This window comes from Verrucomicrobiia bacterium, from assembly GCA_019634635.1.
GTDB lineage: Bacteria > Verrucomicrobiota > Verrucomicrobiia > Limisphaerales > UBA9464 > UBA9464.
In genome coordinates, this window is record JAHCBB010000002.1 from 56,746 (window position 1) to 172,088 (window position 115,343).

Annotated in this window: 97 protein-coding genes and 1 tRNA gene (2 of these 98 only partly in view); 48 read left to right on the top strand and 50 right to left on the bottom strand. The window is 65.7% G+C overall.

Going from position 1 to position 115,343, the window contains the following annotated elements; all coding sequences use genetic code 11:
• Positions 1–630, top strand: partial view of a putative 4-hydroxybenzoate polyprenyltransferase gene (gene ubiA / locus KF791_01610; GenBank protein MBX3731271.1) — the 3' portion only. 309 nt of this gene lie to the left of the window's left edge; only the last 630 of its 939 coding nucleotides appear in the window; its start codon lies off the left edge, out of view; its stop codon occupies positions 628–630.
• A 25-nt stretch (positions 631–655) separates the two neighbouring features.
• Here ubiA and KF791_01615 read toward each other — a convergent pair whose 3' ends face one another.
• From KF791_01615 to KF791_01625, 3 genes are all read right to left on the bottom strand, one after another.
• Entirely contained in the window at positions 656–2,017 is a 1,362-nt protein-coding gene (locus KF791_01615) for a Gfo/Idh/MocA family oxidoreductase (GenBank protein ID MBX3731272.1), read from the bottom strand.
• A gap of 135 nt (positions 2,018–2,152) precedes the next feature.
• The gene (locus tag KF791_01620; protein MBX3731273.1) at positions 2,153–4,399 is read right to left on the bottom strand and encodes a trypsin-like peptidase domain-containing protein; all 2,247 of its coding nucleotides are present in this window, start codon (positions 4,397–4,399) and stop codon (positions 2,153–2,155) included.
• A 36-nt stretch (positions 4,400–4,435) separates the two neighbouring features.
• A complete protein-coding gene (locus tag KF791_01625) occupies positions 4,436–6,994 on the bottom strand; it encodes a carboxy terminal-processing peptidase (protein ID MBX3731274.1) in 2,559 nt (852 codons plus the stop codon).
• A gap of 164 nt (positions 6,995–7,158) precedes the next feature.
• On the opposite strand from KF791_01625, the gene KF791_01630 reads away from it, so the two are divergent.
• The 5 genes from KF791_01630 (at position 7,159) to KF791_01650 (ending at position 14,143) form a co-directional block, all read left to right on the top strand.
• A complete protein-coding gene (locus KF791_01630; protein MBX3731275.1) occupies positions 7,159–9,726 on the top strand; it encodes a DUF1592 domain-containing protein in 2,568 nt (855 codons plus the stop codon).
• A gap of 16 nt (positions 9,727–9,742) precedes the next feature.
• Positions 9,743–11,047, top strand: coding sequence for a DUF1552 domain-containing protein (locus tag KF791_01635; GenBank protein MBX3731276.1), 1,305 nt, complete (start codon positions 9,743–9,745; stop codon positions 11,045–11,047).
• Between the two features lie 121 nt (positions 11,048–11,168).
• Positions 11,169–11,960 (top strand): DUF2071 domain-containing protein, encoded by a 792-nt coding sequence (locus KF791_01640; GenBank protein ID MBX3731277.1) that lies wholly within the window; start codon positions 11,169–11,171, stop codon positions 11,958–11,960.
• Between the two features lie 108 nt (positions 11,961–12,068).
• Positions 12,069–13,229, top strand: a complete 1,161-nt coding sequence (locus KF791_01645; GenBank protein MBX3731278.1) for a Gfo/Idh/MocA family oxidoreductase — start codon at positions 12,069–12,071, stop codon at positions 13,227–13,229.
• Entirely contained in the window at positions 13,226–14,143 is a 918-nt protein-coding gene (locus tag KF791_01650) for a sugar phosphate isomerase/epimerase (protein ID MBX3731279.1), read from the top strand. The genes KF791_01645 and KF791_01650 overlap by 4 nt, the downstream gene beginning before the upstream one ends.
• 27 nt (positions 14,144–14,170) lie before the next feature.
• Here the strand turns inward: KF791_01650 and KF791_01655 are convergent, their stop codons facing one another.
• Complete coding sequence (locus KF791_01655; GenBank protein ID MBX3731280.1) at positions 14,171–14,944, bottom strand: type II secretion system protein; 774 nt, start codon at positions 14,942–14,944, stop codon at positions 14,171–14,173.
• A 164-nt stretch (positions 14,945–15,108) separates the two neighbouring features.
• Between KF791_01655 and KF791_01660 the strand changes: the two genes are divergently transcribed.
• A complete protein-coding gene (locus tag KF791_01660; protein MBX3731281.1) occupies positions 15,109–16,389 on the top strand; it encodes a PQQ-like beta-propeller repeat protein in 1,281 nt (426 codons plus the stop codon).
• A gap of 39 nt (positions 16,390–16,428) precedes the next feature.
• Here KF791_01660 and KF791_01665 read toward each other — a convergent pair whose 3' ends face one another.
• Entirely contained in the window at positions 16,429–16,986 is a 558-nt protein-coding gene (locus KF791_01665) for a GNAT family N-acetyltransferase (protein MBX3731282.1), read from the bottom strand.
• Positions 16,987–17,137: 151 nt separating this feature from the next.
• Here KF791_01665 and KF791_01670 point away from each other — a divergent pair, with 151 nt between their 5' ends.
• The gene (locus KF791_01670; protein MBX3731283.1) at positions 17,138–21,979 is read left to right on the top strand and encodes a PQQ-dependent sugar dehydrogenase; all 4,842 of its coding nucleotides are present in this window, start codon (positions 17,138–17,140) and stop codon (positions 21,977–21,979) included.
• A 61-nt stretch (positions 21,980–22,040) separates the two neighbouring features.
• Here KF791_01670 and KF791_01675 read toward each other — a convergent pair whose 3' ends face one another.
• The 16 genes from KF791_01675 to lipA form a co-directional block, all read right to left on the bottom strand.
• On the bottom strand, positions 22,041–23,357 hold the full coding sequence (locus KF791_01675) for a hypothetical protein (GenBank protein MBX3731284.1): 1,317 nt from the start codon (positions 23,355–23,357) through the stop codon (positions 22,041–22,043).
• A 152-nt stretch (positions 23,358–23,509) separates the two neighbouring features.
• The gene (locus KF791_01680) at positions 23,510–24,763 is read right to left on the bottom strand and encodes a phosphoglycerate kinase (protein MBX3731285.1); all 1,254 of its coding nucleotides are present in this window, start codon (positions 24,761–24,763) and stop codon (positions 23,510–23,512) included.
• A 400-nt stretch (positions 24,764–25,163) separates the two neighbouring features.
• Positions 25,164–25,493 carry a monovalent cation/H(+) antiporter subunit G gene (gene mnhG, locus KF791_01685; protein ID MBX3731286.1) on the bottom strand — a complete coding sequence of 110 codons (330 nt, stop codon included), beginning with the start codon at positions 25,491–25,493 and terminating at the stop codon, positions 25,164–25,166.
• Positions 25,490–25,783: a Na(+)/H(+) antiporter subunit F gene (locus KF791_01690; GenBank protein MBX3731287.1), complete on the bottom strand. Its 294-nt coding sequence runs from the start codon at positions 25,781–25,783 to the stop codon at positions 25,490–25,492. The genes mnhG and KF791_01690 overlap by 4 nt, the downstream gene beginning before the upstream one ends.
• Complete coding sequence (locus KF791_01695) at positions 25,780–26,256, bottom strand: Na+/H+ antiporter subunit E (protein MBX3731288.1); 477 nt, start codon at positions 26,254–26,256, stop codon at positions 25,780–25,782. Before KF791_01695 ends, KF791_01690 begins: the two co-directional genes overlap by 4 nt.
• The gene (locus KF791_01700; GenBank protein MBX3731289.1) at positions 26,253–27,755 is read right to left on the bottom strand and encodes a hypothetical protein; all 1,503 of its coding nucleotides are present in this window, start codon (positions 27,753–27,755) and stop codon (positions 26,253–26,255) included. Before KF791_01700 ends, KF791_01695 begins: the two co-directional genes overlap by 4 nt.
• Complete coding sequence (locus KF791_01705; GenBank protein MBX3731290.1) at positions 27,752–28,123, bottom strand: NADH-quinone oxidoreductase subunit K; 372 nt, start codon at positions 28,121–28,123, stop codon at positions 27,752–27,754. The genes KF791_01700 and KF791_01705 overlap by 4 nt, the downstream gene beginning before the upstream one ends.
• Positions 28,113–28,673, bottom strand: coding sequence for an MnhB domain-containing protein (locus tag KF791_01710; GenBank protein ID MBX3731291.1), 561 nt, complete (start codon positions 28,671–28,673; stop codon positions 28,113–28,115). Before KF791_01710 ends, KF791_01705 begins: the two co-directional genes overlap by 11 nt.
• On the bottom strand, positions 28,670–31,108 hold the full coding sequence (locus KF791_01715) for a DUF4040 domain-containing protein (protein ID MBX3731292.1): 2,439 nt from the start codon (positions 31,106–31,108) through the stop codon (positions 28,670–28,672). Before KF791_01715 ends, KF791_01710 begins: the two co-directional genes overlap by 4 nt.
• A 230-nt stretch (positions 31,109–31,338) precedes the next feature.
• Positions 31,339–31,794 carry an Hsp20/alpha crystallin family protein gene (locus KF791_01720; protein ID MBX3731293.1) on the bottom strand — a complete coding sequence of 152 codons (456 nt, stop codon included), beginning with the start codon at positions 31,792–31,794 and terminating at the stop codon, positions 31,339–31,341.
• A 247-nt stretch (positions 31,795–32,041) separates the two neighbouring features.
• Positions 32,042–32,749 carry an ABC transporter ATP-binding protein gene (locus tag KF791_01725; protein MBX3731294.1) on the bottom strand — a complete coding sequence of 236 codons (708 nt, stop codon included), beginning with the start codon at positions 32,747–32,749 and terminating at the stop codon, positions 32,042–32,044.
• Entirely contained in the window at positions 32,742–33,521 is a 780-nt protein-coding gene (locus KF791_01730) for an ABC transporter ATP-binding protein (GenBank protein MBX3731295.1), read from the bottom strand. Before KF791_01730 ends, KF791_01725 begins: the two co-directional genes overlap by 8 nt.
• Entirely contained in the window at positions 33,521–34,459 is a 939-nt protein-coding gene (locus KF791_01735; GenBank protein ID MBX3731296.1) for a branched-chain amino acid ABC transporter permease, read from the bottom strand. Before KF791_01735 ends, KF791_01730 begins: the two co-directional genes overlap by 1 nt.
• Before the next feature lie 83 nt (positions 34,460–34,542).
• Positions 34,543–35,349, bottom strand: a complete 807-nt coding sequence (locus KF791_01740) for a TatD family hydrolase (GenBank protein MBX3731297.1) — start codon at positions 35,347–35,349, stop codon at positions 34,543–34,545.
• Between the two features lie 19 nt (positions 35,350–35,368).
• Positions 35,369–35,638: a hypothetical protein gene (locus tag KF791_01745; GenBank protein MBX3731298.1), complete on the bottom strand. Its 270-nt coding sequence runs from the start codon at positions 35,636–35,638 to the stop codon at positions 35,369–35,371.
• A 47-nt stretch (positions 35,639–35,685) separates the two neighbouring features.
• The gene (lipA, locus tag KF791_01750; GenBank protein ID MBX3731299.1) at positions 35,686–36,645 is read right to left on the bottom strand and encodes a lipoyl synthase; all 960 of its coding nucleotides are present in this window, start codon (positions 36,643–36,645) and stop codon (positions 35,686–35,688) included.
• A gap of 122 nt (positions 36,646–36,767) precedes the next feature.
• On the opposite strand from lipA, the gene KF791_01755 reads away from it, so the two are divergent.
• The 7 genes from KF791_01755 (at position 36,768) to KF791_01785 (ending at position 43,116) form a co-directional block, all read left to right on the top strand.
• Entirely contained in the window at positions 36,768–37,997 is a 1,230-nt protein-coding gene (locus tag KF791_01755) for a 2,3-bisphosphoglycerate-independent phosphoglycerate mutase (protein MBX3731300.1), read from the top strand.
• Positions 37,998–38,079: 82 nt separating this feature from the next.
• Entirely contained in the window at positions 38,080–38,838 is a 759-nt protein-coding gene (locus KF791_01760; protein ID MBX3731301.1) for a nucleotidyltransferase family protein, read from the top strand.
• 181 nt (positions 38,839–39,019) lie between these two features.
• A complete protein-coding gene (locus KF791_01765; GenBank protein MBX3731302.1) occupies positions 39,020–40,342 on the top strand; it encodes a hypothetical protein in 1,323 nt (440 codons plus the stop codon).
• Positions 40,343–40,418: 76 nt separating this feature from the next.
• Entirely contained in the window at positions 40,419–41,489 is a 1,071-nt protein-coding gene (locus tag KF791_01770) for a 3-deoxy-7-phosphoheptulonate synthase (GenBank protein MBX3731303.1), read from the top strand.
• Between the two features lie 9 nt (positions 41,490–41,498).
• Complete coding sequence (locus tag KF791_01775; protein MBX3731304.1) at positions 41,499–41,696, top strand: hypothetical protein; 198 nt, start codon at positions 41,499–41,501, stop codon at positions 41,694–41,696.
• Positions 41,697–41,918: 222 nt separating this feature from the next.
• Complete coding sequence (locus tag KF791_01780) at positions 41,919–42,806, top strand: endonuclease/exonuclease/phosphatase family protein (GenBank protein MBX3731305.1); 888 nt, start codon at positions 41,919–41,921, stop codon at positions 42,804–42,806.
• Between the two features lie 37 nt (positions 42,807–42,843).
• Positions 42,844–43,116 carry a DUF3303 family protein gene (locus KF791_01785; protein ID MBX3731306.1) on the top strand — a complete coding sequence of 91 codons (273 nt, stop codon included), beginning with the start codon at positions 42,844–42,846 and terminating at the stop codon, positions 43,114–43,116.
• A gap of 63 nt (positions 43,117–43,179) precedes the next feature.
• Here KF791_01785 and KF791_01790 read toward each other — a convergent pair whose 3' ends face one another.
• The 10 genes from KF791_01790 to nuoF are packed head-to-tail and all read right to left on the bottom strand — an operon-like array spanning position 43,180 to position 54,760.
• Positions 43,180–44,106, bottom strand: coding sequence for an alpha/beta hydrolase (locus KF791_01790; protein ID MBX3731307.1), 927 nt, complete (start codon positions 44,104–44,106; stop codon positions 43,180–43,182).
• Between the two features lie 22 nt (positions 44,107–44,128).
• Positions 44,129–45,619 carry an NADH-quinone oxidoreductase subunit N gene (locus KF791_01795; protein MBX3731308.1) on the bottom strand — a complete coding sequence of 497 codons (1,491 nt, stop codon included), beginning with the start codon at positions 45,617–45,619 and terminating at the stop codon, positions 44,129–44,131.
• Positions 45,616–47,175: an NADH-quinone oxidoreductase subunit M gene (locus KF791_01800; protein ID MBX3731309.1), complete on the bottom strand. Its 1,560-nt coding sequence runs from the start codon at positions 47,173–47,175 to the stop codon at positions 45,616–45,618. Before KF791_01800 ends, KF791_01795 begins: the two co-directional genes overlap by 4 nt.
• A gap of 5 nt (positions 47,176–47,180) precedes the next feature.
• Positions 47,181–49,118, bottom strand: a complete 1,938-nt coding sequence (nuoL, locus tag KF791_01805) for an NADH-quinone oxidoreductase subunit L (GenBank protein ID MBX3731310.1) — start codon at positions 49,116–49,118, stop codon at positions 47,181–47,183.
• Complete coding sequence (gene nuoK, locus KF791_01810) at positions 49,115–49,420, bottom strand: NADH-quinone oxidoreductase subunit NuoK (GenBank protein ID MBX3731311.1); 306 nt, start codon at positions 49,418–49,420, stop codon at positions 49,115–49,117. Before nuoK ends, nuoL begins: the two co-directional genes overlap by 4 nt.
• Complete coding sequence (locus KF791_01815; protein ID MBX3731312.1) at positions 49,417–49,926, bottom strand: NADH-quinone oxidoreductase subunit J; 510 nt, start codon at positions 49,924–49,926, stop codon at positions 49,417–49,419. The genes nuoK and KF791_01815 overlap by 4 nt, the downstream gene beginning before the upstream one ends.
• 5 nt (positions 49,927–49,931) lie before the next feature.
• Entirely contained in the window at positions 49,932–50,498 is a 567-nt protein-coding gene (locus KF791_01820) for an NADH-quinone oxidoreductase subunit I (GenBank protein MBX3731313.1), read from the bottom strand.
• Positions 50,499–50,511: 13 nt separating this feature from the next.
• Entirely contained in the window at positions 50,512–51,606 is a 1,095-nt protein-coding gene (gene nuoH / locus KF791_01825; protein ID MBX3731314.1) for an NADH-quinone oxidoreductase subunit NuoH, read from the bottom strand.
• Between the two features lie 8 nt (positions 51,607–51,614).
• Positions 51,615–53,339: a molybdopterin-dependent oxidoreductase gene (locus KF791_01830; GenBank protein MBX3731315.1), complete on the bottom strand. Its 1,725-nt coding sequence runs from the start codon at positions 53,337–53,339 to the stop codon at positions 51,615–51,617.
• A gap of 8 nt (positions 53,340–53,347) precedes the next feature.
• Positions 53,348–54,760, bottom strand: a complete 1,413-nt coding sequence (nuoF, locus tag KF791_01835) for an NADH-quinone oxidoreductase subunit NuoF (GenBank protein ID MBX3731316.1) — start codon at positions 54,758–54,760, stop codon at positions 53,348–53,350.
• Between the two features lie 53 nt (positions 54,761–54,813).
• On the opposite strand from nuoF, the gene KF791_01840 reads away from it, so the two are divergent.
• A tRNA-Gln gene (locus KF791_01840) sits at positions 54,814–54,887 on the top strand.
• Between the two features lie 59 nt (positions 54,888–54,946).
• On the opposite strand, the gene KF791_01845 is transcribed toward KF791_01840, so the two are convergent.
• From KF791_01845 to dacB, 14 genes are all read right to left on the bottom strand, one after another.
• A complete protein-coding gene (locus tag KF791_01845) occupies positions 54,947–55,435 on the bottom strand; it encodes an NAD(P)H-dependent oxidoreductase subunit E (protein ID MBX3731317.1) in 489 nt (162 codons plus the stop codon).
• A 19-nt stretch (positions 55,436–55,454) separates the two neighbouring features.
• On the bottom strand, positions 55,455–56,726 hold the full coding sequence (gene nuoD, locus KF791_01850) for an NADH dehydrogenase (quinone) subunit D (protein ID MBX3731318.1): 1,272 nt from the start codon (positions 56,724–56,726) through the stop codon (positions 55,455–55,457).
• Positions 56,727–56,732: 6 nt separating this feature from the next.
• The gene (locus KF791_01855) at positions 56,733–57,395 is read right to left on the bottom strand and encodes an NADH-quinone oxidoreductase subunit C (protein MBX3731319.1); all 663 of its coding nucleotides are present in this window, start codon (positions 57,393–57,395) and stop codon (positions 56,733–56,735) included.
• Positions 57,331–57,942: an NADH-quinone oxidoreductase subunit NuoB gene (gene nuoB / locus KF791_01860; protein ID MBX3731320.1), complete on the bottom strand. Its 612-nt coding sequence runs from the start codon at positions 57,940–57,942 to the stop codon at positions 57,331–57,333. Before nuoB ends, KF791_01855 begins: the two co-directional genes overlap by 65 nt.
• Positions 57,943–58,130: 188 nt before the next feature.
• The gene (gene lnt, locus KF791_01865) at positions 58,131–59,840 is read right to left on the bottom strand and encodes an apolipoprotein N-acyltransferase (GenBank protein MBX3731321.1); all 1,710 of its coding nucleotides are present in this window, start codon (positions 59,838–59,840) and stop codon (positions 58,131–58,133) included.
• 3 nt (positions 59,841–59,843) lie between these two features.
• Complete coding sequence (locus tag KF791_01870; protein ID MBX3731322.1) at positions 59,844–61,424, bottom strand: DUF853 family protein; 1,581 nt, start codon at positions 61,422–61,424, stop codon at positions 59,844–59,846.
• A 70-nt stretch (positions 61,425–61,494) separates the two neighbouring features.
• A complete protein-coding gene (locus KF791_01875; GenBank protein ID MBX3731323.1) occupies positions 61,495–61,791 on the bottom strand; it encodes a MoaD/ThiS family protein in 297 nt (98 codons plus the stop codon).
• The gene (locus tag KF791_01880) at positions 61,788–62,906 is read right to left on the bottom strand and encodes an exo-alpha-sialidase (protein ID MBX3731324.1); all 1,119 of its coding nucleotides are present in this window, start codon (positions 62,904–62,906) and stop codon (positions 61,788–61,790) included. Before KF791_01880 ends, KF791_01875 begins: the two co-directional genes overlap by 4 nt.
• A 153-nt stretch (positions 62,907–63,059) precedes the next feature.
• Positions 63,060–63,731, bottom strand: a complete 672-nt coding sequence (locus KF791_01885) for an SCO family protein (GenBank protein MBX3731325.1) — start codon at positions 63,729–63,731, stop codon at positions 63,060–63,062.
• Positions 63,732–63,761: 30 nt separating this feature from the next.
• On the bottom strand, positions 63,762–65,126 hold the full coding sequence (locus KF791_01890; protein ID MBX3731326.1) for a selenium-binding protein: 1,365 nt from the start codon (positions 65,124–65,126) through the stop codon (positions 63,762–63,764).
• A 158-nt stretch (positions 65,127–65,284) separates the two neighbouring features.
• Entirely contained in the window at positions 65,285–68,023 is a 2,739-nt protein-coding gene (locus KF791_01895; protein ID MBX3731327.1) for a protein kinase, read from the bottom strand.
• 25 nt (positions 68,024–68,048) lie between these two features.
• Positions 68,049–68,612 (bottom strand): sigma-70 family RNA polymerase sigma factor, encoded by a 564-nt coding sequence (locus KF791_01900; protein MBX3731328.1) that lies wholly within the window; start codon positions 68,610–68,612, stop codon positions 68,049–68,051.
• A 25-nt stretch (positions 68,613–68,637) separates the two neighbouring features.
• On the bottom strand, positions 68,638–69,276 hold the full coding sequence (locus KF791_01905) for a hypothetical protein (GenBank protein MBX3731329.1): 639 nt from the start codon (positions 69,274–69,276) through the stop codon (positions 68,638–68,640).
• 51 nt (positions 69,277–69,327) lie between these two features.
• Positions 69,328–70,845 carry a D-alanyl-D-alanine carboxypeptidase/D-alanyl-D-alanine-endopeptidase gene (gene dacB / locus KF791_01910; protein ID MBX3731330.1) on the bottom strand — a complete coding sequence of 506 codons (1,518 nt, stop codon included), beginning with the start codon at positions 70,843–70,845 and terminating at the stop codon, positions 69,328–69,330.
• Positions 70,846–70,895: 50 nt separating this feature from the next.
• Here dacB and KF791_01915 point away from each other — a divergent pair, with 50 nt between their 5' ends.
• Positions 70,896–71,393, top strand: a complete 498-nt coding sequence (locus KF791_01915; GenBank protein ID MBX3731331.1) for a tetratricopeptide repeat protein — start codon at positions 70,896–70,898, stop codon at positions 71,391–71,393.
• 18 nt (positions 71,394–71,411) lie between these two features.
• Here the strand turns inward: KF791_01915 and KF791_01920 are convergent, their stop codons facing one another.
• Complete coding sequence (locus KF791_01920; protein ID MBX3731332.1) at positions 71,412–71,816, bottom strand: hypothetical protein; 405 nt, start codon at positions 71,814–71,816, stop codon at positions 71,412–71,414.
• 123 nt (positions 71,817–71,939) lie between these two features.
• On the opposite strand from KF791_01920, the gene KF791_01925 reads away from it, so the two are divergent.
• The 20 genes from KF791_01925 to KF791_02020 all read left to right on the top strand — a co-directional run bounded on the left by KF791_01925 (position 71,940) and on the right by KF791_02020 (position 95,428).
• Complete coding sequence (locus tag KF791_01925) at positions 71,940–72,311, top strand: divalent-cation tolerance protein CutA (protein MBX3731333.1); 372 nt, start codon at positions 71,940–71,942, stop codon at positions 72,309–72,311.
• A 35-nt stretch (positions 72,312–72,346) separates the two neighbouring features.
• Positions 72,347–73,939 carry a sialate O-acetylesterase gene (locus KF791_01930; protein ID MBX3731334.1) on the top strand — a complete coding sequence of 531 codons (1,593 nt, stop codon included), beginning with the start codon at positions 72,347–72,349 and terminating at the stop codon, positions 73,937–73,939.
• A gap of 91 nt (positions 73,940–74,030) precedes the next feature.
• Entirely contained in the window at positions 74,031–75,029 is a 999-nt protein-coding gene (locus KF791_01935; protein ID MBX3731335.1) for an exo-alpha-sialidase, read from the top strand.
• Positions 75,030–75,055: 26 nt separating this feature from the next.
• Positions 75,056–76,924 carry an ABC transporter ATP-binding protein gene (locus KF791_01940; GenBank protein MBX3731336.1) on the top strand — a complete coding sequence of 623 codons (1,869 nt, stop codon included), beginning with the start codon at positions 75,056–75,058 and terminating at the stop codon, positions 76,922–76,924.
• 72 nt (positions 76,925–76,996) lie between these two features.
• Positions 76,997–78,283: an outer membrane beta-barrel protein gene (locus KF791_01945; protein MBX3731337.1), complete on the top strand. Its 1,287-nt coding sequence runs from the start codon at positions 76,997–76,999 to the stop codon at positions 78,281–78,283.
• Positions 78,284–78,344: 61 nt separating this feature from the next.
• The gene (locus KF791_01950; protein MBX3731338.1) at positions 78,345–80,501 is read left to right on the top strand and encodes a polysaccharide biosynthesis tyrosine autokinase; all 2,157 of its coding nucleotides are present in this window, start codon (positions 78,345–78,347) and stop codon (positions 80,499–80,501) included.
• Between the two features lie 28 nt (positions 80,502–80,529).
• A complete protein-coding gene (locus KF791_01955; GenBank protein MBX3731339.1) occupies positions 80,530–81,162 on the top strand; it encodes an SLBB domain-containing protein in 633 nt (210 codons plus the stop codon).
• On the top strand, positions 81,159–81,554 hold the full coding sequence (locus KF791_01960; GenBank protein ID MBX3731340.1) for an FHA domain-containing protein: 396 nt from the start codon (positions 81,159–81,161) through the stop codon (positions 81,552–81,554). The genes KF791_01955 and KF791_01960 overlap by 4 nt, the downstream gene beginning before the upstream one ends.
• Before the next feature lie 80 nt (positions 81,555–81,634).
• Positions 81,635–82,372, top strand: a complete 738-nt coding sequence (locus KF791_01965) for an ABC transporter ATP-binding protein (protein ID MBX3731341.1) — start codon at positions 81,635–81,637, stop codon at positions 82,370–82,372.
• Positions 82,353–85,034, top strand: a complete 2,682-nt coding sequence (locus KF791_01970) for an FtsX-like permease family protein (GenBank protein ID MBX3731342.1) — start codon at positions 82,353–82,355, stop codon at positions 85,032–85,034. The genes KF791_01965 and KF791_01970 overlap by 20 nt, the downstream gene beginning before the upstream one ends.
• Before the next feature lie 19 nt (positions 85,035–85,053).
• Positions 85,054–86,235 carry a carotenoid 1,2-hydratase gene (locus tag KF791_01975; GenBank protein ID MBX3731343.1) on the top strand — a complete coding sequence of 394 codons (1,182 nt, stop codon included), beginning with the start codon at positions 85,054–85,056 and terminating at the stop codon, positions 86,233–86,235.
• Positions 86,236–86,286: 51 nt separating this feature from the next.
• A complete protein-coding gene (locus KF791_01980; GenBank protein ID MBX3731344.1) occupies positions 86,287–88,884 on the top strand; it encodes a U32 family peptidase in 2,598 nt (865 codons plus the stop codon).
• A 181-nt stretch (positions 88,885–89,065) separates the two neighbouring features.
• Complete coding sequence (gene rpsL / locus KF791_01985) at positions 89,066–89,458, top strand: 30S ribosomal protein S12 (GenBank protein ID MBX3731345.1); 393 nt, start codon at positions 89,066–89,068, stop codon at positions 89,456–89,458.
• A gap of 33 nt (positions 89,459–89,491) precedes the next feature.
• Positions 89,492–89,965 (top strand): 30S ribosomal protein S7, encoded by a 474-nt coding sequence (gene rpsG / locus KF791_01990; protein ID MBX3731346.1) that lies wholly within the window; start codon positions 89,492–89,494, stop codon positions 89,963–89,965.
• Positions 89,966–90,046: 81 nt separating this feature from the next.
• A complete protein-coding gene (gene fusA / locus KF791_01995) occupies positions 90,047–92,233 on the top strand; it encodes an elongation factor G (GenBank protein MBX3731347.1) in 2,187 nt (728 codons plus the stop codon).
• Positions 92,234–92,266: 33 nt separating this feature from the next.
• Positions 92,267–92,575, top strand: coding sequence for a 30S ribosomal protein S10 (gene rpsJ / locus KF791_02000; GenBank protein ID MBX3731348.1), 309 nt, complete (start codon positions 92,267–92,269; stop codon positions 92,573–92,575).
• A gap of 13 nt (positions 92,576–92,588) precedes the next feature.
• Complete coding sequence (gene rplC / locus KF791_02005) at positions 92,589–93,341, top strand: 50S ribosomal protein L3 (protein MBX3731349.1); 753 nt, start codon at positions 92,589–92,591, stop codon at positions 93,339–93,341.
• A 15-nt stretch (positions 93,342–93,356) separates the two neighbouring features.
• A complete protein-coding gene (gene rplD, locus KF791_02010; protein MBX3731350.1) occupies positions 93,357–93,992 on the top strand; it encodes a 50S ribosomal protein L4 in 636 nt (211 codons plus the stop codon).
• 10 nt (positions 93,993–94,002) lie between these two features.
• Positions 94,003–94,284, top strand: a complete 282-nt coding sequence (gene rplW / locus KF791_02015; protein MBX3731351.1) for a 50S ribosomal protein L23 — start codon at positions 94,003–94,005, stop codon at positions 94,282–94,284.
• 148 nt (positions 94,285–94,432) lie between these two features.
• Positions 94,433–95,428, top strand: coding sequence for a radical SAM protein (locus tag KF791_02020; GenBank protein MBX3731352.1), 996 nt, complete (start codon positions 94,433–94,435; stop codon positions 95,426–95,428).
• Here KF791_02020 and KF791_02025 read toward each other — a convergent pair.
• Entirely contained in the window at positions 95,412–96,518 is a 1,107-nt protein-coding gene (locus tag KF791_02025; protein ID MBX3731353.1) for a low specificity L-threonine aldolase, read from the bottom strand. The genes KF791_02020 and KF791_02025 overlap by 17 nt on opposite strands.
• Entirely contained in the window at positions 96,515–97,999 is a 1,485-nt protein-coding gene (locus KF791_02030; protein MBX3731354.1) for a sigma-54-dependent Fis family transcriptional regulator, read from the bottom strand. The genes KF791_02025 and KF791_02030 overlap by 4 nt, the downstream gene beginning before the upstream one ends.
• A 96-nt stretch (positions 98,000–98,095) precedes the next feature.
• On the opposite strand from KF791_02030, the gene der reads away from it, so the two are divergent.
• Positions 98,096–99,805: a ribosome biogenesis GTPase Der gene (gene der / locus KF791_02035; GenBank protein MBX3731355.1), complete on the top strand. Its 1,710-nt coding sequence runs from the start codon at positions 98,096–98,098 to the stop codon at positions 99,803–99,805.
• 3 nt (positions 99,806–99,808) lie between these two features.
• On the opposite strand, the gene KF791_02040 is transcribed toward der, so the two are convergent.
• Positions 99,809–100,213 carry a DUF1499 domain-containing protein gene (locus KF791_02040; protein MBX3731356.1) on the bottom strand — a complete coding sequence of 135 codons (405 nt, stop codon included), beginning with the start codon at positions 100,211–100,213 and terminating at the stop codon, positions 99,809–99,811.
• A gap of 227 nt (positions 100,214–100,440) precedes the next feature.
• Here KF791_02040 and KF791_02045 point away from each other — a divergent pair, with 227 nt between their 5' ends.
• The 10 genes from KF791_02045 (at position 100,441) to KF791_02090 (ending at position 113,000) form a co-directional block, all read left to right on the top strand.
• Positions 100,441–101,973: a DASS family sodium-coupled anion symporter gene (locus KF791_02045; protein ID MBX3731357.1), complete on the top strand. Its 1,533-nt coding sequence runs from the start codon at positions 100,441–100,443 to the stop codon at positions 101,971–101,973.
• Between the two features lie 319 nt (positions 101,974–102,292).
• Positions 102,293–102,697 (top strand): PepSY domain-containing protein, encoded by a 405-nt coding sequence (locus tag KF791_02050; protein MBX3731358.1) that lies wholly within the window; start codon positions 102,293–102,295, stop codon positions 102,695–102,697.
• 599 nt (positions 102,698–103,296) lie between these two features.
• Complete coding sequence (locus KF791_02055) at positions 103,297–106,950, top strand: hypothetical protein (protein MBX3731359.1); 3,654 nt, start codon at positions 103,297–103,299, stop codon at positions 106,948–106,950.
• 330 nt (positions 106,951–107,280) lie between these two features.
• Positions 107,281–107,769: a hypothetical protein gene (locus KF791_02060; GenBank protein MBX3731360.1), complete on the top strand. Its 489-nt coding sequence runs from the start codon at positions 107,281–107,283 to the stop codon at positions 107,767–107,769.
• Complete coding sequence (locus KF791_02065; protein MBX3731361.1) at positions 107,682–108,644, top strand: prepilin-type N-terminal cleavage/methylation domain-containing protein; 963 nt, start codon at positions 107,682–107,684, stop codon at positions 108,642–108,644. Before KF791_02060 ends, KF791_02065 begins: the two co-directional genes overlap by 88 nt.
• Before the next feature lie 1,044 nt (positions 108,645–109,688).
• Positions 109,689–110,483 carry a hypothetical protein gene (locus KF791_02070; protein MBX3731362.1) on the top strand — a complete coding sequence of 265 codons (795 nt, stop codon included), beginning with the start codon at positions 109,689–109,691 and terminating at the stop codon, positions 110,481–110,483.
• Between the two features lie 105 nt (positions 110,484–110,588).
• Complete coding sequence (locus tag KF791_02075) at positions 110,589–110,873, top strand: transposase (GenBank protein MBX3731363.1); 285 nt, start codon at positions 110,589–110,591, stop codon at positions 110,871–110,873.
• A gap of 331 nt (positions 110,874–111,204) precedes the next feature.
• A complete protein-coding gene (locus KF791_02080; protein ID MBX3731364.1) occupies positions 111,205–111,558 on the top strand; it encodes a hypothetical protein in 354 nt (117 codons plus the stop codon).
• 780 nt (positions 111,559–112,338) lie between these two features.
• Entirely contained in the window at positions 112,339–112,599 is a 261-nt protein-coding gene (locus KF791_02085) for a type II toxin-antitoxin system prevent-host-death family antitoxin (protein MBX3731365.1), read from the top strand.
• Entirely contained in the window at positions 112,590–113,000 is a 411-nt protein-coding gene (locus tag KF791_02090; GenBank protein MBX3731366.1) for a PIN domain-containing protein, read from the top strand. Before KF791_02085 ends, KF791_02090 begins: the two co-directional genes overlap by 10 nt.
• Positions 113,001–113,060: 60 nt before the next feature.
• On the opposite strand, the gene KF791_02095 is transcribed toward KF791_02090, so the two are convergent.
• Positions 113,061–115,343, bottom strand: partial view of a hypothetical protein gene (locus KF791_02095; GenBank protein MBX3731367.1) — the 3' portion only. 1,695 nt of this gene lie beyond the right edge of the window; the window shows 2,283 of its 3,978 coding nt (coding positions 1,696–3,978); the start codon falls outside the window, past its right edge; it ends in the stop codon at positions 113,061–113,063.

Sequence of the window (115,343 nt, forward strand, 5' to 3'; positions counted from 1 at the left end):
GCCTGTGCGTGGGGATTGAATCCGCTCTGCCTTGCCCTGTCTCCCGTCGCACTGTTCTTCATCCTGTTTTACTCGCTGACCAAGCGATTCACCGACTTCACACACGTCTGGCTTGGAGCCGCCCTCGCCATCGCCCCGGTCGGGGCGTGGCTGGCCGTCGAGGGCCGGATCGCCTGGGCACCCGCGGACGACGGCGTGACCGGACTCGCTGCCCTGCGTCAGGGGATGCTGGTACCGGGGGTGCTGGCGGGCGCGGTCGTGCTGTGGCTGGTGGGATTTGACATCATCTATGCCACGCAGGATTTCGAGTTCGACCGGGCTCATGGCCTCCACTCGCTGGTGGTCCGCTGGGGCCCCGCCAACGCTCTGGGCGTCGCGTTCCTTTCCCACCTGGGCATGTGGGGGTTGCTGGCACTTTTCGGGCTGCTTTGCGGGTTCCGCTTCGCCTACTGGATCGGGCTTGTCCTGATCCTCGCCCTGCTGCTGCTGGAGCACCTGCTGGCCCGCAGAAAGGATCCGGCGTCCGTGAATGCCGCGTTCTTCAAGCTGAACGCCTCCATCAGCCTGATCTTTGTGGTCGTTGTCGCGGTGGAGGTCCTGTTCCCGTGGTTCCGGTTGCGCTGGTACTGAACCGCCGGCGGTGTCCGACGCGGTGTCAGACGTTTTCCGGCGTCGGGTGCTGCCACGGCGCCCGGTAGGGACGGGCCAGCAGGCGGTTCGCCTCGTCATCGCCGACGACGCGGTGCGCGACGGGGTCCCAGACGATCTCGCGTCCGAGTTTCAGGGCCAGGTTTCCCAGGATGCAGGAAGCCGATGAGATGTGCCCCTCCTCGATGTCGGCCACTGGACGCCCCCGCGACTCGCGGCAATCCAGCAGGTTCCTCATGTGCCCGCGGATGGCCGGTGCACAGTGCTTCTCGAGGTCCTTCTCGGTTTTGTCCTCGGGATATTCCTCCAGTTCCATGCCGACTTCCTGATGCACCGGGGTCCCATCACCCAGCGGGATGTAGTCATAGCTGAACACGCTTGCCTTCAGGGTGCCCTTGTCGCCGTAGAACGTGGCGCTCCACGGGTATTTGGGATCCGGATCGGCGCCCCACGTGCGATGGGTCCAGACCACCTGGAGATCGCCATAATCGAAGGTGACCTCCTGCGTGTCGGTGATGTTGGCCCGGGCGGCCTTGTCCACGAGGATGCCCCCCGAGGAACTGATCCGCCTCGGCCATCCCAGGTTCATCATCCACCGCGTCATGTCGAGCATGTGGACGCACATGTCGCCGACGATGCCGTTGCCGTATTCCATGAACGCCCGCCAGCCCCGTGGATGGACGATGCGGTTGTAGGGGCGCATGGGTGCGGGCCCGGTCCAGAGTTCATAGTCGAGGGAATCCGGCGGGGTGGTGTCGGGGGCCTGGGCGAGGGTGTCACGGTTCCGCATGTGCCAGTAACAGCAGATGTTGACCCGGCCGATGCGACCGAGCTTGCCGGACTGGATGTACCGTTCCCGGGCCTCGATCAGGTGGGGAGTGCTGCGCCGCTGGGTTCCGATCTGAACCACCCGCCCATGCTTGCGGGCGGCGGCCAGCATGGCCTGGCTTTCGACAACGTCCACACCGGTCGGCTTCTGGCAATAGATGTCGGCTCCGGCACGGCAGGCCTCGATCATCGGCAGCGCATGCCAGTGGTCGGGCGTGCCGATCAGCACGATGTCGAGATCCTTCTCCGCCAGCATCTTGCGGTAGTCGCCATAGGTGCGGGGCGTCTGGCCCGACTTCTGGCGTCCGGCCACCAGTTCAGCCGCCTCGGCGAGCATGCGCCTGTCCACATCGCAGAGCGACACGACCTCCACCGGTGCCACCTGAATGAGTCGAAGGAGGTCGCACTTGCCGTACCAGCCGGTCCCAATGAGCCCCACCCGCAGGGCCGTCTCGGCGGCGAAGGTGGTGGGGATGTAGGTGGCGGCGGAAGCCAGGGCGAGGGCGGATGTCCCCCGGCGGAGGAAGGTGCGGCGGTTCATGAGGTAGGGCTAATCCGAGTCGCGTGCGGAAACAAGTCTTCACTGCCTGCCGGGGTCCCTCAAGTCCGAGAGTCTCCAGCCGGGCCGGGTGGGAACCTGCAGGCGCGCGCCCGGTTCCACCCGGCACGAACGGGTTCAATTCCCGGCGTCGAGCAGCGCTGACAGTCCCTCGACATCCACCCCCGGCGGTGCGATGTCCACCACCTTTCGGAGATCGTCCCGCGCACCGGCGACATCCCCCGCCTGGCTGCGCAACCGGGCGCGCAGCATGCGCTGACCGGCCTCGGACCACGGAGAATCGGCGATCCCCACGAGCAGGTCGGCGTACCGCAACGAGGCGGCGGCGCCTTCGTCTCGCTCGGTGAAGGACTGGAGGTTGGTGAGCAGGCGCACCACGATGGCCCGCTTGGTCGCCGCGGCCATGAGATCGCTGCGCACGGGGGCACCGGCATGCAGCGCCCCGAGCGCGTCGGCCTCGGTGTGGGCCAGTCGCCGTCCGCCCTCAAACACGTCAATCAAACAGGCTTCGCCCCCCGGCGGTGCGTGCCGCACCACGAAATGTCCGGGCAACGGCACCCCGGATATGTCCCGGATCCCCGCACGCTCGGCCAACGCCATGAAAACGATGCTCAGGGTGATGGGGAGCCCCTCCCGGTCCTCGATCACCTCGTTGAGATGGCTGTTGGCGCGGTTGTAGTAGTCGTGACGGCTGCCGTGAAATCCGTTGTCCTCAAACAGGAACCGTCGCAATTCGTCGAGCTGTTCCGCCGGGGACATCGAATCGCGGATTCGCTCCCGCAATTCCGCGCCCAAGGCGTCGAGTTGTCGTCGGGACTCCGCCACGTCCAGGTCCGGATTGTCCAGCCATGCCACCAGCAGGGCGGCCCGCGGGAGGTCTGCCCTGTCCTCACCCAGGTCCAGCTCCGCGACGAGTTCCTCAAGAACCCGCTCCTGGTGCAGGCGCCCGGCCAACGCTCGGAGACGGGACGCCTCCCCGTCCAGGAGTCGTGCGCGGTCCGAAAGAAATGCCCGTGCCGCGGCGAGGTTGGTGCGCAGGGCGGGAAGCAGTGTCTCCGGCACGGGTGCCGGCCGGGGTGCCGTCGCGTCCAGCGCCGATACCAGTGTGGGATCCAGCGCCGGTGGCCCCGCCAGGGTGGTTTCGCAGGCAAACCCCCGGAACTCGGCCACCGTATCCCGGAACTTCGCCAGGCCCACCACACGGCCTGCGAGCGCGTCGTCGGCCACCGAAAACACCTCCGTCCCGTTGACCTGGCACTTGATCCGGCCCTCCCCGAACCGCACCCGCAGCGTGTTCCAATCCCCGGGGCGGTAGGCCGGACTCGGCACCGTGCGAAGGATGCGCCAGGACCCAATGTCCGCCCCTTCAAAGGCCGTCAGCCGCAACTGTCCGCCAGTCGGATAGAAGCCGTAGTGGCGTCCATCGTCGGTGCCACCAAAAATCAGTCCGGCAGCCCCCGATTCATTCTCCAGGCGTACCGTGACCGTCAGCTCGTGGGCGCCTTCCGGGGCCGGTTCCAGATGGAGCAGGTAGGAGCGGCCGCCGAATCCGGTTCCCAGCCCTTCGACGCGGATGCGTCCGGATCGTTGGCGCCAGCGGGACCCGAGGTGGGGCTCCCATCGCGCGGGATCGAGGGCTCCGCTCCGGACCCACCGGTGCATTGGGATCGGATTCGGCCGATCCAGCAGAGGTTGGAGCAGGCTCACCGGGATGGCGAAGCCGAGGTTGCGGGTCACGAGGGATTTGGCGCTGACGACCCCCTGGACGCGCCCACTGCGGTCGAGCAGGGGTCCGCCCGAGTTTCCAGGCTCGATCGGCAGGGCGATCTGGAGCAGTTCCACCTCACCGAAGGTCCGGCGCCCGGACAATACGCCGGCCACCACGGAATGCTCGAGGCCCATGGGATTTCCCATCGCAACCAACTCGGCCCCGGGGGCCAGTCGGTCGCTGTCGCCGAGGGGGAGGGCGGTCAGATTCGTCGGCGCAACCCGCAGAATAGCGAGGTCCACATGGCGGTCAAACGCATGGATCCCGGTCACCTCCAGTTCGACGCCTGATGCCAGGCGGATGCTGATGGGACGCGCCTCACCGACCACGTGAAGGCAGGTGGCCACCAGACCCGAAGAATCCACCACAAATCCGGTTCCGATGCCGTTGCCCGAGCCGTCCCGTCCGCGCGCAGCCACCACCACCAGGCTGTCGCGGGCGCGGCGGGCGAGCTGCTCTGTGGACCAGAGGGGAGCGGGTTCCTCCCGGGGATCGGCGCGGGCCGCAGTTTCCGCGCCCAAACCGACGATTCCTGAAATGGCGATCGTCGCGATCCGCAGGGGGACACCTCGATGGGAAGGCAACCGGAAGAGCATTCCTGGCTGGTGGGACCCCGGGTGGGTGGTGTCCGGTTATTCGGCGCGTGCAGAGAGGCGCCGGGCCGGGACCGACAATTCGATCAGATCGAGCACAATGCGCTCGGCCTCGCGCAGGTGCGGGTCATTGCGGGTCCCCTTGGTCGGCTCGTCCTCGTTGTCATCATCCTCGGAGAGCCCGACGTGCGCGGTCGCCGTGAGTTCTCCGGCGGCCTCGGCCTCCGCGACCTGATCCTTGGACAGGTCCTCCACCACCTTGTTGACGGCAACGACCACCTGGTTGGTGACGGGAGCCGGCAGGCCGGGAAGGTCCACATTCTTCAGGGTGATCTCCCACTGGGTGGGCAGGATGTCCTGGCGCTCGGCCAGTTCCTTCTTTCGGGCCTCGAGGCGGGCCTTGTTTTCCGAGATTTCGCGGCGGCGTGCCGCTTCGTTCAGCGAGACGGCCTTTTCGGCTTTGGCCTTCTGGAATCGCTCGATGTCCTCGCGGACATAGGCGAAATCCGGGTCTGCGGACACGCGGGTCTCGGAACGTCGGGACAGCTCCGTGAGGATCGGCGATATGCGGCCAAGCCGGCGAAACGCTGCGGGGGAAATGGTGTCCCAGGGCAGCGCATTGGCCAGGGATGATTCCCCGACATCCATCTGGTTGACGACGCTGGGCAGCACGATGTCGGGGACGACCCCTTTGAGCTGGGTGCTGGCGCCGCTCGGACGGTAGAACTTGCGGATGGTCACCTTGGCCGCGCCCGGGTTCTCCACCGTCTTGTTGAGATACATCCCCAGTTCCTGGATGGTCTGGACGGTGCCTTTTCCGTGGGAGGATCCATCCCCCACGATCACCGCCCGGTCATAGTCCTGCAGGGCGCCGGTGAGAATTTCGCTGGCGCTGGCGCTGAAGCGGCTGGTGAGCACCACGAGGGGTCCGTCGTAGAGGGGAGTTTCCTGTTGGGACGAATCCACCTGCTTGCTGCCGTCCATGTTGCGCACCTGGACCACGGGGCCGGCCTTGATGAACAGTCCCGTCAGGTTGATGGCCTCTTCAAGGGAGCCGCCTCCGTTTCGTCGGAGGTCCAGCACGAGGCCTTCCGCCCCCTCGTCGAGCAGCTTGCGGATCAGTCGTGCGACGTCCCCGGTGGTGGTCTTCCCGGAGCCCCGGCGACCGGCCACGGGGAAATTGGCGTAGAAGGAGGGCAGATCAATCACCCCGACGCGGTTGGTGCGGCCCTCGAATGCAAGCTCCACCAGTTTCGCCTTCGCCTCCGAGTTCTCGAGTTTTACCTCGTCGCGCACCAGCGAGACGACCTTGCGGACCGACGGGTCGGCGCCCGCCGGGATGACCAGCAACCGGACCCGGGTGCCCTTGGGCCCCCGGATCTGCTCGACCACCTTGTTGAGTTTTTCACCGAGCACGTCCACAAACTCGTCCTCTCCCTGGGCCACGCCCACGATGCGGTCGTTGACCTTGATCTGCTTGCTCATCTCGGCGGGCGCTCCCGCGACCAGGGAGCGGATGACCGTGTATCCGTCCTCGCTGGTCAGCGTCGCGCCGATGCCGAACAGCGCCAGATTCATGCTGATGGAGAATTGGTCGAGTTCCCGTTTCCCGAAGTAATCGGTGTGGGGGTCATACGCGTGCCCGAGGGCGCTCAGCCAGAATTGCAGCACCTCGTCGGACTCGATTTGCTTCAGGTTCCGCAAGGATGACTGGTAACGACGGGTGAGCTTCTTGACGATTTCCTCGTGGGTGTCCGCGGCCAGCCGTTCCAGCAACCGCTCGCGAACCCTCTCAATCGGCGTCGGGGGTGCCACCTCGGGCGCCGCGGTGCCGGCGGCCAGGCGTGCAGCGGCCGCTGCCTCCTGTGCCGCTTCGTACTCGCGGCGGACCAGGTCGGTCAGGTCGGCGGACTTCTCGATGCTGAACCGGTTGGTGAGCTGCCGACCGAGGTCCTCCCAGGTCCCCGCGGCCGCATGCTGTTCCACCCAGGCGACCACATCGGCGTAATCCCCAAAGCTCAGCTTTTCGGAGAGGTACTCCGACCGCAGCCGCTCGCGCCAGAGGATCTGGGCCGATTCCAGGTCTGCCGGGCGGGGGGCCGATTTCCGGTCCACGACATAGGCGGCGTCGTCGGTAAACTCGAACCGGTTGGTCTGCAGCAATGCAGTGACGAGCTGGTACGACTGGTCGAACCGGCTGAGGAACCGGTTGAAGATGCGGTAGGCCGGCGAGGAGTCGCGGTGCCGCATGATCAAATCGTCGAGTTGAGCCCTCAGGGGCGCGAACTCCTCGACATCCGATTCGAGCAGGTACAGTCGCTGTGGGTCGAGGACCTCCAGGTAACGGTCGAAGAACCGGGTTGAGATCTCATCGTCGAATTTGTGCCGGGAATAATGGTTGCGCTCCAGAAGTTTGGCAAAGGTCTGGGCGATGTCGCCGTCGGCTGGCAGCGGGGCCAGTGTCAGGGAATTGGTGTAGCGCGACGAGATCAGCAGCGGCTCGGAGGGTGCGGCAAGGGTCGCGGTATCGGATTGCGCGCCCCGGAGCGTCAGCACCAGGGCAGCCATCATCCAAGGAAGCAGCCATCGGCGTCTCATGCGCCGCGAATATGGCCGGGAAGTGACACGACGCCAGCCGGGAAGTGGCCCAGGCGAAAATCATTGTCCGAACGCTCCTGGAGGCTCCGGATGCGGGAGGACCGATCCACCCGGGCGCACCTCGGAATTGCCGCGGGAACCTTCGCGCTGCATGGTCCTCGATGATGAAGGCTGTCTGGATCCTCGCGCTGCTGGCCGGTTGGGGATGCCTCGCTGCGGCTCGGGATGGCGACGGCGCCTCCGGCGTGATGCGGGCCTTCCTGGCGCAGCACTGCGGGGAATGCCACGACGCGGACACCCGGCACGGCGGACTGGATCTCTCCGCGCTGCCCTTCGACCCGGCATCGCCGGAGAATGCCGGCCACTGGGTGCGCCTGCTCGACCGTGTGACCCTTGGAGAAATGCCCCCGCTGAAGAAGCCGCGGCCGCCGGCCGCGGCCACCCTGGAGTTCTTCAGCACCGTCTCCAACGCGCTGGTCCGGGCGGAGCAGCCCCTGCTGGCGGCGGAGGGGCGTTCCGTCCGGCGCCGGATGAACCGTCTGGAATACGAGAACGCGCTCCGTGACCTCCTTCATGCGCCATGGCTGGCCGTGCGCGACGCCCTGCCCGAGGACGGCACCGCGCACCGCTTCAACAAGGTGGGCGAGGCCCTCGATGTGTCCCACGTCCAGATGTCCCGTTACCTGGCGGTGGCCGAGGCGGCACTTCGGGAGGTCGCGGCGTGGCGACCGGACCGCCGCAAGATCCGCTACTACGCCAGGGATCAGGCGAATTATACCAACCTGATCAAGTTCACGGTCCTCAACACCTACGCCGAGCGCGCCGCCTTCCCGGTGCTGGGCTTCGAGGGGCAACCCGGGGTGCGCTCCGGTGTCGAGCCGGTCACCGTTGGCACCAACGACCCGGTGCGCCGCGAACTGGAGGGCATGGGCGTCGTGGCGGGCAGTTACGAGCCGGTGGAGCCGAAGTTCAATCAATTCCGGGCGCCGGTCTCGGGTCAGTACCGCCTGCGCTTCTTTGGGCACACGGCCTGGGTCGCCGCCGCCCGGAGCAACCGCTGGTACGTCCCCGATCTTGACGTCGTGTCGCCGGGACGCCGCTCGGAGCCCATCACGGTGTATTCCCATGCGCAGCCGCGGCAGTTGCGCCGTCTGGGTGCCTTCGACCTGACGCCGGAACCGGAGGCCCATGAGCTCACCGCCTGGATCCTCGCTGGCGAGACGGTTCGCGTGGATCCCGCGCGGCTGTTCCGTTCCCGCCCCGGCAAGGGGCGCTTTCGCAACCCGCTGGCCACGCCGGAGGGGCAGCCTGGCGTGGTCCTCCGCTGGCTGGAGGTGGAGGGCCCGCTGGATGATGGACGCCCCACGGCGGGATTTCGGGTGCTGTTTGACGACCTGGCGGCGAAGCCACCGCCGCGGGGGAAGTCCGGGGTCGAGGTTGTTTCCCAGGATCCGGCGAGGGATGCCGCCCGCCTGATGCGGCGGTTTGTCGCGGCGGCCTACCGGCGAACCGACGTCGCGGAGGAGTCCCGTCGCTTCCTCGCCGTCGCCGAGGGAGCCCGGTCCCGCGGCAGCAGCTTCGCGGACGCCATGATCGCGGGCTACACGGCGGTCTTGTGTTCCCCGGAGTTCGTGATGGTGGACGCGCCGTCGGGTGGGCTTGACGGCATGGCGCTGGCGACCCGGCTGTCCCTGCTTCTGTGGAACTCCACGCCTGACGAAACCCTGCGATCGGCGGCGGCCTCGGGCCGGCTTGGGACGTCCGGCACATTGCGCGCGGAGACGGAACGTCTGCTTCAGGATCCGCGGTCGAGGCGGTTTATTGAGGCGTTCCTCGACTACTGGCTGGACCTCCGTCTGATGGATGCCAACGCCCCCGATGCCACGCTGTATCCCGACTACTACCTGGACGACCTGCTCAGCGAATCCGCCCTCGAGGAGACCCGGGCCTATCTGGGCGAGTTGATCCGGGATAATCTGCCGGCGCGGGCGTTGGTGGCATCGGACTTTGTGATGGTCAACGAGCGCCTGGCGGCCCACTACGGGATGCCCCCGTTCGAGGGCGTCGCCGTGCGGCGGGTGCCGGTGCCGTCGGGAAATCCCCGCGGCGGACTCCTCACCCAGGCGAGCGTGCTTGCGGTGACGGCCAATGGCACCACCACCTCGCCGGTCCTCAGGGGCGCTTGGGTCCTGGAGCGCCTGCTGGGCCGGCCACTGCCGCCACCACCGCCCGGTGTCGGCGCGGTGGAGCCGGACACCCGGGGCGCGGTGACGATCCGGGAGCAGCTCGACCTGCACCGCAACCAGCCCGCATGCGCCGCCTGCCACGACCTCATGGACCCGCCAGGCTTCGCCCTGGAGAACTTTGACGTGATGGGGGGCTGGCGGGACCGGTATCGGGCACAGGGTTCGGGCACTCCGGAACCCGGGATTGGCAAGGGTGGGCATCCGTTTGAATTTCATCTGGGGCCGCACGTGGACGCTTCCGGACAACTCCGGGACGGACGCAAATTCCAGGACGTGGTCGAGTTGAAGCGTTTGCTGCTTTCGGACGAGCGCGCCCTGGCCCGCAACCTGGTGGGTCAGTTGTCGGTGTACGCCACTGGAGCCCCGGTTCGCTTCAGCGACCGTGCCGCCATCGAGGCGGTGCTCGACCGTTGCCGCGACTCGGACTACGGTGTGAGGGACTTGATCCTGGAACTCGTGCAAAGCCCGCTGTTTCGGGGCAAGTGAACCCGGCCTGCATCGAATGGACACCGCCTTCATCGCCGTCCGCCGCCCGTTGTCGAGGCGCCGCTTTTTGCGTGGCACCGGCGTCGCGCTGGCGCTGCCGTGGCTGGAGGCCATGTCGCCGGGACTGGCAGCCGGGCCGCAGCCCGTGCCGCGACGGATGCTGGCCATCTGCAATAACCTTGGGCTGCTGCCCGAGGAGTTCTTTCCGGTGGATGCCGGACGCAACTACACGCCAGGCCGGTATCTCAAGCTGCTGGAGGCGCATCGCAACGACTTCACCGTGTTCAGCGGGGTTTCGCACCCCGACGTGGACGGCGGGCATCCTGCCGACAACTGCTTCCTGACCGCGGCGCCGCGACCAGGCAGCGGGGGATTCCGCAACACGATTTCCCTCGACCAGTACATTGGGGAGCGGGTCGGACACCTCACCCGGTTTCCGTCGCTGACCCTTGGCGTCAACATCCAGCAGGGGTTTCGAAGTCTTTCATGGACGGGATCCGGAGTGATGATCCCCTGCGAGGAGCGTGCCTCCGAAATCTTCCGGAGGCTGTTCCTCCAGGGATCGCCGGAGGAGACGGCCGCCCAGATTCGAAGGCTGGAGGTGGGACGGAGCATTCTTGACGGCGTGGCAGATCAGGCGCGGGTCCTCCGTCGGGGCCTCGGTCCGCGCGATGGCGAACGCATGGACCAGTACCTTGACGGCGTCCGCGATCTGGAGCAGCGGATGCAGCGGGCGCGGGAATGGGAGGATCGGCCCAAGCCGGTGGTCACCGCCCCGGTGCCGGCCGATCCCGACAGCCCGCGGGCCTTCATGCAGAAGGTGCGGCTGATGTACGACCTCGCGCGACTGGCGTTCGAGACGGACTCCACCCGTTCCATCGCGTTGCTGCTGGATGGCGTGAATTCGCCGGCAATCGAGATCGAGGGCACGGCCATCACCGACGGCTATCACAACCTGTCGCACCATGGGAAATCGGAGGCCAAGATCACACAATTAAGGGCGATTGATGAGGGGCATCTCCGACTGCTGGCCGGTCTGCTTGCCGACCTGAAACAGTCGCGTGAGGACGGTCAGCCGCTCTTGGAACGGACGATGGTGCTCTACGGGTCCAACCTCGGGAATGCCAACACCCACGTCACCACCAACCTGCCCATCCTGTTCGCCGGGGGTGGATTTCGACACGGCCAGCACCTGGCTTTCGACACCCGGCGCAACTACCCGTTGCCGAACCTGTTCGTCTCGATGCTCCAGCGGATGGGCATCGAGACCGACCGCTTCGCCTCCTCGACAGGCACCCTGCGTGGCCTGGAGGTGGCGTGAACGTGCACCGGTTCGTGGCTCGATCCGGTGAGGGAGTCTGCAGCCGGTCTGTGCCGGCTTTCCCGGATGGTCTGGTCCCTGCCGCCTCCAGAACGGGCGATGGCCTGTGAAATCCGACACCATGAACGATACCCGTCCTCCGATCCTTCCGGCCGGAGGTGCGACGTCTCCCGTCCGTCCGCTGTGGCCGCCCCGCAGCCCCGGGGCGCGCGCCCCATGGTCGCTGGCGATGGAATGGAATGACCTCCTGTTTGCCCACTGGCCGGTGGCACCGGAGTTGATCGCCGCACGGTTGCCCCGGACCTCGCCGGCGCTGGAGCCCGACACCTTCGAGGGAAGAGCCTGGATCGGAGTGGTGCCCTTCACGATGAGTGCCATCCATTTTCGGGGCTGGCCGCCCGTTCCTGGCGCGAGTGCGTTTCCGGAATTGAATGTCCGGACCTATGTCACTTGCAACGGGCGTCCGGGCGTCTGGTTCTTCAGCCTGGATGCGGCGAGCCGGGTTGCGGTGCGTGTGGCCCGGGCGACGCACCATCTGCCGTACTTTGATGCCGACATGACCGTGGTCCGCCATGGCGATGGGATGTCCTATGCGAGCTGGCGGACCCACAGGGGCGGCGGCACGGCCGAACTGGTGGCCTGGTATGGACCTTCGGGTTCCGCGTTTCTCAGCGCACCGGGCAGCCTGGAGCACTGGTTGACCGAGCGATACCGGCTGTTTGCCGCCGACGGGGCGGGACGCCTCCGGCGTTGTGAGATCCAGCATGCGCCCTGGATTCTGCATCCGGCCCGGGCGGAGTTTCGGAAGCTCGACATGACCCGATGGATGGGGCTTGACCTGCCGGACGAGCCGCCGCTCCTGCATTTTTCGAGGCGGCTTGCGGTCCGCGCCGGTTCACCCGCAGCGGTGTGAGGCGGCCGCTGGAGGGGGCGGGGATCCGGAGGAGGCGGTGAAGGATGCTCGCCCGTCCGGCAGCCGTGCGGTAGAACGGGGTGAGTCAACGGACACACAACACGTCGCATGGCATCCCTTCGGCTGGCACTCATCGGGCTCGGCAACATCGGGCGGCATCACGCCACCTACCTGCTGGCGGGCGCGGTTCCGAGATGTGAGCTGGTTGCAGTGTGCGCCCGCACCCCGGCGACGTTGGAGCCCTGGCAGGCCCGGGGGCTGCGGACTTTTACCGAGGCGACCGCGCTGCTGCGATCCGGATGCGCCGATGCCGTCCTGATCGCCACCCCCCACTACGACCACGTGACGCTGGGCATTGCCGCGCTGGAGGCCGGCCTCCATGTGATGACCGAGAAGCCGATTGCGGCCCACAAGGCGGATGCCGAACGGCTCCTGGCCTGTGCGGCGCGGCATCCGGACCGGATTCTTGCCGGGATGTTTCAGCAGCGCGTGGAACCCCGATACGCGAAAATCCGGGGCTTGCTGGACCAGGGCGGGTTGGGGCGGCTGCAGCGGGTCACCTGGATCAACACTGACTGGTTTCGCACCGAGGCCTACTATGCGAGCGGCGGATGGCGGGCGACGTGGAAGGGGGAGGGCGGCGGGGTGCTGCTCAATCAGTGCCTGCACAATCTCGACATCCTGACCTGGCTCCTTGGTTCTCCGGCCCGGGTGCGGGGCTTCTGCGGGTTCGGCCGGTGGCACGGGGTCGAGGTCGAGGACGATGTCACCGCCTTTCTGGAGTTTCCCAACGGGGCATCCGGGGTGTTTCTCAGCAGCACCGGTGAGGCCCCGGGCACGAATCGCCTCGAACTGGCCGGCACCCGGGGGCGGCTGGTGTTGGAGAATGACCGCCTGGTATGGACCCGCAATGATTCTGATGCGCTGGAGTGGAGTTCCACGGCCACGGTGGGCTTCAGCAAGCCGGGAACCTCGATGGAGGAGATCCCGTTCGCCAACGCCGAGGCCCCGCATGCCATCCTCATGGCAAACTTCACCGCCGCGGTGCTTGACGGGGCGCCCCTGATTGCCCCGGGGTCCGAGGGGCTTCGATCGGTGGAGCTTGCGAATGCCGTGGTGTTTTCCTCGCTTCTGGGTCGGCCCATTGAACTGCCGCTCGACGGCGCGGCGTGGGCGCGGCGCCTTCAGGAGCTGATTGCCGGGTCGCGTTTCGACAAGCAGGTTCGTCCGGTGACTTCCGATGATTTCGCTGCCTCCTTCCGCCGATGAACCTTGATCGCCGTCGCTTTCTTGCCGGCCTGGGCTCCGGATGCCTTGGAGCCGCGACCGGCCGCGCTGCCGTCCAGGTGCCGGTTGTGGCTCCGCGCCTGAAGCCACCGCTCGTCGGGTCCCAGCTCTACGGTTGGGGGCAGTACTACGGAAGGGACGGCAGGGACCTTTGGGCGCATCTGGATGAGGTGCTCTCCGCGCTTCGGGATGCCGGCTACGACTACGCAGAGGGATCGCTGGACATTGGCAGCCCGGATAACAACGCGACGTTCGCCGAGCGGCTTCGCAAGAAGGGGCTGCGTCCGGTGAGCCTGTACACCGGTGGCGCCCTGCACGTGCTGGGCAAGGCCAGCGAGTCGGCTGAGCGCATCGCCGTCGCGGCGAAGGCTGCGGCCAAGGCGGGATTTGCCATCATCAACATCAATCCCGACCCGGTCGGACGCGACAAGACGGACCAGGAGCTGGAGATCCAGGCGGGTGCGTTGCTGGAGCTTGGCGAGGCGCTGAAGCCGTTGGGAATGAAGCTGGGTGTTCACCATCATCTGCCGGAGCTGGCGAATCGCGCGCGCGAATTTCACTCCAACTTCGCCCGCTGCCCGAGGGAGTTCGTCGGATTCTGCTATGACGTCCACTGGGTGTACCGGGGTGGGATCGCCCCGGCGCAATGCCTGCCGATGTATGGCGAGCGGGTGGTTTCGTGGCATCTGCGGCAGAGCCGGGGGCAGGTGTGGTGGGAGGACCTCGACACCGGGGACCTTGACTATGCGGCCGTGGCCCGTCACGTGCGCGAGCACCGGCTGCCGGCGTTCTACACGGTCGAACTGGCCATCGAGCCCGGCACTCGCGTGACGCGGTCGGTCGTGGAAAACCACGCGCGCAGCAGGGAATTTGTCAAACGGGTGATGGGGACCTGAGGTTCGTCGCCCGGCCGCCGCTCACGATCAATTGATCGGAATCTTGTAGAAGCACTGCCATTCCCCGGCGCTGGAGCCGAGGCTGACCCGCTTGCCGACGATCCACTCCACGTGGCCGTCCTCGAAAAGGAAATTCCCTCCGGAGGGTGCGCCACCGGGCCCGGCGTGGTTGGGCGTCTTCCAGTTCCTTCCTTCATCCTGGGTCACCCACCGCAGGCGCCGATCGTAGATGTTGGTGGTGCGGGGTCCCAGCCCCTGCATCCGGTCAATGAGGATCGGGGCGCCCCGGAATTCGCCTCCGAGCTTCATGCGCCAGTTCCAATCCCCGATCTTCTCCGAGTCATACGGCCAGTCGCCGGTACCCCGGGGATGTCCGGGCAGGTAGAAGTAGCCGGTGAGGATCGGCCGTCGTTCCGCGGTGGCATCGCCAAACCTCCAGGTGTCCGCCTGACGATGCCATTCGTCCGTCGGACAGAAGATCACGTGATTCGCCGCCTTTTTCTCCCCCCGCCGGTTGGGCTTGCCCGAGGGCATCAGGTACTTCTCCCAGAAGTGCGCCATGTTCGTCCCCATCCAGCTCAGGTGATATCCATCCCGGTTGTCCGGGAACGAGTCCCGGAAGTCCGCGGCGTAAAGGTTGACCGCGATACCCCACTGCTTCTCGTTGCTGGTGCACAGCGAACGCTGCGCGGAGGCCTTGGCCTTGGCGAGGGCCGGCAGGAGCATCCCGGCGAGGATGGCGATGATCGCAATCACGACCAGGAGTTCGATGAGGGTGAAGGCGTGGAGGCGCGGTTTCATGGGGGTTCCGGGGCGTCAGGAGAGGTCACTGATCGGAGGTTTATTTTCGGATAGCCCGCCGACGGCACCCGGTCAATTGGGGAAACGGTCGTGGTGAAGCCGTCGCCACCGCTGCGCGAGTGCGGGTCTGGCATCGGGGCTCGAATCGGGCTAAGAGTTTCCCGATGACCTGCCGCCCCGTGACCCTCTTTTTCGGAACGGCCCTCTGCGCGCTGCTGTCGCTTTCCACGGCGGCGGAACCCTCCGGCGCCTGGCCCGAATTCCGGGGACCAACGGGACAAGGCCACGCGGGGTCTCCCGGCCTGCCGCTCCATTGGAGCCGCACAAGCAATGTGGTCTGGACGGTTGCGGTCCCGGGCTCGGGTTGGTCGTCCCCGGTGGTGGCGGACCGTCGCATTTATCTGACCACGGCGGTGGCCGACTCCCCGGACCAACTCTCGCTGAGGGCCCTGTGCCTCGATTCAGGATCCGGTGAAGTCCTCTGGGACCGCGAGGCATTGCGGCCGCCGCAGTCCGGTCCTTCGATCCATGGCAAGAACAGCCATGCCAGCCCCACTCCCCTCGTTCGCGACGGACGCATCTACGTTCATTTCGGACATCACGGAAGCGCAGCGCTGGATGCCGATGGCAATGTGCTGTGGCGCCAAACCTCCCTGAAGTACGAACCGGTGCATGGGAACGGCGGATCTCCCGTCTGGACCGGGGGTGGGCTGTTCTTCAGTTGCGACGGCGGCGCCGACCCGTTCGTGGTGTGTCTCGATCCGGAGAACGGAAGGGTCCGGTGGAAAACCCCCCGCGACACGCCGGCGCGAAAGACGTTTTCCTTCAGCACACCACTGGTGATCACCAACGGTGGCCGGCCTGAAGTGATCAGCCCGGGCAGCGGCATGGTCTGCGCGTATGATCCAATGGACGGCCGGGAGTTGTGGCAGGTCCGGTACGGGGAGGGGTATTCCGTCGTACCACGTCCGGTGGTCGGGCATGGACTGGTGTTCGTGTCCTCCGGATACGACCGGCCGGTGATCCACGCCATCCGGCCCGAGGGCGCCCAGGGGGATGCAACGGCGTCCGCCGTGGTCTGGACGACGAGCCGCGGCGCGCCCAACACGCCTTCGATGCTGCTTTCCGGGGATGAACTCTACTGGGTGTCCGATGCCGGAGTGGCGTCGTGTGCTGATGCGAAGACGGGTGCGGTGCATTGGAATGAACGGCTTGGAGGCGGGTTCTCGGCGTCGCCTGTTCTGGCGGATGGCCGGATCATTTTCCTGAACGAGGACGGTCTGGCCTCGGTCGTCGTCGCGGGTCCCCAGTTTCAATTGCTGGCCCGCAATGACCTGGGGGAGCGAACTTTGGCGAGTCCGGCCATCGCGGACGGAGCCTTGTTCATCCGGACCGAGGGCCGGCTGTATCGGATCCAGTCCGCCGGTGCGTCCGGCAGTCCGTAGATGGGGGTGTGGACTTGCCGGGGCGGAGACCCGGATGGATCAGTGCGCCCTGCTTGCGGGGCCACCGCCATCGGACGCGTCACGGGCCAAGGTCCGCCTCAAGACGAAATCGTCCATTACAAATCCACATCCGATATCGGTGACGATACTTTCGACCCGGCGAAATCCAGCCCGGCGGTACGCTTTTTGGGCTCGCAGGTTCCCCTTGTTGACCCGGAGTTCGATCTGGAGGCATCCGGCGGCAATTGCCGCCGCACAGACCTCCCGGAGCACCTGCTGCCCCAGTCCAAATCCGTGCCACTCCGGGAGCAGGTAGAGTTTGTGCAGATGGGCCGTGGTTGTCGCGGGCAGGCGTTCCCACGCCAGGAATCCGACCGGGCCCCCTTCAGCCAGGGCAAGCTGGTAGGTGACCCCGCGGCGGATCTGCCCCGCAAGCTGGTGCGGCGCGTACATCCATTGAAGCATGTACTCCCGCTGCTCGATCGTGAGCAGTTCAGCATAGGCGGCATGCCAGATGCGGGTGGCCAGATCCCGGATCAGGGGCACGTCGGACTCCGTGGCGGGAACGAGCCGGACGGTCATGGTCGGTTCAGGCATGCGGCTGAAGGGTGCCCGGCGGGGTCCGTCGCCCGTGGGTCCGCATGGGTCGCCCGTCGGCTTGAATCGGGATTCCCGTCCAATTTCACGTTGCAAAATCTTGCCGGCGTGGTGTCAGTCATGGATGCCGGTGGTTCGATCCATTTGCGGGATGATTTTCTGGCTGGCAGTGGTGCTCCTGCCGGCGCCGGGAGTCGCCCGAGGCCAGTGGTTGGTCAGCAGTCCGCCCTCGATGCCCGCCGTGGCACCCGCGGCGGAGTATGAGGCGGTCAACGCGTTCCCCAGCCTCAGCTTTCCCCTGCGCACGGACGACATTGTGGGCATGACCGCCCCGCCGGGAAAGACCAACGAGTTGTTCGTGTACGGTCTCTTCGGGAAGATCTTCGTGATCACGAATCTGGCGGCGCCCACGAAGACGGTATTTCTCGACATCACCCACGACACCTTTGCCCCGGGAGCCGTCTCCTCGGAGTCAGGGTTGGCGGGCATGACATTTCATCCCGACTTCGCCCGGAACCGATATTTTTACGTTTTCTACACCCGGACCAACCGGACTGAGGGGCGCACCTATGCGACGCTTTCGCGATTCGAGGCGGACCCGGTGAATCCGTGGCGTGCCCTTCGGGAATCCGAGCAGGTCCTGATCTCCCAGTGGGATCGGAACGACCTCCACCAGGCGGGCGACCTGCATTTTGGCACCGATGGCTATCTGTATGTCTCGCTCGGTGATGAGGGGTTGCAGAACGACCCCTTCCGGAACAGCCAGCGGATTGACAAGAACTTCTTCTCCGGAATCCTGCGCATTGATGTGGACGGGCGCCCCGGCAGTCTGGCGCCGAATCCGCATCCGGCCGTGGGGACTGGATACCGGATTCCTCCCGACAATCCCTTCATTGGACGCACCTCGTTCAACGGGTTGCCGGTTTCCCCTGCCGCCGTTCGTACCGAGTTCTGGGTGGTCGGGCTCCGGAATCCCCATCGTTTCAGCATTGACCCGGTCACCGGCGACATGCTGGGGGGAGATGTTGGAGGAGCCCGGATGGAGGAGGTGAACCGGTACGTGAGGGGTGGCAATTATGGATGGGGCCATTTTGAGGCGACTCTCCCGAACCCGGGTTTCCCGGCGCCGCCGCCGGGATTTTCCCACAGTCCCCCGTTGTACGCCTACAGTCATGCTGCGAGGGACCCGAACTTCGGCGGACGCGCCGTCATCGGCGGGCTGACCTACCGTGGGACCGCCTATCCGGACCTTTATGGGAAATACATATTCGGCGATGCCATCGCCGGGCACGTCTGGTCGCTTTCCGAGAACGGTGGCGGCGCGGTGACGGTCAAGCGGCTCACGACCGTGCCGCGGGGCATGGCCTCGTTTGCCCTGCATCCCGCCACCGGAGAAATCCTGGCCGCAGAGCTCGCCGGTGGCAGGATCGTGAAGCTGCGCCGGACACCCCGCGAGGAGGATCCGGCACTGCCGCCGACCCTCAGTGCCGCCCGGGTGTTTTCGAGTCTGGCCAGCCTGACCCCCCGGGCCGGGATGATGCCCTACGAGGTCGCGTCCACCTTCTGGTCCGATCATGCCCTGAAGCGCCGCTGGTTCTTCATGCAGAACGCCGCGGATCGCATCCAGCGCGACGGTTCCGGGCATTGGGTTTACCCGACGGGATCGGTTTGGGTGAAGCATTTCGACCTGGAACTGGTTCGTGGTGATCCGACGACGCGCCGGCGGTTGGAGACCCGCTTCCTGGTGAAGAGCGACTCGGGAGCGTATGGGGTGACTTACAAGTGGCGGGCCGACGGCTCGGATGCCGACCTCGTGCCGGATGCCGGCCTCGACGAGGCGATTCCAGTCCTAGAAGGCGACGTGATGCGCGTCCAGAACTGGCGCTATCCCGGCCGATCCGAGTGTCTGATCTGCCACAATGGCGCCGCGCAGCACGTGCTCGGGTTCAATGCCCTGCAGTTGAATCGGGAGATTCCGTCAGGGGCGGGGGCCGTAAACCAGATTTCGCACATCGCTTCGCTCGGCGTGTTTCAGCAAGCGCCCCCCGACCCGGCCCTGCTCCCGCGGTTGGCGGACATTGCGGATGCCGAGGCGACCCTGGAGCACCGATTCAAGACGTATCTGGAGGTCAATTGTGCCTATTGCCATCAGCCGGGAGGCATCGGCCGCGGGGTGTGGGATGGGCGGTTTTCCACGCCACTGGCGGAATCGGGAATCCTCAACGGGGTCCCTGGCGACGACCTCGGCGTGCTTGGAGCGCGCATTGTTGCGCCTGGGAATCCTGAGGCTTCAGTGCTTTGGCGTCGCATCGCCGCCCTGGGGGCATATCACATGCCCCCGCTGGGCACCGACGAACTTCACGCCGGAGGGATCCGGCTGGTCCGCGAGTTCATCGAAGGTGTCCGCTCACCGGCCACAGCGCGGTCCGTCTGGCAGATCGGCCACGACTCCCCGGCTGGCTCCGCGAGTTATATGGCGGAGTTCTCTCCGCAGAACAACCGGACGGATCCCGCACCCGGCTCGGTCACCCGTTTTCCCGGAGATCCTCAGTACCTGGGCGGATCCAACCCGGGTCCCGACGACCACTTCTATTTCGCAGGGAATTATCCCGCCGGCTTCAACGGCCTGACAGAGTCCCTCGTCGTGCCCAACGATGAGCCGTGGCGTGCCTGGGAACGGGCCCATACGCTCGGCGATCCGGTGAACACCATGCATTTTGTCCTGGAGGAGAACCAGGTGATGGCCGGTGCCCGCTTCCGCCTGCAGTTTGAGTTTCCCATGGCCGGATTCGCGATCAACGGTGTGTGGCAGTCGGGGTACGGCGTTCACGATCTGTCCATACGCTTTCGCAACGGCGGTGGGATCGTGACGCCGCTCTTCACGGGGCGCCTCACAGCCCCCGGCCTGAGGACGGTGGAGTTCACCGCGGCCTCCGTCGGCGCCACCGCCGGACCCAACACCATCGAGTTTGCCCGAACCGGTCCGGCGGATTCCGGCAGGTCCTACTGGTTGGAATACGACCACGTGCGTTTGGAGTGTCTGGCGACGGGCAACACCGCTCCCGTGCTCGCGTTCGTGCAGACCCATGCGGTGGACGTGCTCCAGCCCTGGGCGTTGCAACTGGAAGCGACGGACCGGGACCTCCCGGCGAACCGCCTCTCGTATGCGCTTGTGAGCGGGCCCGCGGGGTTGACGGTGTCACCGACCGGTCGCGTTCAGTGGACTCCGGCCTCCGGCATGGGAGGAGCGACCCACAACGTGGTGGTTCGCGTAACCGACGACGGGACGCCACCGCTGAGTTCCACGGGGCGGTTCAGCGTGTTCGTCCGCGGGACCGCGAATCCAGAGCCACCTCCGCCCCAGCCCGGGATCCGGACGCGCTGGCAGATTGGGGAGAATGCACCGGAGGGAGCCACTGGTGGGGCGATGATCGCGGAGTTCTCGCCCCAGAATAATCAGAGAGATGCGGCGCCCGGGCTGGTGACGCGGCTGGCCGGGGATCCGTGGTATTCCCCGACGGAGAATCCCGGAGCGGATGATGATTTCTATTTTGCGGGGACGTATGCGGCGGGCTTCAACGGGCTGCCCTCCGTGCTGGGGGTGGCCCACGACGAGCCGTGGAAGGCATGGGAGCGGGCGTTGACAGTGGGGGATCCGGTGAACCGGATGCATTTCGTGCTGGATCCCACGCAGGTGGTGGCGGGATCACGGTTCCGGCTGACGTTCGAGTTTGGTTCGGCCGGGTATTCGCAGGGCGGGGTGATCCAGCCCGGGTTTGGCGAGCACGAGGTCGCGGTGCGATTTCGCAATGGGGCGGGGGATGCGGTGACGCTGTATTCGGACCGGTTTTCCGGTCCGATGGAGCGGAGCGTGGAGTTTGGCGCCGTGGAGGCGGGAGCGACCGCAGGGGGGAACACCATCGAGTTTGTGCGGACCGGTCCCACGGTGCCGAACACCGGGTACTGGCTGGAATTTGATCACGTGCTGCTGGAGGCGGTGAGTGTGCCGCCGCAGATCCGGACGCGCTGGCAGATTGGGGAGAATGCGCCGGAGGGAGCCACTGGTGGGGCGATGATCGCGGAGTTCTCGCCCCAGAATAATCAGAGAGATGCGGCGCCTGGGCTGGTGACGCGGCTGGCCGGGGATCCATGGTATTCCCCGACGGAGAATCCCGGAGCGGATGATGATTTCTATTTTGCGGGGACGTATGCGGCGGGCTTCAACGGGCTGCCCTCCGTGCTGGGGGTGGCCCATGACGAGCCGTGGAAGGCATGGGAGCGGGCGTTGACGGTGGGGGATCCGGTGAACCGGATGCATTTCGTGCTGGATCCCACGCAGGTGGTGGCGGGATCACGGTTCCGGCTGACGTTCGAGTTTGGATCGGCCGGGTATTCGCAGGGCGGGGTGATCCAGCCCGGGTTTGGGGAGCACGAGGTTGCGGTGCGATTCCGCAATGGGGCGGGGGATGCGGTGACGCTGTATTCGGACCGGTTTTCCGGTCCGATGGAGCGGAGCGTGGAGTTTGGCGCCGTGGAGGTGGGAGCGACCGCCGGGGGGAACACCATCGAGTTTGTGCGGACCGGTCCCACGGTACCGAACACCGGGTACTGGCTGGAATTTGATCACGTGCTGCTGGAGGCCGGCAATCGAGTATCGGGTTTGGTGCCTGGCAGTCCGGTTGCCCCGGAAACGTTACCCGCGGACCTCGCCCGCTCCGCTCCGGCATTGGTGCGGGATCGGGTCACCGTGGACGGATTGCATTATCTCACCCTGACTTATGCCCTATCGGAGGGGGCCGCGACCTGGGTGGATACCATTGAAGCCAGCGAGGACCTGCTCGAATGGACTCCAGCGGATGTCCTCGTCGTGGAGGATCGCGTCGAGGGCGGCGTTCGACGGGTGACGGTTCGGGACTTGGTTCCGTTCGGAGCAGGGGCTCGCCGTTTCCTCCGACTTCGAGCCGTGGGACCGCCTGAGCTGCAACCGGATTGAAGCCTCCGTCGCGCGCAACGCAAACACGGCCCTTCGGAACAGGCCCTGGGCGCCCGCCGGGTCAGTCGGCGAGCAGGCTGCGGATGGCTTCCAGGAGGATGGGTTCCACCTCGGGGGCGACGTTGGACGATCGCGGCTCGGTCTCGTATCCGCCCTCTGAGTAGGCACGGGCCGTACCGATGTACCAGGGCCCGTAGTCGCCGTACGCGGCCATCGAAACCCGGAGTTCTGGTTTCATGGCCTTTGCGGCGAGCTGATACTCCACGAATAATTCGCCCGGCAGATGCAGGATCCGGGCTTCGCGAAGCGAGAGGCACGACACGTCCACTGCGTGACCGTCAGCACAGCGGCGGAGCCACGCGATGCGTGACGCCCCGCCCTGCGTCAAGACGGCGCCGGAACGCCCCTTCAATCCGGCCATCAGTTCGGCTTCATCGAGGTGCGGAGACGGTGGCAACGTCACGGGGAAGGACCGCCAGGAGACGTCCCGGTCGCTGATGGGTTCGAGTTTGGAGCTCTCCCAGGCCCGCCGCATGCCGTCCGCGAGCCGTGCGGCCAGGATGCCTCGGTTGGTCCAGGCACCGTCGTTGTACTTGCCCGCCCCCAGGTTGCCGCCTGCCCCGTTGAAATGCACGTGCAACGCCTCGGGCACCGCAAGTTGCCGCAGGAACCGGGCGATACCCGGGAAGTCCGGATTGGGAATCCCGGTCCGGTAGTAGCTCTGCGGATGGGTGGCGTAGTAGGTCAGCACCGCCAACGGGCGGTTGGTGTTCCAAAAGCTCACCAGCGTCAGTTCGGGGTCAATGACTCCTTCGGGTTCCGCGCGGAGCTCCGGATCCGGACAGGTGGTGTACCGGACGGCGCGGATCCGGCCGTCGGGGCCTGGAATGCGCCGGTTGGAGGCCACTTGGTGGACGACGGCGCTTCCCAGTCCGAGATGGGTCACGGGTTGCGCCTGCTCCAGCGATTCCCTGACGGCGAGGTTCAGCCGATCGAGGACTTCCCGGGCGAACGTGCCGTCGAAGTTGAGGCGGTCGAGTCCCGCTTCCTCGAGGATTTTTTCGGCACCGAAATCGCAGTCGGGGGCGTCATGCTGGTGCACCGCATGAACGGCCACTCGTCCGGGCACGGTGTCTGCGGCGGCTGCCAGGCGGTTCCGAAACGCATCGTGTCCTTCATTGGCGATGCCGATCCAGTCCACGGCGCACAAGACAACCGGCATCCCGGCGCCCATCAGCACGATCCCACGGGCCCGCAGGCCCAAGTCGGCTGTTTGGCGCACCGAATCGTAGGCCATCCGCACGCCGGGAGGCGGCGTGGCGTCCACATCGAACACCGCAAGCCGCAATCCGACCGGGTCGGCCGCCCGGCCGCTGATCACCGTCAGGACGCCCAGGACGAGGAAAACACGCGCGAACCCGTCAACCATGCTCCAACGTAGCGGGCCGGTGGCGGGTCGGGGAGCCCGAAATCCATGGCTCCACCGAAGGCCCCGGCGGATGCAGTGCCGCGCCCGTCGCGCGTCCCGGTTCAGCGCTCGTCGAGGCAGGTAACCCCGGGGAGCGGAGTTCCCTCCAGGAATTCCAGGCTCGCGCCACCACCGGTGCTCATGAACGTCACCTGTGCGGACAGGTTGGCCTTGTTGATCGCCTTCACCGAATCGCCACCGCCAATGATGGATTTGGCTCCTGCCGCCGTTGCCGCCGCCACCGCGCGTGCCACCGCGAGGGTGCCTTCACCGAAGCGTGCGTCTTCAAACATGCCCATCGGACCGTTCCAGAGAATGGTTTTGGCACCGGCAAGGACCTCGGCGTAACGACGTGCGGTTTCCGGTCCGATATCAAATCCCTCGCAGTCTGCCGGGATGTCGGGATCCGTGTTGACGCGGGGATTCACCGGTTCCAGCACCGGCCGGCCCTTCTTGTTGACCTTTCCGGTGTCCCGGAGCTCCGCAACGATGTTGTCGGTCGGGAGGAGGAACTGCACCTTGAGTTCGGCCGCCTTGGACTCGGCGTCACGGGCTGTGAGCAGGTGCTCCGGCTCGACCAGGGATTTCCCGGTCTTGTGTCCGCGAGCCAGCTTGAAGGTGTAGGCCATCGCGCCGCCGATCAGCACCGAATCCGCCTTCTCCAGCAACCGGTCAATCACCTTGATCTTGTCGGAGACTTTGGCGCCTCCGAGGATCACCACGAACGGTCGGGCCGGGTTTTCCAGTTCGTCGCCAAGGAACTTCAGTTCGCGTTCCATGAGGAGGCCGGCCGCACAGCGTCCGCCCCAGGCGGACAGGATGCGCGCCACCCCACAGGTGGAGGCATGGGCACGGTGGGCGGCTCCGAACGCATCGTTCACGAAGACATCTGCCAGGCGGGCCAGTTGAGCGGAGAATACCGGGTCGTTTTCCTCCTCTTCGGGGTGGAAACGAACATTCTGAAGGAGCAACAACTCTCCGGGTTTGAGGCTGTTGGCCGCCTGCTCGGCCTCAAGACCAACGCAGGTGTCGGAGAAGCGAACCGGTCGGTCCAGCAGTTCGGCAAGCCGTTCCGCAACCGGCTTCAAGGACAGGGAGGGGTCTCGCCGCCCATCCGGTCGTCCGAGGTGGGCTGCGAGGATCAGGCGTCCGCCCTTCTCGATCAGGAGCCGGACTGTCGGAAGAGTTTCACGGATCCGGGTGTCGTCGTTGATGACCATCCGGCCGGCTTTGTCCTCCATGGGCACGTTGTAATCCACACGCAGAAAGACGCGCTTTCCGGCCACATCGAGGTCACGAACAGTCAATTTGGGCATAAGGAATCGAATTCAAAGACGCAGACCGGCCAAACTATCCACGAAGGGGGAGCCGGCAACGTTTTTTGGGTCAAGGGCGTGAAAAAGCGGGCACCTTGCGGTGCCCGCCTAACCCAAACAACCAAACTTACCTCCTTTGCCGGAATGTTTCCATTCCGACGAGAAACGGCAACCCGACCGTGGGCCGGATCCACCGTTTCCAATAACCAACGGACGTTCAATAGCCGTTCAGGCCGCCCGATCAAACAAAAAAGCACCGAAATCCCGGAGTCATCCGGCAACGCGGGAGACCCTCATCCCGCTTTCCGGGATCGCCACTTCACAACCCGCTTTCCACAAATCGCTTGTGGAACGGACCGGCCTCAGCCGCGCACGCTGATGGCCCTGATGAGCCCGAAGACTATCCGGCCGGCCCCCCGGGAGATGTGTTGTCGGGACCTCCACGCCAGCGGGGCAGGTTTTTCTCGCGGGCGAGGCGGGCGACCAGATGGCTGCCCACCGGGATGGTTGCGAACTGAAAGACCATGGCGAGCGCCACCTTGAGTCCGGCGGCCTCGGTTCCGAGTTCGACCCACACGGCTCCGAGCAGCAGCAGAATGCCCAAGGTCACCGCCTTGGCGACCGCGTGGCTGCGGCAAAGCACGTCCGGAAGCCGGATCACGCCGATCGCGGCGATGACGATCAGCGTGGTGCCCGAAAGCACCAGCAGTGACAGGAGGAGGTCTTTCATGGTTCGTGATCACCGGGGTCCCCGTGCCGGTCCAGGGTCTTTTGCAGGTACGTGGTGAAGGCCACGGTGCCGAGGAATCCAAGCAGCGAAAAGATCAGGATGAGCTCCAGGTAGTGGGGAGTTCGCCACAGAATGGTCAGGAGGGCGGTCATCCCGACCACCGAAACAGTGACCAGATCAAATGCCACGATGCGGTCCAGCACGGTGGGCCCGCGGGCGAGACGCCAAAGGCCCAGAAGGACCGCCAATCCGAGGGCCGCCAGCCCGCCGTGGAGCATCAGGGGTATCATCGGGTGAATTCGAGCAGGGGACGCTTCAGTCCCCGGTGGATCGCCTCACACACGGTGCGGGGATCCCCGGCGTCAAACGCATGGATCACCAGGCTTTTCCAGTCGGGTGCAATCTCCACGGTGGTGGTGCCGGGGGTGAGCGAGATGCAGTGGGTCAGCATCAGGATCTCCGCCCGGGTCATGTCCCCGACGTCCACCCGGATGAAGTTCGGGTGCAGCTCGTCAAGTGAACGGAACAGGACCGCCTCGGCCAGGGTCACATTGGAGAGGATGAACTGTGCTCCGAAGCGGATCACAAAGCGGCCAAAGGCCAGGGTGCGGCGGATGTAGGCATCCCCGGGGAGGACCTTGCGGAAGAGGCAGAGCAGCGAGAATCCGAGCCCGTAGCCGACGAGGAAGGTGCCAAGCGTGGTCTGCGGGTTGAGGAACAGCCAGAGCAGCGCCAAGGCCAGGTTGAGGGTGGGGGCGATCATGGCGTCAGGGGCCGGCCCGATGCGGTTTGGACCGCACGGATGTATCCGGGCCGGTCGAGGGCGGTCTCGCTGGCCTGCCGGGCCAGGCGGAAGAGTCCCTCGACGCCCAGACCGAGGCTGAGGGACACAAGCGTCAGGCCACCGACCACCCAGGACATGGGGCGCCAACGAGCATCCCCGACGGCGACCGGAACGTGGTCGTCCTGCCGCCAGAACACGGCGATCCAGATCTTGAGCATGCTGAACAGGGTGAGCAACCCCGCCATGAGCGCGACGCCGGCAAGGAGCCACTGGTGCAGTCCGAATCCCGCCACCACGATCAAATATTTCCCCCAAAAGCCGCTCAAGGGTGGCAGGCCGGCGAGGGACAAGGCCTGGACAAGGAACAGCATCGCGAGTCCTGGAGCGGCATTCCAGAGGTTGCCGGTGCGGTCCAGGTCGTCACTCCTGTTGAGCACGGACACGACGCCGCCAACCAGGAACAGGGACGATTTCACCACGATGTGATGCACGAGGTAGAGGATTGCGGCGGCGATGGACAGCGGAGTGAACAATCCGATGGCCAGCACCATGAAGCCGACCTGGCTGAGGATGTGAAACGAAAGGATGCCTCTGAGGAAGTTGCGGGAAATCGCCCCGAGCACGCCCAGGACCATGGTCACGGCGGCGAGGACGGCGAGCACCCGGTGGACCTGGTCGAGTCCGGGGGGAAGGACGGTCGCCACCAGGCGGAGGATCACGAAGATCCCCACCTTGGTGAGCAATCCGGCGAACAATGCGGCCAGTGGGGTTGGCAGCACCGGGTAGCTCCCAGGGAGCCACAGGTAGAGCGGAAACAGGCCGGCCTTCAGGGCGAAGATTCCGAGAAGCAGCAACGCCAGCGCCACCAGCCGGGGATCCCCCTCCAGCGCCGTCGCCCGCGTGGCAATGTGCGCGAGGTTGAGCGTGCCGAACAGTGAGTAGGCGAGTCCGGCGGCGCACAGAAAGAGGGTGCTGCCGGTGAGGTTGACCGCGATGTAGGGAAAGGCCTGCTTGATGTCCCAGTTGTCGGCCTCCAGCGTCAGCAGCGCGTACGACGCAACCAGCATCACCTCGAAGGCGACGAACAAATTGAAGAGGTCGCCGGTGAGGAAGGCGAGGTTGATTCCGGTCAGGAGGAACTGCACCAGCGGCAGGCGCAGCGGGTGTTCCTCGGAGGCCGGGAGCTCGAAGTAGCCGTAGAGGAGGCAGGCCAGTGAGGTGAACGCCGCCAGGGAAACCATGAGCGCGGCGAGCAGATCCGCGGTTATGGCAATGCCATGGGGAGCCGCCCAACCGCCGGACATCATCACGAGCCAGCCCCCGTCGCGGAGATGCACCACCAGGGCCAGGGCCACCACCAGTTGCAGGAGCGCCGAGCCCGCGCCGACCCAGCGTCGGGTCCGTGACGGCCTGGCGACCACCAGCAACGCCAGACCGGTCAGGAGCGGCAGGAGGACGGGAAGGAGCACCAGGTTCATGACTCCTCGGGCGGCAAGGGTTCCGAAGTGGATGGGTCCGGAGGATACAGGTCCGCGGCGTTGGTGGTGCCGTGGTCGAGGAACAGCCGGTACAGCAGAACCACCAGGTAGGCCGTCACGCCGAACCCGATCACGATGGCGGTCAGGATCAGTGCCTGGGGCAGGGGATCCACCCTCGGACCGGGTCGCCCATCGAGAATCGGCGCCAGCCGGTTTCCCGGTTCGCCGGACGTGCACAGCACAAACAGGTTGGCGGCGTTCGACAGGATCAGGAAACCGAAGAGGATTCGCACAAAACTGCGTTGCAACAGCAGGTAGGTGCCGCAGGTGACGAGGACGCCGACCAGCAGGATCGTATCAAGGGCCATGGCGATCCTTCCTCTGGTCGGGCGTCCGGATTCCGTCCACCCCGGGAGGGGCGTCCTCCTCGATCGGCGTCTCCACCGGGGCGGCAAACCGCCGCCGTTCCCGCCAGCCAAGCGCCGGCTCTCCGAGGGTGGAGCGGGCCAGAACAATGATCATTTTGCACGTCACCCCGATCACGAGGAGGAAGACCCCCGTGTCGAAGAGCAGCGGGGTGCCGACTTCAATCGTTCCGAGCAGTGGCAGGGTGATTCCGGCATGGGCGTGACGCAGGAACTCACCACCCCGGAGGACCGGCGCCACCGCAGTGAATGCGGCCAGTGCCAGTCCCGCCACGGCGAGCGACACCGGTTCGACCCGCAGAATTCCGGGCAGGGCGTCCACGCCCAGTGCCAGCAGGAGCATCACCATGGAGATCGAGGTGGCCAAGCCGGCGATGAACCCGCCTCCTGGGAGGTGATGTCCCCGCAGCAGGAGGTAGATGGCGAACACGTTCACCAGGAAGAAGGTGATCCGGGCGACCGCGCGAAGGATGGGACTGTCGAGGCGGTTCATTGGGAATCGGAGGGGGTTTGGACACCGAAGCCGGGCGGGCCCTTTTCACCCGCCCGCCATTCCTCCGGCGTCCGCCGGTATCGGAGGAAGAGTCCGAGACAACCGAGGGTGGCGATGAGCAACACGGTGATTTCGAGCAGGGTGTCGAGGCCGCGAAAGTCCACCAGCAGGGTGTTGACCGCGTTATCCCCGTGGGCCAGGGGCTGGGAGGCTGCGAGAAATGCGGGGCCGATGGGATCGGGGTGCGGTTGTCCGGTAACCGCGGCCAGCAGCAGGGTCATGGTTCCCCCGGTCGCCAGCGCCACGAGCAGTTTGAGCACCCGGCTCAACCGGGTCGGATGGGAGTCCCGTACGCCCAGCTCGCATGCGCGGGGGAACCGCCCCAGGAGCAGGAGGACCAGCACCAAGGTCGCGGTCTCGATGAGGATTTGCGTGAGCGCAAGATCGGGGGCCCGGAACAGGACGTAGTAGAAGGTGGTCAGGAACCCGGCCAGGGAGAACGAGATGAGCTGGGTGGTCCATGCACGCAGGATCACGGCACCGAGCGACGCCAGGGCGATCAAACCGGCCACGAGCAGGCGCAGGGGATCCCAGGCCTGGAGGCCGCCGGATGCGGACCGGAGGGATTCGAGCGCCGGAGGAGTCACCCGGACCGCGGCATAGCCGCCCACCAGCACGACGAGGAAGCCCAGGACGATTCGGAGGAAGTCCGTCGGCCGGTCAGCCCCGCTGGCGCGGGTGACTTTCGAGGCCAGCACGCCGATCCCGTCCGAGACCCGATCGAAAGCCCGGTCGAACTCGAGCACCCGCGGCATTCCGATCCGGAGCCAGACGTCTCGCGGCATGGCGGCGTAGGCGCAGGCCCCGGCAGCCACGATCGCGGCACTGGCCAGCAATTCACGCGTGATCCCGTGCCAGAGCGAAAGTTCCACCACCCCGTCCTGATGCAATCCGGCGACGTCGAGCCAATGGAACGGGTGCTCCAGGAGGGATGGGAACGTGCCCAGCAGCACCGAGCCTCCCGCCATCAACAGGGGCGGGAGGAGCAGCCAACGCGGTGGCGCATGGTACTCCAGCGGAACGCCTCCAGCCGGCGGCGTGACAAACACGCCGAAGAAGATTCGCGCTGCGAACAGGACCTTGGCCACCGAGGTGACCGCGACGCACACGAGTGCGAAGGCGCCGAGTCCCCCATGGCCGGCGTTCGGCGCGGCAACCTCGAAGACCTCCTGCAGCATGGCCTCCTTGCTCAAGAAGCCTGTGGTCATGGGGAGTCCCGCCATGGAGGCGCATCCGATGAGCGCCGCCGCGCCCAACAGGCGGTCCTGACGCCACAGTCCGCCGAGCCTGCGGAGATCGCGCGTTCCCGTGGCGTGATCAATCGCGCCGACGACCATGAACAACCCGCCCTTGTAAAGCACATGGCTCAGCAGGTGAAGGTAGTCGAATTCCAGCATCCCCGGAATGGCGAGGCCGTACGAGGCCACCAGAAATCCGAGCGCACTCACGGTGGACCACGCCAGGATGGCCTTGAGGTCGGTCACCACGAGGGCCTGCAGCGCCGCAAGGGTCATGGTGACCAGTCCGACCCCGGAGACGACGGGGAGCCAGAGTTCGTTGGCGCCGAAGATTGGAAACATTCGCGCGCAGAGATAGACCCCCAACTTCACCAGCGTCGCGGAATGGAGGTAGGCGCTGACCGGGGTTGGAGCGGCCATGGCGTTGGGGAGCCAAAATTGCAGGGGGAATTGGGCCGACTTGCCGAACGCCCCCACCAGAAGGAGGAGCAGTGCCACCCGGATCAACCCCGGGCTGTCGGACGGCAGCGGGCCCGCAAGCAGCCCCGCGATCGAACCACTCCCGGTCGCCTGCTGCACCAGGACGATCCCGGCCAGCAGGCACAGGCCCGTGCCGCCGGTGACCAGCAATGCCATGCGGGCGCCCCGCTGCGAATCCGGATCCTGGTGTTGGAATCCGATCAGGAGGAAGGAGGCCACCCCGGTAAGTTCCCAACACAGGAACAGCAGCAGCAGATTGTTGGCGAAGACCGTGCCCAGCATGGCCGCCATGAAAAGCGAGAGGCAGGCGTAGAAGCGTCCCGGCGCCTCGGAGTGGCCGAGGAAATAAAATCGCGAGTAGAAGACGATCAGAACGCCCACTGCTGCGACCACCAGCCCAAAGAACAGGGAGAGTCCGTCCACCAGGAACGAGAGTTCCAGCCCGATGGAGGGCGCCCAGGGCCAGGAAAGGACCAGGAACGGCTGGGGACCCGCCGCGAACGCCAGCCATCCGAGGGCCAGCAGGGAGGCCATCGGCGCGGGCAGGGCCAGCCAGGCGGTGCGATCGTCCAGATGCCGCCCGGCCCACGCCAGCAGTGGCACCGCCAGCAATGGCGCCGCGAGGGCGATCAACATCAGGAGGGCGGTCGGGACCACGCGCGCACAGGTATATCGCCGAATCGTCCTCCCGGCGAGCACTGGAGGACCGAGGGGCCGGGTTTTCGGCCTTGGTGCCTGCCCGAGGGCGGCGGGTGCCTTTCGGCCCAACACAATTCCCATTGCGCGGGGGAGTGTCCTCAGATCGCCGCCCGGAACGCAAAAGGGCCCGCGGACAGCCGCGGGCCCAAGCGCCCCGATTCGCGTCGGGGCCCCGGATTCCGTCGCCTTCAGCTGGAGGCGATGTCAATGGTCTTGGGCTTGGCCTCGGCAGCTTTGGGGAGGGTGATCGTGAGCACCCCGTCCTTGTAGGCGGCCTTCACCTTGTCGGAGACCACAGGTTGGGTCAGTCCCACCTGGCGTTCGAACCGACCGTAGTAGCGCTCGGTCCGGACGTATTCGCCCTCCTTGACCTCCTGCTCCTGCTTCCGCTCGCCGGCGATGGTCAGCACGCCGTCATGGATGGAAACGCTCACGTCCTTTTTGTCCACGCCGGGAAGCTCGACGTGAATGGTGACGTTGTCGCTGTCTTCACGAACCTCCAGTGCGGGCGCGAAGGACTCGTCCCCCCGGCGGATGCCCAGCGGGGACTCAAACAGCCGGTCGAAATCGCGGCTGAGATTGAGCAGCGAGGCGAGCGGGCTCGCATTATAGGATTGAGGACGACGGGTAGTCAGGGAGCTCATGTTGGTGTTCCTTTCTGTTGCTTCAGTGAGTTGTCAAACGACAACCCGGACGAGTGCAGGGAGAATGCCGGTTGATCAGCTGTTGTAATTCTCTCGTCATCAACGGTTTTTATGCGCCACGGCTACCGCGGTGGCGACCCGCTGGGACAGGGATTCTCAGAGGCGCCGGGATTTGGGTAACACCGTGGCACAAAGGGCGACGGATCCAGGGCCGAAGGCCCTTGAGCCGGGATCAGGGCGTCATGTTTCAGGCGCCGAGGTAGGCGTCCCGGACCCGGGGATCGGCGCGCAGCCGGGCGGCATCGCCCGAGAGTTGGATGCGCCCGGCTTCGAGGACATAGCCTTGGTGGGAGATCTCGAGGGCGAGGTTGGCGTTCTGTTCCACAAGCAGGATGGTCAGCTGGCGCTGGCGGTTCAGCTCAACGATCCGGTCGAAGATCTGGCGCACGAGCAATGGGGCGATTCCAAGCGACGGTTCGTCGAGGAGGAGACAGCGGGGCCGGCTCATGAGCGCCCGGCCAATGGCGAGCATTTGCTGCTCGCCGCCGCTGAGGGTCCCCGCAAGTTGCCCCTCGCGCTCCCGGAGCCTGGGAAACAGCTCGAAGACAAACGCCTCCTCGCTTCGGATGACGTCTCGGTCCCGCTGCAGGTAGGCGCCCATGCGAAGATTCTCCCGGACCGTCAGATTGGCGAAGACCATCCGCCCCTCCGGGCAATGGGAAAGACCCTGCCCCACAAGCCGGTGCGGAGGGGTTCCGGTGATGTTCCGGCCGTCATACCAGACCTCGCCCGATCGGGGACGCATCATGCCGGATATCGCCCGGAGCGTGGTCGTCTTGCCGGCGCCATTGCCTCCGATCAAGGTGACCATCGTCCCAGACTCCACCCGAAGGGACACGTCATGAAGGGCCGTGATGGCGCCGTAGGTGACGGAGATCTGGCGAACCTCAAGCATCTCGGGTGGGTTCCTGTCCGAGGTAGGCCGCGATGACGGCGGGATTCGCCCGGATTTCCGCCGGAGTTCCCTCGGCGATCTTGCGTCCGTACTCCAGGACATGGATGCGCCGGCAGACCCCCATCACCACCTTCATGTCGTGTTCCACCAAGAGAATCGCCAGTTCGAACTTTTCCTGAATGAACTGGATCAGGCGCATCAGTTCCACCTTTTCCGAGGGATTCATGCCCGCCGCCGGTTCGTCGAGGAGCAGCAACCTGGGCCGGGTCGCAAGGGCGCGAAGGATCTCCAGGCGGCGCTGATCCCCATACGGGAGGCTGCGCGCCGGTTCGTCCCGCACCCGTTCCAGCCGGAAGATTTCCAGCAGTTCCCGGGTCCGTTCCCTCAGCGCCGACTCCTCGGCCTGGAACTTGGGGCCCCGGGTCAGGGAATGCAGCGCGTCGTGGGCGAGGTGGAGGTGGAAGGCGACCCGGACGTTGTCGAAGACGGACAGCCCCGGAAACAGGCGGATGTTCTGGAAGGTCCGGGCAATTCCCCGCTGGGTGATCTGGAAGGGCTTCAGCCCGGTCAGGGGACATCCCTCAAACGCGATGCGCCCCGAGGTCGGCGCGTATACCCCGGTGATCAGGTTGAACACCGTCGTTTTTCCGGCGCCATTGGGTCCGATGAGACCCACAAGCTCGCCGGGCTCCACGGTGGCCGACACGTCGCTGACGGCGGTGAGGCCGCCGAAGCGCACCGTGACCTGGTCCAGATCGAGGAGCGGGGGCATCAGGAGGCGGCCCGGCGCTGGCGGACGGGCCAGGTAAACAGGCCTTGAGGGCGCAGGATCATCAGGCTGATCAGGAGCACGGCGTAGAGGATCATGCGCCAGTCCCCCAGACGTCGGAGGGGCTCCTGGACCACCGTCAGGAGGATCGCAGCCAGGATCACCCCAAGGTGGCGGCCACGTCCGCCGAGGATCACCATGACCACAATCTCAATGCTCTTGTTGAAGTCGAACCCGCTGGGACTGATGTAGCCTTTGAGGTGGGCATACAGCCCGCCGGCCACTCCGGCGAAGAAGGCGCCGATCACAAAGGCGTGGATCTTGTAGCGGGTGGGGTTGAGTCCCATCGCCTCGGCGGCCACCTCGTCATCGGCCACGGCCACGAAGCCGCGCCCATACGTCGAATTCAGCAGTCCCCAGACCACATAGACAGTCAGTGCCGCCCACGCATAAGTCCACAGGGGGTTGGTGTAGGCGGGGATTCCATACAGGCCGGTGGCGCCCCCGACCGCCTTCACGTTCTGGAGGATCACCTTGATGATCTCGCCGAATCCGAGCGTGACGATGGCGAGGTAGTCCCCCTTGAGCCGAAGCGACGGAGCGCCAACGGCGAGGCCGGCGACCGCCGCGAGCAATCCGCCAGCGAGAAGGCCGGAGGGAAACAGGACCCATCGCAGGAGGCCCGGCGGCCATCCGAGCCGGATCCCCAGAGTGGTGGTGATCGTCGCCGCGGTGTAGGCCCCCACCGCCATGAATCCGGCATGCCCGAGCGAAAATTGGCCGGTGAACCCGTTGATGAGGTTGAGGCTCACCGCAAGGATGATGTTGATGCCCACCCCGAGCAGGACATCGAGCCAGTAGGGATCCAGCCGCCCCGACGCCGCCGTCACGACCGCAGAAACGGCGATGGCGACCAGGAGCCATAGGTGGGATCGGGGCAGCACGCGCGGACGCTATCGGACCCGGCGATTGCGGGGAAGCGGTGCCTTCAAATCCGGGCGGCACGTGACCAGCGCACCCGGCGTCACTCGGGCAGCGTGAATTTTGGGGACTGGCTGAGAAACCGCATGGGATTGCGGTAGACGACGGCGTCCACCGCGTCGGCGCTCCAGCCGCGACGCCGCAATTCCAGGGCCGCCCGCGGGACCGCCAGCGGAATGCTTTCGCCCCAGTCGCACGCGGAATTCATCCAGAGCCGCTCGCTCCCGTGCATCTCCAGGATGTCTGCGGCGCGTGCCGCCGTGCATTTGCTGATCGGATACAGCGTCATGCCCGCCCAGTGCCCGCGATCGAGAACCCTCCGGACGGTGTGTTCCTCCACATGGTCAATCAGGACCCGCTCCGGACGGATCCGCGAGTCGGCCTTCAGGACATCGAGGATGAGCCGGGTGCCTTTCAACTTGTCCTCCAGATGCGGGGTATGGACGAGGATCAATTGATCAAGGCGCGCCGCGAGGTCCACGTGCTGTTCGAGCACGAGCACCTCGTTGCGAGAATTCTTGTTGAGCCCGATTTCCCCGATGCCGAGCACTCCCGGGCGCGCAAGGAACTCCGGAATGATGCCGAGGACCTCCGCGGCAAGCCCGGGATCCTCGGATTCCTTCGGATTGATGCACAACCAGCAGAAGTGGGGGAGTCCGTAACGCGCAGCCCTGGCGGGCTCATACTCGGTGAGCTGGCGAAAATAGTCGCGGAACCCCTCCACCGAGCCGCGGTCGAACCCGGCCCAGAATGCAGGTTCACAGACGGCGGCGCACCCGGCGGTGACCATGTCCAGGTAATCGTCAGTGGTCCGGCTGACCATGTGGCCGTGTGGCTCGATGTAGCGCATGGGATCTTGTTGAACGGGTTCAGACCGGCGTGCCCGGCCAGGCGCCGACGGCGCCCTTGCCCGGTGCCCTGTCCACCGGAACCTCCGTGGGATCGCTGAGCGTCCGGAGCACCGCTTCGGCCCGGCCTGCTGCCGGCCCGGCCAGGTGGGTCAGCGCGCTGCGAAATGCGGAGAGGCGAAAGTCCGCATCGCCCGAGCTGCGGTCCACACGGTCCAGGAACGCGGCGAGTTCGATCAGTTTGCAGCGGGCGTCGAGATAATAGAGGTCCAGCACCTCGGTGCGTGTCATGGTGGATATCGGTTGACCGTTTCTGACGTCCCGGGGGTCCCGGGACTTCAAGCGGGCGGCGGTTGGGGGTGCCTGACGGGATCGGAGGGTTTGGGGGGTGGAGCGACGGCGGGCCGGAACTCGTCGGCGTGATAGGAACTGCGCACCAGGGGACCGCTGGCCACGTGAAGAAATCCCATCGTCCCGGCCAGGGCGCGCCATTCGTCAAAGATCCGCGGGTCCACGAACTCCCGCACCGGCAGGTGCCGGAGCGTCGGCTGCAGGTACTGTCCGAGGGTGAGGAGTTCCACGCCGGCACGCCGGAGGTCCTGGAGGGTTTCGAGGACCTCGTCGCGCTGTTCGCCCAGGCCCAGCATGAGCCCGGATTTCGTGTGCAGGGGGCGGACCGCACGTTCGCGGGCCTTCCGGAGAACCGTCAGCGAGCGGTCGTAGGTGGCGCGGTGCCGGACTTCGGGAGTGAGGCGCCTCACCGTCTCGAGGTTGTGGTTGAAGATGTCCGGCCGCGCGGACAGCACGCAGTCCAGTGACGCCTCCCGATTCAGAAAGTCGGGGACGAGCACCTCGATCACGATGCCCGGATTTCCCAGACGTACCGCTTCAATGGTCCTCCGAAAATGGTCGGCTCCCCCATCGGGCAGGTCATCCCGGGCGACGGCGGTGATCACGACATGATCCAGTTCCATCCGCCGGGTTGCCTCGGCGACCCGTTCCGGTTCGTCGGTCTCCAGGGCCAGTGGCCGGGCGGTGTCCACCGCGCAAAACCCGCAGGCGCGCGTGCAGCGGTCGCCGGCGATCATGAAGGTCGCCGTACCCCGGCTCCAGCATTCCCAATGGTTCGGACATCGGGCACTTTCGCAAACGGTGTGCAGTGCCAGGTCCGCCAGCAGCAGCCGCGTGCGCGTGAAAGTATTCGAGGAAGGCAGGGGCACCTTGAGCCAGGCGGGCAGCCGGGCACGGGCGGCAACGGGCGGCGCCGGTGGAGGCGAAACGTGGGGCGTGGCATCCATCAATCGGGAACAGAGTTGAGGCGCGCGGGGGAATTTGCAACCGGAGGCCCGGGCCGGGCCCGCGGGTTCCGGGAACCCGGGTTGACCGCCCGAACCACGTCCGTAACCTGTCCCGGTCAACTATGAGCATCCTCGACAGCATTTACGCGAAGTTGCAGGTCAGGACCGGGGCGAAACTTGCGCTGGTGGTCCTCGACGGACTGGGCGATATCGCCACCCGGGAACAGGGTTGGATGACCCCGTTGGAGGCCGCGCGCACGCCGAATCTGGACGGGCTGGTGGCCTTGGGGTGTGCGCAGGGCCGGATGATCCCGGTCGCTCCGGGCATCACCCCGGGGTCCGGTCCAGGGCATCTGGGGCTTTTCGGATACGATCCAATCGAATGGGAGGTTGGTCGCGGAGTCATTGAGACCCTTGGGCTGGGCATCGAGCTCAAGAGTGGCGATGTCGCCGCCCGGGCCAACTTTTGCACCCTCGACGACAAGGGCCTGGTCACCGATCGCCGCGCCGGCCGCATCGCCACTGAAGTTTGCGAGCGGCTGTGTCGCCTGCTTTCGACGAAGATCAAGAAGCTGGGAGCCGTGAAGGTCCTGATCTACCCGGGCAAGGAGCACCGGTTTGTGGTGGTGTTTCGAGGGGCGGGACTTCAGGGGCCTTTGACCGACACCGATCCCAACCGGGAGGGCCTGCCCATTGCGCAAGCCCGTCCGGTGGATGCCGCAAACCCGGGGCAGGTGAAGGTCGCCGGGTTGATTGCGGAATTCTACAAGGCGGCCCTGCCGCTGCTCGCCGGGGAACACCCGGCCAACGGATTCCTGATGCGCGGGATTGCCCACCAGCCGGACCTCCCAACGTTTGAGCAGCGTTATGGACTTCGCGCGGCGGCGCTCGCCGTGTACCCGATGTACAAGGGTCTCAGCCAGTTGGTTGGCATGGACAAGATCGAGGGACCCGAAACCATCGCCCAACAGCTCGAGCGTTACGTGCAGGAGTACGAGAAGTACGATTTCTTCTTCATCCACTACAAGTACACGGACAAGGCGGGCGAAGACGGCGCCTTTGAGGCCAAGGTGCGGGCGATCGAGGACTTCGACGCGGCGCTGCCGATTCTGCTGGCGCGCAAGCCCGATGTGCTGGCGATCACCGGCGACCATTCCACGCCCTGCGCACTGAAGGGGCACTCGTGGCATCCACAACCCATCCTCCTGCATTCCGCATACAGTGGATCGGACAAGCTGCTGCGCTTCACCGAGACCGGCGCCAACCAGGGCAGCCTTGGGGTCTTCGAGGCCAAATACCTGATCCGGCTCATGCAGGCCAACGGGAGGATGTTCGACAAATACGGGGCCTGAGATCTCCGAGCCGAAGCCGACGGGATCCGGGTGGGCGCACGCGGACGCTCCCCCGTCCCGAGTCGGACTCCGCCCAATGTCCATGAAGGCCGTAATTCTCGCCGCCGGACGGGGCACCCGCATGGGTGGCCTGACGGAGGAATGCCCCAAACCGATGCTTCGGGTCGGAGGGCGTCCAATTCTGGAGCACATCCTGGAGGGGGTGCTTGCCGCAGGCATCCGCGACGTGTGCCTCGTCACCGGCTGGCGGGCGGAGGTCATCGAATCTCACTTTGGCGATGGAAGCCGCTGGGGCGCACGCATCGCCCATGTGCGTCAGGAAGTTCAGGACGGCACGGGGCGGGCACCAGAGGTTGCCAGGCCCTTTGTTGGGGACTCGGACTTCCTGCTGACGTATGGAGACATTCTGGTGCGCCCGGACACCTATCAGCGGATGCGCCACCGGTGGAGTGAGGGGGCATGGGCCGGGCTGATCACCGTGACCGGGGGGCAGGACGTCACCCAGGGGGGACTCAGTTTCTTTGACGGACAGTTTCGTCTGACGCGGCTTGTGGAGAAGCCCGGCGCCGCCGAGTTGGAAGCCTTGCGCGCCACGGGCTGGCTGAAGCCGGGCCAACCGGCCTGGTACAATGCCGGCATCTATCTGTTCCGTCCCTCCCTGTTCGACTACACCGCGAATCTCCACAAATCGCCGCGTGGCGAATACGAGCTGACGGATGCCATTGCCGCCATGGTGGCCGATGGGCATCCCGTCGTGGGACTGCCCATCGAGGGCCGATGGGTGGATGTGCGGGATCCAGCGGTGCTTGCGCGGCTCCAGCCGGCATCCGGCGCCACTTGAGGCGGGGGAGATCCGGGCCGGGACGCCCGTCGCCCGACCGTCCGGCAAACCCGTCAACCCTTCACCCGACCGCCGGGCCTGCCGGTTCCTGGGCGGATCGTCCGTCGCATGCTGCAATTCCGGTGGGCGATCCGGCAAGGAAAGGCGAGACCCGGAGCCCCGGATCTGCGAGCGTGGGTCCATGCGTCCCAGATTGTGGGAGGGGGTTTTCCGGGGGCTGTGCGGAATGTTGGCCGTGGCGCTGGCGTCGGCCTGCGCCCGTTCGCAGGACTTTCAAGGCGCCACGCACCTAGTGCCCTTCGAGGAGGAAAACCTCCAGTACGGCCGGACCGAGGCAACCGGTGCGATCCCCAGGCTGCAGGCCCGCCTTGACCGCGGGGAAATCCCGCTGGTTTGGGAGGCACGACACGGCTACCTGCCATCGCTTCTGGAGGCGCTGGAAATTTCCACCAACTCGCAGGTCCTGGTCTTTTCCAAGACCTCCTTCCAGCGGGATCGCATCTCACCCCGGAACCCAAGGGCCCTCTACTTCGGTGAGGATGTGTACGTCGGCTACGTGCCGGGTTCGCCAGTGCTGGAGTTTTCCATGGCAGACCCGAAGCTGGGCGGGGTGTTTTACACCTTCGAGAACCGCAACGGGGCCAATCCACGGTTCGTGCGGACCGACGCCTGCCTGGAATGCCATGCGGCGGGGAAAACCATGGGGGTGCCGGGTCATCTCGTAAGGTCCTTCGAGACCGACGAGCGCGGAGTGACCGATCTGTTGACGGGAACCGGGAGCATCACCCACCGCACGCCGCTGGAGGAGCGATGGGGCGGGTGGTTTGTCACCGGCATGCACGGGGACCAGTCCCACCGCGGCAACCTGGTGGGCGCCGCCGCCTTCCAACGGCAGAAGACCGAGCCGAATTTTGCCGGCAATCGCCCGGATTTGAGCGCCTTTTCGGAGCATTTCGACGTCGGACAATACCTGGCGCCCACCAGTGACATCGTGGCCCTGATGGTTCTGGAGCATCAGCTCCACATGCACAACTTCCTGACGCGGCTGAACTACGAGGCCACAATTCAGCTCAAGGCCTACGGTCACTGCAACTACCTCAAGAGTCCGCTCGAGGCCTTCCTCCGTTACCTGCTCTTCACCGAGGAGACGCCGCTGACCCATGCGGTGATGGGGAGTCCCGACTTCGAGCGTGACTTTGCCTCCGGAGCGCTGCGGGACGCCCGGGGCCGCTCGCTGCGCGATCTGGACCTGAAGTCCCGGTTGTTTCGTCATCCGTGCAGTTACCTCATCCATTCCGAGGCATTTCGGGAGCTGCCCGCGCCATTGAAGGACCGGATCTATGCTCGGCTTTGGGACATCCTCACCGGACGCGACACCGGACCGGAGTGGAACCGCCTGACTGCTGAGGACCGCCAGGCGGTGCTGGAGATCCTGCGGGCGACGCAGCCCGACCTGCCGGACTCGTGGCGGGCCGGAGCGCAGCCCGGATCCAAGGCGCCCTGAGCTGCTCCGTGCACCCATCCGGGGTGTCGAATCCCCTCTTCCGGTCCGAACCGACCCCGGCTAGGTTGCCGCCGTAATGCAATCCACGAGTGATTTGCGCGTCATCAGCAACCGCCGTTTGCTGGCGCCGCGGCTGTTGAAGGGCGAGCTGCCCATGGACGCGGCATCCACCGCAACGGTGGTCGAGGGACGTGCCACGGTGCAGCGCATCCTTCGCGGTGAGGATCCCCGCCTGCTCGTGGTGCTGGGTCCGTGTTCCATTCACGACCCGAACAGCGCCATGGAGTACGCGCGCCGCCTGGTCGCCCTGCGCGAGCACGTCCGGGATCAGCTTTACCTGGTGATGCGCGTCTATTTCGAAAAGCCCCGCACGACCATCGGGTGGAAGGGCCTCATCAATGATCCCCACCTGGACGGAAGCTACGACGTGGACACCGGAATTCGCATGGCGCGCCGGTTGTTGCTGGCGGTGAACGGGCTCGGACTCCCTGCCGGCACCGAGTTTCTGGACCCTGTGGTTCCCCAGTACATCGCCGAACTGGTGAGCTGGGCGGCCATTGGGGCGCGCACGACCGAGAGTCAGACCCACCGGGAGATGGCCAGCGGCCTGTCCATGCCGGTGGGCTTCAAAAACGGGACCGATGGATCCCTCCAAACCGCGATGGACGCCATGTTATCCGCCCGGCATCCGCACCATTTCCTCGGCATTGACCAGGATGGATGCGTGTCGGTGGTGCGCACGACGGGCAACCCTGACGGCCATGTGGTGCTGCGCGGCGGCCGGGCCCGGACGAATTTCGACGCGGCCAGCATCGCGGATGCCGCGGACCAGTTGCGACGGGCGGGACTGCCGCCTGGCTTGATGGTGGATTGTTCCCATGCCAATTCGGCCAAGCAGCACGCCCGCCAGGAGGAGGTCTGGCAGAACCTGATTTCCCAGCGTGTGGAGGGTTGCGAACCGTTGATCGGGGTCATGGTGGAAAGCCATCTCAGCGAGGGCAATCAACCCATGCCGAAATCCCCGGCCGAGTTGAGGTATGGCGTGTCATTGACGGACGCCTGCCTTGGCTGGGAGGCGACGGAGCGCATGTTGAGGCATGGCGCCGAACGGCTTCGGGCCGAGCGTCGGGTGGCGGTCCGGGCCTGACCGCCTGCCATGGGGACCGAACCTCAGAACATCGCAGTCGCGGTGGGGCTTGCCGTGGCGGCCCTCTGCGGGCTCGTGGTGGTCTGGAAGGTCACCAAGTCCCTGCTGATCCTCTTGTTCTGGCTCGCGGCCGGACTGGCGGTGGCCGTCGCGGCTTGGTGGCTGCTCGCCCGTCAGGGCATCCTTCCGCCCCTCCCGGCGCTCTAGCCCGGCGACGCGGCCAGACATCCCTCGGACTGGCGGGAACTCGGTGCGGGCGGAGCACGTGTCCATTCGAGTCGTGTGGAGCGCTTCAACCGTGGACGCGGTGGGCGGGCGACCGTCCCACGGATGCGGTGATCAACCGGGCGCCTGATGGCACTGCAGGGCGGGATCAGGGCAAGGGACTGGGTGATTGACGGACATTGGGACTGGCGGGAGGCTCGCGCCATGCTCTCCCGCAGACACTTTCTCGGCTCCACAGCGGTTGCCGCCGCTGCCGCTGCCTCCCTGCGTCCGCTGAAATCGCATGGCGCGGAATCCGTGCCAGTCCTGGGGGAGATGTGCGTGGTCACCTACAATCTCCGCTACGCGAGCGCGACCGGCGAGAATGCGTGGCCGGTGCGGCGTCCGGTGATGCGTGCCCTGCTGCAGGAATTGAAGCCCGATGTCATGGGCACCCAGGAGGGTTTGTACGGGCAGCTCCAGGAAATCGCGGCGGATCAGCCGGATCTCGACTGGATCGGCCTCGGACGTGATGGCGGCAGCCGGGGTGAGTTCATGGCCATCTTCTACCGGCGCGATCGTTTTGAGCCGCTCGAGTACGATCATTTCTGGCTTTCGGATACGCCGCTGGTGATGGGGTCTTCCACCTGGGGCAACACCAACCGGCGCATGGTCACCTGGGTGCTGTTTCGCGACCGGCGGACGGGCAGGAACTTCAATTTTTGGAACACGCACCTCGACCACGCCCTGCAACCGGCGCGGGAGAAGGCGGCGGCGCTGATCCTCGACCGGATCCGGGCCGATGCCCCGGCCGCCACGCCGTTGCTGCTGGTGGGGGACTTCAATGCCGTGGCCGGCAAGAACCCGGTCTACGACCTGCTGGTTCGCGACGGGGGCCTGACGGACACATGGACCACCGCCGCGGTGCGTCGGAATGAAGCCATGAACTCGTTCAACGGATTTCAGAAGGCCCGGGCGGATGGCCAGCGGATTGACTGGATCCTGACTCGTGGCCCGGCCTCGGTGCGGGCCACGGAGATTGTGACCTTCGAGCGCGATGGTCAGTGGCCGAGTGATCACTTTCCCGTGGCCGCATGGCTTACCCTCGGGTAAGCCCGGATCACCACCAAAGCCAGAGGAACCTCAGACCATGCACTACATCGCCCTTGCCGTGTTTCCGAAGGATTCCAGAACCCTTTCGGAGCTCGCCTCCCGCCGCCGCAGTTACCGGTATCCACCGTCTTTCAAGAATGTGCAGAGCTACCTCGATGTGCAGGGTGGGAGGGCCATCGTGCATTTCGAAACCGACGACGCCACGGCGATCCTGCAGTATACCGCGGACTGGCCGGAGGTGACCTTCGACCTTTTCCCGGCGGTGCCCAGCGACCTGGGATGGCAGACCTACCTGCAAACCAAGTCATGAACACCGCGATTCCGGGTCAACAGACTGGCCCGGGCCAGCGTGGAACGTCCGTGGCGTCCGGCGTCAGCGGTTCAGCCAGGCCCGGAGGCTGCGCTGCACCAGTTCCGGGGCGTCCTGCTGGACGAAATGTCCTGCCCCGGGAATGGTGACCAGTGTCAGATCTTTTTCGACGAAGTCCCAGTTGCCGTTGAGCGCCGGGGAGAGCAGCGCGGTGTCTGCAAGGCCGTGGATCATCAGCACCGGGCACGGCACCTTCACCAACGGTGAAGGATCCTCGACGTAGGGCTCGCGGGGGTAATTGCGCCGGTAGTAGGCCATCAGCGCCTCAAAATCCGATCTGCGGAACGCTTCGATGTACCGGGCCTTCACCGGAGGCTCCGTCACCCAGAAGGCGAGTCCCTCGGCGGTCAGCGCCATCGCGGCACCGGGCTGCTGGAATCGCCGGGCGTAGGCGCTCGCCGCCTGCTGCTCGGGGTTGTTCGCCAGCTCACGGGCCAGCCCGCGGGGATGAGGCAGGTTCAAAATGACCAGACGTTCGACCCATTCCGGATGCCGTTGCGCAGCCATCCAGGCCACGGCGCCGCCCCAGTCGTGCCCGATCACCACAGCGCGGTCGCGTCCACGCGCCCGGATCACCGCCCCCAGATCCGAGACGAGCTCGGCCATGTCGTAGGCGGCCTCGCCCCCGGGGCGGTCGCTCAGGTTGAAGCCGCGCTGATCGTAGGCGACGACCTCGTAGTCCCCGGCGAGCGCCTCCATCACCCCGCGCCATGTGAGCCAGAAATCGGGAAAGCCGTGGATGAGGACGACCAGGGGCCCCTCGCCGAGGCGGGCGTAATGGAGGCGGACGCCGTTGTTGGTGGCGAAGCCGTGCGTCACCCTTGCCTCAATGGGCAGGAGAGCCGTGCCGGCGTCGGACTGACCGGGCGCCCTGAGGTTCAACGCAAACGTCAGGAGGACCCAGCATGGCAACCACCGCAGCGACGACATCGGGGACTCCAGACGAGCGGGGTCAGCGGGTTCCCGCCGTGTGGGGTGCCGGCGTGTGCATCGCGGGCGGCGGCGATCCCAGCCCGGCGACCGCCTCGCGAGCCATGTTGATGACGCCCCCGGGGAAGCAACCGATGCCGACCATCCCGGCGACGCAAACGGCGATCCCGATGGCGGAGGCCATCGGTACGCGGACGGGACGATCCACGGCATCCTGCGCGGACCAGTACATCGTCCGGACGATGTTGAAGTAATAGTACAGCGACAGGACGACGGAGAAGCAGGCGACGAGGATGGCGACAAGGAAGAGGCGGCTGGTGCCGACCTCGAGCGCGGCGGCCTTGAAAAGGTAGAACTTGGCGAAGAACCCGGCGAGCGGCGGCACCCCGGCAAGACTCACGAGGGCGAGGGTCATGACGGTGGCCAGGACTGGAGAGCGGCGGCCGAGTCCGGCAAAAACGCTGACGTCATCCTGATCGTCCGGGGCAGTGACCTGCGCAATCACCGCAAACGCGGCCAGCGTGGTGAAGACGTAGGCGGCGAGGAAATAGAGCACCGCGCTGGAGCCGGTGATGCCGGCGGCGGCGACCCCGAGGAGAATGTAGCCGGCGTTGGCGATGGAGCTGTACCCCATGAGCCGCTTCACGCTGCGCTGGGCAAGGGCACAGAGGCTTCCGTAGAGCATCGTGGCCATCGCAAACGCGAGGATCAGGGCCGTCCATCGGGCGGCCACCTCGGGCACCACGCTGTGCGCCAGGCGCACGACCAGCACGAAACCGGCCGCCTTGGACCCCGTGGCCAGCAGGGCGGCGGTTGGGGCCGGAGCGCCCTGGTACACGTCGGGAGTCCAAAGCTGGAACGGCACTGCGGAGATCTTGAAACCGAGGCCGACCAGGGTGAGCAGCAGTCCGATGAGGAAAACCGGGGACTGCCCGAGGGAATCCTGACGGGCGGCAATCTCGTAGAAGTTTGTGGTATTGGCCGCCCCGAAAATCAAGGCGATGCCGTACACCATGAACGCGGCGGCCAGGGCCCCGAACACAAGGTACTTCACGCCCGCCTCCAGGGACGCCTGACGGCGGCGCTGGAAGCTGACGAGCACGTAAAAGGTGACGGTGATGAGTTCGAGCGAGACGAACATCAGGATGAAATCGTTCGCCGACGCCGCCAGAAGCATTCCGGTCAGGGCAAAGAGCGTCAGTGCCACGTACTCGCCGAAGCCGTCGAAGCGGTCGGCGTATCCGGCGGCGATGAGCAGCACGACGATTGCGGCGATCAGGAACAGTCCCTTGAAAAAATTGGACAGGGCGTCCACCAAAAACATCCCGCCAAATGCCGTGTGGTCGTCCGGCGCCAGGGCGCCCCCGTGGAGCGTGAGGATGAGGAGCAGTCCCGTGGCGGCCACGTAGGCCAGGCCGCGCCGCGCTGCCGGCGCCACCCACAGATCGGCCAGCAGGACGCCCAGGCCCAACAGGGCGACCAGAATTTCGATGGCAAGCAGCGAGGAGTTCATCGGGACACGGGAGTCGGGTGGCCGGACGCAGGCGGTGCGATTGCCACGACGGAGGTGACGACGGCGGGGTCCGGCGCCGCGGACGGCCGGGCGCGCTCGACAACCCACGCAGCGCTGGGCCGGATGCGGTCCACCAGGGTGAACGGCGCCACGCCGAAGAAGATCATTGGCAGGAGCAGCACCAAGTAGGGCACACGGCCGGTCCAGGTGACGTCCCCGCCGGCGGCCCCGGTTTCGGGGGCCGGTCCGTGGGCCACCTCGCGGATGGCCCGGAGCATGTACACGCCGCCCAGGATCAGCCCGCCCCAGGCTGCGGCGACCACGAACCAGGGAAGTGCCTTCCACACGCCGAACATCACGGTCAGTTCGCCGGCAAAGCTCGCGAACCCGGGGACGCCACACCCGGCAAGAAGGGCCGCCACCAAGGCCGCGCCAATGAATGGCATGGTGCGCATCAGGCCACCGAGGCTCCCAAGATCAAGGGTGCCGGTCTGGCGGCGCAGGTGGCCGCCGAGGGCGAATTCCAGCGGGGCGAGCAGCGCATGCGCCACCATGACCACCACCGCTCCGGTGATGCCAATGAGACTCACGCTGGCCAGTCCGAGGAAGACAAACCCCATGTGGGCCAGGCTGGAGTTGCCGAAGAGCAGGTTGAGATCCCGCTGCCGCATCGCGACCCAGCCGCAATAGAGCAGGTTTCCGAGACAGAGGATGGCGAGGACCCGGGTCCAGGCCGCAACCCCTTCGGGCAGGAGGGGAAAGGCGGCACGCAGCAGGGCGAGAGCCCCGATTTTTTTGAGGAGGCCGGCATGCAGCATCGCCGTTGCCGTGGGCGCCGCGGCGTAGCCGGCGGGCGCCCAACTGTGGAACGGCCAGAGCCCGACCAACGTGCCGAATCCGAAGAGCAGCAACCCAAAAATCAGCACTTGTGACGGGGCTGGCAGCGGGTGCTCCCGTAGCCAGGCCGACAGGGCGACCACGTCGAGGGTGTTGGCCCCGGAGAGTGCGTAAAGGCACACCAGTCCGGCGAGGGCGACCAGGGCACCCAGCGAGAGGTAGAGCGTGATCTGGAACGTCACCGCGGTGCGGTCCTCGCCCCGTCCCCAGATGCCGATCATCAGGAACGTCGGCACCAGCGCCAGCTCGTTGAAGAAGTAGAGGAAGAAGAGGTCGAGCGAGATCAGGGCGCCGAAGACGCCGGCGACGATGAGGAGCAGCAGGACATAGTAGAGACGGCACTGGTCCCGGATCTCCTCCGAGATCCAGGCGGCGGCAAACGACACCAGGGATGCCACGAAGACCAGTCCGACGCTGAGTCCGTCCACACCCACCCGGTAATTCAGCCCCAGGGCGGGAATCCACTCATGAACCGCTCCGAGATGATAACCGGCGTGGCCCACCGGAAATCCCACAAACACGGTGGTGGCAATCAGCACGGTCACCCCGGTGACTCCCAGCGCCACGCCGCGCCAGGCGGCCGCCAGGTGCCGGGGGAGCATCAGGACCGTCAGGGCGCCGAGGAGGGGAAGCAGGGGAAGCAGCGTGAGCGGGGACATGGAGGTCACTTGATGGCCAGCAACACGACGAGGGCGACGCCGGCGACGAACAGGAAGAGGTAGGTCTGCAGGTTGCCGGTCTGCACCAGCCTCAGTGCGCGTCCGAAGAGGTCCACCGCCCCTGACAGTCCCCGGACGAGAAATCCCTGGACGACCCAGCGGTCCACGCCGTTGGTCAACGCGGCGATGCCGTCGTGGAGCGCGAGGGCCGTTGCCGAATACACCTCATCGAAGTACAGGCGGTTGCGGAGCGCGCGCGACAACCGGGGCAGGCGGGCGGGCATCGGGTCGGCGGCGGCGCCCTGATAGGCCACGAAGGCGATGGACAGTCCGAACACGATCATGCCGAGTCCGAGGAACGCACCGAGGGGGGAATGGTTGAACGGCTCAAAGAACACGTCGGATGCCCCGTCGGCCGCATGCGGCTCCGATCCCGGTATGAGGGCATGGCGCAGATAGCTCCCCAGTGGGAGCCAGCCCAGACCCACCGATGGCACCGCCAGCAGCAACAGGGGCACGGTCATGCGGCGCTCCGGGTCCGACGCATGCGCGGCGGCCTCGCTCCGGGGGGCACCCAGGAAGGCGATGAGGATCAGGCGGCCCATGTACAGGGTGGTCAGTCCCGCGACGAAGATGCCGAGGGCGAACAGCACGGGTCGCTGATCGGCAAGCGCCGCGGCGAACACGGCGTCCTTGCTGTAGAACCCGCTGGTGACCACCGGCAGCCCGCACAGCGCCGCGGCACCGATGAGGAAGGTCCAGAAAGTGACCGGCATGCGCGTCGCCAGGCCTCCCAGGCGCCAAATATCCTGTTCGTGATGGCAGGCATGGATCACGGCACCCGCCCCGAGGAACAGCAACGCCTTGAAGCACGCGTGGGTGGTGAGGTGGAACATGGCGGCATCCGGTCCTCCGCAGCCCACGGCGAGCACCATGTAGCCCAGCTGCGACAGCGTGGAGTAGGCGAGGATGCGCTTGATGTCGTCCTGCTGGACCGCAATGACACCGGCCAGAAGTGCCGTGAGGCCGCCGGTCCAGGCGATGATGTCGAGGGCGGTCACGGAGCCCAGGAAGGACAGCGGTCCCGGCCATGCGGGGGTCGCGCCGAACAGGAAGAACAGCCGGCACAGGAGGTAGACGCCGGCAGCGACCATCGTGGCCGCATGGATCAGGGCGGACACCGGGGTCGGGCCCTCCATGGCGTCGGGAAGCCATACGTGCAGCGGCACCTGGGCGCTTTTGCCCACCGCCCCGAGGAAGATCAGGACGCCGGCCAGCGAGGCCATGGACCCAAGCACCGCGGGATCGGCGCCGAGAGCGTCGGCGAGGGGCGCATAGGACACCGTCCCAGTCGCCGCCCAGACCGCCAGAATGCCAAGGAGAAAGCCGAAGTCGCCGAGACGGTTGGTCAGAAAGGCCTTTTTGGCCGCGTCGGCCGCCGCCGGTCGCGTGTACCAAAACCCAACCAGCAGGTAGCTGGAGACCCCGACAAGCTCCCAGAACACGAAGGTCTGGACGAGGTTGTCGGACAACACGATGCCGAGCATCGAAAACGTGAAGAAACCGAGGCTGGCGAAATAGCGGGGATACTCCTCGTCGTCCGCCATGTAGGCCGTGCTGTACAGATGGACGAGGAAGGACACCCCGGTCACCACCATGAGCATGAGCGTGGACAGCGGGTCCACGATGAGGCCGATCTGGACGTCCAGGCCGCCGACGGAGAGCCACGGCAGCGGATGGACGGCAGGGTGGGCGCCGTGGATGCCGAAGAGAAAAAAGAGCCAGACACTGAGGGCGAAGGCGGTGGCGACGGCCGACAGGCTGAGCGTGGTGGTGAGTTCGCGGTTGCGGCGAAGCCCGAGCGTGATGCCAAGGGCGGCCACCAGCGGCAGCAGCAGGACGGCCCAGGCGAGGTCCTGAAAATTGGAGGTCGTGGGGGTCACAGGCGGAGACTGTTGAGATCCTCGACGTGCGCGGTGCCCCGCTTGCGGTAGAGGGCCACGATCAGTGCGAGGCCGACCGCCACCTCGGCGGCGGCGACGGTGATGATGAAGAACACCATCACCTGGCCCTTGAGGTTGGCGTTGTAGCGGGAGAAGGCGACGAGCGCGAGGTTGGCGGCGTTCAGCATCAGCTCCAGGCTCATGTAGATCACCAGCAGGTTGCGCCGGGCCAGCACGCCGAAGAGCCCCAGGCTGAAGAGCAGGGCGCTGACGACCAGGTAGTGGTTCAGGCCGACGGTCATTTCAGGTCCTTTTTGCTGAGCAGGATCACCCCGACCATGCCGACGAGCAGCAGGAGGGACATGACCTCAAACGGGAGGAGGTAGAGGGTGAAGAGCGACTGGCCGAGCTCGCGGGTGCCGCCCTCGACGAGGGGGCGGCCGCCGGCCTGCGGGGTGGCGGCGATCACGGCCCGGATCAGGATGCCGGCGATCACGGACACGGAGAGCGCCCCGAGCCCCACCGTGACGCCGCGGATCCGCCGCCGTTCCTCCTCGGGGAGGTTGAGGAGCATGATGACGAAGAGGAACAGCACCATCACCGCGCCCGCGTAGACGAGGATCTGGATGGCCGCGAGGAAGAAGGCGTGGAGCAGGATGAACAGGCCGGCCAGAGCCACGATGGTGAGCACCAGAAACATGGCGCTGGTCACCGGATTCCGGCTCCATGGGTTGGCGACGCAAAGGAATCCGAACAGGAGGGCCAGTCCGGAGAATGCGTAGAAAAGGAGGTCGGTGAGCCCGGGCATGGATTTTAGGACGGGTTCGGGGGGAAGGACTCCTGCTCGCGGGCCTCCTCGAGCTTCTGTTTCCACTTCTGGATGCCGCCATGGATGCCGCCGAGCTCGAGCAGCTTCTCCTTGTTGTACACCATCGCCTCGCGTGAGGTGCCCGTCAGGGAGTAGTCGCGCTGCAGGAAGATCGCCTCTTCGGGGCACACCTCCTGGCAGAGCCCGCAGAAGATGCACCGGAGCATGTTGATCTCGAACTCCCGCGGCATCTTTTCGGCGTTCGCCCGGTCCGCGGGAGGTCCGTCGGGGCCCGGTGGTGTGATCTTGATGGCCTTGGGCGGGCAGATGAATTCGCAGAGCTGGCAGCTCACGCACTTGGTGTCGCCCTCCTGGTCCTTCACAAGGTAGGGGGCACCCCGGTAGCCTTCGGGGACCACCCATTTTTCCTCCGGATACTCCATCGTGACCGGCTTCCCTTTGAAGACGGACCGCGCGAAATGCTTCCACGTGACCTGGAATCCGCCGATGATGGAGGGGAGGTAGGTCCGCTCCACGAGGCTCAGGGGTTTGCGTTCGACGACCTTGGTCATGGGAGCATTCCGGTCAGGGGTTGAGGGCGGCCAGCACGAGGGCGGTGATCAGAATGTTGGCAAGCGCCAGCGGGATGAAGCGACGCCATCCGAGGTCCATCAGCTGGTCGTAGCGAAAGCGCGGGAACATCCAGCGCACCCAGATGAACAGGGCCATCAGGACCATCATTTTGACCAGGAAACAGGCGATGTGCGCGAGCCCGCCGGCGAGGCCCGTGGCCGGTCCGCCGCCCCAGGGAAAGGTCCAGCCGCCGAAGAACAGGGTCACCATGATCGCCGAGGCGGTGATCATGTTCGCGTACTCGCCGAGGAAGAAGAGGGCGAACTTCATCGAGCTGTACTCGGTGTGATACCCCCCCACGAGCTCCGACTCCGATTCCGGCAGGTCGAACGGCAGCCGGTTGGTTTCGGCGAAGGCGGCGATCAGGAAGATGAAGAATGCCAGCGGCTGCTTCCACACCATCCACTGGAACAATCCGCCACCCTGATAGGCGACGACCTTCGAGAGGTTCAGGTCCCCGATCACCATGAAGACGGCAACGACGCTCATGCCCATGGCGATCTCGTAGGAAATCATCTGCGCCGAGGAGCGAATGCCCCCCAGGAAGGGATACTTGGAGTTTGAGGCGTAGCCGGCCAGGACGATCCCATACACGCCTAGCGACGCGATGCCGAAGGTGTAGAGCACGCCGACGTTGAGATCGGCGATGACCATCGGATTGTTCGGGTTGCCGAGCGTGGAGCCGAAGGGGATCACGGCGATGGTCAGGAACGCCGGCACCGCCGTCAGGGCGGGGGCGAGCCAGAAGTACACCTTGCGGACGTACGCCGGCGTAAAGTCCTCCTTGAGCAGAAACTTGAGCCCGTCGGCCATGGGCTGGAACAACCCGAGGCGCACCAGGGCCGGGCCGATCACCGGGAGATACTGGATCAGTACCGGGGCAGCTCGGTTGGGGCCGACACGGTCCTGGATCCACGCCGAGATCTTGCGCTCCGCGAGCACGGCGTACGCCACAAACGTCAGCGTCACCCCGAACGCGAGGAGGATTTTGACCACGCTGAACAGGACGAACTGGGTCGTCGGACTGAGGTAGTAGATCGCGTCCATGGCGGCCTTCAGAGGTTCAGGGTCACTCCGTGGTCACCGAGGGCAGCCCACTCGATTCCCGATAGTGCAGGGACGCTCCCGGTCATCCGCTGGAAGAGGGTCTCGATGTTCGGGATGCCGCCGCGACCGACGCCGTCCACCAGCTCCAGCAGGAACTCCCATTCCGGCCTGGCGTCCCCGGGCGCCTCCACCGCCTTTAGGAAGCGCTGGAGGCGCCCCTTGCCGTTGACAAAAGTGCCCCGCTTTTCGGCATGGGCGCAGCCTGGCAGGAGGTAGTGCGCCGCGGCCGTGGTGGCGTTCGGCAGGAGGTCGCTGACCACCAGCAGCGGGAGTCGCCCGAGGAGGTCGGGCCCGATGCCATGGCGGGTGACGTCCTCGCCGAAGACCAGCAGCGTGGTGATCCGGCCGGACCGGATGCCGTCAGCAATCTCCGGAATCCGGATGCCCATTTCGGTGAAGGCGATGCCCGTGATGCGGGCGCCGTTGGCGTTCGGGTTGCGATCGGCGCTGACGAGCAGGGCGTCGGCCTCACCGGTGCGGGCCACCGAATCGGTGAGGGCACCATGGCGGTCGGCCAGCGTCCTGAGCAGGTGGAGTTCCTCGGTGGTCTGGCGGGCGCTGGCGATGATGGCGACGCTGCCATGGGGTGCGGCGGCGAGGCGGGCTCCGAGTTCGCGCAGTGCGGTTTCCCACGGGATTCTTTCCCGGGTGCCCTCCGGACTTCGTCGGAGGACTTCGGTGAGGCGGTCCGGACGCCCGATCCATTTGTAGTTCAGCCGTCCGGCGTCGCACATCCAGGGACCGTTCACCGCGTCATTCTCGCGGGGCTCGTACCGGTGGATGACCCCCTCCCGCGATCCGATGAGGATGTTGCAGCCGGTCGCGCAGGAAGTGCAGACGCTGCGGGTCTCCTTGAGGAACCACACCCGCATCTTGAATCGGAAATCCCGGGAGGTCAGCGCGCCGACCGGGCACAGATCCACCGTGTTCAGCGTGTAGTTGTTGTCGAAGGCCCCCTCCTTCCACGCGGCGATCGTGTTGTACGAGCCGCGGTTGACGATGCCCAGGGCGTCGTCGCCGGCGATATCCCGGGTGAACCGGATGCAGCGGGTGCAGAGGATGCAGCGTTCGTCGTCGAGGACGATGCGCGGCCCGAGATTCACCGCCTTGGGCTTGTGAACCTTGGTTTCGGCGAACCGGCTCGCGGCCTGGCCGTGCTCCAGGGAATACTCCTGCAGCTTGCATTCGCCGGCCTGGTCGCAAATGGGACAGTCGAGCGGGTGATTGATGAGCAGCGACTCCAGCACGGCCTCGCGCATTTGCCGCGTCGCCTCCGAACCGGGATACAGCTCCATGCCGGGGGCGATCGGGGTGGCGCAGGCGATGGCGCCGCGGGGCGTGCCGGGCTCGTAGGGCAGCACCGAGCGGGCAATTCGTGGCGAACCGTCCTCGTTCAGCACCGGTTTCCGGTCCGGTCCCATCATCGGTGTGCCGAACTCGATCAGGCACATCCGGCAATTGCCGGCCACCGGGAGCTTGGGATGGTAACAGTAATGCGGCACCTCGACTCCCGCGACCTGGCAGGCCTGGATCATGGTGGTCGGCTGGAGGCGGCCCTGCCAGTCGGGCATCAGCTTGGGGACCTCGAGGTCGCGCCCATCCACCTTGATTCGGACCGTTTCGACGGCCGGAGGGGCGGCGGGGGCGGCGGCGGTTGTCGCGACGTTCGACATGCGAAAACTCAGTGGGTGGCGCGGGTGGACGGAGGGGTCCCCGTGGATCGGGCGGCCTCGTCGGCGGCGCCCTGCGCCTCGAATTCGTCCTGGAATTTCTTCACAAAGCTCAACACGGGCCATGCGGCGGCTTCGCCGAACGCGCAGATGGTGCGGCCCTGGATGTTTTGTGCGATGTGCAGCAGGTACCCGGCGTCGGCCTTGCGCCCCTCGCCGTGGTTGAGACGGTGCAGGGCCTTGTCCATCCACAGCGCACCCTCGCGGCAGGGGGTGCATTGTCCGCAACTCTCGTGCGCGTAGAATTCGGCGATGTTGCCGAGCGTGGACACCATGCTGCGGGAGTCGTCGAGCACGATGATCGCGCTGGAGCCCGACATCGTTCCCGCCTGCTGCAGGGAATCAAAGTCGTAGGGCAGGTCCAGCAGCGGGACGTCCACCGTGCTCATCTGGCCGTCGGCGGCCTTGCGCTTGAGGCGGAATGATTCGCCGGCCTTGAGGACCTTGGAGGAGGAACCGCCCGGGATGACCGCCTTGAGCTGGCGGCCCGGCCGCAGCCCGCCGCCGAAACTCGGGTGATGGATCAACTCGCCGAGGGTGACCTTGCCCACCTCGATCTCATAGTAGCCCGGACGCAGCACATCGCCGCTGAGGCTGACGATGCGTGTCCCGGTGTTGTTGGGCGTCCCAAGTTTCGCGTACGCTGCGCCGCCCATCGCGACGATGTGTTTCACGTGGCACAGCGTTTCCACGTTGTTGACGATCGTCGGGCACAGGTAGAGGCCGAGGACGGCCGGGAAGTACGGCGGCTTGATCCGCGGGTACGGTCGCTTGCCTTCCAGGGACTCGATCAGGCCGGTCTCCTCGCCGCAGATGTACGCGCCTGCGCCGCGGTGGACGACGATGTCGAGGTCGTAGCCGGAACCGAGGATGTTGGTGCCGAGGAAGCCGGCCGCGCGCGCCTCGGCCAGGGCCTGGTTCAGCAACCGGGCCGCCTTGGGCATCTCGCCGCGGATGTAGATGAAGGCGAGCCGGACGTCGTTGGCCCAGCACGCGATCACCATCCCCTCGATCAACTGATGGGGATCGCGGTGCAGGATCTGGCGGTCCTTGAACGTGCCGGGTTCGGACTCGTCGGCGTTGCAGATGAGGTACACCGGCTTGCCGCTCCGCCGGTCCACGAAGCTCCATTTCAACCCGGCGGAAAAGCCGGCGCCGCCGCGCCCGCGCAGCCCCGATTTGAGCACTTCGTCCCGGACCACCTCCTGCGGGGACATCCGCTTGCCCTCCGCGAGTTCGCGCGGTGCGGTGGCCAGCGCCTGCCGCAGTGCCTCGTAGCCGCCATGGCGCAGGGAACACGCGAGGTCCGGGGTGAATCCCGGCGTGTCGAGGTTGCGTGTGATCAGCTTGAATTCTTCGGGCATGGCAGTGCTTGACTCAATACCTCACCTGTCTAGTTTCCCTCCCGCTTCCGGCCTGCCCGATGGTGTAACGGTAGCACAGCAGACTCTGGATCTGTTTGTCATGGTTCAAATCCATGTCGGGCAGCCAACTCCCCATCGCGGGTCCTTCGTCCCCGATCGCAAGTCCTTGGGTTGTGTTCCGAAAATTCATGCGCGGCCTCGGGTGATGATCTGGTCGGCATCCGCCGGGGTGACTTTTTCGAGGAGATCCTCGTTGACCAGGACCACGGGGGCCGTGCCGCAACTTGCAAGGCATTCCACGAACTCGACCGTGAACCGCCCGTCCGGCGTGGTCTGTGGTCCGTGTCTCGAAGCGTCCAGACCCAGCTTTGAGCAGAGGTGGTCCCGCAATTCGTAGGCTCCGGCCAGCGCGCAGCTCAGGGTCCGGCAGATCTTGATCTGGGTCTTCCCGAGGCGGTCCTGTCGGAACATCGGGTAGAAGGTCACCAGTTCATGCACATTGATCGGCTGGAGTCCCAGCTTGGCGGCGGTCCACTCGACGGCCTCGCGGGGCACGTGGCCGAAGTGCTCCTGGATCGCGTGCAGGAACATCAGCGAGGCGCTGCGCTTCTGCGGATAGCGCGCGGCGAGGGCGTCAAGTTCGGATTCGAGGCTGGCAGGTACGGAAAAGCTCATGGATGCAGGGGCCTCGGGGTCACCGGTCGCATTCCCCCATCACGAAGTCGAGGGAGCCCAGCACGGTGACGACGTCGCTCATCAGGCAGCCGGGGAGCAGCACCGGCAGGATGCTGAGGTTGCAGAACGATGGGGAACGGATCTTGAGGCGGTGCGGGGTGCCGCCGCCGCGGCTGTTCACGTAAAATCCCAGCTCGCCCTTCGGATTCTCCGCCCCGAAATACACCTCGCCCGCCGGCGCATTGGGACCTTCGGTGACCAGCATGAACTGGTGGATGAGTTCCTCCATCTTTGTGAGCACCGCCGACTTCGGCGGCAGGACCACCTTGCCGTCGGCCACCTGGACCGGTTCGCGGGATGCGTTGTCCGGTCCGCCCGGGATGCGATCCACGCACTGGCGAAGAATCCGGACGCTTTGCCGCATCTCCTCCATGCGGACAAGGTACCGGTCGTAGCAGTCACCCACCGATCCCACGGGAACGTCGAACTCAAGGTCCCGATAGCAGAGATAGGGGTGGGCCTTTCGGACGTCGTAGTCGCAGCCGCTCCCGCGGAGATTGGGACCGGTCAGGCCGTGGGCAATGGCCGTGGCCTTTGGAATCACGCCGACCTCGCGGGTGCGGTCCACCCACACCCGATTGCGGGTGAGCAGTCGCGAGGTTTCGTCCACCTGGGCCGCCACCCCGTCGCAGAAGGTGCCCACGGCCGCGATCCATCCCGGTGGCGTGTCGCGGATCACCCCGCCGATGCGGGTGTAGCTGGTGGTGAACCGGGCACCGGTGAGCGCCTCGGCCAGATTGTAGATCTTCTCACGCTCGGTGAACGTGTGGAGGAAGACCGTCATGGCCCCGACGTCCATCGCGTAGGCCCCGATCCCCAGGAGGTGCGCGGAGATCCGGGCCAGCTCGCAGCAAATGACGCGGAGGTACTGACAGCGGGGCGGGAGCGCCTGGTCAATACCCATCAACTTTTCGACCGCCAGCGCATAGGCAACGTTGTTGGCCAGGGGGGCCAGATAATCAAGGCGGTCGGTGTAGGGGATGAACTGGTTCCAAGTCATCGCCTCCGCGATTTTTTCGTCCCCACGGTGGAGGTAGCCGATGTCGGGATCCACCCGCGTCACCGTTTCGCCATCGAGCTCGATCACCAGCCGCAGCACGCCGTGCGTTGCCGGGTGGGACGGGCCCATGTTGATGATCATCGCCTCGCCCTGCAGGTCCTCCAGGTCGTCGGGTGACGTCGTGGCGATCCGGGTGGCCGGGTCCTTGAAGGTGAGTTCCTCGACGGTCATCGGCTCCTAGGATTGAGGGGTTCGGGCCCGGGGTTCGCGTCGTGTGGCGTCGCCGGCACCGGGCGCGGTGACGAACGGGCCTCCCTCCAGCGGGGCCGGACGGGTGAAGGCGACCTCTGGAAGGTCCGTCGGCCTGCCGGCCAGCGGGAAATCCTTGCGCAGCGGGAAATACGGATAGCCTTCCCACATGAGGATGCGGCGCAGGTCGGGATGCCCCCGGAACCGGACCCCCATCATGTCGTAGGCCTCCCGCTCATGCCAGTTGGCCGCGGGCCAGACCGATGAGACCGAGGGCAGCTCCGAGGCGGCTTCGGACACCGAGGTGCGCAGTCGGAGATGGGCGGCGGTTCCCAACGAATACAGTTCGTACACGACCGTCCAGCGCGGGTCGTCGCCATAGTTGTCCACCGTGCTCAAGTCGAGCAGCAGATCGAAGCCACACGCATCGCGGGCCGCGGCGCAGACCTCGGCGATGCGCTCCGGATCGTGGACCGTCAGGGTCAATTCCCCGCGAAACGCCGCGGGTTCCGACACCGCGTCGCCGAAAGGCTCGCGGAGGCGTCGGGCAAGTTCGAGGGGCGTGGACACGGCGGGAGGGTGTCGCTCAGGTGTGGACCGGGTCCCGCGCTGCGGGTACCCGGGATCCCAGGTCCAGCCCAAGGCTCCCATAGGTTGCCGGACCGGAGTCTTGTTTCAGCATGCGGGTGATCGGCTCACGGCTGACCTTGTCCTGGAGCTTCATGAGCGCGTCCAGAAGCGCCTCGGGTCGGGGCGGGCAGCCGGCGACGTACACGTCCACGGGAACGATGTTGTCCACCCCCTGCAGCACCGCATAGCTGCGGTACATGCCTCCGGTCGAGGCGCAGGCACCCATGGCGATCACCCACTTGGGCTCCGCCATCTGCTCGTAAATGCGCCGGAGGGCCAGTGCCATCTTGTAGGTGACCGTGCCGGCCACGATCATCACGTCGGATTGGCGCGGGGAAAAGCGCATCACCTCGGCGCCAAAGCGTGAGATGTCGAACCGGCTGGCCCCCGCGGCCATCAGCTCAATGGCGCAGCACGCCAGACCCATCGGCATGGGCCACAGGGAGTTCTTGCGAAACCAGTTGAGGGCGGAATCCAGCTGGGTATGGACCACCTCGCCCTCGATCTTGGAATTGTATCCAAATTCCTTGGTCACTGCGGACGGAGTTGATGCTGTGGACGGGACCATGGGAGACGGGTGACCGGCCGGGAATCGGCAGAGCGAAAACACTGTGGGATCGGCCCGTTTTCACCGCAAGCGGCTTTTGTGATTCTTTTCACAAAGTCTGGTTCCACCCCGGAACGCCCCGGATTCGCCGCCCAGCGCCTGGTGCCCCCGGGCGCGAGGCCGCCACCGTTCACGACCGGCCCTCAACCTCACGTGTCCGGCGCCTTGTTGGAGGGGCGGATTGGGGAGGCGACAGACTTCTGGCGTCCGCGAAGGACTCCCGTCACGGCCACGGCGAGACAGCACCCCGCGAACAGGTCTCCATGGCGGTGATAGGGGGTGAGGGGCCGCACGCTGCTGTCGGGCTTCAGGGGCACCCGGGTGACAAGCACCCCGGCGTCGTAGACGGATCCGTTGGAGGATCTCAGCACGTCGTGGAGGCCGCCGAACTCGTCCAGCCAGCAGGTCAGCCCGTTGTTGGCGCAGCGGACCAGGGGAACGCCGTTCTCAACGGCGCGCAGGGCCGCGTTGGCGGTGTGCTGCCATTGGGCGCTGCTTTCGCCAAACCAGCCGTTGTTGGTCAGTTCGAGCAGGAAGTCCGTGTCCGGCGTGGCATGGGACCGGGTGTGGTGCGGGAAGACGTCCTCGAAGCAGATCATTGGCGAGGCCACCACGGCGTCGGAGCCGAACTCGAACCGGGCCGGACCTCGGCCAGGGGTGAAGCTGGAACCGATCGGCGTGAACCACTTCAGAAAGGGCAGGGTTCGTTCAAAGGGAATGAACTCCCCAAAGATCACGAGGCGCTGCTTGTGGTAACGGCCGGCAAGGCGGCCCTCTGGATCCAGCAGCAGCGCGGCATTGTACTGCTCGGGGACGCCGTCCACCTGCTGCCCATAGGCGGTACCCAGAATCCAGGCGGCACCCGTGCCTCGAAGCACCGATAGGACCCTGTCGGACTGTTCCCGGGTGAGGTCCGGCATTGAGCCTTCCGGCCAGATTACCGCATCCGGCCGTGTGGCAAGCGCCTCCCGGGTGAGGGCGAGCACCTTCTCGAAGCGGGCGGGGTTGGCGGCGTCATCCCAGATCAGACGCTGGGGGATACTGGGCTGCACCAGTGCCAGCGCGACGGTCCGGTCGCCGGGACGGGCTGCCGTGACCAGGCGACGGAATCCCGACCCAAGCACGAGCAGCAGCACCAGGACGGGCAACCGCAGCGACACCGTCCAGCCGCGGCGATGTCCGGGCCGGAACACCAGGAGTGCCAGGGCCCCCGCCAGACTCACGGAGATCCAGCACAGGAGAAAGGAGATGCCGTACACCCCGGTGACCGCGGCCACCTGCAGCAGGGGCAGATTGCGCCATTGGGTGATGCCAAACAGGTTCCATGGGAAGCCGCCGAGGAACCGGCAACGCACCAGTTCAAGGGCGACCCAGAGTGCCGCGGACCAGATCCAGAGGGTCTGGCGCTGCCATTCGTTCAGGTCGCAGACGGCCTGGACCGATCGGCGCCACTCCGGCCTTGGGCCTGTCATGCCGCACCGCAAGCGGATGCCCCTGGCCGTCAGCATCAACCAAAATCCCGCGAACAGCGCGCTGTAGGCGCTCAAGCCCAGCCAGGCGGCGACGGCGCCCGAAGGGAATGGAATCAGGAGCAGCCAGCGCAGGCCGACCAGATGGTGGGCCAGCCCTGCAACGAATCCGAGGCGGAAGGCGGGGCCGGGCGGCAGGTCAAATCCCGTGGCGAGCAGGAGGCCTGGGGCGATCCAGGCGAGGGCGGACCAGCCGGGGAGCGGAAAGGCCAGGGCCCACACGATACCGGCAACGATCGCGGTGGCCGGACGGCACCAGGCACGGGCGGACACGGTGGTCACGTTCGGGACCCCCGCGGAACTGGCAACGGCATCCGTGGCGGCATCCACGCGTCAACGGCGCCCCCGGCGCCCTCCGAGCAGCCCTCCCAGCAGGCCGCGCGCAATTTCCCGGCCGATGGCTCCCGCAACGGCCGTGGTGGCCGTCCGCGTCACCCGGTCGGTCATGGACATCGGCGGACGCCCGCCCGTCGCCGGTCGGCGTGCGACGGTGGGCAGCGGTTTGGAGGACGGTGGCGATGGTTGAGCTCGGGAAGGGGCGGGGGCGGGGGTCGGATTGGGGCCGCCGAACAGGGACGACCAGAATCCGCGCGGCGCCGGAGCAACCGGAGGTGAGGCTTGTTGTCCGGGGGCCGAGGCCACGGCGCCGACGAGCCGTTCGTAGGCGGATTCCCGATCCACTGCCTGTTCGTACACGCCGGCGACGAGCGAAGCGGCCATGAGCTGGCGACGTTGTGCCGCGGTGATGGGACCCAAATGGCTGCGCGGTGGGACCACCAGCGCACGTTCCACGATCCCGGGCTGCCCCCGATCGTCGAGCAGGCTCACCAGGGCCTCGCCGACGCCGAGTTCTGTGAGGACCCCCTCGGTCTTCAGCGCGGGATTGGGCCGGAAGGTTGCAGCCGCGGCCCGCACCGCCTTCTGGTCGGCAGGCGTGAAGGCCCGGAGGGCATGCTGCACCCGGTTGCCGAGCTGGCCGAGGACGCGGTCGGGAATGTCCCTGGGGTTCTGGGTCACGAAGTAAATGCCGACGCCCTTGGAACGGATGAGCCGCACCACTTGTTCCACCTGGTCGAGCAGGGCATTGGGGATGTCATTGAACAGCAGGTGGGCCTCGTCGAAGAAGAAAACCAGTTTGGGCTGCGGCAGGTCGCCCGCCTCCGGCAGGGTCTCGAACAACTGCGAGAGCATCCACAGCAGCGCGGTCGCGTACACCTTGGGCGACTGCATCAGTCGTTCCGCGCACAGGATGTTGATCACGCCGCGGCCCGACGTGTCCGTCTGGATCCAATCCTCCAGGTTCAGCGCCGGTTCCCCAAAAAACGCCGTCGCCCCCTGGGTCTCCAGGGTGAGCAACTGCCGCTGGATGGCGCCGATGCTCGCCGCGGAGACGTTGCCGTATTCCGTGGTGAAGGCGGCCGCGTTGTCTCCGATGTGCTTGAGCACGGCCCGGAGGTCCTTCAAGTCCAGGAGCAGCAAACCGTGCTCGTCGGCGATCCGGAACACGAGGTTCAGCACCCCCGCCTGCGTGTCGTTGAGCTGGAGCAGACGGGCCAGCAGCAGCGGGCCCATTTCAGAAATCGTGGTCCTGACCGGATGGCCGCCCTCGCCAAAGATGTCCCAGAACGTGACCGGGAATCCCCCGGGTGCGTGGCCGTGAAGTCCCAGTTGACGCACGCGCTCCGCCACCTTCGCGTTCCCGCCGCCGGGCTGGCTGATCCCGGCGAGGTCGCCCTTGACGTCCGCGAGGAATACCGGCACGCCGCGGGCGCTGAATCCTTCGGCGAGCGTCTGGAGCGTGACGGTTTTGCCGGTGCCGGTGGCCCCGGCCACGAGTCCATGACGGTTGGCCATGGCGGGCAGCAGATGCAGGTCAAGGGTGCCGGATTTTGCGATGAGGATCGGTTCGGACATGCGGTGATGAACGGCTGCGCGACAGGATTGGTTCGGGGGCCGGGAATTGCAAATGAACCCCGGCTCAACCTCAGCCTCCGGCCATCGCGCCGATGATCAGCAGCGGTTCCGCGCCTTCGACCACGGCATCGGGCAGGGGTGCCCCGGGGGCAACGTGAGAGTGGTCCTGACCGCAGGCGAAGAAGCGGATGAACGGGCGACGGCGCCCGCTGGCGTGATCGCGGATCGTCCCGCGCAGCGGCGGGAACCGGGCCTCGAGCGCGTCCAGCACGCCGCCCACCGTCACGGGGGATGCCACGGCCACCTGAACCTCCCCGTCCACCCCGGCGAGGAGGCGCAGGGGTGCCGGAAGGACGACCCGGATCATGGGAGCGTCTGGGCCTCGACGGAGAGCACCGCCGGGAAATCCCGGGCGATGGCCGTCCAGGTGTCGCCGGAGTCTGCGGACGCATAGACCTGCCCGCCCGTGGTTCCGAAATACACACCGCACGAGGGGAGGGAATCCACGCTCATTGCGCCGCGGAGGACGTTGACGTAGCAGTGGGCCTGCGGGAGCCCCGCGGTGAGCGCCTCCCACTCGGTCCCGCCGGAGCGGCTGCGATACACCCGGAGCCGGCCATCGGGAGGAAAATGCTCCGAATCGCTCTTGATGGGCACCACGTACACGGTGTCCGGTTCGTGGGCATGCACGGCAATCGCGAAGCCGAAGTCGCTGGGCAGGTTGCCGCTGACCTCCCGCCAGACACCGCCGCCGTCGTCGGTGCGGAGCACGTCCCAGTGCTTCTGCATGAAGAGCGTGTCCGGCCGGGAACGGTGCAAGGCCAGCCGGTGGACGCAGTGGCCGACCTCGGCATCGGGATCCGGAAGTTCGTATTGCGATTTGAGACCTCGGGTCACGGGACGCCACGAGGCCCCGGAATCGTCGGACCGGAAGACTCCGGCCGCCGAGATGGCGATGTACATCCGGCCGCGATGCACCGGGTCGAGGAGGATGGTGTGCAGGCCCATGCCACCCGCGCCGGGCTGCCAGAGGTGGCCCTTGCCGTGATTGCGCAGTCCTGGAAGCTCCTGCCACGACTGGCCGCCGTCCGTGGATCGGAACAGGGCGGCGTCCTCGACGCCGGCATAGACGGTGTCGGGATCGTCAAGGGAGGGTTCGAGGTGCCAGACCCGCTTGAACTCCCAGGGATGCTGGGTGCCGTCGTACCATTGGTGGGTTCCGGCAACGCCGTCGTAGGCGAACTGGTTCCCGACCGGCTGCCAAGTGGCGCCGCCGTCGTCGGAGCGCTGGATCACCTGTCCGAACCATCCGCTGGTCTGCGAGGCGTACAGCCGTTCTGGACGCACCGGCGATCCCTTGACGTGGTACACCTCCCATCCGGCGAAGTGGGGTCCCTGGATGTCCCACCGCTCCCGGGCGTCGTCGGAAGTCATGACAAACGCACCTTTTCGGGTGCCCACCAGCAATCGCACATGGCTCATCAGGAACGCTGTTGCTTGGGACACCACCACGGACCCGGAAGCAAACGCCATCCATTTTTTTGGGCCCGTTGCGCCGCCCACCGGCGAGGATTCGCCAGCCGGGCTCCAGGAGTGAGGGAGCCCGGTTGGTGTTCGCCAGGGGGGGCGCGGGGTTCATGGATTTGGAGCGCGCTCTTCGAGCAGCAGGCTGCGGATGTCCGCCATCACCAGTCGGGCGTCGAGATTGGATGAATTGTAGATGTTTCGCACGCGACCCTCCCGGTCCACGAGAAAGACGCGCAGCGCGTGATGGAGGGTACCCTCGGGATCGCGGGGATCCTCCTTGCGGTCCACGGCCTGGCCGTAGTCCCTGAGGATGGGTGCGAGCTGCTCCCGCGACGCCGTGGTCAGGAAATGCCAGGGTGCGGCCTTCGGATGGGACCGGGCGAGGGCGGCGTACCCGGCCATGCGGTCCGGGGTGTCCACCTGCGGATCGAACGAGAGGCTGACGAGCCGCACGCCGGACGCGAGATCACGATCGCCGGCGCTCCATTCATGGAGCCGGGCGAGCACTCCGGTGGCCCGCGGGCAGGCGCGGGCGGAGGTGCACCGCGTGTAGATGAAGCTCAGCACCGTGACCCGGTCGCGGGTGAGCGATCGGAGCGGAAGCCGGCGACCGTCGGTCGCAATCACCTCGCCGTCGGCGGCGTCCTGGATCACCGGCAATGCGTAGGTGCCAGGTTCTGGCAGCGGGTAGTCGTACGGGAGTCCGCTGTTGGCTTCGGCCATCCACGGGAGGGCGACGGCCGCAATCCATGTGAAGAGCAGCAGGAGTTTCATGGGCATCCTTGCGGAATTGGAGGGTGAACGGGGAGGTCAGCGGCCCATTCGGGTCGCGCCGAACAGCATGTGGTGCGGTCGGCCCAGACCCTCTGCGGTCAAGTCGAGGCCGAACTGCGGTTGCAGCCGCGAGCCGTCCCACGAATAGGCGCGGACGAACTGTTCATTGTCCTCGCCGGTCTTGTCCCAGCGGGCCAGGAGCGAACTGGAGAAGTACACGCGTTGCCCGTCCCAGCTCTGGGACACCATGTTGACCTGGCGTCCAATGTTCTGGTCGTGGATCAGACGCGGATGGTGCGGGTCCGAGACGTCAAACACCCGGCATTTGCCGTCGCCAAAGCAGCTGACAAACAGGGTTCGGTCGTCGGCGCTGAGGCTGATGTCCACGGGCAGTACGCCCCCCTCACCGCCGATCGTTGCCACCTCGGAGGCCTGCCAGCGTCCGGCACCGTCTTCGTGGCACAGCCAGAGCTTGGAGGTCAGCGCCGTGGCCGTGAAGGCATACGGGTGGCGGTCGCCCCACGCCCAGCGGATCTCGAGCGGCGCGCCGGGGACGCGCAGCACCTGGCGTGGCTGGCGTGTGTGGAAATCCCAGACGACCATCGAGTTGCCAAACTGCTTCAGCGCCTCCGGATCCCCGGCGACCCGGGCGAAGTCCTGCGTGTAGTTCCTCCAGCCGGTGAAGGAGCTGCTGAGCATCACGTTCTTCCTCGGAAGCACCCGGGCGTCGTAGCCATAGCCGTCCGCATGGTCGCTGCCGTCCAGTCCGGATTGCCCCGGGAGCGGCATCCAGTGGGTCGCGATGTAGCGGCCTGCATTGCTGTATTCGACGAGGGCGGTCCGACCGCCGCGATCGCGGGCGTTCGACAGGCAGGGAATCAGCACCCGGCCGGGGAGAGCGTAGACGCCATGCGGACCCACGGCCCCTCCGGTCGCCGTCTCGAAATCGTCAATGGTTCGGGCCAGCCGCGGTTGTCCGGGGTCGGTGTGAACGTCGAAAATGAAGATCCGGCTGCCGTCGAGTCCGCACAGCCAGAGCTGGCGCCGGTCGTCGGTGAAGCCACCGTGGTGCGCCTCGTGGCGACCGCCTACGGAACGGTGGTGCAGGACCTTGCCGTATTTTGGGGATCCCGGCTTGACGTCAACCACCACCAGTTTGTCGGAGCCGTCGCCGAGTCCCTCGACGCCCAGGGTCCACACGTAAAGGAACTCCTCCTGCCCCTCAATGCGGGCCAGATAAGGCGAGGAGCAGGTCTCGTCGGCGAAGGCGGTTGCTGACGACGCCGCCAGGCCGGCGGCGACCAGGATTGGGGACGCGAGGACGTTGAGTCTGCGGATCAGCGACTGGGCGGAGGTTGCCGGCGCGGATTCAACCGGGGGAATGGAGGAACTTCGGTTCATGATGGAGACGGTCTTTGTGTGCATTGCCGGCCGGGTGGGACCGACACCGATCCGGGGCACCCTGCCGTTTCACAGGAGACATGCGGATTCGCCGGCTGCCGTCGGCCAGGATTCTTCGGAAATCACCGGCACCGGGAGATACAGACCGCGGAAACGGTTCAGCCATCCGTCCGGGCTGGGGCCGGCGGATCGAGGTTTGCGGGCGGGAGCTGGAGAATTTTGACCCGGACGGGGCGGTCCGCGCGCTGTTCGTGGATCCGAAGGGTCAGAACATTGGTGCCATGCCGGAGCGCGCGCAGTCCGTCAGGGCCGACCGCCATCAGATGCCGGGCTGGCGCGGATTGGAACGGCGGTGCCAGCGCGGATCCGTTCAGCCAGACCTCACCGCGAACGATTCCGGCCATGTCGAGGACCCAGTCGCCGTCGTGGGGTCCTTCCCGGAAAAAGGTGGACTCCCACCAACCCGGTCCCACGGCCTCCGCCGCCGTGGCGTACTCCCGGGGTTCCAGCGCCGGTGCGTCCGCCGTTCGGACCCCCGGGGGCGCGCCTGCCCGGGTCCATGAGTCCATCGTCTGTGAGAAGGCGGCGTCCGGTGGCCTGCGATCCCAGAGGTCCGCGAGGTTGGCAATGATCGCAGGGTCCACGGGTTTGAGTTGCAGAAGCCGCCGCAGCGCCCAGTCCGCACCCGCATCATGGCCTGCCCGCAGTTGAAACTGGGCCAGGTTCTTCAATGTAATTCTTGTGGCCTCGTGGCGGTCGCCCAACACGCGGCGCTGTCGGGCGAGGGTTTCAACCAGGAGTTGTTCCGCGTCGGAGACCTTCCGCCAGTGGTCGTAGTAGTACCCGGCGAGGTAGGCCTGCGCGGCAAGGGTGATGGGGTGCCATTCGCCCTGGCGCTGCCGCATCAGTTCCACCCCCTGCAACAACAACTGTTCTCCCACCTCGAAGGTGCCGCCCTGCCGGGAACCCCGCTTGCGGGCGACCAGGTATTGGATGCCGAGCAGGTCGGCGTCCTCGACCGCGGCGTTTCCCTGCATTTCCTGAAACGTCTCCTCGGCCACGCGGTGCCAGTCGGCCCGCCGGCCGAGCGCGTAGTAGATCCACGCGAGCCGGTTTCCACAATGCAACGTCAGGGGATGCGCCTCTCCGAGACGCTCGCGTGCCAGGTGCCACGCGGATTCCGCAAGGGGCACCGCGCCGGAGGAGTCTCCGGAAGCGTGGCGCGCATAGGCCAGGTCAATGGCGGTTCTCAGGGTTTCCGGCGCGTCCGGACCCCTCAGCGTCGCGTACAGCCGGTGGGCGGCGTCGTAATGGGGTTCGGCCGAAGCCCAAAGTCCGAGGCTGGCGTACGAGCGCCCGAGCGATTCGTGGATGGTCGCCTCCGCGCGGGCATCCCGAAGGGGGCTTTGCTTCATCCGTGCCGAGGCGCGGTCCAGGACCGTGCGCAGGGTCAGTTCCTCCTCGGGAAACCGGTCGGGATCGGCTGCGGACAGGATTTCGCGCGCGAGATAGCGGGTCGCCGCCTCGGCGGAGGCGGCTTCTTCGTCGGCCCGGAGCCTCAGCGCCTCGATGGCGAGGCGCTGCCGTCGCTCCTGATCGAGGAGTTGTGCCGCCCTGTTCTCCGCATCGCGTGCACGGACCGCAAGGAACAGGCTCAACGTGGTGGCCGTGGCGAGCACCAGGGCGGCCCCGGCCGCCACGGCCACGGCAATCCGATGACGGCTCAGGAACTTGGCAGCCCGATAGCGAAGTCCGGGTCTCACGGCCATGACGGGCTCCCGACGGAGGTGGCGGCCGAGGTCTTCCGCGAGGGCCGAGGCGGACGGATACCGTCGCTCCGGATCCTGCTCGAGGCACCGGAGAACGATCCAGTCCAGGTCATCGCGAACGGCGGCGAGGAGGAGGGTCGGGGTGGTGCCCCGATGGGCCGCAATCGCGGCTTGTTCGGCGTCGGAAAGCCCGGCCAGCCTTGCCGAGGGTCGCCGGTGCGTTTCGCCACCGGCCCGCGACCGCCAGTGGGCGAGTCCCACAGGGCCTCCGGCCACCTGATCCCAGGGCGTCCGGCCGACGAGGAGTTCGTGCAGCAGGATTCCCATGGAGAAGACGTCGGACCGGGTGTCAATGTCGCGATCGGTGACGCGGGCCTGCTCAGGACTCATGTAGGCCGGCGTGCCGAGCAGTTCGAAGCCTCGGGTGAGGCCGTCGGGTGCCTCGAGGCCGGGGTCCACCGCCTTGGCCACACCGAAGTCAATGATCTTGGGTTCCGGATCCGCCGGCGTGCCGGAAACGAGGACGTTGGACGGCTTGAGGTCGCGGTGGATGATGCCCTTTTGGTGGGCGTGCTGGAGGGCGTTGCAGACGGTTTGGAGCAGCCGGAGGCGTGCCGGTACCGTCAGTTGGTGGTCATCGCAGAACCGGGTGATGGGTGGGCCGGCCACCAGTTCCATCGCAACGTAGGGCCGGCCGCATTCGGTCGTCCCGGCGTCATAAACACGGGCGATTCCCGCGTGGTTCATCCGGGCCAGCGCCTGGCGCTCCGCCTCGAAGCGCGCCAGCACGCGGCCCGAATCCATTCCCGGTTTGAGCACCTTCAGGGCGACCGCCCGCCGTATGGGATCCCGTTGGTCCGCCCGGTACACGACGCCGAAGCCACCCTCCCCGAGGCATTCGTGGAGGAGATACCTCGAAACCGCGGGCGGGCTGGGTCGGGGGGCGGCAACTTCGGAGCCCCCGAGGAACCGGCCCATTTCGACTCCGGCGCCCAGCAGTTCGAGGATCCGCTGGCGCAGGACGGCATCCGGGCCGCAGGCCCGTTCCAGAAAGGCCGTCCGCTCGGGCTCCGGAAGGTCGAACACCTGGAGGAACAGCTCGCGCTCCCTAGGGACGTCATTTGGCATGGCTCCATATCCGCTCGTGCGGTCCTCAGGCCGTCCGGTTCTGTTGAATCTCCCGGAACAGCCAGGAGCGGGCGTAGGTCCAGAGGCGGCCGGCGGTACGCTCGGGCAACCCGAGGAGGGAGGCCGCCTCCCGCTGCTCCAAGCCGGCAAAGAAGCGCAGCTTCGTGAGCGCAGCGGCCTGGGGATCGTGCGCCTCGAGGCGCTCCAGCGCCTCGTGCACGAGAATCAAGCCTTCATCATCCGCTTCTGTGGCCACTTCGATGCGCTCGAGGTCCACGCGCTCCGCGCCGCCTCCCCGCTTCTCACTGCGCTTGCGCCGTGCCTGGTCAACAAGGATGCGACGCATGGCCTCGGCCGCGGCTCCGAAGAAGTGTGCCCGGCCTTTCCAGCCGGGATCCTCCGCGCCCGAAAGCCGCAACCAGGCCTCGTGAACGAGGGCGGTCGCCTGCAGCGTTTGTCCCGGCCGCTCCCGCGCAAGTTCCCGGGCGGCCTGGCGGCGGAGTTCGTCGTACACCAGGGGCAGAAGGGACTCCGAGGACACGGCGTCCCCCGCGGAGATCGCGTGGAGCATCTGGGTGACCTCGCTCATGACCGGGGGGCCGGATTTCCAGAAGTCACGGGGCGCCACCCAGCAGGCGCTTCAGCACCCCCGGGGTCTGGACCACCCGGTAAAGCATCCAGAGGCAGACCGAGACAACCGTGAAGGCGAACACGATGGACGCGGTGCGAAACAACCGGACCTTTTGCTGAAATTCCGCCGCCCGCTGCATCCGCTCCGCCTCCAGGATGGCCAGTTGCTCATTGATGGCGGCCTTGGCCCGCTCCGGATCCATCAGATCGCAGGCAAGCCACGAATCAGCCGACTTGAGGAACGATGCCGGCGCGCGCTCCACCAGCGGGGGCGGCACCGGAGAGAACCCGCCGGTCTTCCAGTAGTCCGCATCCTCCTGCGTCCAGACGCGCTGCACCCCCTGGTGCCGCAGCACGATCTGCACCCGTCGCCAGAGGGCGGCGCGGACCAGATCGGCATCGGCTCCGGCATGGATGGCCTCCGTGTGGAGCAGGGCCTGATCCCCCTCGATCAGGAGCCCGATGACGCCGGTGATGAGGCCATCCTCATCGGTGACGATCTGGAATTCATTGAGAAAGTCCCCGAGCTGTTCCCAGGGGAGACCGGCCTCCTGCCAGAGCGCCTGCAATGCCGCGAGGTCCTCGACGGCGGCGCGCCGGGCGCTGAGCGGGGAGGGATCCACACAGGGACCGTAAGGTCCGCATCGTCGTCGTGACAAGCATACCCGGCCGGCCTACGGCTCGCGAACCGCACTGAGCGCGAGGGACTCCACGAGCGCGTCCACCGTTTCACGGGCCCCAGGGTGGCCCTCCATGGGGAGGTGGTTGTTGACCACGATGCTGAAGATCAGGGGCTCCCCGATCGAATTCGTGAGGTAACCCGACAGCGCCTGAACATGGCGCAGTGCACCGGTTTTTGCCCGGACATTGCCCTTCAGGCCCGGGCGCGAAAAACGCGATTGCAGGGTGCCGTCCACACCGCCCACCGGCAGTGAGGCCATCCAGGCGGAGGCCGCGGAATGGCGCCGCATGTGGGCCAGCAACCGCACAAGGGACCGTGGCGTGGCGAGGTTCTTTCGCGAAAGTCCCGATCCTTCCTCGAGAAACACCTCGCCCTTCGGAATGCCCGCCGCCTGCAGCAGCGCCGGCAGGGCGGTCAGTCCGGCCTCCTCGGTGGTGGTCAGGTTCCCGGCGGCCGTGGCGCGGTGCGACCGCTCGTCCGCACCCACGGCAAGGAGCAGCAGTTGGGCATGGAGATTCTGCGAGGCCTTCATCATTTCCCGGACCAGTTCCCTCACCGGCGGCGACGGCACCGAGCCGACCGGTTGCCAGCCGGCGGCCGCAGGGGTTCCGGGGACAGGGTCCGGGATTGCGCCATGGCGTGAAGGGCCGGCGACTCGGATGCCGTCCCGTTCCAGCGCCTCCCGAAAGAGGTTCCCAAACCACAGCGCGGGCGTTGGGACGCTGGCTTCGCCGATCACGAGGGGCTTTCCGGGCGGCACCGAACCCGACACGGCAAGGCGCGAATCCCCGGGCAGCCGGTAGAGCTGAATCCGCACCGGACTGCGCTCAGCGCCGGTGATGACGCGATTCTCGACCACAAGCCCGCTTCCCTCCGGGGCGAGGCGCAGGTGGACCGGGGCTCCCCGCGCGGCTCCGGGTGTGGCCGTCAGCGTCACCGTGTTGTCGCCGGCGGACAACGCCGATACCGGAGCACCGTACGACCCGGCAAGGTCCTCCCAATCCCAGCCGCTGCCGAAGGGCGGTCCTTGGAAGCGGCTGTCGTCGCAGATCAGGCCGCCGCCCACCTGCCGGATCCCGGCCCGTCGGACCGCGCCGACCAGCGGAGCCCACGCGCGGGTCCAGGAGCCACCGTGCCAGCGTGCCGACCATGACGGATCCCCGCCGCCGACGATCCGGAGCGGACCCGCAAGACGACCGTCGGCGTCCGGCGGCGCAGAGATCTGAAGGGTCGTGATCAACCGGTGCTCCGGTCCGAGCCGGTCCAGTGCGAGCGCGGCGATGAAGAGCTTGGTGTTCGAAGCGGGGATCATTCGGGCGCCGGCGTTGGTCTCGAACCAGACCCTGCCGGTCCTCAATGAGACCACCTGGACGCCCCAGAGAGCTCCTGTGGCTTCCGGGGCCTCAAGGCGCGACGCCATCTGCATGCGGAGATGCTCCAGGGAGGCCGGCGATGCGGGAGCTGCCGGAGCGAGGGCCAGCGAAATGGCGAGCCAAAGGCGGCGGTGCATGCGCAGAACGATTTTGCCAAACCCTCGGAGTGGCAATACAGGGTTTGGCGGTGAACGCACTGGAGTATCCCGATCGGCATCATGTCGTGGCCGCCGAGGGCTGGTTTGAGCTCGGCTGCGACCCGGAGGCCATGACCGAACTGGGGCGGCTGTCGCCCGCCGGGCAATGTCATCCCGACCCCCTCGAGCTTCGCTGGCGGATTCTTGCGCGGGCGCGGAACTGGGCTGCCGCCCTGGAGGTGTCCGGCCAGATGACGCAGGTCGCTCCGGACCGCCCTGAAGGCTGGATCCAGCTGAGCTTCACCCTGCACGAGCTGGGGCGCACTCGGGATGCCTGGAACCTCCTGCTTCCCATGGCATCCCGGTTTCCCGAGGATTCAGTGATTCCGTACAATCTCGCCTGCTATGCCTGTCAGCTCGGGGAGTTGAAGGCGGCGCAACAGTGGCTCGAGCGGGCGGCCCGGATGCGTCCGCGCAAGGAGATCAAGGGAATGGCGCTGAGCGATCCGGATCTGGCGCCGCTCCGGTCCTGCGTGGAGCAGCTCTGACGGCCGCGCGGATCAGGATCAGGGCTTGCTGGTGATCTCGCCCCAATTGACGTGGTTGCGTTCCGCGTACTGGGTGAACGCCTTCTCGTGGAGGATGAGCGCGGCCCTGACAACGCTGGAGTCGTCGGCACGGCCCGCGGCGCCCATGAAGTCCGGGATCAGGTCATTCTTGCGGTGGGCGTAGGTGAGTGCGAAGACCGCGGCGGCCAGGGCGTGGTAGGTCAGGTCCTTGTAGGCACCCTCGGCAACATCCTCGACCACGTCGGCAAGAAACTCGAGCTGGTTCACCAGATGCGGAAACTCCGGCGCGTCAATCTGCGCAAATTCCACCTTCCACAGCGGCAGGTTTCGCAGCACCCGTTCCAGGGTCATCGGCGTCACCTGCGCGGCGCCGTGCATGACATAGTTGGCGATTTCCGACATTCGGCCGCGATCATAGGCAGGTCTGCCCCGCCGGGGCAACGCGCAGCTTTTCACACCCTTTGGCGGGCGCGAAGGCCGCGCGTCGGGCGTTGCGGCGTGGTTCGGGGTCTGGTTGGGTGCGGCATGCCTCGGTCCACCCGTCACCGCATCGTTCTGGTCACCGCGCCGGATGCCGGCGTCGCCCGGCGGCTGGCCCGCAGCGCCCTGGAGGCCCGCCTCGTCGCCTGCGCCAATCTCGTGCCGGGCGTGGAGTCCCACTACTGGTGGCAGGGAGCCTTGGAATCCGCGACCGAGGTGTTGATCCTCTTCAAGACCACCGGGGCGCGGGTGGCCGCCCTCGAGCGCCTTGTCCGGAAGGAGCACCCCTACGAGACGCCCGAGTTTCTCGCGCTGTCCCCGGGCCACGGAAGTGCCGCCTACCTGGACTGGATCACCGACTCCGTGGTTCCCACCCCCGCCCGGAGGCGGAGGCGGTCCGGTCATGACGCGCATTGACCCGGAGGGCGCGATCGGGTTCAACGGACCCCATCATGACTCCCCCGCCCCGGTGGTTTTCCCTTCGCGTCCTCGTGTTTCTGGCCGTTTGGGTGTGCTTGGATCCCTTTGGCGTGGTTGCCGAGGTCCGGCTGCACCCGACCTTTTCCGATCATGCCGTGTTGCAGCGGGGAATGCGGGTGCCCGTGTGGGGCTCTGCCGACGAAGGTTCGACGGTGGTCGTGGAGTTTGCCGGACGCCGTCGCAGCACCATTGCGCGTCAGGGACGCTGGATGGTCGAGTTGCCTCGCATGCGCGCGTCCTCAATGGGGCGTCCGCTCCGGGTGACGGGTCCCCACAATTCGGTTGAGATTTCCGACGTGGTCGTCGGTGAAGTCTGGCTGTGCTCCGGACAATCCAACATGGAATGGCCCCTGCGGGCGAGCCATCAGCCAGAGGCGGACATTGCTGCCAGCACCAATCCCAACCTCCGCCTGTTCACAGTGACCAAGCGCCGGTCGCCGGAGGTGGAGACGGATCTCGATCATGCGCCCCATGGCTGGGAGTTGGCCGGGCCCGAGGTCGTCCGGAACTTTTCGGCGGTCGGGTACTATTTCGGCCGCATGCTGGAGGCCTCGCTGCGGGCGGAGGGTGTGCCGGTGGGGATCATTCACGCCAGTTGGGGCGGCTCGCCGGCGGAGGTGTGGATGCGTGCCGGCGTGCTGGAATCGGACCGCGAATACGCGGCGGACATCCTGGCGCCGGCGGCGGAGACGCTGGCGCGATGGGAGGCTGCCGTGCGGGAGTGGGAGGAGCGGCGGACCGCGGCGACCGCCCGGGGCGAGTCTTTCCGGGAGAACCGCCCCGGTCAGCCGTGGCGGCCGGCCGAATTGTACAACGGCATGCTGGCAGGACTCATTCCCTATGCCATCCAGGGCGTGATCTGGTACCAGGGGGAATCGAATGCAGGTCGCGCCTGGCAGTACCGCCGGCTGCTGGCGGACATGATCCGCAACTGGCGGACCGACTGGGGGCAGGGCGATTTCTGGTTTCTGCAGGTGCAACTGGCGCCCTGGGATCGCAACCGGAAGCGGGACCTTGCAGAAATTGCGTCCGAGGTGGGTGAATCCGGTTGGGCCGAACTGAGGGAGGCGCAGAATCACGTTGCGGCCACGGTGCCACGGGTGGGCGTGGTTGTGATCACCGATGTCGGGGACAAGGATGACATCCATCCGACCCGCAAGGAACCGGTCGGGGACCGCCTCGCGCGGCTCGCGTTGGCGCGGGTCCATGGGAAACCGGTGGTCGCCGTCGGGCCGCAACTCCGTTCCGTGCGCACGCGTGGTGGCGAAGTCGTGCTGCGTTTCGGTGATGTGGGGGCCGGATTGCGGACGCTGGACGGCGGAGCCCCCGCCGGATTCACGGTGGCGGGGGAGGACCGGAAATTCCATGCGGCGTCTGCCCGCATTTCCGGCCGCGACGAAATCATCGTGTCCTCCCCGGAGGTCCAACGACCGGTGGCGGCGCGCTACGGGTGGGCCGATTACCCCGTGGTCAATCTGGCCAACGAAGCGGGGCTGCCTGCGTCGCCTTTTCGCACCGATTCATGGCCGGGGTCCACGCAGCGCCCCGCCCCCTCCGCGCGATAGCGGCGACCGCGGGGGTGCCACGGCCGCAGGTCGTTCAAAATCCCGCGCTTGGCGTCCGGAGCCTTCCCGGTATCCTCCGCAGGATTCGATGATGACCAAAATTCTTGCCCTGGCGGGTGTGCTCGCCGCCGCGCCGGCGGTGGCGCAGATCCTGTCTTCCGAATTTATTGCGGATCCGCCACCGACACGGGCCTCGCATGCCTCGACCGTCTGCGACTCCAAGAACGGCCTCGTGGCCGCCTGGTTTGGTGGCGCGGCGGAGCGGTCGCCCGACTGCGTGATCTGGCAATCACGGTTTGTGGACGGCCGTTGGCTTCCGGCCGTTGAGGTGGCCCGTGGCAACGAGGATGGACGGCAGCAGTTGCCCTGCTGGAACCCGGTCCTGTTCGAGAAGCGCAACGGTCCGCTGTACCTCTTCTACAAGGTCGGCCCCAGTCCCTCCAAGTGGTGGGGCCGCGTGATGCGCTCCGATGACGGAGGGATCACCTGGGGCAGGTCGCGGCGACTTCCGGACGGTTTCGTAGGCCCGGTGCGCAACAAGCCGGTCGAACTGCCCAGCGGGACGATCTTGTGCGGTGCGAGCACCGAGGATCAGGGCTGGCGGGTGCATATGGAATGGACCGTGAACCCGTTTGCGCGATGGGATCGGACGCCACCGTTGAACAGCGCCCTCAACTGGGGCGCGATCCAGCCCACCATCCTGCGGTGGCCCGGGGAACGCACGCAGATCCTTTGCCGGACCAAGCAGCAGGTGGTTTCGGCGGCCTGGTGCACCACCGACCTCCGCAACTGGGGGGCCATGAGCGGGACCATGCTGCCCAATCCCAACAGCGCGATTGACGCGGTGATGCTGGAAAACGGCCAGGCCCTGCTGGTGTACAACCCGACCACCGACTCCCGGTCGGAGCTTTCGATCGCCTTGTCCGCGGACGGGACCGAATGGCGGCGCGTCCTCGATCTGGAGAAGGGTCCCGGCGAGTACAGCTACCCCGCAGTCATTCAGGATCGCGGCGGGCGGGTTCACGTGACCTACACTTGGAAGCGGGAGGCCATCCGGCATGTGGTGGTGGACCCGGCTGCGTTGAACTGACCGGGCCGGTCTCCCCAGACCCGCAAATGTCACGCCACCGGACCTCCGCGCCGGCCAGCGGCGGCGATCCGTCGCTGCGGGTGCCCGCGCGGTCCGCCGGGGAAGTGGTCCGGCGGGTGATCGGGTATCTGCGTCCCTACCCCGGACTGACCGCCGGCACCATCGGCTGTGCCCTGGGGTCGCTGGCAGCGGCGTTCACCTACCCTCAAATCACCCAGTTTCTGATTGACGACGTCATTTCGGGGCGGCGTCCGGATCTTCTCCCGTGGGTCCTGCTGGGACTTGCGGGGGCGTTTTTCCTGCGGGACGGCCTCAACTCCCTGCGAATCCGGCTCAACAACACGCTGGAGCAGGGAGTGATCTTCGATCTGCGGCGCGATGTGTACCGGCGGTTGCAGCGTTTGCCGGTGGCGTGGTTCGACCAGCGGGCATCGGGCGACCTGATGACCCGCGTGTTGGACGACGTGAATGCGGTCGAGCGATTCCTCATTGACGGGGCGGAGCAAGGAACGGTCGCCGTGCTCAGCATCGTGGGGGTGACGGTCCTCCTGCTCGCCAGCGATCCATCGCTGGCGGCCGTGGCGCTGATTCCGGTGCCCGTGCTCGCCGGCGGCGCCCTCTGGTATTCGCTGACCGCCCACCGGCGCTACCGCGTCCAGCGCCAGGCCTCGGCGGCCATGGGAGCGCTGCTTCAGGACAACCTCCAGGGCATCCGTCAGGTGAAATCCTTTGGACGCGAGGAGCATGAAGAGGGGCGTTTTGAAGGCCACGCGGACGCCCTCCGAAGGGCCACCCTGGGGGTCATGAAGGTCTGGGCGCTGTATCACCCGGCCATGTCCCTGGCAGCGGCGATGGGCACTGTGGGGGTCCTCTGGATTGGCGGACGCCAGGTCATGGAGGGCAGTCTGACCCTGGGGGGGGTGGTCAAGTTTCTGGGCTACCTTGCGATGCTTTACGACCCCGTCGGCAGACTGCATACGCTCAACCAGATGCTGTCGTCCGCCCGGGCGGCCGGGGAGCGTGTGCTCGATGTCCTGGATGCCGACCCTGAGCCGGCGGGCGCGGTGGGTGGGGCGGAGTCGGGATGGAGGGCCCGGGGCGAGGTCACGTACGAAAACGTCAGCGCCGCCTACGCCGGCGGGCGACTCGCGCTGCGGGGGGTGACGCTGTCGGCAGCCGCCGGGGAGCGGGTCGCCCTCGTTGGGCCCACCGGTGCCGGGAAATCCACCCTCGTCAACCTGATCCCAAGGTTTTACGAGGTTTCCTCCGGCCGAATCCTTCTGGATGGCAGGGACATTCGTCAGATCCCGCTCGGGGCGCTCCGGCGGCAGATTGCGGTGGTGAGCCAGGAGCCCTTCCTCTTCAACGGGACGCTGCTGGAGAACATCCGGTACGGCAGACCCGAGGCGACCGTGCTTGAAGTTGAGCGGGCGGCGCAGGCGGCCAACTGCGGGTTCATCAGCCGGTTTCCGGAGGGCTACCAGACCCGTGTTGGCGAGCGGGGAATCCGGCTCAGCGTCGGAGAAAAGCAACGGGTGAGCATCGCCCGTGCCCTGCTGAAGGACGCGCCGATCCTGATTCTGGACGAGGCGACGGCGAGCGTGGATACCGGGACCGAATTGCTGATCCAGGAGGCGCTGGAGCGGCTTCTGCGGGGCCGGACGAGCTTCGTGATTGCGCACCGTCTGGGCACGGTGCGCGATGCCGGGCAAATCCTGGTGCTGCGGGGGGGGCGGATCGTCGAGCGGGGCCGCCACCAGGCGTTGCTGGACGCGGGAGGTGAGTACGCCCGCCTGGTCCACGCCCGGCGCCCGGCCGCAGATGCCGGTATTCTGGGGGACCCGGACCCGTCCGGGACTTTTGGAAATCTGCCGATCAGAGGGGATTGTGTTTGACACCCCCCCGGTGCCTGCCTAGAACGGCCGCCGAACTTTCAATCACCTCTACGACGCCGAATTTTTTTTCCTATGAAGAAGCTCATCTACGCCGCGGGCGTGTTCTCGTTGGGAGGCGCCGGCCTCGCTGTCCAGGCTGCTGATGGCGACTCGAAACCCTGGGAGGTTTCGCTCACCACGCAGGGGTTCTACGACAGCAACATCAACACCCAGCCTGACGGCCCGGGGAAGGTGGACAGCTGGGGCATCTACGTCAGTCCATCGGTGGACTACCTGAAGGTGTGGGACACCTCGTCCCTCACCCTGGGCGTCACCTACGGGGCGACCTACTTTTTCGACATCGAGCCGGCAAGCGGTACGGCCTTCAACCGCTCGAACATTGACTCGCACTGGGCGCAGAACGCCAACGTGGACGTCAATTTCAAGCACAACTTCAACCCGCGGATGACGCTGGAGATTGACGACAATTTTGCCGTCTTCCAGAACGCCAGCCAGGTGTTGATGGGCCAGATCGGCCGCATTGACGGCAACAACTTCTCGAACGACGGCACGGTCAACCTGGCCATCGAGCTGGCGCCCCGCTGGAGCACGGTCATCGGGTACCAGAATCTGTTCTTCCGCTACGAGGAGGACCAGTACGCCTCTTCCTTGGACCGCATGGAGAACTACGGGTCCCTCGACTTCAAGTACCTCCTGAGGCCCAACACGCTGGCGCTGGTTGGCGGACGGATCGGCAATGTGGATTACGACAGCGGCAAGGGGCTCTACTTCCCGGGGTTGCCGGTCAATGATGCGCTGAACCCGAACGCCAACATCCGGAACACCCGGACCTACTTCGCGTACGGCGGCTTCGAGCACAGCTTCACACCGGCGTTCACCGGATCGCTCCGGGCGGGTGCCCAGATTCAGGACTGGGTCAACTACGACGTGGACAACCAGGCCAACCCGTTCCTCGACTTCAGCCTGTCGTACGCCTACGACGTGGGCAGCAAGGCGCAGTTCGGTGTCATCCACCGGGCCAACACCACCGATGTGGTGGGCGGTCCAGTCAATGGGCCGGTGCTGAACCAGGAGAGCACCGCATTCTACGCCACGATCAGCCACGCGATCACCGCGAAACTTACGGCCAGCGTGATGGCCACCTACCAGAACTCCTCCTTTGTGGGCGGCGTGTGGGATGGCCAGACGGAGAACTGGTGGTCGGTCGGAGGGACCCTCTCCTACGCCTTCACCCGGTACCTCTCGGCCCAGGCCTCGTACTACTACGACGCGTTGGATTCCCAGGTGCAGGTTGATGACATCTTCTACCGGGACTACAACCGGAGCCGCGTGTTCTTCGGGATTGTCGCGACTTACTGACCGCAAAAGTTTGCTCTCGGGCCGGAGGCCGGATTAACTTCTGGCCTCCGGTTTTTTCTTTATGGAAGCGCCCCGTCCCGCCCAATCCGCCGAGTCGAAGACGCATTTTCTCGACTACTGGCGGATCATCCGGATCCGCAAGGTCATCATCTTCGCCGTCTTCCTCCTGGTGCTGATCACTGTGACGGCGGTGACCTTTGTCATGCCCGAAGCCTTCTCGAGCACCGCCCGGCTGAAGGTGGACAAGGACACCCCCGACATTCAATTGTGGGGCGTCGGGACCGGTGGCCAGGGCTACGACCCGTACTTTCTCACAACGGAGTTTGAGGTGCTGAAGTCGCGCACGATCCTCGACGGCGTGATTGCCGATCTCCGTCTTGGGGAACGGTATGCCGAGCGCTACAAGAGCCCGCAGGCGTTCACCAGCCAGCAGGCCTACGAAATCCTGAGCAAGGAACTGGACGTCAAGCAGTACCGCAATACCAGCGTCATAGAGGTTTCAGCCACCAACCCGGATCGGCAGCTCGCCGCCGACATCGTCAATACCGTTGCCCGGCGCTATCAGGAATATCGGGAGAGCCTCCGCCGGGGTCGCAATGATCGCGGGTTGACCACGCTGACGAACCAGTTGGCCGATCTCGACGCCGAGGTGACCAAACGCCAGCAAAAGGTGGACACGCTGCGGATTGAACTCGGTGTTCCCGACAGTTTTGCGGAAGGCGGTGGCCCGTTCCAGTCCATCACGATTGACGAGACGCGCCGGCTGATGGCCACCCAGACCGAATTGGTGACCCGCATCACCCAGCAGCAGGAATTGCTCAAGAAACTCGCGGAGAAGACGAGTGTGGAGGAGCTGCGCAATACGTTGAATCTGCTCCGACCGACACCCCAGCTCGGGGCCCTGCTGGGCGATCTGACCGTGGCGGAGCAGCGCAAGGCGGTCTTCAACGCGGAGCTGGGTGAAAAACACCCCGAGGTGGAGAAAATCAAGGGCCAGCTCGCGGCCATCAACCGTCAGTTGGACGATGTCGTTGCCGGAACGTTGTCGGCGATGAAGGCCCAGCTTGAAACCGACATGGCCACGCGGGTGACCATTGCCGAGCAGCTGGAGCGGGCGAAGCGTGATGAGGCGGAATCCATCGAGAAGTACCGGCCCTACATGCGGCAAAAGAAGGATCTGGACACCATGGTCCGCATGCGGGAGGCGATGACGCTCCAGTTGGCCCAGGAGAACATCAACGCCGCAATCTCCAAGCAGGCCAGCGTCGAAATCATTGACCCCGGCGAGCCCGGCATGCGGCCGGTCCGACCCCGCAAGGGCCTGAACATCGCCCTCGGGGCCATTGCCGGGCTGCTGCTCGGGGTCGGACTGGCGTTCTTCATCGAGTACCTGGATACCAGCGTGAAGACCATTGATGACGTGGAGCAGGCGCTGGGCGCCCCGGTCCTCGGCGTCATTCCACAGAATGTCACGAGCCTGCTGAAGGAGGGGCCGGAAAGTCCCCATGCCGAGGCCTACCGCGTGCTGCGGACGAATCTTCTGTTCTCACGGAAGGATTCCAACCTGCGAACGATCACGGTGGTGTCCGGAGGCGCGGGCGAGGGCAAGTCCACAACGCTCTTCAACTTGGCGGCCATCTTTGCGCAGCAGGGCAGCCGTGTGCTGATCGTGGATTCCGACCTCCGGCGTCCGAGCCTTCACAAGCTGTTCAATGTCTCCAACAACGTCGGGCTGACGAACTATCTGCTCAAGCAAAACCCCCTGGAAGAAGTCATTCAGACGACCGAGGTGCCCACCCTGGACTTTCTGCCGAGCGGCAAGCTGCCGAGCAGTTCGATGGGAATCCTCAATTCGTCGGCCATGCGGGCCTTCATTGACGAGGTCAAGAGCCGCTATGATTTCGTGTTCTTCGATTCACCGCCGATCATGGGCGTCAGCGACGCCTCGGTGCTCGCCAGCGAGGTGGACCTCGCAATCCTCGTCGTGCAGTACCGCAAGTACCCGCAACAGATGACCTTGCGCGCCAAGCAAATGGTCGAGAAGGTGGGCGGTCGCATGATGGGGGTGGTGCTGAACAACATCAACATCTCGCAGGACAGCTACTACTACTACTACAGCGGGTACTATTACGACTACGACTCCAAGAGCTCCGGCGATGCCCGTCCTTCGGGCGAAAAGGCGTCCAAGCCGACCCCCGAGTTGAAGAAGAAGTACTGACACCCCCGTCTCCTTTCGACAGCGCTTCATGAACGGAAATCATTCCCCACTTGCCTGGTGGTTGTCCTGGATCAGCCTGGCGGTCAGTTGCTTCCTGGCCGGGTGTGCCACCGACAGCCCGCCGCCACCCACCGTGGCGCCCCAACCCGCCGGCTCCAGCCTTTCCGGCATCAGTGCGGACGTGTTGCGTCCCGGCGACCGGATCAAGATCGTCTACAACGACATCCCGGATCCCCCCACGCCGGTGGAACAGGTGATCCCGGAAGACGGCAAGATCCTGTTGCCGCGGGGAATTGAAGTCACCGTCTCCGGAAAAAAGCGGTCCGACGTCGAGCGGGAGATCGCCACCATTTACGTCGAGGAGGAGCGCATTTATCGCAAACTCACGGTGACCATCGAGCGGATGGCTTCGTTCGTTTCTGTCGGCGGCGAGGTCCGGGTGCCGAGCTCGATTGTGTACCGCGGGGATTTGACGGTCCTGGGGGCCATTGATGCCGCGGGCGGCTTCACGGAGTACGCAGATCGGCGGGATGTCATCCTGACGCGGGCGGCCACGCAGCAGCAGATCCGCGTGAATGCCCGCCGGGCGATCCGCGATCCCAAGCTCAACCTGCCGCTGTATCCCGGCGATTCCGTGCACGTGCCGCGCAGCATCTGGTGATTCTCGAACTCCAGCGGCTCGACCCGGGCCACAATGGGGAGGTCTTTGGCGTCGAAGCGCGCCCGTTCATGGTGGGTCGGGCCGGGGATGCGGACGTGAGACTATTGGCACCCGGGGTTTGGGACCGTCACTGCATCATCCGGCCCGATGTGGCCCTTGGGTTTGTGGTGGAGCCGGGAGAGTACGCCCCCGTGTCGGTGAATGATGCGGTCATCCAGGAACGGCGGCGGCTGCGTCCGGGAGATCGCATCGGACTTGGAAGCGTGACGCTTCAATTCCGGTTGGCGCCGACCCGGCAGCGATCGCTGGTCTGGCGGGAACAGGGGACCTGGCTTGCCCTGGCCGGCGCCGTGGGGCTTCAGATCTTCCTGGCTCTGGCCTGGCCCGGTTGACCCGGTGCCGAGGTTCATCCGCCCGGGGGGGGCGAATGCGGGTTGACAACCGGACCTCCCGGTCACAGTTGCAGGCGGGCATGGTGGAACCGCTCCCAGAACACCGATCCCGCCCGCTGCTTCGCGTGCGGGACGTCTCCAAAGCGTATGATGGACGTCCTGTGTTGCGCGGGGTGTGCCTCGACCTGGCTGCCGGCGAGCGGCTGGCGTTGACCGGGCCGTCGGGCAGCGGAAAGACCACCCTCCTGAACTGTCTCGGCGGTGTGGATCGGGCGGATTCCGGGTCCATCGTTCTGGACGGCACCCCGTTGGAATCGCTCGATGCCGATGCGTTGGCGGGGCTTCGTCGGCACCATCTGGGGACCGTTTTCCAGTTCTTCCATCTCCTGCCGACCCTGACGGCCGCGGAGAACGTCGAGTTGCCGCTGCAGCTCATCCGTCATCCGGCCGATCAGCGGCGGGAGCGGGTCCGGTTTCTGCTGGAGCGGGTGGGGTTGACGGCGCGCGCCGCGGCGTTTCCCGCCGAGCTTTCCGGAGGCGAGCGCCAGCGGGTGGCCATCGCGCGTGCCCTGGCACACCAGCCGGCGCTTCTGCTCGCGGATGAACCGACGGGAAATCTCGATTCCAAAAATGGGGCCAACGTCCTGCGGCTGCTCTGCGAGCTGACGGCGGAGACCGGCGTGGGATTGATCCTCGTGACCCACAGCCGTGAGGCGGCCGGCGTTTGCCATCGGGAGCTTCGCCTCCGGGACGGCGCCGTAGTTCCGGTCGGGGCGTCCGCAGGGTCCGTCGCGACCGATGGCGCCGACGGAGGCTGAGGCGATGCCCGGGCTGCTGACATGGCTTGGGTTGTTTGCACGGCGCCTGACGTGGCGGCACTGCCGGCGCACGCCGGGATCCACCGCGTTGCTCGCCGGGATTGTTGCCCTCGGTGTTGGGGCGTTCCTTGCAGTGCGGCTCGCCAATCGCGCAGCCGTCGCCAGTTTCCAGAATTTCACGGAGATCGTCGCCGCAGAATCCGATGCGATCCTCCAGGCACCGGCGGGACATCTGCCCGAAACGGTGCTCACCGAGCTCCGGGACGCCCTCGGGGCGGCCCCGGTTCGAATCCTGCCGGTGCTTGAATCCACGGCGAGCCCGCCGCGTATTCCCGGACAGGATGCCATCGGCTCCCGGATGACCTTCACGATGCTGGGGGTGGATTGGATCGCCATCGGCAACTTCGTGACCCGGGGGCCACCGCCGTCCGGGTCTCCAAAACCGGACGGTGGCGCTGGGGCTTCGGAACGAGCCGTTTGGTCGGTGCTCCGGGATTCGCATTCCGTTCTGGTCAGTCCTGAGCTCGCACGGGCCCGCGGACTGCGGCTTGGTGACGAACTGCCGCTGATCATTCAGGAGCGCGTGATCCGGCTGCGGGTGGCCGGGATCCTTCCCGAGGTGGCCGGACGTCCGCGTCCACCGTCCCAACTGCTGGTGATGGACCTCCCGGCGCTCCAGAGGCACGCGGATGCCTTGGGGCGGTTGAGCCGTGTCGAGTTCCTCGTGGACGAAGGTCCGGGCCGCGTTGAGCGGGTCCGGCAGTTGCGTGAGGTTTTGCAGGGTGTCGCGACCCTCCCGGACGGGTCGGTTCGATGGCGACTGACCACGCCGGCGGGACGGCGGGCGGGCGCGGAAACCATGACCAGGGCGTTTCGATTGAATCTGACGATCCTGTCCTTATTGGCGCTGGTCGTCGGAATGTACCTGGTGTTTCAGGCTCTGGACGGTGCCGTGGTGCGTCGGCGGGAGGAGATTGCCATCCTTCGGTCGCTGGGGGTGCCACCGCGGGCGCTCCGGCAGGCGTGGCTCGCCGAGGCGGCGATGCTCGGTGTCGTCGGAGGCGGCATTGGGCTGCTGGTTGGATGGCTGGGCGCCCAGGGCGCGGTGCGACTGGTCGCGCGCACGGTGAACGCGCTGTACCACAGCAGCCCGGCGGATGCGGCGGGTCTGCATGGCGGTGAGGCGGTTGCGGCGTTGATGATCTCCGTGCTGGCGTGCGTGCTGGCGGGATGGCTGCCGGCGCGGGCGGCGGCGGCGACCCCTCCGGCCCAATTGCTGGCGCGGGCCCATGGGTCTCCCGCCAAGGGACGGCGCGACGGTCTCCGAATCACAATCGCTGCCGGGTTGGCCGCGGCGGGCGGCCTGCTGTGTGTGCTGCCCCCGCTCCGGCTTGAAGGAGGTGGGCGCCTGTCACTGGCGGCTTATGCGGCCGCGCTGGCCTGGGTGCTGGCCGCCGGAATCCTTGGGGGTTGCCTGTTGCGTGTCCTGGCAAACCGCCTTGGATTCCTTGGTCCGCATGCGGTGACGTGGCGGCTGGCGCTGTCCCAGTTGCGGCACCCTTCAAGCCGGCACCGGCTTGCAGTCGCCGCGTTGGTGTGTGCTGTGGCAATGACGGCCGGCATGGCCATTCTGGTCAGCAGTTTTGACCACACCATGCGGGGGTGGATCACCCGGACCTTTCAGGCGGACCTGTACGTGTCCAGCGACGGCGCGCAGAGCGCCTCCACGGAGAACCGGATTTCGCCGGAGACATGGCGCTCGGTCGCTGCCCATCCCGCTGTGGCCCGGGCGCAGGTGATGCAGGCCGTCCGGGTCGAACTGGAGTCCGCGGACACGATGCTGGTGGGCTGCGACCTCGACTTTTTCCGCGATCACGCCCGGCCGGCCTGGGTCTCCGCCCCGGTCTCGGACGCCGTCTTCGATTCCGGGCTCAATGCAGGCCTCGTCCTGGTCAGCGAAGCCTTTGGGGAGCGATTCCGGATCGGTGTTGGTGATTCCATCCCGTTGCCGACGCCGTCCGGGTTGCGTCCGGTCACGATCGCCGGCGTGTTTGCCGATTACGGGAACGAGCGGGGGTCCGTCCTGCTGGATCGGAGGCGCTTTGCGGAATGGTTTGGCGACGAGCTGGCCTCCAGCCTGATCCTGCTGCTTCATCCCGGTGCCGTGGCGTCGTCGGTGCGCTCCGAGTTGCTGGTGGCGCACCCCGGCCTGGCGGTGTTCACCCAGGAGCATTTGCGATCCGAGGCGCTGCGCATCTTCCGCCAGACCTTTTCCATCACGTATGCGCTGGAATTGATCGGGGTGACCGTGGCGGTGGCCGGACTGGGCTTCACGCTGGTGAGTCTCTGGTGGGAGCGCCGTGAGGAATTGATGACGCTCCGCAGCCTGGGCCTGCGCCGCGGCGAATTGGCGGCAGCGGCCGCCTGGGAGGGCGTATTCATGGCGGGGGCGGGCGTCACCATGGGCCTGGCGGTGAGCCTGGCCCTGGGATGGCTGCTGATTCACCGGGTGAACCGGCAGACCTTTGGCTGGACACTGGAGACCCATTGGCCGTGGGCGTCGCTGGCGGGATTGGCCGGACTGGTCATCGCCGCTGCGTGGCTGACTGCCTGGGCCGCTGGCGCGCGTGGGGCGCGCCTCCCGGCGGAGCGTGAGGAATGACGGGAGCACCCGGAGCCTTATGAGCCTCACAGTCACCGGAAAACCGCGATGGTCCCGTCCTCCGGGCGGGCTGTGGATGCTTGCGCTGACCGCGCTCCTTTCCGGATCGGGGATTGCGAGGGCCGCCGGGCCGTTGGACTTTGCCCTGCCGCAACCGGGGCGGGCCTTCAGCTTTCCGCGGGACCACGGCAGCCATCCGGAATTCGCCCTGGAATGGTGGTACGTCACCGGGGAGCTCCAGGAGCCTGACGGCGTCCGCCATGGCTTTCAGGCCACCTTTTTCCGACGGGCCAACCCCCTGGGACCCGACGCCGGAGCCCCCGCGACCGCGAGCTTCGGCGACGCGCATCTGTATCTGGCCCACATGGCCTTCCTCGACGGCGCGTCGGGAACCTTTCTCCATGAGGAACGGCTCAACCGGGAGGGATGGGACGCCGGGGCTTCCGTCCAAACCCTGAACCTGCGTAACGGGAATTGGTTCCTGCGCATGGCTCCCGAGGGCGGAGAGGATCCGTCCCGCCCGGTGCTGGAGCTCCAGGGCGGCATTCGCGCGGACGTGGCGTTCCGCCTCACCCTGACCCCGCGCAAACCGTTGGTCGTTTTCGGAACCAACGGGGTGTCTCGGAAGGCGGCGGAGCCGTGGGCTGCGAGTCATTACCTGACGTTTCCGCGGCTTGCGGTCACGGGGACGCTGAAGCTTCAAGGCCGGGATCGAGTGGTCCACGGCGAAGCCTGGATGGATCATGAATACAGCTCGAGCCAGCTGGGAGCGGGTCAGGTCGGCTGGGACTGGGCCGGGATCCGCCTGAACGACGGACGCGAGGTCATGGCCTACCGGTTGCGCCGCGACGATGGAACCTCGGATCCGTTCTCGACGCTGGCCTGGGTGGATGCCGGCGGCGCGGTGCGCCACCTGGACGCCACCCAGTTTCGCTGGGTGACTGAGGGGCAATGGCGGAGTCCGGCGACGGGTGCGGTGTATCCCGCCCGTGTGCGCCTTGAAACGCGGGATCCGGAATCCGGGGCGCCGTTGGTGCTGCAGTTGGTGCCGGTCCGGGCGGCCCAGGAGTTGACCGGTGGCCTGGGTGGGATCGCGTATTGGGATGGGGCGTGCAGGGTCCTCGACGCGGCGGGCCGCGAACTGGGAAATGCGTTTCTGGAGATGACCGGATATGCCGCATCCCTGGCGGGCCGGCTATGAGCTGACGACGCCCGTTGCCGCCCCGGTTCGCCCAGGTAGGGTTGCCGGACGGTGACGGACAACTCTGAACAGGCGGCGGTCGGTGACGCGGCGGCTCGCGGGCCCGAGTCCCGCCTGCCGGAGCTCCTCGCCCCTGCGGGCGACTGGGAGTGTGTGCGCGCCGCGGTCGAGAACGGTGCCGATGCGGTTTATTTCGGGCTCGACCGCTTCAACGCGCGCATGCGGGCCCGGAATTTCACCGAGGCCGATCTGGCACCGCTGATGACCTTCCTGCACGGGCGGGGGGTTCGGGGCTATGTGACCTTCAACACGCTGGTGTTCACCGAAGAACTGCCGGCAGCGGCCGGATATCTTCGCAGCATCATCGCTGCGGGTGCGGATGCGGTCATCGTCCAGGATGTCGGGTTGTGCCGGCTGGTCCGGAGGCTTTCCCCGGACTTTCCGATCCACGGGAGCACGCAGATGACCGTGACCAGTGTTGCGGGTGTGGAATTTGCACGAGCGCTCGGCTGCAACCTCGTGGTGCTCGCCCGGGAAAATTCGCTGAAGGAGATTTCCGAGATCCGGTCGGGATTGCGGTCGGCCCATCCCGGATCGGCTCCGTTCCCGCTCGAAGTGTTCGTTCATGGCGCGCTGTGTGTCGCCTATTCGGGACAGTGCCTGACGAGTGAGGCGCTGGGCGGTCGCAGCGCGAACCGGGGTGAATGCGCCCAGGCCTGCCGGATGCCCTACGAGTTGATCGTGGACGGGCGCCGGATGGATTTGGGGGACCGTCACTACCTCCTGAGTCCCCAGGATCTTGCCGGCCTGGAAGTCCTGCCTGAATTGGTGGCCGCTGGTGTCGCCTCGCTGAAGATCGAAGGACGTCTGAAATCCCCGGAGTACGTCGCCGCGATCACTCGAATCTACCGGAAGGCCCTGGATGCCCTGGCGGCGGCGGGTCACGGAAGCGCCCCCAGCAACGGGGTCGGGGCCGGAGATCGCTACGGCATGGAGATGGCGTTTTCCCGCGGCCTGTACACCGGGTGGTTTCGCGGGATCAACAACCAGGAACTGGCGCACGGTCGTTTCGGCAAGAAGCGTGGCGTGCTCCTTGGCGAGGTGGTTCGTGTCGCCCCCAAGGGCGTGGTGGTGCGGCTCACCGGTCGCGTTCAGGCCGGCGATGGCGTGGTTTTCGATGCGGGCACGCCGTCCGACAACGAGGCCGGCGGCCGGGTTCATGGCGTCCGGGAGCTGGCCCCCGGGGAATCCGGGTGCCCGCTGATGGAACTGCGATTCGGGCCGGGTGCGCCGGATCTCCACCGAGTCCAGCCCGGGAATCGCCTTTGGAAGACGGACGATCCGGCGCTGAACCGCGAAGTGCGGCGCACGTTCGAGGGGGAGGCTCCCCGGTTTCGACGCCCGATATTCGCCGAGGTTCACGGCGTCGCCGGCACCCCGCTGTCCCTCATTCTTCGTGATGAATTGGGCCACGTGGCCGAGGCGTCGTCGTCCCTGCCCCTGACCCCGGCAGTGCACCAACCGTTGACCCAGGAGCGGCTGGAGGCGCAGCTCGGCCGCCTGGGAGGAACCCCCTTTCGGCTGGCAACGCTGAGAAGCCACCTGGATTCCGGACTGATCCTGCCCGTCAGCGAGTTGAACCGCGTGCGGCGGGACGCGGCACGGGCGCTGGAGGCGCAGCGTGCGACCCCGCCCCGGTGGTGTCTGGAGGTGGCCGATCCGGTGATTGCGGTCGAACCCGATGGTGTCGCGCGCGCGATCGGCCGCGTTGAGGTGCCGGAACTGGTGGTGCTGGTGCGCCGCATGGATCAACTGGAGGCGGCGTTGGATCATGGGATTCGGACGGTGTACTGCGATTTTGAGGATCCCAAGCGGTACCGGGAGGTGGTGCGTCAGGTGCGGGCATTGGAACGTGACGGGGTGCGTCCGGAGGTCTGGCTGGCGCCGCCCCGCATCACCAAGCCGGGTGAGGATTGGATTCTCGACCAGGTACGGTCGGCGGAGGCCGACGGCTTTCTGGTGCGCAATCCGGATCACCTCCGGTCCTTCGCCGGTCACCGGAGGCGCGGTGACTTTTCGCTCAACGTGGCGAACCCGCTCACCGCGGAGCATTTCATCCGAGGTCACGGTCTGGAACGCGTCACCGCGAGCTATGACCTCAATGTGGATCAACTGGAGTCGCTCGTGACCGCGGCGCCGCCGGCGTGGTTTGAGGTCACCCTGCACCAGCACATGCCCCTGTTTCACATGGAGCACTGTGTCTTTTGCGCGTTTCTTTCGAAGGGAACGGACTACACCAATTGCGGGCGTCCGTGTGACCGCCACGAGGTGCGGCTGCGCGACCGGGTCGGGCTGGAGCATCCGCTCAAAGCGGACGCCGGATGTCGGAACACCGTGTTCAACGCGCGGGCCCAGACGGGCGCGGAATCGGTGGAACGTCTGAGGACCCTCGGCGTGGGGACCTTCCGGATTGAATTCGTGAACGAAACCTCCGACGAGGTGGCGGCGATCCTCAGTCGCTACGGCTCGCTGTTGCGCCGGGAGATTTCGGGAGCCGCCCTGTGGCGGGATCTCCGTTTGGAAAACCGGCTGGGCGTGACCCGGGGCCAGATGGCTCCGGAGGCATCGAACCGTGCGGCGGCCCGTTGACTCCGGCCGATTGCCCAGGGCTTTCCCCACCATTCTCGGAGATTTTTCGGGTCGGACCGGGTGGCGGCGATGGGCATCCGTATTTTTCCGAAAATCGTATTGCAGTGAAGTGCCCGATTGGTAATCTCTGCGCTCCCGTTGCCGGCTCCGGCAGACACTTGCGAATCGTTTTTGGCCTCCAATGCCCACCATTAACCAGTTGGTCCGTCAGGGCCGGGTGAAATTGAATTACAAGAGCAAGGCTCCTGCCTTGCACGGTTCGCCGTTTCGCCGGGGCGTCTGCCTGCAGGTGATGACCCGCACGCCCAAGAAGCCGAACTCGGCCATGCGCAAGGTGGCCAAGGTCCGCCTGACCAACGGGGTCGAGGTGATCGCCTACATCCCGGACGAGGGACACAACCTCCAGGAGCACTCCATCGTTCTGGTCCGCGGCGGCCGCGTGAAGGACCTGCCCGGTGTCCGGTACCACATTGTCCGGGGCACCCTCGATTGCGCCGGTGTCGAGAAACGCCGCGTCAGCCGCTCCAAGTATGGCGTGAAACGCCCCAAGGCCGCCAAGACCGCCGCCAAGTAATCTGCTGCCCCGCAACCTCCCCCCGTTCTTTGTATGGCCCGTCGTCGTCAAGCCGAGAAACGCCCGACTTCCGTTGACCCCAAGTTCAACAGCGTGCTGGTCAGCCGCCTGATCAACGTGATCATGCGGAGTGGCAAGAAAAACACGGCGCGACGCATCGTCTACGACGCGCTCGACGCGCTCGCGGAGAAGAATCCCGGGGTCAACACGCTCGACATTCTTCAGCGGTCCGTTGACAACGCCAAGCCGCGGATTGAGACAAAGGCGCGGCGGGTCGGCGGCGCCACGTACCAGGTGCCGCTGGAAATCCCGGTGGACCGTCAGACGGCCCTGGCAATGCGCTGGATCGTGACCTACGCCGACTCCCGGAAGGGCATTCCGATGAAGGACGCCCTGGCGTCGGAGTTGATGGAGGCCTTCCAGGGGCAGGGCAGCGCGATCCGCAAGCGCGATGACGTCCACAAGATGGCCCAGGCCAACAAGGCATTCGCCCATTTCCGCTGGTAGCCGCCACCGAACCAACCGACCGCCCCGCGGGCTGACCCGGGGCGTTTTTCATCCCCGGACCGCACGCCCCAGTACCCCTCGATGAGTGACGCCGCCGACATCAATTCCACGCTGAATTCCCCGAACCGCCAGTATTCGCTGGAGCGGACCCGGAACATTGGCATTGCGGCCCACATTGATGCGGGCAAGACCACCACGACGGAGCGCATCCTGTTCTACACGGGGCTGATCCACAAGATCGGCGATGTGGACGACGGCAACACGGTCACCGACTGGATGGAGCAGGAGCGGGAGCGGGGGATCACGATCACCTCGGCTGCGGTCACGTGCTTCTGGACGCAGAAGCCGGAGGAGGGATTGTTCAAGTCGCGTGAGGCGATCGCCCATCGCGTGAACATCATTGACACCCCGGGTCATGTGGATTTCACCGCCGAGGTGGAGCGGTCCATGCGCGTGCTTGACGGTGCAGTGGCGGTTTTTTGCGGCGTGGCGGGGGTGCAGCCCCAGTCGGAGACGGTCTGGCGCCAGGCGACCAAGTACCACGTGCCGCGCATTGCGTTCGTCAACAAGATGGACCGCACCGGGGCCAATTTTTCCAACGCCCTGAACGACATGCGGCGGAAGCTGAACGCCTACGCCTTCCCGATCATGCTCCCGATCGGCGCCGAGGAGCGCTTTGAGGGCGTGATTGATGTCGTCAACCAGAAGGCGATCGTCTGGGGCCCCGGCGACGTGCCCAACGAGGGGTTGAAATACGAGGTCCGCGAAATTCCGGAGGCCCTCCGCGAAGAGGCTGCCCAAGCCCTGAAGGAGTTGATTGAGGCGGTCTCCAACAAGGATGACGCCGTTGCCGAGCTCGTCCTCGAGGAGAAGCCGATCAGTGCGGCCGTGCTCAAGGCGGCGATCCGTCGCCTCACCTGCAAGATTGAGCTGGTGCCGGTCCTGTGCGGCTCGGCGTTCAAGAAGAAGGGTGTCCAGGTGCTCATTGATGCGGTCATTGACTATCTGCCCTCGCCGCTCGACATCCCGGCCGCCGTCGGTCATGTCCCGGGTGCGACCGACCAGGTCACGATCGAGCCCGATGACAATGCCCGGTTCTGTTCACTGGCGTTCAAGCTCTGGACCGACCCCTACGCCGGCAAGCTGGTGTTCTTCCGCGTCTACTCCGGGGTGCTGAAGAAAGGGGATACCATCTACAACCCCCGCACCCGCCGCCGCGAGCGGGTCAGCCGGCTGATGGTCATCCAGGGCGGGGAGCGCAAGGACATTGATGCCGTGTATTCCGGTGACATTGCGGCCCTCGTCGGACTGCGAAACATCACGACGGGCGACACCCTTTGCGATGAAGAGTTCGACGTCATGCTCGAGCCGCCGACCTTCCCGGAGCCGGTGATCAGCATGGCCATCGAGCCCAAGACCAAGGCGGACCGTGACAAGATGTCCGAAGGGCTCCAGCGCCTGGCCGAGGAGGACCCCACCTTCCGCGTCTTCACCAACGAAGAGACGGGTCAGTTGATCATCGCCGGGATGGGCGAACTTCACCTCGAGATCATCCGCGACCGGTTGAAGCGCGAGTTCAAGGTGGAGGCCGACGCCGGCGCACCGCAGATCGCCTTTCGCGAGACCATCACCCGGAGTGCGGATGGCGAAGGCAAGTTCATCCGCCAGTCGGGCGGACGCGGCCAGTACGGACACGCCTGCGTCAAGATCGAGCCCAACGAAAAGGGCAAGGGCATCGAAGTGGTCAACGAAATCGTCGGTGGCGCCATTCCCAAGGAGTACATCCCTGCGGTCGAGGACGGCATCCGCGAGGCGATCCGGTCCGGCGTGTACGCCGGCTACCAGGTGATTGACGTCAAGGTGGAGATCACGGACGGCTCCTTCCACGAGGTGGACTCGAATGAACTGGCCTTCAAGATGGCCGGCATTTTTGCGCTCAAGGATGCCTTCGGGAAGGCGGGTCCGGTCCTGCTGGAGCCGATCATGAAAGTGGAGGTCACCACGCCCGATGAATACCAGGGCGACATCCTCGGCGACGTGAACCGCCGCCGCGGGGTCATCCAGGGTGTGGATGCCAAGGCGGGCCAGACCATCGTCACCGCGAACGTGCCGCTCAAGGAGATGTTCGGCTATGCGACGGCGATCCGGTCGTTGTCCAAGGGCCGGGCCTCCTACTCCATGGAGCCCGCCGCCTTCGAGGAGGTGCCGTCCAGCGTCCTCGCCGAGATCCTCGACGCCGCCAAGAAACGTCCCGCCGCGCGCAGCTAGTTTTCGGTCCCATCAATTCAACCTGTTCTTTGTATGTCTGGACAACGCATCCGCATCCGCCTCAAGGCGTACGACCACCGGGTGATTGACGCCTCGGCGAGTGAAATCGTCGAAACCGTCAAGCGCTCCGGTGCCCGTGTGGCCGGTCCCATCCCGCTTCCGACCCACATTGAGCGGGTGACGCTCCACCGCTCGCCGCACGCGGACAAAAAGTCCATGGAGTCCTTCGAGCAGCGGACGCACAAGCGGTTGATTGACATCCTGGACCCCACTGCAAAGACCGTGGATGAGTTGAAGAAGCTCAACCTGCCGGCCGGGGTGGACATTCAGATCAAAATCTAACCCGAATCCCCCCATGCCACTCGGACTCATTGGAAAGAAACTCGGGCACACCCGCGTGTACAACGTGGACGGGGTCGCCACCCCGGTCACGGTGGTGCAGGTCGGGCCCAACCTGGTGCTTCAGGTGAAAAAGAAGGACGGCCGCGACGGGTACGCGGCGGTGCAACTCGGATTTGATGCGCAGAAGGAGTCCCGGCTTCCCAAGCCCCTCCTCGGGCACATCCGCAAACAGAATGGTGGTCCGGTGAAACGCATCCGCGAATTCCGGGATTTCTCCCGGGAGGTGAAGCCGGGAGACCTGCTCGGCGCCGACCTGTTCGAGGTCGGGCAGTTTGTGGACTGCATTGGCACCACGAAAGGGCGCGGATTTGAGGGCGTCGTGGGCCGCTGGGGTTTTGCAGGCGGCGATATGACCCACGGGGCGAAGGGCTGGCACCGCCGCTCGGGCGCGATCGGCTGCCGTCTCTTTCCGGGACACGTCAACAAGGGGCTCAAGATGCCCGGCCACATGGGCCAGGTCCGCCGGACAGCGCAGAACCTGGAGATTGTCCAGGTCCGCAAGGAGGACAATGTCCTGTTGATCCGCGGCTCCTTCCCGGGCAGCGAGGGCGACTATTGCATCATCCGCGAGGCCAAGAAAATCCCCGTCGGTTCCCCGCGGCTGAAGGCGATCCACGAACATCGTGAAAAGGCGCGCGCCGCCGCCATCGCCGCCGCCCAGAAAAAGGCCGATGACAAAAAGGCGGCAGGCAAGAAGAAGAAGTAGCCCGGAGTCCAATCCATGAAACTCTCGATCCAAAACATTCAGGGAAATCCGTCCGGGGAGCTGGACGTGTCGTTCCCGGTCATCGAAGACGGCCGGGGCACCCAGGCGGTTCACGACACCGTGGTCGCCCACCAGGCGGCCCAGCGCAGCGGCACCGCCTGCACCAAGACCATGGGTGAAGTGCGCGGCACCGGGAAGAAGCCGTGGCGCCAGAAGGGGACCGGACGTGCCCGCGCCGGCTCTTTTGCCTCGCCGCTCTGGCGGGGTGGTGGCGTCGTCTTCGGACCCAAACCCCGGGACTACGACAAGAAGGTGAATCGCAAGGTCCGCCAGTTGGCCCTGCGGAAGGCCCTGAGCGAGCGGCTCAAGGGCGGGGATGTCCTGATCCTGGACGATCTGAAACTGACCGCCCCGAAAACCCGCGAGTTTGTCGCCGTTCTTGGCACCCTCGGCCTGACCGGAACCACCTTGGTGATTGTGGCATCGCCGGATGCCCAGTTGGACCGCGCATCCCGCAACGTGCTCGGGGTTGAGGTGACGACCGGGGCCGTCATCAACACCTATGACGTGCTCCGCTTTGACAAGCTGGTGTTCACCCGCGCGGCCTTTGAGCAGCTCGAGGCCCGCATCAGCAAGAAGATCCAGCACTGATCCCCCCGCCATGAACGCCTACGACATCATCAAGACGGTTCGTGTCACCGAGAAGGGGACGCTACAGACCGAGCGGTTCAATCAATATACGCTGGTGGCCGACCGGCGGGCGTCCGCCCCCCAGATCAAACGTGCGGTGGAGGAGTTGTTCAAGGTCACCGTCCTGCGGGTGAACACGCTCCAGGTGCGGGGCAAGGCCCGACGGCAGTCCACGAAGGCTGCCGGGCGCGATGCCGACTGGAAGAAGGCGATTGTGACCCTCAAGAAGGGGGATCGCATCGAGCTTGCCTGAGACGGAGTCCCCGGGGAGGGCCTCCTGACTGGATATGGCGTCCCTCACTGGGGACGCCGTTTTCATTGATGGATCCCTCCAAGTCGGACGCGGTGCTTCCGCCGTTTTCGGGTGCGAGTTTCGGGCGGATTGCGACTCTGGGCCGCGCGTGACTGTACCGCTGCCACCGACACCTGCGGGGGAGGATCCCACCGCCTGGATCGTCGGGCTGCGTCCGGATCTCAACGGATCGCGTCGCGCGCTTCCGGCGGACCGGCCGCAGGGTTGGATCGAGGAAGTTGAGCCGGACGACTCCGGAGAGGCGGTGCGGTTCCTCACGGTGTTTCTCACCAACCGGGAATGCCCGTGGCGTTGCCTGATGTGTGATTTGTGGCACCACACCACCCTGGAGCCCGTGCCCCCCGGCGCGATCGTGACGCAAATTCGCACGGCCAGGCTCGGCAGGGGAGACGTCCCGGGCCTCAAGCTCTACAACGCGGGATCCTTTTTTGATGCCGGTGCAGTCCCACTCGCGGACCATGACGCGATCGCGTCCGAGATCGGCACGCACCGCCGGGTGGTGGTCGAGTGTCATCCCCGGCTGGTCGGTCCCCGCATCCCGACGTTTGCCGGGAAGATCAATCCTGCGGCGCTCGAGGTGGCTCTGGGACTGGAGACCGTCCATCCCGAGGTGCTGTCCCGGCTGAACAAGCGGATCCGCGTTGCCGACTTCGTCCGGGCCTCGAAGTCCCTTCGGAGCGACGGCGTCGCCGTCAGGGCCTTCGTGCTGGTCAAACCTCCATTCCTGGATGAAGACGCGGCCCTGGAGTGGGCGGTGCGGTCGTCGGAGGTGGCGTTGGAAGCGGGCGCCGGCGTCGTCTCCCTGATTCCAACGCGTGGGGGCGAGGGCGCGCTTCGTGAGCTGGAGCGACTCGGACTGTTCCGCGAGCCAGGGCTGGCGTTGATCGAGGAGGCCTTCGACCGGGTGATGGCCCTGGGTCGAGGACGGGTGTTCATGGACCTCTGGGAACTCGACCGGTTCGGCGCGCATGAGACCGGATTCCTGGAGCGCCGGGACCGGATGGAGCGCATGAACCGCCTGCAGCAGATCCTGCCGCGGATCGGTGCCGCGGCCGCCGCACCCGCGGTCACCCGTGACTCATGACCTCCGCCACATCGGCGGCAAAGGCCCGGACGTCTGATTCGGCGGTGTCCCAGGAGCACATCAGCCGGCAGCCGCCCTCGCCGATGAAGTTGTAGAACAGCCATCCGCGGGCGTGCAGGGCCTGGATGGCCCGCTTGGGGAGTTCAATGAAGACGGCGTTGGCCTCCCTGGGAAAGAGGATGGTCACGCCGGGAATTGGCGAAAGCAGTTCGTGCATCAGCGCCGCCATGGTGTTGGCGTGGGAGGCATGGCGCAGCCAGACGTCGTCCTTCAGCATCCCCACCCACGGGGCCGCCACGAAACGCATCTTGGAACAAAGCTGTCCGCCCTGTTTTGCCCGGTAGTCGAACTCCCGCGCGAGCTCCCGGTTGAAGAACACCACGGCCTCGCCGACATGGATGCCGTTTTTGGTGCCCCCGAAGCACAGGACATCCACCCCGGCCTGCCAGGTGATCTCCCGCGGCGCGACCCGGAGCGTGGCCACGGCGTTGGCGAACCGGGCACCGTCCATGTGCAGCCGGAGCCCGTGCTTCTTGGCCATCGCACCAATCGCCCGCAGTTCGGCGGGCGTGTACACGGTCCCGACCTCGGTGCCCTGCGTCACACTGACCAGCCGGGGCTTGGGGTAATGAATGTCGGTCCGCCGCAGGACTGCCTCCTCGATGCCGTCCGGGGTGAGTTTGCCGTTGGCCCCGGGAAGCAGGAGCAGCTTGGAGCCATTGGCAAAGAACTCGGGGGCACCGCACTCGTCCTTTTCGACGTGGGCCACCTCGTGGCACAGGACGCTGTGGTAGCTCTGGCAGCAATGGGCGAGGGCGAGCGAATTGGCCGCGGTGCCGTTGAAGACAAAGAACACCTCGCAGGGCGTCTCGAACAACTGACGGATCCGGTCGGCTGCACGTTGGGTCCATGGGTCATTCCCGTAGGCGGGGGCGTGTCCACGGTTGGCTTCCTCAAGGGCCGCCCACGCCTCCGGGGCAATTCCGGCGTAGTTGTCGGAGGCGAAGTGTCGGCGGATGGGCACCGGTTCCTGCGGAAGGTCAGCAGGAGCCTGGGAGGTCCGGGTGGTGGGATCCGGGGCGGCGGTCATGACGTTTCTGGAGACTCGGCGAGTTTGCGGTACAGGGTGGCGAGACTGATGTCGAGCAGCCGTGCCGCCGCCTCCTTGTCCCCGTTGGCGAAGGCGACGGCGTGCCGCAGGTAGCTCGTTTCGTGGTCTCTCAGGAATTTCTTAAGGCTGACGAGACCGTTGGTCTGCGGGTGAGGCTCGGAGTCCGTGGCGGGCTGGGATACCACCGGCCCGGTCCCCGCTCCAGGTCCGGGCCCGACCGCGGCTCCAACCGGTGTCGCCGTTTCAGCGGCCTGTTGCGCCTCCTGTCCATCATCCGCCGGGGCGCAGGCCTGGACGACCGGGGGCAGGTCGGCGACCTGGATCAAGGGAGTGTCGGCAAGGATGGCGGCCCGCTCAATATAGTTGGCGAGTTCCCGCACGTTGCCGGGCCAACGGTAGGCGGTCAGCGCCGCGAGGGCACGCCGGGTCACCCGGAAGGGCTGATCGGACCGGAGATGGACCCGGTCCTTCAGGAAATGGGCGACCAGCATGGGGAGGTCGTCGGGCCGTTCCCGCAGCGGTGGCAGCGCGATCGGGACCACGTTGAGCCGGTAATACAGGTCCTCCCGGAACCGTCCGTCCCGAACCAGCGTCTCCAGGTTTTCGTTGGTCGCGGCGATCACCCGGACATCCACCGCGACCGCGGTGTTGTCGCCGACGCGGCGCACTTCCTTGTCCTGAAGCACCCGGAGCAGGCGGCTCTGGAGCTGGGGCGGCATGGTGCCGATTTCGTCCAGGAACAGCGTGCCGCCAGCCGCCTCCTGGAACAGCCCATCCTTGTCCGACACCGCCCCGGTGAACGCCCCCTTGCGATGGCCGAACAATTCGGACTCCAGCAGATTTTCGGGCAGGGCGGAGCAATTGATCGGTACAAAGGGGGCCGCGGCCCGGTTGGAGTTGTAGTGGAGCGCGCGGGCGATCAGTTCCTTGCCGGTGCCGCTCTCGCCCAGCACCAGCACCGTGGTGGGGGTGTCCGCCACCTTTTCCACCAGACGGAAGACTTCCTGCATCCGGGGGCTGGCGCCGATGATCTGCGAGAAGCGGTACTGCCGGCGCAACTCCTTGCGCAGTTCCGTGTTCTCGGCGACAGCGGCCGTGTAGCTCAGCGCCCGGCGCACACAGAGCCGGAGGTCTCCGAGGTTGAAGGGCTTTCGCAGGAAATCGAACGCCCCGAGCTTCATCGCATCCACCGCGTTCTCCACCGTCCCGAAGCCGCTGATGACAATCACGGCGGGCGGCGGTGAGAGCTCACGGACCTTTCGGAGAATGTCGAGGCCGTGCGGACGCGTCTTGTCGAGATACAGGTCGGTGATCACCAGTTCCGGGCGCCGGGAGGCCAGCGCCTCGATCACTCCGGAGTAGTTGGTGAACGGGAGCACCTCGTGCCCGTCGGCACGCAGCACCTCGGCGACCATCTGCACCATGGTCATCTCGTCGTCCACGAGGAGGATCGTCGCCACGGCGGCACGTTACGGCATGCGGGAGACACTCCAAGCCCGAAGGCGTCCCGGGCGGGGGATTCGGGGCCGGCGGGGCCACCGGACGCCGCATTGCGGATGGCGGAGGCACGCGGGCTGCGGCACGCTGCACCGGTGCAGGGAGTTGTCGCCATCGTCGGTCGTCCCAATGTGGGCAAGTCGGCATTATTCAACCGGATCGCCGGACGCCGGATCGCCATCGTGCATGATCAGCCCGGAGTCACCCGGGACCGCGTCATGGCCGAGGCGGAGTGGTCCGGACGCCCGTTCCTGCTTGTGGACACCGGCGGGATCGGACTCCGGCCCGGCGAACGGGCCGATGACGTGATCGCCAGCGCCGCACTCGATCAGGTCGGGATCGCCCTGGAATCCGCGCAGGTGATCCTCCTGGTGGTGAACGTGCAGGAAGGGATGGTGCCGCTGGACCTCGAAGTGGCCCAACGACTCCGCGGAACCCACAAGCCGGTGCTGGTGGTCGCCAACAAGGCCGACAACCCATCACTGGAGGAAACCGCCGCGGAATTTGCCCGCCTGGGTTTCGAGACCGTGCATCCCGTCAGCGCCATCCATGGCATGGGGTTGGATGCCCTGCTGGCCGACGTCACGTCGCGGCTGCCTCGGCCTGAGGGATCCGAGGATTCCGGGGCCGCAGCCGGCTCCGCGGAAATTCCGGACCCGGCATCCGTGGCTCCCGGGGCCCCGGACGCCCGGGGGCTCATGGGACGCCGGGGACGCCCGGTGCGGCTGGCGATTGTCGGTCGGCCCAACGTGGGCAAGTCGTCCATCATCAATGCCCTGACCGGATCCGAGCGCGTGATTGTCAGCCCGATTCCGGGCACCACCCGGGATGCCGTGGATGTTCCCTTCGAGGTGACCACCGGCGATCGCCGCGAGGCCTATGTGCTGATTGACACGGCCGGGTTGCGCAAGGCCCGCAGGGTTGCGGACACGATCGAATACTTCAGTGCGGAGCGCACCCGCGACGCCATCGAGCGGGCCGACATCGTCCTGCTGGTGGTGGATGCCGAGACGCACATCGTCGAGCAGGACAAGAAGATCGCCGACCTGATCACGGGCGCCCGTCGGGCCTGCATCGTGGTCGTCAACAAGTGGGACCTGGTCTCCGACGCCGTGAAGCAGGCGCAGGAGGCGGAGTTTGGCCGCCGCCGTCGCGAGACCTCCTTTGGCCGGCCGCAGAAACGCGTCACGCTCGGCGACTTTGGGGATTGGGTGCATGAACAACTGTTCTTCCTCGATTATGCGCCGGTGATCTTCACCTCGGCACACGACGGGTTTCAGCTGGACCGCCTGCTGGAGGCGGTGCGCTACGTCGCCGCGCAGTTGGAGCAGCGGGTGCCCACCGCCCTGCTCAACCGCACATTGGGCGAGGCCATCACGCGACGGCAGCCGGTCAGTCCCTTGGGACACCGCCTGAAATTCTTTTATGCCACCCAGGTCCGCCTGGCACCGCCGACGTTCCTGGCCTTCGTCAACCGCGACGAGCACTTCAGCCCCGCGTATGGGAAATACCTGACCGGGGAGTTGCGACGTGCCTTCGGGTACGAGGGTTGCCCCATCGTGATCGTGCCGCGGGCACGACCCAAGACGATCGAGGCCATCCGCGGCAAGCGCTCGTCGCCGAAGCGCAAAACCGGAGTGACGGCAGGCCGTGGGTCTGGGAAACCGGTCCATTCCCCCACGCGCAGGGGCGGCAACCGGCGTGACCGGGCCGGCAGTGTGCCAAAACGCCGGGCCGGGGGACGGAGCGGTCCGCGTCGGACCGGTTGAGCCTCAGCGGCCACCGGATGCCGGCCCGGCCGCATTGAACGCCGCACGGATCCGTTCGACCCGTCTCCGGTTGGTCCCAAGGTCCGAATAGCCGACCCGGGATGCGGACCGCACGTGAATCACGGATTTTTCGGCATCCAGGCGGAATTCCACGTCGTCCACAAACCGCAGCAGTCTTGTGCGGCAGATGACACGCAGGTGGCCTGGGTCGCCGCGGACCTCAGTGGTTCCGGGGAACGAGAGCACAACGCGCCGGAGTCGTTCCATTGCGGCCTCCGGGGGTCCGGTGAATGCGAGAGGAGGAATCTGGTGCGCGGGATCCGGGTCCTCGCTGCAAACACAGTTCGGAGTCGGGGGGCAGGGGGGCAGGGGATCCCTCGCGGGTGTCATGGAGGCGGGCGGGGTCATCAGCGTGAGGATCAGCCGGGACGCGAGCATCCCGACCAGCACGACCAGGACCAGGACCCCTCGCTTCCAGCGCACAGCGGACCTTGGGGCCGGCGGGCCGGCATTGCACGTGGCGATCCTGATGGTGGCGAAGGAAGTTCCTGCCTGACGCCATCGCCCCCGCAGTGTTCGTCTCGCCGCGGCGCAGGGGCGTGACACCGGCTGGCGGGCTGGGGTTCACTGCGCCGGTGTCCACGGAAGTCCAGGAACCCCGGCTCGTCCTGTCCGCGGCCGAGGAGGCGTTTGAGCGGTGGCGCCGTCGTGCCGGCCTGGTGGTCGCCCCGCTGGTGTTTGGCGTGCTTTGGTTCTGTCCGGTGGGCGGTGTATCCCCGCAGGCCGACCGCCTGCTGGCCATCCTCGGCCTGGTGGTCGTGCTGTGGATGACCGAAGCGCTGCCGATGGCGGTCACGGCGTTGCTGGGTCCGACGCTGTGCGTGCTGGCCGGCATTGCCCCCGCCCAGGAGGTGTTCCGTCCGTTCGCGGATCCGATCATCTTCCTGTTCATGGGGAGCTTCATGCTGGTGGAGGCCATGATGAAGCACGGGCTCAACCGCCGGCTCGCGTTTCTGTTCCTTGGGATGCGGAGCATTGCGGAGAGTCCGCTCCGGCTCTACGCGGCGTTCGGATTCATCGCCGTCTTCCTTTCCATGTGGGTGTCCAATGCGGCCACCACCGCCATGCTCCTGCCGATCGGGATTGCCATTGCGACCGAGGTCGCGCGGCGTGAATCGGTGCGCCGTGGCGTAACCCTCGAGTTCACCCGGCTCCCGCTGGCCACCGGTCTCATGCTGCTGACGGCCTTTGGCGCCTCGGTGGGCGGTCTGGCCACCCCCATCGGGACGCCGCCCAACCTGATCGGCATCGGGATGATCGAGCGGATGCTGGGCACCCGGCTTTCGTTTGTGGAATGGATGCGGGTGGGGCTGCCGGTATCCCTCGTCCTGGGGGTGTTTCTTGTGGTGAATTTCCATCGGCGCTGCGCCGTGCCGGCATCGTCGCTCCAGGGCGGTGCCGCATGGCTGGCGGCCGAGAATGCGCGCCTGGGTCCCTGGACTCCGGGCCAACGGAACGTGCTGATCGTCTTTGGTGCGGCCGTCTGCTGCTGGCTGATCCCGGGCGTGCTGACCCTCGTCCTGGGCGCGACTGCCCCGGCGATCCGTTCCTTCAATGCCCGGATGCCCGAGAGCATGGTGGCCCTCTGTGCCGCGCTGGTGCTGTTTGCCTGGCCTCTGGACTGGCGGGAGGCGCGGTTCACGCTGTCGTGGACGGACGCGGTGAAAATTGACTGGGGGACGATCTTTCTGTTCGCCGGGGGCATGGCGCTTGGGGAACAGATGTTCTCCACCGGACTGGCCCGCTGGGTGGGCGATGGCCTTGCGGGGATCTTCCAGGCCCGAACGGCGCTGGGCATGACGCTGTTGTTCACCGCGGTGGCCATCGTGACCAGCGAAGCCACCTCGAACACCGCCTCCGCCACCATGGTGGTTCCCGTGGCCATCGCGGTTGCCCAGGCGGCCGGTGTGGATCCCATGCAACCGGCCTTGGGCGCCTGCATCGGGGCTTCCATGGGGTTCCTTCTCCCCGTGTCCACCGGCCCCAACGCCATCGTGTACGGGTCCGGGTGCGTCCCGCTGGTGCAGATGATGCGTCACGGCATCCTCCTCGACCTGTTCGGGTTCGTGGTGATCGTCGCCGTGGTCACCCTCCTGTCCCCATCGTGAGTTCCTCCAGCCTGTGGTCAACGGCCCCTTTTCATGTCCCGCCATCCCCGCCCGCATGAAGGGCCCTGCCCCGGCGCTGCAGCGTGGCGTGCAGGGCATCCCCGAGGCGGCCCTGATCCGCCCGCGGGCCAGGAGGATGGTGTTGCAGGGACGTAGAGGGCCCCTTGCATCCTGGTGCATTCAAACAGGCTGAAGCCTCCCGGTCTCGCTGGGCCAGGGCAAGCCCGGCACCGGGCCGTGATTCGAGCGGACCAACGCGTCGCCGTCCCGGTCTGGTGCCTCTTGACCGCAAGTCGCCCCGGGTCATGGTGGGTGGAGAATGGAGAACCTCAGTGGCACTGCGAACGGTCCGGTATGGAGCGAATTTCGTGCAGCGTTGGCGGTTCTGGCTGCACTGACGCTGGCAGGATGCGCCTTGGTGGGTCCCTCGACAAAATCCGAGAAGTCCGAATCCGAGGTTTCCATACTGCTCGAGGATTGCCCGGGTCCCGTCCAGGCCGCGTTGCTCGCCGAGGCCTACAAGGCAGGCGGCGTGATCGGCGAGATTGAGCGTGAGACCGAATCCGATGGCTCCGTGGTGTACGAGGGAACGGTAATGCTCCCCGGCGGCGGCGAGGTTGAGGTGGAGGTGACTCCGGATGGCCGGGTGCTGGAGGTGGAGGTGGAATCGCCCCAGCCCCGACGCCCGGGAGTCGGAGCAATGGGGTCGAACCTGCACTATTGACTTAAGGGACGGGCGCACGAGGACCCTCGAATACCGCGCCCCGCGCAGTTTGGGAGCATCGCGACGTTTCAAAACATCCCGCGGCTTAATCAAGACCTCCCCGCCGTTGCCCCGACTCACCACGTGACTCCACGATCCGGCAAGATTTACCCGCAACGGTCGAGCAATGTGGTGAGACTGCATACGCACCGCGATGTGTCAATGTTGCAGATCTGACCCCATTGCCCCCCACCTTGGGAACTGATCAGCCGCAGCCGGCTCCACCTGGTTCAACCTCAGGCGTCGCCCCCCCAGCGCGAAGACCTCCCGGCGACCCGCCAAGCCCTCATAAACCCCCGATTTGACTCCCGGGACCCCAATCCCCCTCCCAGCCCCAGACCTCCAGCTCGTTCCCCCCAATGCCCGCAGGGCAATTCCTGCTTCTGGGCCATCTAACAGAAACTTTTCGCTTGCAGAAGCAAACGTACTCTGATGCATTGCTCCCGGCTTCATTGAAGTTTGTAAACCCGGATACTCAAAGTAACCCAACGCCCACCGCATGAGCCCGCACCTCCGCCCCGCACCTCCGCCCCGCACCTCCGGCATGGCCGCGATTGGTCATGCTTCTCGCCGCTACGGTCCTCTATCTGCCCATAGACGCGGCTACGATCGAGTACTGGGTCAAACCTCCTGGAAGTGGTAGCGGAGGGAACGGGAGCAGCGAACAGAAAGCCGCGGTTTACAGCGGCACTGAGCTTCATGACAAACTTTCCTCGAACCTCGGCGATGATCTTGTCATCTATTTCCTTCCAGGCGACTACCTGATCAGCAGCGTTGGCTCGGCGCAAAGCATCCCGCTCTACTGCGATGTCAATGCCAATGTTGCCAATCGCTCCGTCAGTCTCATCGGAAAGCCCCATCCCACCACGGGAGCCCGGCCGCGGCTGATCCTGTCCACAGCCATCCAAAGCAGCGTCTGGACCGCGTCGATCGCCCACCACACACTGATCACCACTCCCACTTATCCCGACGGGCGCAAATCGTATTTGAAGCATGTCTCGATTCACGATTTGGACCTTGATGGAAACTTCCCGGCCCTCGGAGCGTGGACTTCGGAAGCCAACGCTACCGGATACAAATCGTTCGCAATTGATGTCGCCGCAGAATCGGGTTGGTTTAAAAACCTGAGAGTGCGGAACTTCGGTGCCGTCGGGCTTGTACCGAATTCGTACATCCATGTGACGGCCGGAGTGGAGGCATTTCCCGTTGTCTTCAATACGGTGCTCACCTCCTCGAATCAGACCGTCAACGGGACCCCGTTCTGCTGGATCGTCGAAGACTGTGAGGTCTCGGACTTCCACTCGGTACATGGCGGTTACGGGACGATGATCATGGCCAATGCCTACCAGGCCGCGCAGGGTTCCCTGACGGATAACCCCCGGGTGGTGATCCGGCGTTGTCAAGTCCGGGTCAATCAGCATGCCATTGGCTTCGGATCCGCCGGAACGTGCTCGGGCAGCGAATGTAAACGCCCGTTTCCAAATACCGCGAACCTTCCGGGTGGGCCGTCGGGCCGGATTCGGTTCCATGACAATGTCGTTCTTGGCACCGGGACGGGATTCAACACGGATACGGGCTGGTTGGGTCCCATTTTCTTCGACAACAACGCGTTCCTCGACACAGCCATTATGGGTAGCTTCGGCGAAGCCGGTACGAATCCGAGCAATCCGTCTCCCCATGACAGCTATCGCCTCCGCGAGAACCTGGTGCGCCTCCGGGGTCGGCCGGTTGCCAAAACATGGACCGACATCACCATGGCCAACTATCCAAACCACGCCACAGATCCGAACTTGGGACTCGGACGATTCCATCACGAAGAATCGCCGGCGAATTCCTTGTCCCATGGACTGATGATCAAGGGCACAGCCGGCAATATCCTGTTGGAGAAGAATCGCTTCACCACCTGGCCCAAGGGGAATTTCTATCTCCCAGCACCGGACTCCAACGATCATGAAAACTATCGGCTGGTCTGGAAGATTCCGGGTGGGCAGAACATCAACAGTTGGATCTACTCCAGGGTTCGCGCAGCGGTTCAACCCATGACGTTCACTGACAACCGCCTTTCGAAGAGCAGCTACGATTTTGGGACCCTCAATGTTGGTACGAGCTTCGACAATCTGAATTCTGAAACGGAATCCTCATTGACGCACACTTCCAGCTCCCCTCACGCGGCCGACCACCTGAACCTGAAGATTCCGTCCATCATCCTGCCGGCAAGCGGGGCCTTCGATCCACGCGGCACGTTGGGACGGGTCCATCTGAATCTCACAGGTGGCACAGATCTGGAATCGGTTCAGGAAATTCAAATCGGTCAGCCGGTCTATAATTCGGGCACCGCCACCCTCACGGTTCCGGGTCGCGTCGTCCGGCATGTGATTCCTCGGGGAGGCATCGTGGGTGGGACGGCGGCAGTGTCCGAGGTCCCCGTGCGGCTTCGGTACGAGCGACGCGCGGAGAACTTCACAGAGGCGACGATGGTCAGCCTCGCGGCAATCAATTCAAGCACCAGCGGACTCGTCACCTTCAATCTCCCGGGGGTGCCGAACAACTGGAGCGGAGTCCTTCGGTTCACCATGTGGGTGGACGGCGGGACCGGTGGCCAGGGAACGTTCGAGCCGCATGCCGACTCGTGGGCGACGCTCAATTTTCCGCTGGCCACTCCACAGGGAAAACCGGTTGTGGAGCTCACCGCGAGTCCTGATGTCAGTGACGACAAGAACACCTCCGCGGCCAAACGCGCAGTCATCAAGGTTCGGCGGAGCGTCACAACCAGCAGTTCCCTCACAGTGAAACTCACCCTGAACTCGCTTGAAATGAACCAAAGCGGCTTCACCAAGCCCGGCAGCAACCCACCCCAGGATCTGGCGGGAACCTACGGCACTTCGGGAACGGCCGACTACTACGTGATCAATGGCACCGGCACATGGAAGGCCCCCACATCAACAAGCCCGGCTGAAATCACCATCGCATCGAATCAAGCCGAGGGTACTGTCCAAGTGGTCACCCGCGCCGACAACCTCACGGAACAGAACCTGATCGTGTGCGAGTTAGTCAACAATGGAGGCGCCTACGCGCCTGGAATCTCTTCCCGTGTCCCCATACTCATCTTCGACGGCCCGGAATGGAACATCGTCGAACTTTCCGGGTTGGACTACGAAACCACGGCGCTCGGGGCGGCTCTGGCTGTCAATGCCGGGGTGATCAGTGGCAGTGCATGGTCGGTGCCGCCCCAAGCCGTGGGCCGGGTCACCTGGACGGGTGCGGAACATGGCGTGTTGTGGCTTCCCTCGACATTGCCCGCGACCGACTTCGGACTGACCTTCCGCCCCTCCGGCATCAGCTTCCGATCGGGTTTGTCAACCAAGTCCAAGGTGGTCGGAAGCCTTGGGACGTCGGCATACCTCATCAACGATGACAACACCGGAGGGACAACACTGCCGCATTTTCCGTTGGGCGGGGCGCCGAGCCGGGCCTGGGCCATCAGCCCGGATGGCGCGCGGGCCGTGGGATCCAGCACCTCCCCAAATGGAAAGACTCGGGCGGCGATGTGGGTGGGGACCACGGCCGCGGTGGACATCAGTTCCGGCCTGGAGGATCCAATGAACCTTCGGATCGGTGAAGGCCGCGCAGTCAACAATGCCGGGGTGATTGTCGGATGGACAAGCGGGTTTCCTAGCGGTGGCCCCAGCGTGCAGAGGCCGTTTCGGAATACCGGGAACGGAGCCGTCCTTTCGGATACAGACTACCTTGCAGTACCTGAGGGGGGAAGTGGAGAGGGTGGTGCCAACGCGGTTACCACATCGGAGAGCGCCCATCACGCAGCGGGCTGGTTTCGTTTAAGCGATATCAACCAGAGAGTTGGCGCTCGATGGGTGCCGGCGTCGGGGGTAACACTACCGTCAGTTCCGGTGAATCTGAGTCGCTTGGAGCGAGGTGCCGGTGCTCTCGATTTAAGGAGTGAAGCCATGGGGATTAATTCCTCAAGGTTGGTTGTAGGCTGGTCAGGACCATCTGAAACACACAATAATCGCCGGGCCGTCTTCCATGCTGGAGCAACCTGGAAGGATTTTAATGACCGGCGGTTTACCCACGGCGCTGGGTGGGAGTTGCGTTCGGCAAATTCTATTGGTGATACACGAGTCGTGGCCGGAGAGGGAGTGCAGTCTGGAGTTCAGAAAGGATTCATTCTCGTGCCACGACTCCCTGGTAACTGAGGACGCTTATTGAATTGGAGTAATATGAAACACTTGACAAACGTTTGTTTTGGCTGCCTGCTCCTCACCATTCCTGTGGAGATTGTTGCGGGACCGCCAACTCCGCCGATTGTGGAGAATACCGAAATCGCGACTATCGTTGCTGGGGTTCATGGGGTTCAATTGTTCTCTTATCGGGTCTTTGCTCATCGTGAGCCATTACCAGAACGAAGATACTACACCGTCTTCTTTGAATTGATTCCCACCAATTCAGCGCGCCCGCTGCGTGCAACTTCAGATCGAATTGAATTCCACGCGGATGAACCAATCGCTTCCGGTCGTCAGGAGTACATGAATCCGTTTGGAGGTAACCAGCTCACTCTCCTGGGCTATGATCAGGAGGATGTCGGCGAATGGGTCTATTACGATCTGCGGGAGCAACTCCCGGAAGATTCGTTCGCCTGGGTCCTGCTGGACCAAACAGAAGTGCTGCTGGGTTTCCGTTTCGCAGCGTTCGATGGCGTTCACTTCGGCTGGATGCGCTTTTCGCGTCCGGACACCAACTTCACCACCGCGTTCGATCTGAGCGCCCATGACTGGAACCCCATTCCCGGGGAACCCATCGGGGCGGGCCTCCCGCCGCGAATTCCCCTTGTCTCCGAGTGGACCGACGACGGTCTGCATCTCCGTTGGCCGGTGGCCGTCGCCGATTGGACGCTCGAGTTCACCGATACCCTGCGTCCGGAGGGCGATTGGCAGCCTGTCCCCGAGGCGGGCGGCACCGGGGTCATCCTCCCACCCTCGGAAAGCCAGCGATTCTTCCGTCTTCGAAGACCGTGAGACCACTGCGCCGTCATCGCCAGAGGGACGTTCGACCCTCCAAATCGGGCTTCACCCTTGTGGAGTTGCTCGTGGTCATCGCCGTTGTAGCGACGCTTGCCGGTCTGCTGCTGCCGGCGCTGGCGCGCGCCCGTGAGCGAGCGCTTGGTGCGGGCTGTCTCAATCACCTGCGTCAGCTTCAGATCGTCTTCCATCTTTATGCGGACGACCATTCGGGCCTGCTGTCCCCCAGCGAAACGTGGATGAGTGACCCGGAGGGCGCCCGCTGGGTGGAAGGCGTCATGTCACCGTTGTCCACCGCCCGCATCAGCGATCTGACCAACCGGCAGATGTTGCTCGCATCGGGGCCGGGCCGTTTGGGGCCCTATCTGGCCACCGCCGAAATCTTTCACTGCCCCGCCGATCGGAGCCGGACCAATCTGCTCACCCAGCGGGGGCCGCTCCGGGTTCGCAGCTACACGATGAACCAGTACATCGTTCGGGGTGACTGGCTGGCGATGACCCCCGATGGCAGCTTCGTGTACAGCCCGACAGCCTTTGTGAAGTGGGAGGATTTTCATCGGGCGTCACCTGCCCAGATTTGGGTGTTCATTGATGAGCATGAACTGACGATCAAGAACGGGATGTTCCAGTTCCAATGGCCGATGGGGCCGAACTGGCTGTGGCCGGGTCATTGGCCGGCCCGACGCCATGGTGGCCGGGGGGCCTTGAGCTTCGCCGATGGACACGCCGAACTTCCGAAGTGGCGGGACTCCCGGACCGGTCCCAGAGCTCGGACGATGGCCGAGGCCGAGGCCGTTGGCTGGAACGCTGCCAACAATCCGGACTACGCGTGGCTTTGGGAACGCACCAACGGCGGGGTGCCGCTGCCGTGAAGCCAGCGGCTTCAACTTCTCCAGTCACTCGACGGGTGCCGCCCCAGGCCGTGGGCCGGGTCACCTGGACGGGTGCGGAACATGGCGTGTTGTGGCTTCCCTCGACATTGCCCGCGACCGACTTCGGACTGACCTTCCGCCCCTCCGGCATCAGCTTCCGATCGGGTTTGTCAACCAAGTCCAAGGTGGTCGGAAGCCTTGGGACGTCGGCATACCTCATCAACGATGACAACACCGGATGGACAACACTGCCGCATTTTCCGTTGGGCGGGGCGCCGAGCCGGGCCTGGGCCATCAGCCCGGATGGCGCGCGGGCCGTGGGATCCAGCACCTCGAGCGGAAAGTTGCGCCCGGCCATGTGGGTCGGCAGCGCCGCGGCGACGGATGTGAGCGCTGGGATGGAGGATCCGATGAATCAACGCATCGGGGAGGCCAGAGCCGTCAACAACGCCGGAGTGATCGTCGGTCACGCAAGCGGCTTCATGGTTGGGGGCAGTATTTCAAGGCCGTTTCGGAATACTGGGAATGGAGCCGTCCTTTCGGATACAGACTACCTTGCGGTGCCGGAGGGGAATGGGACGGGTGGCGCGAATGCCGTTGCCACTTCAGAAGGTGCCCATCACGCAGCCGGCTGGTTTCGTTTGGATAGCAATAGCCTGAAAGTTGGCGCTCGATGGGTGCCGGCGTCGGGGGTAACACTACCGTCAGTTCCGACTAACCTTGGCCGATTGCGGCGTGGTGCAGGAACGGAGGACCTTCGGAGTGAAGCTCTGGGAATCAATTCCTCAAAGCTGATTGTAGGCTGGTCGGGATCTTCAGAAACACACATCAATCGCCGGGCTGTATTTCACGCAGGAATAGAGTGGAAGGACTTTAATGATAGACGGTTCACCCATGGTGTTGGATGGGAACTGCGATTGGCAAACGGAATTGCTGATACAAAAGTCGTCGTTGGTGAGGGTGTATTATCAGGTGCTCAACGAGGCTTTGTTCTGGTACCCCGACTTCCTGGAAACTAAATGCTGACTCAACCACTCACTCTGCATGAAGACTCTCAAAATTGCCATTACCATCGCATGGCTGACAGCAATCTCCCCGCTTGGACGTGCCGAAGTTCCAGCCATGCCTATCACAGTTAACACGCTAGTCAACCAATTGATAATGCAGGCCGACGGAAATTCACTATTTAATTATATTGCGTTTGCATCACGAAGTCCAAATCCAAATTACACATATTACAGCGTCTTCTTTGAATTGATTCCCACCAATTCAGCGCACCCGCTGCGTGCAACTTCAGATCGAATTGAATTCCACGCGGATGAACCAATCGCTTCCGGTCGTCAGGAGTACATGAATCCGTTTGGAGGTAACCAGCTCACTCTCCTGGGCTATGATCAGGAGGATGTCGGCGAATGGGTCTATTACGATCTGCGGGAGCAACTCCCGGAAGATTCGTTCGCCTGGGTCCTGCTGGACCAAACAGAAGTGCTGCTGGGTTTCCGTTTCGCAGCGTTCGATGGCGTTCACTTCGGCTGGATGCGCTTTTCGCGTCCGGACACCAACTTCACCACCGCGTTCGATCTGAGCGCCCATGACTGGAACCCCATTCCCGGGGAACCCATCGGGGCGGGCGTTCCGCCGCGGATTCCCCTCGTCTCCGAGTGGACCGACGACGGACTGCATCTCCGTTGGCCGGTGGCCGTCGCCGATTGGACGCTCGAGTTCACCGATACCCTGCGTCCGGAGGGCGATTGGCAGCCTGTCCCCGAGGCGGGCGGCACCGGGGTCATCCTCCCACCCTCGGAAAGCCAGCGATTCTTCCGTCTTCGAAGACCGTGAGACCACTGCGCCGTCATCGCCAGAAGGACGTTCGACCCTCCAAATCGGGGTAAAGTGACAGGTTCAAAGATTGACACACTGAGGGTCGCCGAGTAGAGATGCTCCATGCGCATGGCACGGATGAAGGTGAAGGCGGAGGAGGGGCGGGTGGGGGTGTACCACTGCATCTCCCGCGTCGTTGGCGGTCAGCGTCTGCTCGACGATCTGTGCAAGGAGAAGCTCGCCGAGATCCTCCGCAAACTCGCCCGGTTCTGCGGGATCGAGATCATCACCTACTGCATGATGGGCAACCACTTCCACCTGCTCCTGCGCGTCCCGGCAGCGCGGGAAATCCCGGATGCCGAACTGCTCCAACTTGGAGGGTTCTACGGCCCAAGAGAGGGATCCTGACCGTCCTGGCCCGGGAGGGATTGGGAAGCGTGGGGCGGTGGATCCGGATATTCGCCAGTCGCTGATGGAACGAATGGGCGATGTGTCCGCGTTCATGAGTTCAAACAGCGCTTCAGCCGCTGGTACAATCGCCAGACCGGCCGCTTCGGCACGCTGTGGGCCGAACGTTTCAAGAGCGTCTTGATCGAGGACAACCCGGGTACGGTCCGCATGGTGGCCGCGTACATTGATCTGAATCCGGTGCGGGCCGGCATCGTGCCGGATCCCGGGTACCGCTTGATTCTGCGGCTATGCCGCAGCATGACGAACGGCGGGTGCTGCGCAAGGGTTGATGAGCTGCCTGAAGCCGCTCGCCTGGGGGCAGGCGGCGGCGGAGTACCGGCAGAGTCTGTTCGTGACGGCGGGGAGCCCGGGGCGGAGCGACAAGGTGACGCTCGATCGGGAGGCAATCCTGGAGGAGCTGCGACGCGGCGGGGCGTTGAGCGTGCCGCAGGTGCTGCGCCTGCGGGTGCGCCACCTGACCGACGGGGTGGTGCTGGGATCCAAGGCGTTCGTGAACGAAGTGTTCGTCCAGCACCGCGAACGTTTCGGCGTCAACCGCAAGGATGGGGCGCGGCGGATCCGGGGTGTCCCACTCCCCGGGATCAGCGTGCTGAGGGATCTGCAGGTGCGGACGGTCGGGTAGCCTGGCTCCCATGGGACCGCCGCGTCGGGCGCAATCCATCACGCACCGATCCGTCGCCGTCCATCTCCCCCAACCGCAATCTCCAGCAAAGTCGTCTCGCCCCGCGTGATCCCGCTCAGCGTCAGGTATGGCGGTTGGTGAATCGTGGAGTTTCCCCGAACCCGGACTGCAACTCCACACGCCCCAAAGCGCCAGAGGGCTGACGCAGTCCATGAGGCTTTGCGTCATGACACCGAAGGCGTGCGAAATCCGCCTCGGTGCGCATCTCAGTTTTTTGCGGAGCGGGAGAGGGGAAAAGGGTGGTGGGAGTTAATTATTGGCGAAGGAGGGCGGTTTGGCGTGGGGAAAGAGGAGAGGCCAGCGGCCATTGCGCCAGAGGATTTCCAGCTCCAGGATAATCTTTGAACCTGTCACCATATCGATTCGGAGAACCAGTTCACCAGCGTGGCGACGGACACCTACGGCACGCCCGATGCCGGCCGTTGGAAGATGGAGTTTGTGTACCATGGTCGTGGACGGTTGCGAATCCGTCAGGATTTGGAGCGGCGGTGCAGGATTTCAGTTTGGCCCAATCGAACCGACCACGCCCCGACACCGTCCCGTGCAGCGCCAGTCTCCGGCCCGACGAATTGCGCATCCGGCTGGAGGGCGTTCCGAAGCGAAGTCCGGCGAACCACCGGGCCCTCTTGGTCGGGTGGGTGTGTCCAGACCCGCTCTCCGGCCATCGGTCTGGACCGGCAAAACTTTGACGGTTCTTCAAAAATGCGTATTTTCGCATTGATGAAGACAATCGTCACCGCCACGGAGGCCGCGCGACGGTTCGGCGACCTGCTTGCCGAGATCAAGCATGCGGGCAGGTCGGTCGAAATCACGAAGAACGGTGAGGCCATCGCCACGCTCCAACCTGTCCGCCGGGCCGGCGGCATGACCCTGAAGGAGTTTGCGGCCCTGTGGGCGGACGGCGCGGACACCCCCTCGTTCGCGGAGGATCTGGAGCGCATCAATGCGGCGGATCAGCCGCCTGCCAATCCATGGGCCTGATCGTTGATTCCTCCGCCATCATTGAACTGGAACGTTCCGGAGGCGACCTCGGGAAGCTGCTCAAGAAGCATGGCGATGAGGAAATCTCGTTGCCGGCCATCGTGTGGGGTGAACTCTGTGCCGGGGTTCATCTGGCTGATTCGGTGCCGCGCGCGCTGAAGCGCCGCCAACTGCTCGACCGCATCCGGTCCGGAGTGGAAATCATCGAGTTCGACGAGGTGATCGCGGATATTTGGGCCGAGTTGTTTGCCGATTTGCAACGCCGCGGTGAACCCGTTCCCGCGAATGACCTGTGCGTGGCCGCCACCGCGCTGGCCTTGGATCATCCGCTGTTGATCGGCAGCAGGGGCGAGAGGCACTTCAAGAAGATCAACGGCCTCAACCTGATCAAGGTCGGCTGATCCTGCGGTTTCAAGCAAGGATCACCCCAATCACCGTCACCCATCACGCCGTTCCAATACCTAACGGGGCCGGATTCGGTAAAAGGCACTCGGGCCGGATTCGGCCGGGTGGTAGGGTGATCGAGCTTCCGGAACTGGAACCCAGGGACCATCAAGGCTTGGAGCCGTTTCCAACAGATCCGAATCCAGCCGCCAACCCAGTCGAAGACTGCCGTCAGCGGCATTTCTCGACAAACTGAGGAGAATGGCTTCGGCCAAGACGGTCCGGGTTGTTTCCGACGGAAGGAATCCTTCCATGTCCACCAGTGTTGCCCGGAGAGTCACTGGCCCCACGCCCTCAAGGCTCAGTTGATCACCCGAGATGGAGGCCGCTCCTGAAATCATGGTGTAGTTGATGAGGTGCCCGAAGCCGGTCTCGGATGGCAATTGCAGAACCTGGCCGGATTCGCCGTGTTGCGGAATCCTCAAGCCGTCCAGCGGCCTCCGAACGCCGGCGCGCAGCTGAAAAATTTGCAGCGTACCCTCCGTGGCCATCACGAAGGCTCGGTCCCCTTCGACGGTCATGTCCCGGACCCCGGGATTCCCAAACTCGTGGTCACCCATCACCCCGAACGGGGCCGGAATCCCGGGATCAGCGGCGCGCAGTGCCGAGGAATCGGCGCAGACCAGCACACCGTTCCAAAGCCCGAATGGGAGACCTTGGCTCCACGATTCGGAGCCGATCATGCCTCTGGATTGCAACGTGGGCCGCGTGGGATCCGACACATCCACGGCCTGAAATCCCAGGGGCGCACCCGAAATCAGAATCCTCTGTCCATCAAGGACCGGATTGCGCTGGCCGACGAGATCGGGAAGCCATCCAACCAGGACCGGACGTTCGGGGATTCGGACATCCGTGACCGAGAATCCGCCGGTGGCTTCCGTGGCATAGGCGTAGCCGTCCTGAAGCAAGAGCCCCGTTGACGGCAAAAACATATGATTGTTGGCGGGCCCCAACTGCCCCACCAGCCGCGGATGTCCGGGGTCCGCCAGGTCCACCACTTGAAGCCCGGACCCGGTCGCCAGGCAGGCAACCGCGCCGGAGATGGCGATACGGCCAAGGGGAATCCCCAAATCCAGACGCCCCACCTCTCCGGATCCCTCGCCCTCCCCAAGACGGAGGACATGGAACGAGCCGTGCTCCGTGGTGACGCAGGCAAGGTCGCCGTCCATGGCGGCGTCCAAGACGCCATTCCCGATGGGAAACTCCCGGGCGGCCTGCAGTTCGTTGAGGTCGCCGACCGACTGCACCCGCAGAGCCCCTGCTGCGCCGCCGCGGATTCCATAAAACACGCGGCTGTTGGAAATCCGAAGGGGACTCGAAGCCGGCTCGCCAGCCACCTCGCCGAGGAGTTTGAAGTCCACCGAGATCGGATTGAAGACCCGGAGGGTTTCCACCGGATAAATCCCATCGTTCCCCTTCTGGGTGGCTTGCACCACGATGGACTGCGTGGGGACTCCCGCATCAACGATCAGATGGCCGTTTTCGATCCGGCCGGGCCCGGACAGCACCCGATATTCCACCGGCAGTCCGCTCGTGGCGGAGGCGCCGAGCGGATGCGCGATTCCGGGCCGGATGGGTTCCGGAGCAGGTATCGGCCAAACCAATTCCTGCCTTGTCGCCTCGCGCCAGGTGCGCAGCACCAAGTCGGTCGCGTTGACCGTGACCCACAGGTCGCCGTCCGGAAGAACTTGGAGGGTGTCCGGCAGCTTTCCCACCACTCGTGGGTTTGCCGGATCCCGCAGGTCAAGGATTTGAACCGCGTCGTCCATGGTGCCGGCAAAGGCCCATGGCGTCCGGGTGGACAGCGAATGAACGCCAGCGCCACCCAGAGTTGCATGCCCGATCAGGGGCGGATTGGAGGGATCAGACAAATCCAGCAGGTAAACTCCATTCAGCAGGTTTGGTACGACTGAATAAGGTCCCACTCCGATGACCAGATGATTCCCAGTGACCTGCAGCTGGTTGAGTTGCGGGTATCCCGGGAGCACCATCTTCGACAGACGGCGCGAGTTGAGGGGATTGCGCACGTCCCAGAGGGTAAGCCATGCTGCGTGCGTGACCGTCGCGAGGACACCGTCCTGGGTGGTCAACGCGACAATTGGGGAATCATCGCCGATGGAACCGACGATTCTCGGTTGGTCCGGATTGGAAATGTCCACCACCTGGACCTGGTCAGGTCCGTCCGCGATCAAGACGTGGGATCCGGCCCGGGCGCTGGCATACGACCCGCGCAAGCCCTTCAGGGAGCCTCGAAGCCGCGGTTGTGTGGGGTCGTCCACGCTGACCAGTTGAAACACGCC

Coding starts and splice junctions, on each gene's coding strand:
- KF791_01615 (MBX3731272.1), bottom strand. CDS start 2,017: ATGAACCGCCGCACCTTCCTCCGCCGGGGGACATCCGCCCTCGCCCTG.
- KF791_01620 (MBX3731273.1), bottom strand. CDS start 4,399: ATGCTCTTCCGGTTGCCTTCCCATCGAGGTGTCCCCCTGCGGATCGCG.
- KF791_01625 (MBX3731274.1), bottom strand. CDS start 6,994: ATGAGACGCCGATGGCTGCTTCCTTGGATGATGGCTGCCCTGGTGCTG.
- KF791_01630 (MBX3731275.1), top strand. CDS start 7,159: ATGAAGGCTGTCTGGATCCTCGCGCTGCTGGCCGGTTGGGGATGCCTC.
- KF791_01635 (MBX3731276.1), top strand. CDS start 9,743: ATGGACACCGCCTTCATCGCCGTCCGCCGCCCGTTGTCGAGGCGCCGC.
- KF791_01640 (MBX3731277.1), top strand. CDS start 11,169: ATGAACGATACCCGTCCTCCGATCCTTCCGGCCGGAGGTGCGACGTCT.
- KF791_01645 (MBX3731278.1), top strand. CDS start 12,069: ATGGCATCCCTTCGGCTGGCACTCATCGGGCTCGGCAACATCGGGCGG.
- KF791_01650 (MBX3731279.1), top strand. CDS start 13,226: ATGAACCTTGATCGCCGTCGCTTTCTTGCCGGCCTGGGCTCCGGATGC.
- KF791_01655 (MBX3731280.1), bottom strand. CDS start 14,944: ATGAAACCGCGCCTCCACGCCTTCACCCTCATCGAACTCCTGGTCGTG.
- KF791_01660 (MBX3731281.1), top strand. CDS start 15,109: ATGACCTGCCGCCCCGTGACCCTCTTTTTCGGAACGGCCCTCTGCGCG.
- KF791_01665 (MBX3731282.1), bottom strand. CDS start 16,986: ATGCCTGAACCGACCATGACCGTCCGGCTCGTTCCCGCCACGGAGTCC.
- KF791_01670 (MBX3731283.1), top strand. CDS start 17,138: ATGATTTTCTGGCTGGCAGTGGTGCTCCTGCCGGCGCCGGGAGTCGCC.
- KF791_01680 (MBX3731285.1), bottom strand. CDS start 24,763: ATGCCCAAATTGACTGTTCGTGACCTCGATGTGGCCGGAAAGCGCGTC.
- mnhG (MBX3731286.1), bottom strand. CDS start 25,493: ATGAAAGACCTCCTCCTGTCACTGCTGGTGCTTTCGGGCACCACGCTG.
- KF791_01690 (MBX3731287.1), bottom strand. CDS start 25,783: ATGATACCCCTGATGCTCCACGGCGGGCTGGCGGCCCTCGGATTGGCG.
- KF791_01695 (MBX3731288.1), bottom strand. CDS start 26,256: ATGATCGCCCCCACCCTCAACCTGGCCTTGGCGCTGCTCTGGCTGTTC.
- KF791_01700 (MBX3731289.1), bottom strand. CDS start 27,755: ATGAACCTGGTGCTCCTTCCCGTCCTCCTGCCGCTCCTGACCGGTCTG.
- KF791_01705 (MBX3731290.1), bottom strand. CDS start 28,123: ATGGCCCTTGATACGATCCTGCTGGTCGGCGTCCTCGTCACCTGCGGC.
- KF791_01710 (MBX3731291.1), bottom strand. CDS start 28,673: ATGAACCGCCTCGACAGTCCCATCCTTCGCGCGGTCGCCCGGATCACC.
- KF791_01720 (MBX3731293.1), bottom strand. CDS start 31,794: ATGAGCTCCCTGACTACCCGTCGTCCTCAATCCTATAATGCGAGCCCG.
- KF791_01725 (MBX3731294.1), bottom strand. CDS start 32,749: ATGCTTGAGGTTCGCCAGATCTCCGTCACCTACGGCGCCATCACGGCC.
- KF791_01730 (MBX3731295.1), bottom strand. CDS start 33,521: ATGCCCCCGCTCCTCGATCTGGACCAGGTCACGGTGCGCTTCGGCGGC.
- KF791_01740 (MBX3731297.1), bottom strand. CDS start 35,349: ATGCGCTACATCGAGCCACACGGCCACATGGTCAGCCGGACCACTGAC.
- KF791_01745 (MBX3731298.1), bottom strand. CDS start 35,638: ATGACACGCACCGAGGTGCTGGACCTCTATTATCTCGACGCCCGCTGC.
- lipA (MBX3731299.1), bottom strand. CDS start 36,645: ATGGATGCCACGCCCCACGTTTCGCCTCCACCGGCGCCGCCCGTTGCC.
- KF791_01755 (MBX3731300.1), top strand. CDS start 36,768: ATGAGCATCCTCGACAGCATTTACGCGAAGTTGCAGGTCAGGACCGGG.
- KF791_01760 (MBX3731301.1), top strand. CDS start 38,080: ATGAAGGCCGTAATTCTCGCCGCCGGACGGGGCACCCGCATGGGTGGC.
- KF791_01765 (MBX3731302.1), top strand. CDS start 39,020: ATGCGTCCCAGATTGTGGGAGGGGGTTTTCCGGGGGCTGTGCGGAATG.
- KF791_01770 (MBX3731303.1), top strand. CDS start 40,419: ATGCAATCCACGAGTGATTTGCGCGTCATCAGCAACCGCCGTTTGCTG.
- KF791_01775 (MBX3731304.1), top strand. CDS start 41,499: ATGGGGACCGAACCTCAGAACATCGCAGTCGCGGTGGGGCTTGCCGTG.
- KF791_01780 (MBX3731305.1), top strand. CDS start 41,919: ATGCTCTCCCGCAGACACTTTCTCGGCTCCACAGCGGTTGCCGCCGCT.
- KF791_01785 (MBX3731306.1), top strand. CDS start 42,844: ATGCACTACATCGCCCTTGCCGTGTTTCCGAAGGATTCCAGAACCCTT.
- KF791_01790 (MBX3731307.1), bottom strand. CDS start 44,106: ATGTCGTCGCTGCGGTGGTTGCCATGCTGGGTCCTCCTGACGTTTGCG.
- KF791_01795 (MBX3731308.1), bottom strand. CDS start 45,619: ATGAACTCCTCGCTGCTTGCCATCGAAATTCTGGTCGCCCTGTTGGGC.
- KF791_01800 (MBX3731309.1), bottom strand. CDS start 47,175: ATGTCCCCGCTCACGCTGCTTCCCCTGCTTCCCCTCCTCGGCGCCCTG.
- nuoK (MBX3731311.1), bottom strand. CDS start 49,420: ATGACCGTCGGCCTGAACCACTACCTGGTCGTCAGCGCCCTGCTCTTC.
- KF791_01815 (MBX3731312.1), bottom strand. CDS start 49,926: ATGCCCGGGCTCACCGACCTCCTTTTCTACGCATTCTCCGGACTGGCC.
- KF791_01820 (MBX3731313.1), bottom strand. CDS start 50,498: ATGACCAAGGTCGTCGAACGCAAACCCCTGAGCCTCGTGGAGCGGACC.
- nuoH (MBX3731314.1), bottom strand. CDS start 51,606: ATGGACGCGATCTACTACCTCAGTCCGACGACCCAGTTCGTCCTGTTC.
- KF791_01830 (MBX3731315.1), bottom strand. CDS start 53,339: ATGTCGAACGTCGCGACAACCGCCGCCGCCCCCGCCGCCCCTCCGGCC.
- nuoF (MBX3731316.1), bottom strand. CDS start 54,760: ATGCCCGAAGAATTCAAGCTGATCACACGCAACCTCGACACGCCGGGA.
- KF791_01845 (MBX3731317.1), bottom strand. CDS start 55,435: ATGAGCTTTTCCGTACCTGCCAGCCTCGAATCCGAACTTGACGCCCTC.
- nuoD (MBX3731318.1), bottom strand. CDS start 56,726: ATGACCGTCGAGGAACTCACCTTCAAGGACCCGGCCACCCGGATCGCC.
- KF791_01855 (MBX3731319.1), bottom strand. CDS start 57,395: ATGGGAGCCTTGGGCTGGACCTGGGATCCCGGGTACCCGCAGCGCGGG.
- nuoB (MBX3731320.1), bottom strand. CDS start 57,942: ATGGTCCCGTCCACAGCATCAACTCCGTCCGCAGTGACCAAGGAATTT.
- KF791_01870 (MBX3731322.1), bottom strand. CDS start 61,424: ATGTCCGAACCGATCCTCATCGCAAAATCCGGCACCCTTGACCTGCAT.
- KF791_01875 (MBX3731323.1), bottom strand. CDS start 61,791: ATGATCCGGGTCGTCCTTCCGGCACCCCTGCGCCTCCTCGCCGGGGTG.
- KF791_01880 (MBX3731324.1), bottom strand. CDS start 62,906: ATGAGCCATGTGCGATTGCTGGTGGGCACCCGAAAAGGTGCGTTTGTC.
- KF791_01885 (MBX3731325.1), bottom strand. CDS start 63,731: ATGCCCATGAAACTCCTGCTGCTCTTCACATGGATTGCGGCCGTCGCC.
- KF791_01890 (MBX3731326.1), bottom strand. CDS start 65,126: ATGAACCGAAGTTCCTCCATTCCCCCGGTTGAATCCGCGCCGGCAACC.
- KF791_01895 (MBX3731327.1), bottom strand. CDS start 68,023: ATGCCAAATGACGTCCCTAGGGAGCGCGAGCTGTTCCTCCAGGTGTTC.
- KF791_01900 (MBX3731328.1), bottom strand. CDS start 68,612: ATGAGCGAGGTCACCCAGATGCTCCACGCGATCTCCGCGGGGGACGCC.
- dacB (MBX3731330.1), bottom strand. CDS start 70,845: ATGCACCGCCGCCTTTGGCTCGCCATTTCGCTGGCCCTCGCTCCGGCA.
- KF791_01920 (MBX3731332.1), bottom strand. CDS start 71,816: ATGTCGGAAATCGCCAACTATGTCATGCACGGCGCCGCGCAGGTGACG.
- KF791_01925 (MBX3731333.1), top strand. CDS start 71,940: ATGCCTCGGTCCACCCGTCACCGCATCGTTCTGGTCACCGCGCCGGAT.
- KF791_01930 (MBX3731334.1), top strand. CDS start 72,347: ATGACTCCCCCGCCCCGGTGGTTTTCCCTTCGCGTCCTCGTGTTTCTG.
- KF791_01935 (MBX3731335.1), top strand. CDS start 74,031: ATGACCAAAATTCTTGCCCTGGCGGGTGTGCTCGCCGCCGCGCCGGCG.
- KF791_01940 (MBX3731336.1), top strand. CDS start 75,056: ATGTCACGCCACCGGACCTCCGCGCCGGCCAGCGGCGGCGATCCGTCG.
- KF791_01945 (MBX3731337.1), top strand. CDS start 76,997: ATGAAGAAGCTCATCTACGCCGCGGGCGTGTTCTCGTTGGGAGGCGCC.
- KF791_01950 (MBX3731338.1), top strand. CDS start 78,345: ATGGAAGCGCCCCGTCCCGCCCAATCCGCCGAGTCGAAGACGCATTTT.
- KF791_01955 (MBX3731339.1), top strand. CDS start 80,530: ATGAACGGAAATCATTCCCCACTTGCCTGGTGGTTGTCCTGGATCAGC.
- KF791_01965 (MBX3731341.1), top strand. CDS start 81,635: ATGGTGGAACCGCTCCCAGAACACCGATCCCGCCCGCTGCTTCGCGTG.
- KF791_01970 (MBX3731342.1), top strand. CDS start 82,353: ATGGCGCCGACGGAGGCTGAGGCGATGCCCGGGCTGCTGACATGGCTT.
- KF791_01975 (MBX3731343.1), top strand. CDS start 85,054: ATGAGCCTCACAGTCACCGGAAAACCGCGATGGTCCCGTCCTCCGGGC.
- rpsL (MBX3731345.1), top strand. CDS start 89,066: ATGCCCACCATTAACCAGTTGGTCCGTCAGGGCCGGGTGAAATTGAAT.
- rpsG (MBX3731346.1), top strand. CDS start 89,492: ATGGCCCGTCGTCGTCAAGCCGAGAAACGCCCGACTTCCGTTGACCCC.
- fusA (MBX3731347.1), top strand. CDS start 90,047: ATGAGTGACGCCGCCGACATCAATTCCACGCTGAATTCCCCGAACCGC.
- rpsJ (MBX3731348.1), top strand. CDS start 92,267: ATGTCTGGACAACGCATCCGCATCCGCCTCAAGGCGTACGACCACCGG.
- rplC (MBX3731349.1), top strand. CDS start 92,589: ATGCCACTCGGACTCATTGGAAAGAAACTCGGGCACACCCGCGTGTAC.
- rplD (MBX3731350.1), top strand. CDS start 93,357: ATGAAACTCTCGATCCAAAACATTCAGGGAAATCCGTCCGGGGAGCTG.
- rplW (MBX3731351.1), top strand. CDS start 94,003: ATGAACGCCTACGACATCATCAAGACGGTTCGTGTCACCGAGAAGGGG.
- KF791_02025 (MBX3731353.1), bottom strand. CDS start 96,518: ATGACCGCCGCCCCGGATCCCACCACCCGGACCTCCCAGGCTCCTGCT.
- der (MBX3731355.1), top strand. CDS start 98,096: ATGGCGGAGGCACGCGGGCTGCGGCACGCTGCACCGGTGCAGGGAGTT.
- KF791_02040 (MBX3731356.1), bottom strand. CDS start 100,213: ATGACCCCGCCCGCCTCCATGACACCCGCGAGGGATCCCCTGCCCCCC.
- KF791_02050 (MBX3731358.1), top strand. CDS start 102,293: ATGGAGAACCTCAGTGGCACTGCGAACGGTCCGGTATGGAGCGAATTT.
- KF791_02055 (MBX3731359.1), top strand. CDS start 103,297: ATGCTTCTCGCCGCTACGGTCCTCTATCTGCCCATAGACGCGGCTACG.
- KF791_02060 (MBX3731360.1), top strand. CDS start 107,281: ATGAATCCGTTTGGAGGTAACCAGCTCACTCTCCTGGGCTATGATCAG.
- KF791_02070 (MBX3731362.1), top strand. CDS start 109,689: ATGAAGACTCTCAAAATTGCCATTACCATCGCATGGCTGACAGCAATC.
- KF791_02075 (MBX3731363.1), top strand. CDS start 110,589: ATGCGCATGGCACGGATGAAGGTGAAGGCGGAGGAGGGGCGGGTGGGG.
- KF791_02080 (MBX3731364.1), top strand. CDS start 111,205: ATGAGCTGCCTGAAGCCGCTCGCCTGGGGGCAGGCGGCGGCGGAGTAC.
- KF791_02085 (MBX3731365.1), top strand. CDS start 112,339: ATGAAGACAATCGTCACCGCCACGGAGGCCGCGCGACGGTTCGGCGAC.
- KF791_02090 (MBX3731366.1), top strand. CDS start 112,590: ATGGGCCTGATCGTTGATTCCTCCGCCATCATTGAACTGGAACGTTCC.